Source organism: Taklimakanibacter albus (assembly GCF_016595235.1).
GTDB classification, from domain to species: domain Bacteria; phylum Pseudomonadota; class Alphaproteobacteria; order Rhizobiales; family Aestuariivirgaceae; genus Taklimakanibacter; species Taklimakanibacter albus.
Genome location: NZ_JAENHL010000007.1, coordinates 112,988 through 227,605, shown reverse-complemented (window position 1 = coordinate 227,605; position 114,618 = coordinate 112,988). Strand labels below are relative to the sequence as shown.

At 62.7% G+C, this 114,618-nt stretch carries 102 protein-coding genes and 1 tRNA gene (2 of these 103 only partly in view); 30 read left to right on the top strand and 73 right to left on the bottom strand.

The window, feature by feature from the left end; genetic code table 11:
• The 3 genes in view from JHL16_RS12580 to JHL16_RS12570 are tightly spaced (at most 11 nt apart) and all read left to right on the top strand, a layout consistent with a single transcriptional unit that may run on beyond the window.
• Nucleotides 1–30, top strand: the 3' end of a protein-coding gene (locus JHL16_RS12580) for an amino acid ABC transporter permease (RefSeq protein WP_200185188.1). Its footprint begins 1,149 nt before the window's first position; only the last 30 of its 1,179 coding nucleotides appear in the window; its start codon lies beyond the left edge, outside the window; it ends in the stop codon at nt 28–30.
• A gap of 11 nt (nt 31–41) precedes the next feature.
• Entirely contained in the window at nt 42–1,175 is a 1,134-nt protein-coding gene (locus JHL16_RS12575; protein ID WP_200185187.1) for an amino acid ABC transporter permease, read from the top strand.
• Nucleotides 1,172–1,651 (top strand): cupin domain-containing protein, encoded by a 480-nt coding sequence (locus JHL16_RS12570; protein WP_137859366.1) that lies wholly within the window; start codon nt 1,172–1,174, stop codon nt 1,649–1,651. Before JHL16_RS12575 ends, JHL16_RS12570 begins: the two co-directional genes overlap by 4 nt.
• A 21-nt stretch (nt 1,652–1,672) precedes the next feature.
• Here JHL16_RS12570 and JHL16_RS12565 read toward each other — a convergent pair whose 3' ends face one another.
• On the bottom strand, nt 1,673–2,629 hold the full coding sequence (locus tag JHL16_RS12565; RefSeq protein ID WP_200185186.1) for a transcriptional regulator GcvA: 957 nt from the start codon (nt 2,627–2,629) through the stop codon (nt 1,673–1,675).
• Nucleotides 2,630–2,977: 348 nt separating this feature from the next.
• Between JHL16_RS12565 and JHL16_RS12560 the strand changes: the two genes are divergently transcribed.
• The 3 genes from JHL16_RS12560 to JHL16_RS12550 all read left to right on the top strand — a co-directional run bounded on the left by JHL16_RS12560 (nt 2,978) and on the right by JHL16_RS12550 (nt 6,356).
• Nucleotides 2,978–3,937 carry an alpha/beta hydrolase gene (locus tag JHL16_RS12560; protein WP_200185185.1) on the top strand — a complete coding sequence of 320 codons (960 nt, stop codon included), beginning with the start codon at nt 2,978–2,980 and terminating at the stop codon, nt 3,935–3,937.
• An 85-nt stretch (nt 3,938–4,022) separates the two neighbouring features.
• Nucleotides 4,023–4,388 (top strand): hypothetical protein, encoded by a 366-nt coding sequence (locus JHL16_RS12555; protein WP_200185184.1) that lies wholly within the window; start codon nt 4,023–4,025, stop codon nt 4,386–4,388.
• Between the two features lie 21 nt (nt 4,389–4,409).
• Complete coding sequence (locus tag JHL16_RS12550) at nt 4,410–6,356, top strand: pyrroloquinoline quinone-dependent dehydrogenase (RefSeq protein WP_200185183.1); 1,947 nt, start codon at nt 4,410–4,412, stop codon at nt 6,354–6,356.
• A gap of 26 nt (nt 6,357–6,382) precedes the next feature.
• Here JHL16_RS12550 and JHL16_RS12545 read toward each other — a convergent pair whose 3' ends face one another.
• From JHL16_RS12545 to JHL16_RS12480, 14 genes are all read right to left on the bottom strand, one after another.
• Nucleotides 6,383–7,681, bottom strand: coding sequence for an NAD(P)/FAD-dependent oxidoreductase (locus JHL16_RS12545; RefSeq protein ID WP_200185182.1), 1,299 nt, complete (start codon nt 7,679–7,681; stop codon nt 6,383–6,385).
• Between the two features lie 10 nt (nt 7,682–7,691).
• On the bottom strand, nt 7,692–8,750 hold the full coding sequence (locus JHL16_RS12540) for an ABC transporter substrate-binding protein (protein WP_200185181.1): 1,059 nt from the start codon (nt 8,748–8,750) through the stop codon (nt 7,692–7,694).
• Between the two features lie 19 nt (nt 8,751–8,769).
• Entirely contained in the window at nt 8,770–9,837 is a 1,068-nt protein-coding gene (locus JHL16_RS12535) for an ABC transporter ATP-binding protein (protein WP_200185180.1), read from the bottom strand.
• Nucleotides 9,834–10,634: an ABC transporter permease gene (locus JHL16_RS12530; RefSeq protein WP_200185179.1), complete on the bottom strand. Its 801-nt coding sequence runs from the start codon at nt 10,632–10,634 to the stop codon at nt 9,834–9,836. The genes JHL16_RS12535 and JHL16_RS12530 overlap by 4 nt, the downstream gene beginning before the upstream one ends.
• Nucleotides 10,631–11,464 carry an ABC transporter permease gene (locus tag JHL16_RS12525; protein ID WP_210346017.1) on the bottom strand — a complete coding sequence of 278 codons (834 nt, stop codon included), beginning with the start codon at nt 11,462–11,464 and terminating at the stop codon, nt 10,631–10,633. Before JHL16_RS12525 ends, JHL16_RS12530 begins: the two co-directional genes overlap by 4 nt.
• Before the next feature lie 2 nt (nt 11,465–11,466).
• The gene (locus JHL16_RS12520; protein WP_200185178.1) at nt 11,467–12,636 is read right to left on the bottom strand and encodes an acyl-CoA dehydrogenase family protein; all 1,170 of its coding nucleotides are present in this window, start codon (nt 12,634–12,636) and stop codon (nt 11,467–11,469) included.
• On the bottom strand, nt 12,633–14,750 hold the full coding sequence (locus tag JHL16_RS12515) for an acetate--CoA ligase family protein (protein WP_200185177.1): 2,118 nt from the start codon (nt 14,748–14,750) through the stop codon (nt 12,633–12,635). Before JHL16_RS12515 ends, JHL16_RS12520 begins: the two co-directional genes overlap by 4 nt.
• Before the next feature lie 160 nt (nt 14,751–14,910).
• A complete protein-coding gene (locus JHL16_RS12510) occupies nt 14,911–15,840 on the bottom strand; it encodes a LysR substrate-binding domain-containing protein (RefSeq protein WP_200185176.1) in 930 nt (309 codons plus the stop codon).
• A 49-nt stretch (nt 15,841–15,889) separates the two neighbouring features.
• Nucleotides 15,890–16,447: a cupin domain-containing protein gene (locus tag JHL16_RS12505; RefSeq protein WP_246770927.1), complete on the bottom strand. Its 558-nt coding sequence runs from the start codon at nt 16,445–16,447 to the stop codon at nt 15,890–15,892.
• Nucleotides 16,434–17,543, bottom strand: a complete 1,110-nt coding sequence (locus JHL16_RS12500; RefSeq protein WP_348647203.1) for an ABC transporter ATP-binding protein — start codon at nt 17,541–17,543, stop codon at nt 16,434–16,436. The genes JHL16_RS12505 and JHL16_RS12500 overlap by 14 nt, the downstream gene beginning before the upstream one ends.
• Nucleotides 17,540–19,177, bottom strand: a complete 1,638-nt coding sequence (locus tag JHL16_RS12495) for an amidohydrolase (protein WP_200185174.1) — start codon at nt 19,175–19,177, stop codon at nt 17,540–17,542. The genes JHL16_RS12500 and JHL16_RS12495 overlap by 4 nt, the downstream gene beginning before the upstream one ends.
• A 25-nt stretch (nt 19,178–19,202) precedes the next feature.
• Nucleotides 19,203–20,000, bottom strand: a complete 798-nt coding sequence (locus tag JHL16_RS12490; RefSeq protein ID WP_200185173.1) for an ABC transporter permease — start codon at nt 19,998–20,000, stop codon at nt 19,203–19,205.
• Nucleotides 19,997–20,818, bottom strand: coding sequence for an ABC transporter permease (locus JHL16_RS12485; RefSeq protein WP_200185172.1), 822 nt, complete (start codon nt 20,816–20,818; stop codon nt 19,997–19,999). The genes JHL16_RS12490 and JHL16_RS12485 overlap by 4 nt, the downstream gene beginning before the upstream one ends.
• A 23-nt stretch (nt 20,819–20,841) precedes the next feature.
• Nucleotides 20,842–21,942 (bottom strand): ABC transporter substrate-binding protein, encoded by a 1,101-nt coding sequence (locus tag JHL16_RS12480; RefSeq protein ID WP_200185171.1) that lies wholly within the window; start codon nt 21,940–21,942, stop codon nt 20,842–20,844.
• Between the two features lie 347 nt (nt 21,943–22,289).
• On the opposite strand from JHL16_RS12480, the gene JHL16_RS12475 reads away from it, so the two are divergent.
• Both JHL16_RS12475 and JHL16_RS12470 read left to right on the top strand, forming a co-directional pair.
• Nucleotides 22,290–24,164, top strand: a complete 1,875-nt coding sequence (locus JHL16_RS12475; RefSeq protein ID WP_200185170.1) for an autotransporter assembly complex protein TamA — start codon at nt 22,290–22,292, stop codon at nt 24,162–24,164.
• Entirely contained in the window at nt 24,164–28,420 is a 4,257-nt protein-coding gene (locus tag JHL16_RS12470; RefSeq protein ID WP_200185169.1) for a translocation/assembly module TamB domain-containing protein, read from the top strand. The genes JHL16_RS12475 and JHL16_RS12470 overlap by 1 nt, the downstream gene beginning before the upstream one ends.
• Here the strand turns inward: JHL16_RS12470 and JHL16_RS12465 are convergent.
• The 4 genes from JHL16_RS12465 to JHL16_RS12450 all read right to left on the bottom strand — a co-directional run bounded on the left by JHL16_RS12465 (nt 28,414) and on the right by JHL16_RS12450 (nt 34,898).
• Nucleotides 28,414–29,712, bottom strand: a complete 1,299-nt coding sequence (locus JHL16_RS12465) for a glycoside hydrolase family 15 protein (protein ID WP_246771020.1) — start codon at nt 29,710–29,712, stop codon at nt 28,414–28,416. The two genes, JHL16_RS12470 and JHL16_RS12465, sit on opposite strands and share 7 nt — an antisense overlap.
• Nucleotides 29,713–29,970: 258 nt before the next feature.
• Complete coding sequence (locus JHL16_RS12460) at nt 29,971–31,245, bottom strand: glucoamylase family protein (protein WP_200185167.1); 1,275 nt, start codon at nt 31,243–31,245, stop codon at nt 29,971–29,973.
• On the bottom strand, nt 31,242–33,077 hold the full coding sequence (locus JHL16_RS12455) for an ABC transporter ATP-binding protein/permease (protein ID WP_200185166.1): 1,836 nt from the start codon (nt 33,075–33,077) through the stop codon (nt 31,242–31,244). Before JHL16_RS12455 ends, JHL16_RS12460 begins: the two co-directional genes overlap by 4 nt.
• Nucleotides 33,078–33,149: 72 nt before the next feature.
• On the bottom strand, nt 33,150–34,898 hold the full coding sequence (locus JHL16_RS12450) for an ABC transporter ATP-binding protein/permease (protein ID WP_281436011.1): 1,749 nt from the start codon (nt 34,896–34,898) through the stop codon (nt 33,150–33,152).
• A 374-nt stretch (nt 34,899–35,272) separates the two neighbouring features.
• Between JHL16_RS12450 and JHL16_RS12445 the strand changes: the two genes are divergently transcribed.
• A complete protein-coding gene (locus tag JHL16_RS12445; RefSeq protein ID WP_200185164.1) occupies nt 35,273–37,426 on the top strand; it encodes a glycoside hydrolase family 3 N-terminal domain-containing protein in 2,154 nt (717 codons plus the stop codon).
• A 3-nt stretch (nt 37,427–37,429) separates the two neighbouring features.
• On the opposite strand, the gene JHL16_RS12440 is transcribed toward JHL16_RS12445, so the two are convergent.
• Nucleotides 37,430–38,281, bottom strand: coding sequence for a LysR family transcriptional regulator (locus JHL16_RS12440; protein WP_200185163.1), 852 nt, complete (start codon nt 38,279–38,281; stop codon nt 37,430–37,432).
• Between the two features lie 79 nt (nt 38,282–38,360).
• Between JHL16_RS12440 and JHL16_RS12435 the strand changes: the two genes are divergently transcribed.
• On the top strand, nt 38,361–38,957 hold the full coding sequence (locus tag JHL16_RS12435) for a LysE family translocator (RefSeq protein WP_200185162.1): 597 nt from the start codon (nt 38,361–38,363) through the stop codon (nt 38,955–38,957).
• Here the strand turns inward: JHL16_RS12435 and JHL16_RS12430 are convergent.
• Nucleotides 38,896–39,735: a polysaccharide deacetylase family protein gene (locus JHL16_RS12430; protein WP_200185161.1), complete on the bottom strand. Its 840-nt coding sequence runs from the start codon at nt 39,733–39,735 to the stop codon at nt 38,896–38,898. The genes JHL16_RS12435 and JHL16_RS12430 overlap by 62 nt on opposite strands.
• 400 nt (nt 39,736–40,135) lie before the next feature.
• Between JHL16_RS12430 and JHL16_RS12425 the strand changes: the two genes are divergently transcribed.
• The 3 genes from JHL16_RS12425 to JHL16_RS12415 all read left to right on the top strand — a co-directional run bounded on the left by JHL16_RS12425 (nt 40,136) and on the right by JHL16_RS12415 (nt 43,260).
• Nucleotides 40,136–41,968, top strand: a complete 1,833-nt coding sequence (locus tag JHL16_RS12425) for an aromatic amino acid ammonia-lyase (protein ID WP_246770926.1) — start codon at nt 40,136–40,138, stop codon at nt 41,966–41,968.
• 282 nt (nt 41,969–42,250) lie between these two features.
• Complete coding sequence (locus JHL16_RS12420; protein ID WP_200185160.1) at nt 42,251–42,778, top strand: hypothetical protein; 528 nt, start codon at nt 42,251–42,253, stop codon at nt 42,776–42,778.
• 161 nt (nt 42,779–42,939) lie between these two features.
• Nucleotides 42,940–43,260, top strand: coding sequence for a hypothetical protein (locus JHL16_RS12415; protein ID WP_210346016.1), 321 nt, complete (start codon nt 42,940–42,942; stop codon nt 43,258–43,260).
• A 20-nt stretch (nt 43,261–43,280) separates the two neighbouring features.
• Here the strand turns inward: JHL16_RS12415 and JHL16_RS12410 are convergent, their stop codons facing one another.
• The gene (locus JHL16_RS12410) at nt 43,281–44,174 is read right to left on the bottom strand and encodes an OmpA family protein (protein WP_200185158.1); all 894 of its coding nucleotides are present in this window, start codon (nt 44,172–44,174) and stop codon (nt 43,281–43,283) included.
• 107 nt (nt 44,175–44,281) lie between these two features.
• Here JHL16_RS12410 and JHL16_RS12405 point away from each other — a divergent pair, with 107 nt between their 5' ends.
• Nucleotides 44,282–44,590 (top strand): hypothetical protein, encoded by a 309-nt coding sequence (locus tag JHL16_RS12405; RefSeq protein WP_200185157.1) that lies wholly within the window; start codon nt 44,282–44,284, stop codon nt 44,588–44,590.
• A gap of 93 nt (nt 44,591–44,683) precedes the next feature.
• Here the strand turns inward: JHL16_RS12405 and JHL16_RS12400 are convergent, their stop codons facing one another.
• The 3 genes from JHL16_RS12400 to JHL16_RS34955 are packed head-to-tail and all read right to left on the bottom strand — an operon-like array spanning nt 44,684 to nt 49,539.
• The gene (locus tag JHL16_RS12400) at nt 44,684–45,490 is read right to left on the bottom strand and encodes a hypothetical protein (protein ID WP_200185156.1); all 807 of its coding nucleotides are present in this window, start codon (nt 45,488–45,490) and stop codon (nt 44,684–44,686) included.
• The gene (locus tag JHL16_RS12395; RefSeq protein ID WP_200185155.1) at nt 45,471–46,286 is read right to left on the bottom strand and encodes a sulfotransferase; all 816 of its coding nucleotides are present in this window, start codon (nt 46,284–46,286) and stop codon (nt 45,471–45,473) included. The genes JHL16_RS12400 and JHL16_RS12395 overlap by 20 nt, the downstream gene beginning before the upstream one ends.
• Before the next feature lie 10 nt (nt 46,287–46,296).
• The gene (locus tag JHL16_RS34955; protein ID WP_200185154.1) at nt 46,297–49,539 is read right to left on the bottom strand and encodes a DUF6212 domain-containing protein; all 3,243 of its coding nucleotides are present in this window, start codon (nt 49,537–49,539) and stop codon (nt 46,297–46,299) included.
• Between the two features lie 344 nt (nt 49,540–49,883).
• Between JHL16_RS34955 and JHL16_RS12385 the strand changes: the two genes are divergently transcribed.
• On the top strand, nt 49,884–50,801 hold the full coding sequence (locus JHL16_RS12385; protein WP_200185153.1) for a glycosyltransferase family 2 protein: 918 nt from the start codon (nt 49,884–49,886) through the stop codon (nt 50,799–50,801).
• A gap of 3 nt (nt 50,802–50,804) precedes the next feature.
• Nucleotides 50,805–51,788, top strand: coding sequence for a UDP-glucose 4-epimerase GalE (gene galE, locus JHL16_RS12380; protein WP_200185152.1), 984 nt, complete (start codon nt 50,805–50,807; stop codon nt 51,786–51,788).
• Here galE and JHL16_RS12375 read toward each other — a convergent pair whose 3' ends face one another.
• From JHL16_RS12375 to JHL16_RS12340, 8 genes are all read right to left on the bottom strand, one after another.
• Entirely contained in the window at nt 51,789–52,982 is a 1,194-nt protein-coding gene (locus tag JHL16_RS12375) for a tetratricopeptide repeat protein (RefSeq protein WP_200185151.1), read from the bottom strand. It lies immediately after the preceding gene.
• 50 nt (nt 52,983–53,032) lie between these two features.
• A complete protein-coding gene (locus tag JHL16_RS12370) occupies nt 53,033–54,055 on the bottom strand; it encodes a UDP-glucuronic acid decarboxylase family protein (RefSeq protein WP_200185150.1) in 1,023 nt (340 codons plus the stop codon).
• A gap of 710 nt (nt 54,056–54,765) precedes the next feature.
• A complete protein-coding gene (locus JHL16_RS12365; RefSeq protein WP_200185149.1) occupies nt 54,766–57,084 on the bottom strand; it encodes a N,N-dimethylformamidase beta subunit family domain-containing protein in 2,319 nt (772 codons plus the stop codon).
• Nucleotides 57,085–57,117: 33 nt separating this feature from the next.
• Complete coding sequence (locus JHL16_RS12360) at nt 57,118–58,755, bottom strand: branched-chain amino acid ABC transporter permease (protein WP_200185148.1); 1,638 nt, start codon at nt 58,753–58,755, stop codon at nt 57,118–57,120.
• A 3-nt stretch (nt 58,756–58,758) separates the two neighbouring features.
• Nucleotides 58,759–59,640: a branched-chain amino acid ABC transporter permease gene (locus JHL16_RS12355; RefSeq protein WP_200185147.1), complete on the bottom strand. Its 882-nt coding sequence runs from the start codon at nt 59,638–59,640 to the stop codon at nt 58,759–58,761.
• A 62-nt stretch (nt 59,641–59,702) separates the two neighbouring features.
• The gene (locus JHL16_RS12350; protein WP_137859406.1) at nt 59,703–60,440 is read right to left on the bottom strand and encodes an ABC transporter ATP-binding protein; all 738 of its coding nucleotides are present in this window, start codon (nt 60,438–60,440) and stop codon (nt 59,703–59,705) included.
• A 1-nt stretch (nt 60,441) separates the two neighbouring features.
• On the bottom strand, nt 60,442–61,209 hold the full coding sequence (locus tag JHL16_RS12345; protein WP_200185146.1) for an ABC transporter ATP-binding protein: 768 nt from the start codon (nt 61,207–61,209) through the stop codon (nt 60,442–60,444).
• Nucleotides 61,206–62,489, bottom strand: a complete 1,284-nt coding sequence (locus JHL16_RS12340) for an ABC transporter substrate-binding protein (RefSeq protein WP_200185145.1) — start codon at nt 62,487–62,489, stop codon at nt 61,206–61,208. The genes JHL16_RS12345 and JHL16_RS12340 overlap by 4 nt, the downstream gene beginning before the upstream one ends.
• A gap of 269 nt (nt 62,490–62,758) precedes the next feature.
• Here JHL16_RS12340 and JHL16_RS12335 point away from each other — a divergent pair, with 269 nt between their 5' ends.
• Entirely contained in the window at nt 62,759–63,730 is a 972-nt protein-coding gene (locus tag JHL16_RS12335; protein WP_200185144.1) for a helix-turn-helix domain-containing protein, read from the top strand.
• Here the strand turns inward: JHL16_RS12335 and JHL16_RS12330 are convergent.
• From JHL16_RS12330 to JHL16_RS12280, 11 genes are all read right to left on the bottom strand, one after another.
• Nucleotides 63,727–65,682: a D-apionate lactonase family protein gene (locus JHL16_RS12330; RefSeq protein ID WP_200185143.1), complete on the bottom strand. Its 1,956-nt coding sequence runs from the start codon at nt 65,680–65,682 to the stop codon at nt 63,727–63,729. The two genes, JHL16_RS12335 and JHL16_RS12330, sit on opposite strands and share 4 nt — an antisense overlap.
• 2 nt (nt 65,683–65,684) lie before the next feature.
• Nucleotides 65,685–66,767 (bottom strand): ABC transporter ATP-binding protein, encoded by a 1,083-nt coding sequence (locus JHL16_RS12325; RefSeq protein WP_200185142.1) that lies wholly within the window; start codon nt 66,765–66,767, stop codon nt 65,685–65,687.
• An 11-nt stretch (nt 66,768–66,778) separates the two neighbouring features.
• Complete coding sequence (locus JHL16_RS12320; RefSeq protein WP_200185141.1) at nt 66,779–67,603, bottom strand: carbohydrate ABC transporter permease; 825 nt, start codon at nt 67,601–67,603, stop codon at nt 66,779–66,781.
• Complete coding sequence (locus JHL16_RS12315; protein ID WP_200185140.1) at nt 67,600–68,508, bottom strand: carbohydrate ABC transporter permease; 909 nt, start codon at nt 68,506–68,508, stop codon at nt 67,600–67,602. Before JHL16_RS12315 ends, JHL16_RS12320 begins: the two co-directional genes overlap by 4 nt.
• Before the next feature lie 178 nt (nt 68,509–68,686).
• A complete protein-coding gene (locus tag JHL16_RS12310; RefSeq protein WP_246770925.1) occupies nt 68,687–70,351 on the bottom strand; it encodes an extracellular solute-binding protein in 1,665 nt (554 codons plus the stop codon).
• A gap of 83 nt (nt 70,352–70,434) precedes the next feature.
• Nucleotides 70,435–71,490: an NAD(P)-dependent oxidoreductase gene (locus JHL16_RS12305; protein ID WP_200185139.1), complete on the bottom strand. Its 1,056-nt coding sequence runs from the start codon at nt 71,488–71,490 to the stop codon at nt 70,435–70,437.
• Nucleotides 71,487–72,275, bottom strand: a complete 789-nt coding sequence (locus JHL16_RS12300) for an HpcH/HpaI aldolase family protein (protein WP_200185138.1) — start codon at nt 72,273–72,275, stop codon at nt 71,487–71,489. Before JHL16_RS12300 ends, JHL16_RS12305 begins: the two co-directional genes overlap by 4 nt.
• 16 nt (nt 72,276–72,291) lie before the next feature.
• On the bottom strand, nt 72,292–72,600 hold the full coding sequence (locus tag JHL16_RS12295) for a putative quinol monooxygenase (RefSeq protein WP_200185137.1): 309 nt from the start codon (nt 72,598–72,600) through the stop codon (nt 72,292–72,294).
• A complete protein-coding gene (gene nanR, locus JHL16_RS12290; protein WP_200185136.1) occupies nt 72,597–73,334 on the bottom strand; it encodes a transcriptional regulator NanR in 738 nt (245 codons plus the stop codon). Before nanR ends, JHL16_RS12295 begins: the two co-directional genes overlap by 4 nt.
• 126 nt (nt 73,335–73,460) lie before the next feature.
• A complete protein-coding gene (locus tag JHL16_RS12285) occupies nt 73,461–74,195 on the bottom strand; it encodes a copper homeostasis protein CutC (protein ID WP_200185135.1) in 735 nt (244 codons plus the stop codon).
• Nucleotides 74,192–75,106 carry an ROK family protein gene (locus tag JHL16_RS12280; RefSeq protein ID WP_200185134.1) on the bottom strand — a complete coding sequence of 305 codons (915 nt, stop codon included), beginning with the start codon at nt 75,104–75,106 and terminating at the stop codon, nt 74,192–74,194. Before JHL16_RS12280 ends, JHL16_RS12285 begins: the two co-directional genes overlap by 4 nt.
• A gap of 44 nt (nt 75,107–75,150) precedes the next feature.
• Here JHL16_RS12280 and JHL16_RS12275 point away from each other — a divergent pair, with 44 nt between their 5' ends.
• Entirely contained in the window at nt 75,151–76,149 is a 999-nt protein-coding gene (locus JHL16_RS12275) for a LacI family DNA-binding transcriptional regulator (RefSeq protein ID WP_200185133.1), read from the top strand.
• A 4-nt stretch (nt 76,150–76,153) separates the two neighbouring features.
• Here JHL16_RS12275 and JHL16_RS12270 read toward each other — a convergent pair whose 3' ends face one another.
• The 6 genes from JHL16_RS12270 to JHL16_RS12245 form a co-directional block, all read right to left on the bottom strand.
• On the bottom strand, nt 76,154–76,945 hold the full coding sequence (locus JHL16_RS12270; protein ID WP_200185132.1) for a transporter substrate-binding domain-containing protein: 792 nt from the start codon (nt 76,943–76,945) through the stop codon (nt 76,154–76,156).
• 13 nt (nt 76,946–76,958) lie between these two features.
• Nucleotides 76,959–77,876, bottom strand: a complete 918-nt coding sequence (locus JHL16_RS12265) for an isoaspartyl peptidase/L-asparaginase (RefSeq protein ID WP_200185131.1) — start codon at nt 77,874–77,876, stop codon at nt 76,959–76,961.
• A gap of 6 nt (nt 77,877–77,882) precedes the next feature.
• Nucleotides 77,883–78,617, bottom strand: coding sequence for an amino acid ABC transporter ATP-binding protein (locus tag JHL16_RS12260; protein ID WP_200185130.1), 735 nt, complete (start codon nt 78,615–78,617; stop codon nt 77,883–77,885).
• A gap of 1 nt (nt 78,618) precedes the next feature.
• Nucleotides 78,619–79,290 (bottom strand): amino acid ABC transporter permease, encoded by a 672-nt coding sequence (locus JHL16_RS12255; RefSeq protein WP_200185129.1) that lies wholly within the window; start codon nt 79,288–79,290, stop codon nt 78,619–78,621.
• Nucleotides 79,290–79,961 carry an amino acid ABC transporter permease gene (locus tag JHL16_RS12250; protein ID WP_200185128.1) on the bottom strand — a complete coding sequence of 224 codons (672 nt, stop codon included), beginning with the start codon at nt 79,959–79,961 and terminating at the stop codon, nt 79,290–79,292. Before JHL16_RS12250 ends, JHL16_RS12255 begins: the two co-directional genes overlap by 1 nt.
• Before the next feature lie 78 nt (nt 79,962–80,039).
• Nucleotides 80,040–80,714 carry a GntR family transcriptional regulator gene (locus JHL16_RS12245; RefSeq protein ID WP_246770924.1) on the bottom strand — a complete coding sequence of 225 codons (675 nt, stop codon included), beginning with the start codon at nt 80,712–80,714 and terminating at the stop codon, nt 80,040–80,042.
• A gap of 122 nt (nt 80,715–80,836) precedes the next feature.
• On the opposite strand from JHL16_RS12245, the gene JHL16_RS12240 reads away from it, so the two are divergent.
• The 6 genes from JHL16_RS12240 (at nt 80,837) to JHL16_RS12215 (ending at nt 87,292) form a co-directional block, all read left to right on the top strand.
• Complete coding sequence (locus tag JHL16_RS12240) at nt 80,837–81,901, top strand: ABC transporter ATP-binding protein (protein ID WP_137859427.1); 1,065 nt, start codon at nt 80,837–80,839, stop codon at nt 81,899–81,901.
• A complete protein-coding gene (rbsK, locus tag JHL16_RS12235; RefSeq protein ID WP_200185126.1) occupies nt 81,901–82,827 on the top strand; it encodes a ribokinase in 927 nt (308 codons plus the stop codon). The genes JHL16_RS12240 and rbsK overlap by 1 nt, the downstream gene beginning before the upstream one ends.
• A 131-nt stretch (nt 82,828–82,958) precedes the next feature.
• Nucleotides 82,959–84,596: an ABC transporter substrate-binding protein gene (locus tag JHL16_RS12230; RefSeq protein WP_210346046.1), complete on the top strand. Its 1,638-nt coding sequence runs from the start codon at nt 82,959–82,961 to the stop codon at nt 84,594–84,596.
• A 115-nt stretch (nt 84,597–84,711) separates the two neighbouring features.
• Nucleotides 84,712–85,797, top strand: a complete 1,086-nt coding sequence (locus JHL16_RS12225) for a carbohydrate ABC transporter permease (RefSeq protein WP_200187122.1) — start codon at nt 84,712–84,714, stop codon at nt 85,795–85,797.
• Between the two features lies 1 nt (nt 85,798).
• A complete protein-coding gene (locus tag JHL16_RS12220) occupies nt 85,799–86,677 on the top strand; it encodes a carbohydrate ABC transporter permease (protein ID WP_200185124.1) in 879 nt (292 codons plus the stop codon).
• A gap of 33 nt (nt 86,678–86,710) precedes the next feature.
• Nucleotides 86,711–87,292 carry a dienelactone hydrolase family protein gene (locus JHL16_RS12215; protein WP_200185123.1) on the top strand — a complete coding sequence of 194 codons (582 nt, stop codon included), beginning with the start codon at nt 86,711–86,713 and terminating at the stop codon, nt 87,290–87,292.
• Here the strand turns inward: JHL16_RS12215 and JHL16_RS12210 are convergent.
• The 8 genes from JHL16_RS12210 to JHL16_RS12175 are packed head-to-tail and all read right to left on the bottom strand — an operon-like array spanning nt 87,255 to nt 95,027.
• Nucleotides 87,255–87,833, bottom strand: coding sequence for an AAA family ATPase (locus JHL16_RS12210; protein WP_200185122.1), 579 nt, complete (start codon nt 87,831–87,833; stop codon nt 87,255–87,257). The two genes, JHL16_RS12215 and JHL16_RS12210, sit on opposite strands and share 38 nt — an antisense overlap.
• 33 nt (nt 87,834–87,866) lie before the next feature.
• Nucleotides 87,867–88,499 carry a LysE family translocator gene (locus tag JHL16_RS12205; RefSeq protein WP_200185121.1) on the bottom strand — a complete coding sequence of 211 codons (633 nt, stop codon included), beginning with the start codon at nt 88,497–88,499 and terminating at the stop codon, nt 87,867–87,869.
• Nucleotides 88,500–88,508: 9 nt separating this feature from the next.
• On the bottom strand, nt 88,509–89,492 hold the full coding sequence (locus JHL16_RS12200) for an ABC transporter ATP-binding protein (RefSeq protein ID WP_200185120.1): 984 nt from the start codon (nt 89,490–89,492) through the stop codon (nt 88,509–88,511).
• Nucleotides 89,489–90,442, bottom strand: a complete 954-nt coding sequence (locus tag JHL16_RS12195; protein WP_171028673.1) for an ABC transporter ATP-binding protein — start codon at nt 90,440–90,442, stop codon at nt 89,489–89,491. The genes JHL16_RS12200 and JHL16_RS12195 overlap by 4 nt, the downstream gene beginning before the upstream one ends.
• Nucleotides 90,442–91,413, bottom strand: coding sequence for an ABC transporter permease (locus JHL16_RS12190; protein WP_200185119.1), 972 nt, complete (start codon nt 91,411–91,413; stop codon nt 90,442–90,444). Before JHL16_RS12190 ends, JHL16_RS12195 begins: the two co-directional genes overlap by 1 nt.
• Entirely contained in the window at nt 91,413–92,426 is a 1,014-nt protein-coding gene (locus tag JHL16_RS12185; RefSeq protein ID WP_200185118.1) for an ABC transporter permease, read from the bottom strand. Before JHL16_RS12185 ends, JHL16_RS12190 begins: the two co-directional genes overlap by 1 nt.
• 17 nt (nt 92,427–92,443) lie before the next feature.
• Nucleotides 92,444–94,102: an ABC transporter substrate-binding protein gene (locus JHL16_RS12180; RefSeq protein ID WP_200185117.1), complete on the bottom strand. Its 1,659-nt coding sequence runs from the start codon at nt 94,100–94,102 to the stop codon at nt 92,444–92,446.
• 28 nt (nt 94,103–94,130) lie between these two features.
• Complete coding sequence (locus JHL16_RS12175) at nt 94,131–95,027, bottom strand: proline iminopeptidase-family hydrolase (RefSeq protein ID WP_200185116.1); 897 nt, start codon at nt 95,025–95,027, stop codon at nt 94,131–94,133.
• A gap of 168 nt (nt 95,028–95,195) precedes the next feature.
• On the opposite strand from JHL16_RS12175, the gene JHL16_RS12170 reads away from it, so the two are divergent.
• The gene (locus tag JHL16_RS12170) at nt 95,196–96,383 is read left to right on the top strand and encodes a fumarylacetoacetate hydrolase family protein (RefSeq protein ID WP_200185115.1); all 1,188 of its coding nucleotides are present in this window, start codon (nt 95,196–95,198) and stop codon (nt 96,381–96,383) included.
• On the opposite strand, the gene guaD is transcribed toward JHL16_RS12170, so the two are convergent.
• Nucleotides 96,380–97,732 (bottom strand): guanine deaminase, encoded by a 1,353-nt coding sequence (gene guaD / locus JHL16_RS12165; RefSeq protein WP_200185114.1) that lies wholly within the window; start codon nt 97,730–97,732, stop codon nt 96,380–96,382. The genes JHL16_RS12170 and guaD overlap by 4 nt on opposite strands.
• 137 nt (nt 97,733–97,869) lie before the next feature.
• Between guaD and JHL16_RS12160 the strand changes: the two genes are divergently transcribed.
• Entirely contained in the window at nt 97,870–99,216 is a 1,347-nt protein-coding gene (locus JHL16_RS12160) for a uracil-xanthine permease family protein (RefSeq protein WP_200185113.1), read from the top strand.
• Between the two features lie 377 nt (nt 99,217–99,593).
• Here JHL16_RS12160 and yacG read toward each other — a convergent pair whose 3' ends face one another.
• The 9 genes from yacG to JHL16_RS12115 all read right to left on the bottom strand — a co-directional run bounded on the left by yacG (nt 99,594) and on the right by JHL16_RS12115 (nt 104,892).
• Nucleotides 99,594–99,806 (bottom strand): DNA gyrase inhibitor YacG, encoded by a 213-nt coding sequence (yacG, locus tag JHL16_RS12155; RefSeq protein WP_200185112.1) that lies wholly within the window; start codon nt 99,804–99,806, stop codon nt 99,594–99,596.
• Nucleotides 99,803–100,441 (bottom strand): Maf family nucleotide pyrophosphatase, encoded by a 639-nt coding sequence (locus tag JHL16_RS12150; protein WP_200185111.1) that lies wholly within the window; start codon nt 100,439–100,441, stop codon nt 99,803–99,805. Before JHL16_RS12150 ends, yacG begins: the two co-directional genes overlap by 4 nt.
• A gap of 14 nt (nt 100,442–100,455) precedes the next feature.
• A complete protein-coding gene (gene infA / locus JHL16_RS12145) occupies nt 100,456–100,674 on the bottom strand; it encodes a translation initiation factor IF-1 (RefSeq protein WP_111197504.1) in 219 nt (72 codons plus the stop codon).
• A 75-nt stretch (nt 100,675–100,749) separates the two neighbouring features.
• On the bottom strand, nt 100,750–101,196 hold the full coding sequence (locus tag JHL16_RS12140; protein ID WP_200185110.1) for an arsenate reductase/protein-tyrosine-phosphatase family protein: 447 nt from the start codon (nt 101,194–101,196) through the stop codon (nt 100,750–100,752).
• A 12-nt stretch (nt 101,197–101,208) separates the two neighbouring features.
• Nucleotides 101,209–101,697 carry a UPF0262 family protein gene (locus JHL16_RS12135; protein ID WP_200185109.1) on the bottom strand — a complete coding sequence of 163 codons (489 nt, stop codon included), beginning with the start codon at nt 101,695–101,697 and terminating at the stop codon, nt 101,209–101,211.
• A gap of 284 nt (nt 101,698–101,981) precedes the next feature.
• Nucleotides 101,982–102,404: a DUF2948 family protein gene (locus tag JHL16_RS12130; protein ID WP_200187121.1), complete on the bottom strand. Its 423-nt coding sequence runs from the start codon at nt 102,402–102,404 to the stop codon at nt 101,982–101,984.
• On the bottom strand, nt 102,401–103,693 hold the full coding sequence (gene murA / locus JHL16_RS12125; protein ID WP_200185108.1) for a UDP-N-acetylglucosamine 1-carboxyvinyltransferase: 1,293 nt from the start codon (nt 103,691–103,693) through the stop codon (nt 102,401–102,403). Before murA ends, JHL16_RS12130 begins: the two co-directional genes overlap by 4 nt.
• 95 nt (nt 103,694–103,788) lie before the next feature.
• Nucleotides 103,789–103,938 carry a hypothetical protein gene (locus JHL16_RS12120; RefSeq protein ID WP_200185107.1) on the bottom strand — a complete coding sequence of 50 codons (150 nt, stop codon included), beginning with the start codon at nt 103,936–103,938 and terminating at the stop codon, nt 103,789–103,791.
• Between the two features lie 39 nt (nt 103,939–103,977).
• Nucleotides 103,978–104,892, bottom strand: coding sequence for a cation diffusion facilitator family transporter (locus JHL16_RS12115; RefSeq protein ID WP_200185106.1), 915 nt, complete (start codon nt 104,890–104,892; stop codon nt 103,978–103,980).
• A 143-nt stretch (nt 104,893–105,035) separates the two neighbouring features.
• Here JHL16_RS12115 and JHL16_RS12110 point away from each other — a divergent pair.
• Nucleotides 105,036–105,110 (top strand) — tRNA-Thr (locus JHL16_RS12110).
• Nucleotides 105,111–105,430: 320 nt separating this feature from the next.
• Nucleotides 105,431–105,898: a Rap1a/Tai family immunity protein gene (locus JHL16_RS12105; RefSeq protein ID WP_200185105.1), complete on the top strand. Its 468-nt coding sequence runs from the start codon at nt 105,431–105,433 to the stop codon at nt 105,896–105,898.
• A gap of 49 nt (nt 105,899–105,947) precedes the next feature.
• Here the strand turns inward: JHL16_RS12105 and JHL16_RS12100 are convergent, their stop codons facing one another.
• A complete protein-coding gene (locus JHL16_RS12100) occupies nt 105,948–106,649 on the bottom strand; it encodes an outer membrane protein (protein WP_200185104.1) in 702 nt (233 codons plus the stop codon).
• 178 nt (nt 106,650–106,827) lie between these two features.
• Here JHL16_RS12100 and JHL16_RS12095 point away from each other — a divergent pair, with 178 nt between their 5' ends.
• On the top strand, nt 106,828–107,592 hold the full coding sequence (locus tag JHL16_RS12095) for an adenylate/guanylate cyclase domain-containing protein (RefSeq protein WP_200185103.1): 765 nt from the start codon (nt 106,828–106,830) through the stop codon (nt 107,590–107,592).
• Nucleotides 107,593–107,656: 64 nt separating this feature from the next.
• Here the strand turns inward: JHL16_RS12095 and JHL16_RS12090 are convergent, their stop codons facing one another.
• The 3 genes from JHL16_RS12090 to JHL16_RS12080 form a co-directional block, all read right to left on the bottom strand.
• Entirely contained in the window at nt 107,657–108,232 is a 576-nt protein-coding gene (locus tag JHL16_RS12090) for a thermonuclease family protein (protein ID WP_200185102.1), read from the bottom strand.
• Nucleotides 108,229–108,681 carry a molybdenum cofactor biosynthesis protein MoaE gene (locus JHL16_RS12085; RefSeq protein ID WP_210346015.1) on the bottom strand — a complete coding sequence of 151 codons (453 nt, stop codon included), beginning with the start codon at nt 108,679–108,681 and terminating at the stop codon, nt 108,229–108,231. The genes JHL16_RS12090 and JHL16_RS12085 overlap by 4 nt, the downstream gene beginning before the upstream one ends.
• Before the next feature lie 89 nt (nt 108,682–108,770).
• Nucleotides 108,771–110,597, bottom strand: a complete 1,827-nt coding sequence (locus JHL16_RS12080; RefSeq protein ID WP_200185101.1) for an AsmA family protein — start codon at nt 110,595–110,597, stop codon at nt 108,771–108,773.
• Nucleotides 110,598–110,717: 120 nt separating this feature from the next.
• Between JHL16_RS12080 and JHL16_RS12075 the strand changes: the two genes are divergently transcribed.
• On the top strand, nt 110,718–112,682 hold the full coding sequence (locus tag JHL16_RS12075; protein ID WP_200185100.1) for an acetoacetate--CoA ligase: 1,965 nt from the start codon (nt 110,718–110,720) through the stop codon (nt 112,680–112,682).
• 81 nt (nt 112,683–112,763) lie between these two features.
• Here the strand turns inward: JHL16_RS12075 and JHL16_RS34950 are convergent, their stop codons facing one another.
• Nucleotides 112,764–114,618, bottom strand: the 3' portion of a protein-coding gene (locus tag JHL16_RS34950; protein ID WP_348647201.1) for a PAS domain S-box protein. The gene runs 758 nt beyond the window's last position; 1,855 of the gene's 2,613 nt are visible here — the last part of the coding sequence; its start codon lies beyond the right edge, outside the window; the stop codon is at nt 112,764–112,766.

Here is a 114,618-nt window from a genome sequence, read left to right as displayed (position 1 = left end):
GCCCGTCAATCCCTCACTGTGCGCGGATGAGAGAGCTCGGCATGGTCGGCATCAGTGTCAAAGAGCGGTTCTTCGGCTCCTGGGGGAACACGATCGTCACGGTCCTGTTTGCACTTCTCGCCACCGTGATCATCCTGCCCCTCGTGAATTGGGCATTCATCGAGGCGACCTGGAGCGGCGCGGCGCAGAGCTGCAGTGAGCGGACAGGCGCCTGCTGGGCTTTCATCGTGGAGAAATACCGCTTCATTTTCTTCGGCCTTTATCCGCAACAGGCACAATGGCAGGCCTTCGCGGCGACCGGGTTCATCGCCTTGCCGGTGCTCATCACGGCCATCCCGCGGTTCTGGCATTCTAGGCTCGTTGTCTTTTGGTTTCTGTCGATCGGTCTCGCCGTCGCTTTGATGTCCGGCCTCTTCCTCGGCTCTCCCGTTCCGACCCAGCAATGGGGCGGCTTTCCCTTGACCCTGCTGCTGGCAGTCGTGGGTTTCGCCGGGGCCTTTCCACTCGGCGTGCTGCTGGCGCTGGGGCGGCGTTCGCAAATGGGAATCTTCCGGGCCCTTTCGATCGCCTTCATCGAGCTCATGCGTGGCGTGCCGATCATCGCCGTGCTTTATATCGCGACCTTGCTGTTCCCGTTGATGCTGCCGGCCGGCGCCTCGCTCGACAAACTGCTCCGGGTGCAGGTGGCGCTCATCCTGTTCGTCTCGGCCTATATCGCGGAAATCGTCAGGGCCGGGCTGCAGGCCGTGCCGGCGGGGCAATATGAAGCGGCCCAGTCTCTCGGATTTTCGACGGTCAAAACATTACGCCTCGTCGTGCTGCCGCAAGCTTTTCGAGCGGTCATTCCCGCTTTCGTGACACTGGGCATCGGTATCTTCCTCGATACGACGCTGGTCATCGTCATCGGGCTCTTCGACTTCCTCAATACCGCGCGGGTGGCGACCACCGATGCCCAATGGCTGGGTTTCTATGCGGAGGCCTATACCGTGACGGGCCTCGTCTATTTCCTGCTCGCCTACGCCGCCTCACGCTACAGCCTGTGGCTCGAGGCTCATCTACGGCCGGTTAAGGCCGAGCCGTCGAAACAAGACATGACAGCCATTCGGTTTCCCGCCGGCGAGAAAGGCGCTATCGTAATGAGAGTCAGCAGGGAAAGTGTGGAACGAGCAGCATGAGCGGGCAGGACGATCATCATCATGAAGCGGCGTGGAAACATGACGGGGTACGCGTCATTCCGGCAGGCTCGCTCGATACGAATACGGCGCAGACGCCCGGCATGGACCGGCGCGCCGCGATCAATTTCGCGCGTGTCGGGGCCCAGAAATTATGGGCCGGCACCGTCACCATCCATGCCAATGCCAAGACGGGCGCCCATCATCATGGGCCGCTCGAAAGCGTGATCTATGTGGTTAAGGGCAAGGCCCGCATGCGCTGGGGCGAGAAGCTCGAATTCGTCGCCGAGGCGGGGCCGGGCGACTTCATCTATGTGCCGCCCTTCGTGCCGCATCAGGAGATCAATGCGAGCCCCGATGAGGCGCTCGAATGCGTGCTGGTGCGCAGTGACGGCGAGGCGGTCGTCGTCAATCTCGACATCGAGCCGGTCGAGAAACCGGACACGGTGCGCTGGATCGACCCGATCCACAAAGCGTAGATCGGGCCTATTCCTGATTTATCACGAAGCGCGGGCGTGCAAGGTCACGCTCGGCCGGCCGAGATAAAGCGAGTCCTTGCGGCTGATCTCCTCGAGCAGCCAGTCGCGGAAGAAGGACACCTTCGGCAGATTGAGCTTCGACTTCGGCGCCACCAGATAATAAGCGAAGCCGACCGGGCTGTGGCCGGTGAACGGCCTGACCAGACGGCCGCTGGCCAGATCGGCCGCGGCGAGCGTCGATTTCGCGAGCGCTATACCGCGCCCGAGCATTGCCGCCTCGAGGACGAGGCTCGACTGGTTGAAGCGCGGGCCGCGATTGACATCGGCAATGTCCACCCCGGCGGCGCGCAGCCACATCTCCCAATTGGGGCAGGAGGGGTCGTTGTCCGGGCTGTCGTCATGCAGCAGCGTATAGGCCTTGAGATCTTCCGGGCTGCGCAGCGGCGGGCCGGCGCACAGAAGATCAGGACTGCAGACGGGAATCAGCGATTCGTGAATGAGCTTCTCGGAAACGAGATCGGAATAGGTCCCGGCGCCATAACGGATGGCGACGTCGACGCCTTCCTTGGCGAAATCGCACAGCTGCATCGAGGCATTCACCTTGACGTCGATATCCGGGTGCTGGGCCTCGAAGCGGGAAAGCCGCGGCAACAGCCACTTGGCGGCGAAAGAGGGGGCGACGCTGATCGACAAGGCGCCGGTTTCTCCCAGCGAATCAATCGCATCCATGGCGGCGGAGAGCAGGGCGAAGCCCTCGCGGATGGCGGGCAGGCCGGCATGGCCGGCATCGGTCAGCGCGAGGCTGCGGCCTGAGCGCTGGAAGACCGGCATGCCGAGATGATCCTCGAGATGGCGAATCTGGTGGCTGACGGCCGCCGAGGTGACGTTCAGCTCGTTGGCGGCCTCGGCAATGCTCAAATGACGCGCCACGGCCTCGAAGGCACGCAACGCATTGAGGGAAGGCATGGTGCGGTTCATGCGGCAACTCCGCGATTCATCTAATTTCGACTAACTATATAGAGTAAGTCTGATAAAGCCAAACAGATTCTTTATAAAAATTCAGGGCCGGTAAAACGGCAAAAAAAATGCACCCGGCCGAGGGCACGAACCGGGTGCAAGTCTAGGGAGGAATGCATCGCGGGAAAGAGCGAGGCATTCACCGCGAGGATCAAAGTAGATGACCTGGGCCGAGGCCGCTGTGAGGAAAATCACATCGATTGGGAATCAGGAAATCTAACGGCATGGCTGAATTAAGCTCGCTTCTCCGAAGCAGCGCTTGCTGAGATCGTGCGGCGGTTTTCCGGTTGATGTCCCAAGGAGCCAGCCATGCTCGCCACCGCCGAACTGCTCTCTCCCATACGCCTTGATCCCCGTGCGCGCCGCCTCATCCCCAAGCTCAGCTTCGCCGGCGCCGTTGCAGATCTCGATCCGGCCGAGGTCCGGCGCAGCTATAACCGCACGCGCCAGCCTTATGCCTGGCCCCTGGAGAGCGTCGGCAATATCACACCGATCGCCCGCGGCCACGACGGCACGCCGGCGCTCAGGATTTTCCGCCCGCAGATCAGTTCAGCCGAGGCGGCCGACAGCTATCTGTTCTTCCATGGCGGCGGCTGGACGTTGGGAGATCTCGCGATCTACGAGCCGCTCTGCCGCAGGCTCGCCAACCGGCTCAACGCCAATATCATCTGGGTCGAATATCGGCTGGCGCCGGAACATCCCTTTCCCGCCGCGCTCGATGATGCCGCGGCGGCGGTTCTCTGGTTCATCAAGAACGCTGAAAGTCTCGGCCTGGCGCCTGACCGTCTATCGCTAATCGGCGACAGTGCGGGAGCCAATATCGCCGCGGTGCTGGCGCTGCTCAATCGGCGTGGGGAGTATGGTCTGCGCTTCCGGCGCCAGGTGCTGATCTATCCCTGCCTCGATCTCACCGCGAGCTATCCGTCGCATCATGAGCTGGCCGAGGGTTATCTACTCACCCGTGACCTGTATGGCTGGTATCGCCAGAACTATGTCCAGAACCATGACCCGACCGACTGGCGCCTCTCGCCGCTTTTTGCAGCCGGTCTCAAGGAGGCTGCCCCGGCCGTGATCCTCAGAGCCGGCTTCGATCCGTTGCGCGATGAAGCCAAGGCCTATGGGCAGCGCCTGCGTCTCGCGGGTGTTCCTGTGCAGGAGATTTACTTCCCGGAGATGCTGCATGGGTTCGTGACCATGGGCGCCGTCTTTCCGCAAGCCGAGAGCGCCATCGAGCAGATCAAACGTGGTATTCGCCGGCTCGGCGACTGAGGGACGTTCCTGGCCCACGGGAAAAAGCGGTTGGACATTTGCGGCTTTCGGCCCGATACTTAATTCCCTCTCAGGGAGAGAAGCGATGGCCAGGCAGGGTTTCAACGCATCATCCATTGGGTTTTGGTTGATCCTCCTGGCCGCTCTTGCCGGCCTCGCTGTCTCGGTCTTCAATTACTTCGATCGGCAAAGCGGCATTGCGGGCGAACCGGGAACTATCCTGGTAATCGTCTCGACCGCCATCCTCGCAGGTCTCGCCTCCCTGATGAGGGGAGGCATCTTGCACGCCCGGTTCCTGCGTGGCTTCATCGCTTTCGGTGCCGTGTTCGATATCGCCGGAACGGCCTTCGCCGCCTATCTGCTGCACAGTCCGTCATTGGTGATCCTCATGCTCGTCGGCCTTCTCGGCTGGATCGTCTACATGTTCTCTCCGAGGCCGGCCTTTGCATGATCGAAAGGGAGGTGCGTCCCGATGTGGAGAAGATCGCGTCCGCTGTTCGTCTGTCTCGCGCTCGGCGCGGTGGTCGGTGGTAGCGCCTATGCCGAGGACGGCTGGTCGACCTTCAATGGCGACCTCGCGGCGCAGAAATACTCGCCGCTGACCCAGATCACGCCGGAGAATGTCGGGCGGCTGAAAGTCGCCTGGCGTACCCATACGGGCGATGTATCTTCCGGCGGGCCGCCGCCCACCGGCATGCATATGAAGCCCGACGCCAGTGGCAAGGTTCCAGACTTCCCGGCGACGGTGTGGTCGGCGACGCCGCTCTTCGTCAATGACACGGTCTATCTTGGCACCCCCTTCTATCGCATCTTCGCGCTCGAGCCCGATACGGGCAAGGTGAAGTGGACCTATGACACCAAGTCGACGCTCGAGGCCTTGACGCAGCCCGATCTCAAGAATCGCGGCGTCGCCTATTGGCAAGCCGACGCACCGGTCGCTGGCCACGCCTGCCAGAAGCGCGTCTATATCGGCACGATGGATGCGAGATTGCACGGGGTCGATGCCGATACGGGCGCGCCTTGCGCCGATTTCGGCACCAATGGCGTGGTCGACATCAATCAGTGGAATACCCAGAACGCCAAATGGCCGCTCTCCATCCTGCAGCCGCCGACCGTCTTCGAGGACTATCTGTTCATCGGCTGGGCCGGCAAGGATTGGGCCGAGAGCCAGGATTCGCCGGGCGCGATCTATGCCCTCGATGCCCGCACCGGCGCCTTGCGCTGGACATTCCATTCGCTGCCGCCCGAGATCGCGCCCAAGACTGGCACCGCCAATGTCTGGGCCAGCATGTCGGTCGATCGCGAGAGGCGAATTCTCTACATTCCAGTCAGCTCACCGAGCCCGAATTTCTTCGGTGGCGCCTATCCCACCGATCTGCCGATCGTCACGTCGGTGACGGCTCTCGATATCGGCACCGGCAAAGTCATCTGGAGCCGGCAACTCGTCCATCACGACATCTGGGATCTCGACACCAATGCGGCGCCGACTTTGGTCGATATCAGCAAAGACGGCAAGACGATACCGGCGCTGGTCCAGACTTCCAAGCAAGGGTTCCTCTATGTGCTAGACCGCACCACCGGTGAGCCCGTCTATCCGATCGAGGAGCGTCCGGCGCCCGCCTCGACCGTTCCCGGCGAGACGGCGGCGCCGACCCAGCCCTATGTCGCTCTGCCCAAGTCTGTCATCGATGACGAATGGCCGGGCATCTTCGATCTCGCCGATTATGCGAGCCTCGGTTATTGCCGCAAAACCCTGAAGACCTTGCGCTATGAAGGCCGCTTCACGCCGCCAAGCCTCGAAGGCTCGCTCATCTATCCGGCGACGATCGGCGGCACCGAATGGGGCGGCGGCGCCGTCGATCCGCGCACGCAGATCTTCGTCGTGAACAGCTCGAGCGCAGTGCAGATCTATCAGTTGCTGGCGCGCAGCGACTATGACAAGGCGGCGAGCGGCGGCTCGGAAACCGGCGGCCTGTTCCCGATGTCGGGCGGGCCCTATGGCCTCAACCTCACGACCTTCCTCAATCCGATCGGCATGCCGTGCTGGAAGCCGCCTTATGGAACGATCGCGGCCTATGATCTGAAAACCGGCGAGCGCCTGTGGAACAAACCCTTCGGCCAGATCCAAAAATGGGGCTTCTATATGCCCGAATCCTGGGGAACGATCACCATAGGCGGGCCCGCCCTCACGGCGAGTGGGCTGATCTTCATCGGCGCTTCGATGGATTCGATGGTGCGGGCCCTCGATGCCAAGACCGGCGAGGTTCTATGGAAGGCCTTGGTGTCGGCTCCAGCCGTCGCCCTGCCGGCCATCTATCAGTACAAGGGCAAGCAATATGTGGTGTTCACCGCCGGCGGCAATTCGATCCTCACGCCCAAGGTAAGCGATGAGATCGTGGCTTTCGCCTTACCCGATTGAGACCACGACTATCTTTCCAGCTTTACTTATGCGGCGCGGGTCTCCAGCCGGTCGAGCAGGCGGTAATACTGGCTCATCGCGAAGACGCCGAGCTTGCGGAATTCGTGGAAGGGGAAGGGGTTCGGCGCCGTTACCGGGAAGGAAAGCTCGGCGGGCGCGGTGCCGGAAACAAGATCGGCGATGATGCTGCCCATCATGGTGCACATCGCGACACCGCGGCCATTGCAGCCGAGCGCGGTGACGAGGCCGGGCGCCAGCATGTGGAGATGCGGCAGCGAATCCTTGGTGATGGCGACTTTGCCGCTCCACACATGATCGATGTGGCTCGGATCGATCATCGGGAAGATACGCCGGATCTGAGCCTGGAGCGGCGCACCATCGGCTTTCGACGGGTTGTCGTCGACGGGCGAGCGGCCGCCCATCACGAAGCGGCCCTGATGGTCGAGACGGAAATAGAGCAGCAGACGGCGCGTATCGGCGACGCCCTGGCCGCCGGGCAGGATCTGCGCCCTGATATTATCTGAGAGTGGTGCGGTGGCGATCTGGAAGCTCGAGACGGGAATCACCGTGCGGGCAAGGCCCGGCCAGAGCGAACCCGTATAGGCATTGGTCGCCATCACGACCTGGCGCGCATTGAGCGTGCCTTGCGCGAGCTGCAGGAGCCAGCGGTCGCCTTGGCGCGACAGGGCCTGGACCGGGCTTTGGGCGCAGACCTTTGCACCCTCGGCGATCGCCGCTTTGGCGAGGCCACGCGCATAGCTCAAGGGTTGCAAGAGACCGCCGCGCGGATCGAACCAGCCGCCGTAATAGGCCTCGGGCGCACTGCCGATCATCTGCGCGGTTTCGGCACGGTCGAGGAGGCGCGCCGCCACGCCCAGCTCCTGCCATTGCCGGCAGCGCGGCGCGACGAGATCCTCATAGGGCTTCGGACCATGCGCCGCCTGGATCCAGCCGCTCTGCTGCGCATGGCAGTCGATCTTGTAGCGCTCGATGAGGGAGAAGACGAGATCGGCCGCACCCCCCATGGCTGTGACGATGCGCCCGCCCATTTCCTCGCCGAAGGTCGCGACGAGATCATGCGGATTGTGCTTGAGGCCGGTGATGACCTGGCCGCCATTGCGGCCCGAGGCGCCCCAGCCGGGTTCGGCCGCCTCGACGACAGTGACCTCGTGTCCCTTGCGCGCCAGATGAATGGCGGCGGAGAGACCGGTGAATCCGGCACCGATGATGGCGATGTCGCAGGTCTCAGGCCCCGATATCCGGGAATAGTCCGCAGGCGGCGACGCTGTCGCCGCCCACAGGCTGTCTGGCAGTTGAGAGTCCATTTTGGTTGGATCAGCCCAGCATCAGCTGGTTCCACTTCTCCTCATATTCGTACGAATATTTGTTCGCCTCCTCTTCATTGAGGATGAGCATGTTCTTCACATTGTCCGGGTTCATGACCAGGATCTTGGCCGTTTCGGCATCGGCACCTTCGGTCGCGGCAGCGAGCACCGGACCATAGGTCTTGAGGCTCAGGAGCTTCGCCTGCTGGTCCTTGCCGAGCGCATAGTCGATCGCTTCATGGGCGAGATCGCGATGCGGGGCACCCTTGGGGATCACCCACCAATTGGCCCAGGCGATGCCGTCATTATAGGTGTGGCCGACGGGGGCTCCTTCGGCTTCGGCGGCGAGCATACGGCCACTCCAGGCCGAAGACAGAGCCAGCTCACCGGTCGAAAGCAGTTGCGGGGGCTGGGCGCCCGCACCCCACCAGACCGTGACATGAGGTTTGAGTTCCTTGATCTTGGCGAGCGCCATGTCGGCCTTCTCGGTCGTATAGGGGAAGACTTCGTCGCGCTTGACGCCGGCAGCGAGCAAGGCGGCTTCATAATTGTAGTAGAAGAATTTGTAGAGGCCGCGCGCGCCCGGGAAGCGCTTCACATCCCAGAAATCGGCCCAGCTCTGCGGTCCTCCTTCGGGGAAGGCTGTTTTCGACCAGGCGATGATGGTGGCGCCGGTCGAGGTGGCGACGCCGTAAGGCGACACCCAGCCCTTTTCGAGATTGGCGGCATTGGGAATCTTGGCGAGGTCGAGGCTGTCGAGGAAGCCTTCCTTGCCGCCCTGCCACACGGTGCGGCCGCCGACATCGACGAGGTCCCATTCGACCTTCTGCGCCTGGACCATGGCTTTGATCTTGGCGGTCTCGGTCGGTGAGGTGTTGATGACCGGAATGCCCTTCAGCTTGCCGAAAGGATCGATGAAGGCTTCCTTCTCGGCATTGGAGAGGGCGCCGCCCCAGGATGTGAAAGTGAAGGGGCGATCCTGCGCAAGGCTAAGGCGCGACATCGGCGCCAGCCCGGCCATCACACCCGCAGCGCCTGCGGCACTCATCAGAAAATTACGTCTACGCATGGTCTCCTCCTTGGTTTTCTCAGTTTTTCGGCACGATGCGGGCGGATGCCCGTTTCCACGAAGCCTTGACGGACATGCCGCGCTTGAGGCTCCGGTCGGTAATCTGACGCCCCCACACTGTTTCCCCGGTCGCGAGGCGCAGATTGAAGGCGGTGAGCTCGCCCAGATAGACGACCTCGGTGATCTCGGCGGCGAGGCCGTCGGGCTCACGATCGATAAGGACATGCTCGGGACGGATGAGAAGGCGCGCATCATTGCTGGCCTTCAGGCCTTTGGCGGCGGATACAGTCGCCGACTGGCCGAAAGCCGGAATGTCGATCCGCGCCTCCACGCCCGAAACCGAGACGACCTTGGCGGGAAGCAGGTTGGATTCACCAATGAAGCCGGCGACGAAGGCATTGACCGGTTCGTCATAAAGCTCGGCCGCCGTGCCCAATTGCTCGATGCTGCCGTCGCGCATGACGGCGACGCGGTCGGACAGGACGAGCGCCTCTTCCTGATCATGGGTGACATAGATGGTGGTGCGGCGATGCTCTTCATGCAGGCGGCGCAGTTCGAGCTGAACCTGGCGGCGCAACTGCTTGTCGAGAGCGCCGAGGGGCTCGTCCATCAGCAGCACATCGGGCTCGATGACGATGGCGCGCGCCAGCGCGACACGCTGCTGCTGGCCGCCCGACAGTTCCTGGATGCGGCGGGCGCCGAAATCATCGAGGCGCACCATGGCCAAAGCGGCTGCGACGCGGCGCTGGATCTCGGGTTTCGGCAGGCGGCGGACGATCAGGCCATAAGCGACATTGTCGGCGACGCTCATATGCGGGAAGAGGGCGTAGTTCTGGAACACCATGCCGATATTGCGCTGGCGGGCCGGGAGATCTGTCACGTCGCGTTCGCCGATGAAGATGCGCCCGGCGCTCGGCTCCAGGTAACCGGCAGCGAGATTGAGCAGTGTCGTCTTGCCGGAGCCTGAAGGCCCGAGCAGGGTCATGAACTCGCCATCGCGAATCTCGAGATCGGTCGGCTTCAGTGCTGAGACCGCACCGTAGTTCTTCGCCGAGCCGGCAAAACGCAAGGGTAGTCCTGTCTTCATATCGGCTGCTTCTTCCCGGATTTGCTTAAAAGCTGCGCCACGGCGAACAGCACGATGGCGAGCACGATCATGAGGGTGGCGGCGACGGCGACCACAGGGGTGAATTCGAGGCGGATCGATTCCCAGATCTTCACCGGCAGAGTCTTGTTGGCATAACCGGCCAGGAAGACGGCGACGACCACCTCATCGAACGACGTGATGAAGGAGAAGATGGCGCCGCCGACGATGCCGGGGGCGATATTGGGCAGCGTCACGGTGCGGAAGATGCGCCAGGGACCCGCACCGAGTCCGGCCGCGGCACGCAGCCAGTTCTCCTCGACAGCGCGCAGCGCAATGCCGACATTGATGACGACAAAAGGCAGCGCCAGCAGCGCATGTGCGAGGCCGAGTCCCAAAGGCGTGCCGCTCAAGCCGACATCGAGGGCGCTTCTGTAGACGGCGACGGCGGTGACGATGACCGGCACGATCATCGGCGCCAGGAAGAAACCGGTGAGGAGGCCACGTGATCTGCCAGTGAGGCGATGGAGGCCCAAGGCCGCCGCCGTGCCTGTCACGACCGCCACGATGGTGGCGATGACGGCGACATGAAGACTGGCGAACAGCGCCTGGCGCCATTCGGGATCGGAGATGAAAGCCTCGTACCAGCGGCCCGAATAAGCGGCCGGCGGCAGGGTGATGAAGCTCGCCTGGTTGAAGGAGGCGGGGATGACGGCGAGAATCGGCAGGCAGAGGAAAGCCAGAACCAGGCCGGCGGAAATCTGCGCGATGAGCCTGAGCCAGAGGGGCGACTTGCTCATTTCGCATACATCCCTTTGCCGAAGGGGAGGACCTTCGCCGTGGCGGCGAGCAGCGCCAGCACGATGACGAGCAGGACCAGCGAGGCCGCCGCGGCGAGCGACCAGGCGAGACGATCGTTGATGAAGCTCGCAATCAGCATCGACAAGGTGATGGCGTTGGAGCCGCCGAGCAGAGCCGGCGTAATGAAGAAGCCGAGCGACAGCAGGAAGACGAAAGTGGCGCCGCCCATGAGGCCCGGCAGGCAGAGCGGGAAATAGACCCGGCGGAACGTATCGAAGAGCCCGGCGCCGAGGCCGTCGCTCGCCATCAGGAGCCGCTGGTCGATGCGCAGCATCGCACCATAAAGCGGCAGGATGGCATAGGGGAGCAGCACATGCACCATGCCGATCATGACGCCGGTGTCGTTGAAGAGGAGCGCCAACGGCTTGTCGGTGATGCCGAGATTGACGAGGAAGCGGTTCAAGGGGCCGTTGCGCTCGAGCAGGATCATCCAGGAGAAGGTGCGGACCAGCACCGAGATCCAGAAGGGAAACAGCACGCCATACAGCGCGAAGGCGAACCAGAAGCCTTTGAGCTTGGTCAGGATGTAAGCGACCGGCCAGGCGAGGACGACGGTGATGAGCGCCACCGCGAGAGCGACGAGGAAGGTGTTCACCATCACCCGGCGATAGACATTGCTTTCGGCCAATATGGCGAAGGTGGCGAACGGCCCCGCCTCGTCGGTGAAAGCGAGCGAGAACAGCCGGGCCAACGGCACGACGAAGCACAGGAGCAGCAAGATGACGGCAGGCGCCAGCAAAAGAAGCGTTTCGATATGCCGGCGCGCCATCGTCACATCCAATCGCTGAAGACGGCGAGGCCGCGCTTGCGGATCTGGCCGGCGACCACGACGCGCTGGATCTCTGACGTACCTTCCCAGATGCGGTCGACGCGGATGTCGCGATAGAGGCGCTCGACTGGATTTTCGCGCATATAACCGCGTCCACCCAGAATCTGGAGGGCCTTGTCGATGACGCGGCCCGCCATTTCCGAGGAATGGAGCTTGAGCGCGCTCGCGTGGGCGTGGATCTGCTTGCGGTCGAGGCCGTTGTCGATCTCCCAGGCGATGCGATAGAGCATCGTCTTGGTGGCGAAGATTTCCACGGCCATGTCGGCCAGCATGAATTCGACGCCCTGGAAATCGCGGATCGCGCGGCCGAACTGGTGGCGGCTCGTCGCATAATCATTGGCGAGCTCGGTGGCGCGGATGGCGGCGCCCAAAGCATGAGACGCGATCTGCAGGCGCGTCTCGACGAACCAGTCCTTGGTGAGCTCGAAGCCCTGGCCGACCTTGCCCAGCATACGGTCTTCCGGAACGGTCACGTCGTCGAAGCGCAATTCCGCATGGTCGAAGGCGAAGTTATGCATGAATTTCGGCGAGCGCAGATGGACGAGATTCTGGGCCGGCTTGTCGACCAGGAACAAGGTCGGCTTGTCGGGATCGTTATCGACATGGGCATGGACGATGATGAAGTCTGACGCATTGTAGGACGTGACGAACCACTTCTCGCCGTTCAGGTGCCAGTTGCCGTTTTTCAGCACGGCGGTCGTCTTAACTTGGCGCGGATCTGACCCGGCGCCTTCCTCGGTGATGGCGAAGCAGCCGCGGCGATGGCCGGCGCAGGACGGCAGGAGATAATCCTTGATCTGCTGGCTGGTGCCGAATTTGAGACTGACCGGCGGGCGCCACACACAGCTCCACAAGCCGTTGGTGACGCGGCCGAGCTGCTCCTCGATGGCGGTCTGCTCCAGCATCGTGAGACCGAGGCCGCCATGTTCCTTGCTGTGATTGATGCCGGCGAGGCCCCAGGCGCGCACCTGATCCTTGACCGCGTCGCGCCGGTCCATCGGCAGCTCGCCATGCTCGTCGGCAATCTGTTCGAGAGGCACCAGAACCTCGTCGCAGAACTGACGGCCGCGGGCGGAAAGCTCCTTGAGCCGGGGCGTGAATTCGAAATTCATGACTTCCTCTTGGCTGATACAACGAGTGCATCGACGGCGATGGCGCCCGATGCGGAAACGATCAAGGGATTGACGTCCATCTCGGCAATGAGATCGCCAAGTTCTTCGGCGATAGCCGACAACGCCAGCACGGCCTGGATGAGAGCCTCGATATCGGCAGGAGCCTGGCCGCGTTTGCCGTCGAGCAGAGGGCGCATGCGCAAAGTGTCGATGAGACGGCGGGCGCGCTCGCGGTCGAGCGGCGCCATGGCGACGGTGCGGTCTTTCAGAAGTTCGATCCAGATTCCACCTGAAGCGACCATCAGATAAGGCCCGAATTGCGGATCGCGGATGAGGCCGAAAGCGATCTCGACACCTTTGGGGGCCATTTCGGCGACGAGGATGGCAGGCCCGAGACGCGCGGCCATGTCCCGATAGGCGTTGCTGAGCTCGTCTTCAGTGCGCAGGCCCAGCACGACACCTTGCTGGTCGCTCTTATGCTGGATGCCGGCGGCCGCCGTCTTGAGCGCGACCGGGAAGCCGATGGCGCGGGCGGCGGCGAGCGTGTCGTCCAGCTTCTCCGCCCGATAGTGGCGCGGCACGCGGATGCCATAGTCGGCCAGCAGAGCGAGGCCTTCGCTTTCGTTCAAGGAGCCTTTGGCGAGCCGGCTGCGCCATTGATCGCGCTTGGGATTGTTCGGTCGTGGCGCCGGCGTCAGCGGGCTGTGATCGCGAAAGGCGAGGAGGTTGCGGATGGCGCCCAGGCCTTCCTCGGTGCCGTCGATGACCGGCACGCCCGCTTCCGTCACCTTGAGCGCCACTTCACGATGATCGAGGGCCGCATAATTGGTGACGAGCGCCACCGGCTTGTCGCTGCGCCTGGCCACGCGGATGGCGGCGGCGGTGAAACCTTCGGTAATATAGGAGCCGGTGCGGATATCCTCGAACATCACGCCGATGGCGGTATCGGGATCATCGACCAAGGCTTCGAGACAGGCCTCGACATGAGTCTCGAAATCACGCCCGGTGCCCCATACATCGAGCGGGTTGTCGGGCTTGAGACCGTCATCGAGATGTTGGGCGAGGCGGTCTTTCGTCGCCTGATTGATACGTGCGAAAGGGACACCGAATCTGGTGGCGAGATCGGCCACCATTTCACGCTCGCCGCCCGAATCATGGATGCTGGCGAGGCCGCCCTTGCTGGCGGGCTTCACGGTCGAGAACAGCAGGAGATGGGCGGCGAGGCTGTCGAGCGTCTCGACGGAGATCACGCCATGTTTGACGAAAAGCGCCTCATAAGCGGCATTGTCGCCGGCAATGGCGCCGCTGTGGCTCGCCGCGAAAGCCGCACTCATTTCGGTGCGGCCGACCTTCAGCACGATGACAGGAATGCGGCGTGCTTCCGCCTTGGCGAGGCTTACTTTGAAAGCTTCCGGGTCGCGCGCGGTTTCGAGGAACAGGCCGATGACGCGGGTCTCGGGCTGATCCAGTGCCCAGTCGATATAGTCGGCGGTGGAGACGGTGAGCTCGCGGCCGCTCGATACGGCGAGGGAGAATTTGAGACGCTGGTCGTTGTAAGCGAGGGCGCTGAAGGCTGAGCCCGACTGGGTGATGAGCGCGGCGCCGCCCGGCATCAGCCGGTGCTTGGCCATGTAGCCCGAGACGACGAGGGCTTGCGTCGGATTGACGAAGCCCATGCTGTTGCCGCCGCAGATGACGATGCCGGCCTCGCGCGCAATCGCCTGGAGACGATCGGCGAGCGTGTCGTGCTCACCCGGCAGATTGCAGCTCGCAAAGATGGTGATGGCCTTGGCGCCGTGGCGGATCGCGTCCTTGAGGCCTGTTTCCAGATGCTCATTGGCGACGCCGAGAACGACATGATCGACGATTTCGGGCAGGCTCGCGAGATCGGGGAAACAGGCGACGCCTTCGACCTCTGCGTATTTCTGATTGATGGCGTAGACCACGCCGGCGAAGCCGTCGCGCTTGACGGCGCGGATCATCGAGTTGCCGGGTGTGTTGGCGCGCGTCGAGGCGCCGACAAAGGCGATGGAGCGCGGCTTCAGCAAGGGATCGAGACGATGCGCCGAGGCAATCTTGTCAGAGCGCGCCATCGTCACGTCGTGGCTGTTCAAATCTGTCCTCCCGGGACGGTTTATCTCGTTGGCCGGACAGTAGGGATTCAGGAGGCGGGGCGCACGAACACAATGGTCAGATCGCCATGATCTGCGGGAATGCCCCCGGTGGAGGGAGAATAATTAAATCATTGAAATCATTCAGATTGGAAGATTGTTCCTATTGCTCCCCCAGTACTTCACGGCGCAGTTCGGCCATTTCACCGAGGAGCCAGTCGCGCACCAGCACGGCCGGCTTGCGCAAGGGGCGGCGCGACGTCGCCACCAGATAATAGAACTGTCCGGTCTTGAGCCGGTTGCGGCCGGCCGGCACCAGCTCCTTCTGCAGCAGCGTATGCGCGACGACATGCCACCAGCCGAGCGCGATGCCGCGGCCGTTGACGGCCGCCTGGATCACCAGCGTGTAGTCGGAAAAGGTGAGGCTGCGGCTGCCGGTGGGGGCCGGATAATTGAACTCCGCCAGATAACGCGACCAGGGAATGCGGATCGAGCCCGAAAGATGCGCCAGCGTGTGGCCACTGAGATCCGGGCAGTCGTCGAGCGCGCCATGGGTGCTGAGATAACCGGGGCTGCAGACAGGGACGACCAGTTCCTCCATCAAGGGCCAGCGCTGCTGGTCATTATCCTCGGAGAGATTGTAGCGGATGGCAAGATCGACATCCTCGATCGGACCGGTCGGCTCGCCGCGCACCAGCTGGAAACGCAGATCGATATTGGGAAAGCGACTCTGAAAACGGTCGAGGCGCGGCATGAACCAGTGCATGGCGAAGGCCGAGGAGATCGACAAAGTGACCGTGCCGGTATCGCCATGCTTGGCGCGGATGTCCTCGATGGCGATTTCCATGTGCTGGAAGCTGCCGGTCACCGCATTATAGAGATGGCGGCCGTCCTCGCTGAGCTCGAGGCCGGTGGTGGTGCGGATGAAAAGCTTGGTGTCGAGATGCGCCTCGAGCTTGGCGATCATCCGGCTCACCGCCGATTGTGTGACATTGAGCTCGCCGGCGGCGCGGGTGAAGCTCAGATAACGCGCCGCGGCTTCGAAGACGAAGAGGGCGCCGGCGGAGGGCAGGAGGCGGCGAAGCGAGGTCATGGCGAAGCAGGATAGACGCTGGCCATGAGAAAAGGTAGCTCGGCAAAACTCACAGATAGGGCGGGGTGCAGGCGGCCACGATGGTGCAGTCGGTATTGCCGACATTGCGGAAGCGATGCGGCTGGTTGGAGCGGAAGAGATAACCGTCGCCAGGCCCCAGGATCTCGGTGCGGTCGCCGACGGTCAGCTCGATCTCGCCCGAAAGGATCACGCCGCCTTCTTCCGCCTCATGCTTCAGCATTTCGGGGCCGGTTTCGGCGCCGGGGCGGTAACGCGTCTTGATGACCTGCAATTTGGCGACGCCGCGGCCGGGGCCCACCTGCAGGATCTCACAGTCACCGGAGGCGAGCGGCACGAACTCGCCCTTGCGATAGAAGACCTTGTCCATGCTGGGCAGGTTCGGCGTGAAGAATTCCGAGAAGGTGAGCTTCAGCACGTCGAGGATGCGCGCCAGCGTCGCCACCGACGGCGCGCTGCGGTTGCTCTCGACATTGGCGATGGTCACATGGGTGAGCTCGGCCAGTTCCGCGAGCTGTCTCTGTGATAGGCCGGCCTGTTCGCGCTTGAGCTTGAGCGCGGCGCCGACATCGAACTCACTGTTGATCAAGGGCCGTATCATCCTCGCTTACGATCCGTCCGGCGCGCACGGGCCAGGAGGCCTGAACGGTTGCGCCGGCCGTCGGTCTCACCCCCAGCCGGCTGGTCGGCATCTCGGCTCGCAGGGGTCCGATGGCCGTCCTGATATCGAGCGCCGTGGTTCCACCGTGATATACACAATTCTCGATCCGAGCGTCCATGACGACCTTCCGCGCATCCGTCCTGTCCGTGCCCAGAGGACCGATCTCGATCATTTCGGGCCGAAGCGACAAAGCGGCCTTGCCGGCGACGGCGGGATTGGGCTCGACCGGCAGCCATTGGCCGGCGATCAAAGCCGAGGCGCCATCGCTTTTGGTCTCGATGCGCTCGACCGTCGCCACATTGCTGCGGCCGATGAAGCGGGCGACGAAACGCGTCGCGGGATTCTCATAGATATCGTCGGGCGTGCCATATTGCACGATCCGGCCGCGATTGATCACCGCGATATGGGTGGACATGGACAGCGCCTCGTCCTGGTCATGGGTGACATTGACCACGGTGACACCGACCTTTTGATGCAGGCTCTTGATCTCGTCCTGAAGACGGGCGCGCAATTGCCGGTCGAGAGCGGAGAGCGGCTCGTCGAGCAGGAGGAGATCAGGCTGATAGGAGAGGCAACGGGCGAGCGCCACGCGCTGCTGCTGGCCACCCGACAATTGCGCCGGACGGCGATCGGCGAAGCGCGTGAGATCGACCATGGCCAGGGTCTCCTCGACCCGTTTGGCAATCGCGTCGGGCTTCCATTTGCGCAATTCGAGCGGGAAGGCGACATTCTGCGCCACCGTCATATGCGGAAAGAGCGCATAACCCTGGAAGACGATGCCGAGATCGCGCTCCTCGGGCTCGAGCGGCACCAGATTGCGCCCCGACAATACGATCTCGCCTTCGGTTGGCTTCACGAAGCCGGCTATCGCCATGAGGATCGTCGTCTTGCCCGAGCCCGAAGGCCCGAGCAAAGTGAGGAAATCACCCTTGGCGATCGACAGTGACGCGCCATCGACGGCGACCGCGCCGCCGTAGCGCTTCACCAGGTTGCGTATCTCGAGGAAGCCCGCCGACACCGTCACGCCGCTCCATTGCGCCGGAAGACCGGCTCGCCGCCAATATAGGTTTCGCGGATCTTCAGCTGGTCGAGCCGCTTCTTGTCCATGGTGAAGATATCCTCTTCCAGGACGATGAAGTCGGCGAGCTTGCCGAGGCCGAGATCGCCCTTCAGATGCTCCTCCTTGCCGCAATAGGCGCCGAGCGTCGTATAGGCTTCTACCGCCTCATAGACGCTGATCGCCTCGCGCTGATCGAGATCGGCGCCGCTATCGGTTACGCGGTTGACCAGCGAATGGATGGCGCGCAGCGGATTGGGATGGCAGACGGGGGAATCCGAATGGCCGGGCGCCACGACGCCGGCATCGATCATGCTGCGATGCGGCCACATGTAACGCATGGCTTCGGCGCCACGGTTGCGGCGATAGGCATCGCCAAGGTCATAGGCGAAGCCCGTTGCCGAGGAGCAGATCACCTTGAGCCGCTTGAGGCGCTGCAGGATCGACGGCGTCACGTTGCAGCAATGCTCGACCCGCATGCGATGGTCGTCCACGGGGTGATGATCGAGCGCGTTCTCATAGGCGTCGAGCACGAAATCGATGCCACGGTCGCCGACGCCGTCGGCGCCGACCAGGAGGCCGGCCTGATGCGCCTGCAACACGCGCCGTTTGAAGTCTTCGAGCTCATAAAGAAGCATGCCGCGATTGTCGTCGGGCTCGCCCAGGACTTTCGGTCCGACATAGGGATCGTAATAAGCGGCAGTGCGGCCGCTGGTCGAGCAGTCGGGGCACCATTCGACGCCGGTGAGGCGCACCCATTCATCACCGAAGCCGGTACGCCAGCCCGAGCGGATGATCGCCTGGATCAACTCGTCCTCGCGTCCCGAGGCGAGGAGGCCGACGCGCATCTTGAGGTTCCCAGCCTCGCGCATCTTCTGATAGGCGATGATGCCATGGGTCGAGCACAGGCTGTTGTGCACCGAGGTGATGCCGTAAGTCGAGAAATCGGCGAAGACCTTGACGAGGCCTGAGGCGAAATCGTCCGAGGTGAAATCGGCCTGGTTGTAGTTCACCACCTCATGCGCGGCGGTCTCGCGCAGGAGGCCGGTCAGCTCGCCGGTTTCGGGATGACGGTCGAGACGGCCGAAAGGCGGGTCCTGGCTATCTCTCGTATAGCCGACGAGCTTCAAGGCGGCGCTGTTGGCGAAGCCCAGATGGGCGTCGCGGCGATAGAGGAAGGCAGGACGGCCACCGGCCGCAGCATCGAGCTCTTCCCGCGTCGGATAACCGCCGAGGCGCAGATCATCATAGCGGAAGCCGACGAACCAGCGGTTCTGCGGCGTGCCGTCGACCGACTTGCGGATGAGCTGTAGCAGCTGTTCCTTGCTGGAGAGGCCTTCCGAGAGATCGGTCCAGCGGCCGAGACGGGCGCCATGCATGTCGGGATGGCAGTGGCTGTCGATGAAGCCCGGCAGCACGGTGCGGCCGCCGCAATCGATCACTTCGGCATGGGGAGCGAGTGCCCGCATGTCGGCGGTCGAGCCGGAGGCCGCGACGCGGCCGTCCCGGATGGCGAGCGCCTCGACGAAGACGCCGTCGCCTTCCATGGTGGCGATCTTGCCGTTGATGACGATCTGCTGGATGGGTCGGCTCTTGGCCATGAAGCGCTCCTCTTTTTCTTCGTTCTCAGGGTTGCGGGGCCGCTCGTTTTGCGAGGGTGAGCTTGATGATGACGGCCGCCAGGGTCGCGGCGACCATCACGGTGGAAATGGCGGCGACCGCCGGATCGACGCGCTCCATGATGCTCGACCAGATGGTCTGCGGCAATGTGCGAACCTTGCGGGCGGTGATGAACAGGATGACGATGATCTCATCCCACGAAGTGATGAAGGCGAAGATGCCGCCCGAGACGACGCCAGGCAGGATGTTGGGCAGGATGATACGGCGCAGAACCGTGAGGGGCCGGGCGCCGAGCGAGCGGGCGGCATATTCGAGGCGATGATCGAAGCCCGATAAAGCCGCCGAGACAGTGATCATCACCAGCGGCACGCAAATGGTTGTGTGGGCAACGATGACGCCCCAGACGGTGTCGAGCCAGCCGAGATCGATCCAGCTCTTGTAGAAGGCGAGGGCATGAACGATCGACGGTACGATCAGCGGCGCCAGGATCATCAAACGCAGGAGCTGCATGCGGCGTCCGCCGATGCGCCACATCCCGACCGCGCAAAGCGTGCCGATGACGACGGAGAGCACGGTGGTGATGCTGGCGATCAGGAGGCTCGTCAATATGCCGCCCGACCAGCGCCGGTCGAAAAGGAGCGTCTCGTAATGGCGAAGCGACAATGCTTCGCTGGGGAAGGAAAGATAACGTTCCGGTGTGAACGAAACCGGGATTACGACGAGGAGCGGGGCGATGAGAAAGAGGACGCCGGCCCAGGCGAGGCCGCGCAGAATGTTGCCGGGAACTGATTTCGGCAAGGTCATCGCCGCGAGCCTCCGAGCACCGAGTCCCAGTCGGCGAAGCGGCCGGCGATGAAAACGACGGCGAGCACGACGGAGAGCAGCATGGTGGCGAGCGCCGCGGCGATGCCCCAGTCATACCCTTGTGAGATGAGGAGCGCGATATATTCGGCGATCATGACGATGCGGCCGCCGCCCAGGATCGCCGGCGTCACATAGAAGCCGAGCGAAAAGATGAAGACGATGACGAAGGCGCTGTAGAGGCCAGGCAGACTCAAGGGCAGGAAGACACGGCGGAAGGCGGTGAAGGGGCGGGCGCCCAGAGCGCGCGCCGCCGAGATGAGCTTGGGATCGATGCCCTTCATCGCTGCGTAGAGTGGCAGGATACCGAAAGGCAGCATGTAATGCACCATGCCCAGCATCACGCCGAACTGGTTGCGCACCAGCTGCACCGGCTCGTCGGTGAGCCCCGTATATTGCAGCAGGCTGTTGACCGGGCCTGAATTGTTGAGCACCGCGATCCAGGCGAAAGCGCGCACCAAGACCGAGACCCAGAGCGGCACCAGGATGCACAGCATCATCCACATGCGGGTGCGCTCGGAAACCTGCAGCAGCACATAGGCGATGAGATAGGAGATGAGCAGCGTGGCGACAGTTGTGATGGCGCAGATCTCGACCGTCGTCCACACCATGCGATGGATCGGCGCCGAGGTGAGCACGGCGCCGTAATTGGCGACGAAGCCTTGGCCATCGGTAGCGCTGATCATCAGGATGCGCGCCAGCGGCAGCAGATAGAGAAAGAAGAGAAGGAGCGCCGCAGGCAGCACGAAGAATACATACATGGCGGCGCTCCCAGGTCAGCGCGTCAGGAGGAGACCACGTCGAGGAAGCGCTTTTCCGCTTCCTGATGGTTCTTGGCGTACCATTCCTCATTCTGGAAGACCTGGATCGCCAGATTCTCGGGCGAGCCGGGATTCTTCGACGCGAGTTGGGGGGCGAGCTTGGCGGTTTCCGGATTGGCCGGGCCCTGGCTCAGCTCTTTCAGCAGGATCAGCTGCTTTTCGGGTTCCTGCATGGAAGCCAGGAACTCGAACACCGCCTTGCCGGCGGGGTTGCCCTTCGGCACGACCCACACGCCCGGCTGCACGATGCCCTGATTGAAGGTGTATTTGAAACGGCCTTGCGATTCATCCGCCAGCATGGTGGAGCGCGTATGCCAGATCTGGCCCATCGTCACCTCGCCATCGCGGAAGACCTGCTGGCTGCTGGCGCCGTTGTCCCACAGAACGAGATGCTCCTTGAGCTCCTTGATCTTGTTCAGGGCGCGGTCCATGTCGATCGGATAGACCTTGGAGGGCTCGACACCGTCGGCGATCAAGGCGGCCTCGAGCACGCCGACCATGTATTTCCACACGACGCGCTTGCCGGGGAAACGCTTCACGTCCCAGAAATCGGCCCAGGTCTTGGGCTCTTCACCGCCGAAGGCCTTGCTGTCCCAGGTCAGCACCGAGCTGTAGATATAGCCGGTGGCGCCCCACTGATAAGCGAGGCCGGGAACGATCTTGTTCTTGTCGACGATCGTATAATCGATGGGCTCGAGCAGGCCTTCAGGGCCAAGCGACGACTGGGTGCCGAGGCCGCTGTCGCAGACGTCCCAAGTGACGTTCTTCGATTCGACCATGGCGCGGATCTTGCCGCGGGTCGGGCCTGAGCCGTCGAACTGGATGGCGACGCCGGCTTTTTCCTCATAGGGAGCGCCCCAGGCCTTGCGATAGACCTCCTCGGCATCGCCGCCCCACATGGAAAAGATGATTTCCTTGGTCTGGGCGTTAGCCTCACGCCAGCTCGGCAAGGCGCCCGCGGCGCCCAAAGCGGCCAGAACATGCATGAAGCGCCGGCGCGACATCTGGCCGGTCCGTACTTTTTCCGCGACGATCGCCAGGCTGTCTTGAATGATGGATGTCATGTTTGCTCCCTCGCGGCCGTGTTTTGTGGCCGTCTTGTCGGCAGCTTGACCAACAAAAAGGAGGCTGGCAAGTATTATTACCATACGGACATTAAATTATCCGCAGCAAATTTCCTGACTCAAGGGAAGAAATACGAGACGTTTTGTTTTATTTATGAAACTAATGTTCTCCTGATGTTTCTTAAGCTTCGTTAAGTCAACGGGACACATTTTAACCGGATTTTTGCCAGAACCTATTATGGCACACGAAGTGTATGTGGTGGGGCGTTGTGCGTTTGCGGGCAATTTCGAAATTCACGAGCAATCTTTTGGTGTTATGCACCGCAAGCGCGCTCTTTTCAGGCTTCATGGCCGAGCCCGGTCACAGCCAGTCCTTCTTTGATGGCATAACCTCGTGGTTCACGGGCAAAAAGGCCGAAGAACCGATCGCCGATGCCTTGCCCTACAAGGTCAACATCAAGATCGATCACGGCGACAGCGGCATCAGATCGGCAATCGAGGACAGTTCCAATCTGGTCACGCTTCAGGAAAGCGCCGCACCTGGTGCGGCAGGCCTGGTGCAGCGTGCTCTGTCGGACCAGGAGCGAATCACCGCGGCTCTTTATGACAAGGGCTACTATGCGGGCGAGATCGACATCCGCATCGCCGATGTCGACGTCAATGATCCGAGCGTCTTCGACGCCGCCGAGACGATGCGGGCGCGGGGCCCGGTCAAGGTGCAGATCAATGTCGATGTCGGTCCGGAGTTCCGTTTCGGCAAGATTCGCGTGCTCGACGCCAAGACGCACCGGCCGATGGAGAATGTTCCCGATCTCGAGGACAGCGACCTGGTCGAAGGCGAGATCGCCGCGAGTTCGGCCATTGCGCGCGCCGAACGTGTCATCGCCTCCGATCTGAGAGGCCAGGGCTATCCGTTCGCGAAGATCGACAGCAAGGACGTCGCCGCCGATCACGTTTCGCGGCGGCTCGAGGTCACGCTTTTCGTCGAGACGGGGCCAAAGGCGCCATTCGGCCGTTTCACCGTATCGGGCACCGAAGGACTCGATCCCGAATTCGTCGAAGACCGCATCGACATCGAGGAGGGCGAACCCTATTCGCCGGAGCGCCTCGACAAATTACGCAAGCGCCTGACCTCCTATCCGATCATTGCCGGCGTCAAATTGCGCGAGGCGGACGACCTCGACGCCAATGGCCGCCTGCCGGTCGATCTTGAGATCAGCGAGCGCAAGCCGCGTTATTTCGGCTTCGGCACCAAATATTCGAGCACCGATGGTACAGCGGTCAACGCCTATTGGGGCCATCGCAACCTGTTCGGCGGCGCCGAGACCTTGCGCATCGACGGCCAGGTCTCGTGGTTCGGCGGCGAGCCCGATGCGGTGCCCGATGCCGATCCGTTCGGTTATGTGCTGAAGGCGACCTTCACCAAACCCGGCATCTATACCGTCGATGACGATTTCCTCGCCGAGGTGGCGTTCCTGCGTGAAGTGACGGATGCCTATGTGCGCGATGCGGTGACGCTCAATGCCGGCGTCAAGCGCCAGATCAGCGACGCGCTGTCGGTGCAGGTCGGCGTCGATTTCGAGCAGGCCTATGTCGAGGACACCGACGGCAAGCGCCAGGACTTCGTGGCCGGCCTGCCGATCGATGTCGTCTATGACACGACGGACTCGCTGCTCGATCCGACGCGCGGCATCCGCTCCGCCGCCCGGCTCGAGCCCTTCGCTTTTCTGGGCGAGGCGGGTGCCGGACCGGTCCTCGCCCGCGGCCAGGTTTCCGCCTATCACGCCATGGACGATCGCAACCGCTTCATCCTGGCCGGCCGCGTGGCGGGCGGCAGCCTGATCGGCGCCGATCTCAGCGACGTGCCGCCGGCGCGGCGCTTCTATGCGGGCGGCGGCGGTTCGATCCGCGGTTATGATTTCCAATCGGTCAGCCCGCGCAACGACAAGGGCGATATCATCGGCGGCTTGAGTTATTTCGAGGCCTCGGCCGAGATGCGCATCCGCATCACCGAAACGATCGGCCTGGTGCCTTTCGTCGATATGGGCGCTGCCTTCGAGGATGAAATGCCGGATTTCTCGGGCCTGCAATATGCGGCGGGCCTGGGCCTTCGTTATTACACCGCCATCGGCCCTATCCGCCTCGATGCGGCCGTGCCGCTCAATCCGCGTGATGACGACACAGGCTACGGCGTCTATGTCAGCATCGGGCAGGCCTTCTGATGATGGCCCGCCGGATCATACGCTACGGTCTCTATACGCTGCTCGGGCTTGTCGTCCTTGTCGCGATTCTCTTCGGCTTCGTCCAGACGCCCCCGGGCAAGAGCTTCCTGGCCGGCACCGCCAGCCGGCTCGCTTCCGGCAATGGCCTCGACATCAGGATCAGTGAGATCGGTGGCTTCGTTCCCTCCGGTCTCACCGTTGGACGCGTCGAGCTTGCCGATGCCAAGGGGACCTTCGCCACGGTCGAGGGCGTCAATCTCTACTGGAGCCCGCTGGCGCTGACCGGCGGTCTCATCTCGGCCGACACCATCGAAGCCCGGAAGATCTCACTGCAACGGCTGCCGGAGTTACCGCCGGCGCCGGAAGCGACGGCGAGCTCCGGCATCACGGTGCCGCGTCTCGATCTCAAACAGCTCAAACTCGCCGAGATCGAAATCGGCGCGCCGGTCTTCGGCCAGGCGATGCAATTGTCCTTCGAAGGATCGGCCCGTCTCGTCGATCCGGCGCAGGGGCTCGCGCTCGATTTCGCGCTGGACCGCATCGATCTCGCCGGCCGCATCGCCGGCAAGGTGAATTTCGTTCCCGATACGCGCCTTCTCGACATCGACGTCACGGCGGACGAGCCGCAAGGCGGGCTCATTTCCGGCCTGGCGCAGATCGAAGGACGCCCGCCGGTCAATCTCACCCTCAGGGGCAAGGGATCGCTGGACGACTTCAAAGCCGATCTGTCCTTCATCGCCGGCGAGGCGGTCAATGCGCAGGGTATTGCCAGCATCGCCCGTGACCAGACCGGCCAGGCGATCATGCTCGATCTCAATGGCGCACTGGCGGGGCTGCTGCCGGCCAATCTGCGCCCGCTCTTCGAGGGCAGCACGGTGCTGAAGGCGCTGCTGCATGCCGATGAAACACAGATCGTCCAGATCGATGACGTGAAATTGCAGGCCGCCGGTCTCGGCGCCACGCTCAAGGGCAGCTTCGACACCGCAGCCAGCGCCGCGCAATTGCGCTTCACGCTGATCGGCGGCGATGCGGCCCGTTATGCGGCGCTGGCGCCTGACGTCCAGTGGCAGGACTGGTTCGTCGACGGTTCGATCTCTGGCCCGATCGCCAAGCCCGCCGTGAAGGCGGCGGTCACCGTGACGATGCCGCGTGCGCAAGGCTATGGCGCCGAGATGTTCAGCGCGACGGTCGAAGCATTGCCGCAAGACGACGGCTCGTTTGCGCTCACCGCCGATGGCAATGCGAAAGGCCTCGAGGCCGCCGATCCGAAAGTGGGGCAGGCGCTCGGAAACACGCTCGACTTCATCGTGTCTGGCGCACTTGGAAGCGACGGCAAGCCGGCTCTGACCGGCGCCACGATCAAGCTGGCACCACTTGCCGCCGAATTCACCGGGCGGGCCACGGCGGAAGCGACCCAGGGCAAATTGCGCCTGGGCCGGCTCGATCTCGCGGCCTTTTCGCCGTTGGCCGGGCGGACGCTCGGCGGCCAGTTCTCGGCCGAGGCCGATCTCGACGTGACGCCGGACATGCTGCGGGTGACGGGCAAGGGCAGTTCGATCGGCATCGTCACGGGCATCAAGGCCGTCGATAGGCTGCTCAATGGACCAGCCGAGCTTTCAGGCAGCGTCGAGCGCGGCGCCGACGGCGTGCTGATCGTCAAGGATGCCAATCTCGCCGCGAAGAATCTGGCGCTCGCCATTGGCGGGCGCATCGACCGCAGCGCCGCCGATCTCAAAGCCGACCTCACGCTCGCCGACATGGCGCTCATCGATCCGCGTCTCAGCGGCAAGGCGCAGGCGACGGCAGCCTTTTCGGGCACGCTCGACAAGCTCGATCTCACCTCGAAGCTCAGCATTGCTTCGGGTACCGCCATGGGCAAGCCCGTCGAAGGGCTGGAAGTTCTTGTGAAGGCCGCCGACCTCACGGGTGCGCCGGCGGGCGACCTGACCTTCGGCGGGCGCATCGCGGGCAAGCCGGCCAAAGGCCTCGTGCGTTTCGCGGCTTTGCCTGAGGACACCTATCGGCTCGATCCGATCGACCTGACGGTCGGCACCAATCAGATGAAGGGCGCGCTCAAAGCCGTGGCCGGCCTCATCAATGGCGACCTGACCGTCAATGCCGGCAATCTCGCCGATCTTTCGGCCCTGGCGCTGACGCCGATGTCGGGCTCGCTCAAGGGCACGGTCAATCTCTCGGCCCAAGGCGGCAAGCAGGCCGTGATGGTCAAGGCCAATGCTTCAGGCTTGCGCGTCGCCGAGCAGGCGATCGGCAAGATGAATGTCGATGCCAAAGTGAGCGATGCCTTCGGTACGCCGGGCTTCGACGGCAGCATCGATATTGCCGGCAGCACGGCTGGCGGTGTCGCGATCGAGCGGGCGACTATCGAGGCGATCGGCACCGGCGCCGACAGCACCATCCGCCTGGCCGGCCGCATCCAAGGCACGGACATCACCAGCGAGGCGCGGGTCAGGCCTCAGGGTGCGGCGACGCTTATCGATCTCAAGTCGCTTGCTTTGGCCAAGGACGGCGTGCGCGCCACGCTCGCCGGTCCGTCCAAGATCGAGATCGCCGGCAGCACTGTCGCGGTAGACAATTTCGTCCTGGTCACCGGCAATGGCCGCGCTGCCGTCACCGGCAAGGCCGGACCGGACAGGCTGGCGCTCGATGTGAAGCTTTCCGCTCTGCCTCTGTCGCTGGCCAAGCTCGGTGGCTATCAGGGCGAGCTCAAGGGCACGCTCGAGGGAATGATCAAGGTGGCGGGCTCGCCGCAGGCCCCGATCGGGCAATATGGCGTCCGCATCGCCGGCCTGAGCAATCCCGATATCGTGCGCACCGGCGCGGGTCCCTTCGACATCACGCTCGCCGGCAATTTGCGCGACAAGCGCGCCTCGATCGATATGGTAATCAAGAATCCGCAGATCCAGGATGCGCGGGTGACCGGAACCATTTCGCTCGCCCAATTGGCGCTCGATCTCAAAGTGGCGGGCGGGGTGCAATTGTCGCTCGCCAATCCGATGCTGGCGGCGTCCGGCAACCGGCTCGCCGGCAAGGCGCAGATCAATGCGGCGGTGACCGGCACGGCAGGCGCGCCCAATCTGCGCGGCACGATACGTCTCGCCGACGCGCGATTCGATGATGTGGTCAATGGCGTCACCATCTCCAAGATCAATGGCGATATCGTTGGTGACGGTCGCGCGCTGATCCTGCAGGATATCAAAGGCCAGACGATCAATGGCGGCACCGTGACGCTCTCCGGCAAGGTGACGGTCGATCCGGCCGCCGGCATTCCCGCCGATATCGGCATCACCTTCGACAAGGCGACGCTGGTTTCGAGCGAGACCGCGCGGCTGGTCGCCGATGGCCGGCTGCAGGCGAGCGGCGCCCTGATGACACGGCCCAAGATCTCCGGCCGCGTCCAGGTGCGGCGCCTCGACATCAACCTGCCCGACAAGCTCTCGGGCGCGGCCAAGCCGATCGAGGTGCGCCATGTCGGCGGAGCACCCGGCAAGAAATCCGGCAAGGCCAAGGCGGAAGCCGCCAAGGCCACGAAGGCGGCGTCACCCTTCATTGCCGATCTCGACCTGACACTGTCGGCGCCCAACGGCATCTTCGTGCGCGGCATGGGCATGGAAGCCGAACTCGGTGGCGATCTGTCGGTCCAGGGCACGAGCGCCGAGCCACGCTCGCTCGGCGGCTTCGAGTTCAAGCGCGGCCGTTTCGACGGCTTCGGCAAGCGGCTCGATTTCTCGAAAGGCCTCATTTCATTCAACGGCTCGCTCGATCCCGAGCTCGACTTCGTGGCCGAGACCGAAAGCGACGGCATCACCGCCAAGGTGCTGATCTCAGGGCCGGCTTCGGCGCCCAAGATCGGCTTCGCCTCGACTCCAACCTTGCCGCAGGACGAAGTCATCGCGCGTCTGCTGTTCGACAAGAGTGCCAGTGAACTCACCATGGGTCAGGCGGCCCAACTCGCTCAGACGATCGCGCAATTGTCGGGCTCGGGTCCCGGCATGCTCGACAAGATGCGCCAGTCGCTCGGCGTCGACAGTCTCGATGTCGGCACCGACAATGGCGGCGAAGTCGGCATGGGCAAGAGGATCAATGACCGCGTCTATCTGGGTGTGAAGCAGGGGGCGCAGCCCAATTCGAGCAAGGTCACGATCGACGTCGACATCACCAAGAATATCCGTGCGCAAGGCGCCACCGGCGCCGATGGCAGCACAGAAGTCGGCATCGGCGCCGAATGGGATTATTGAACCTCATCGCATGAATTGCGCGCGGCGATCGCCGTGACGAAAGCGGCATAGCTCCAGGCGAGCTTCTTGGCGGAAACCTGCTGTCCGGTGTTCCGGTCGAACTGCTCGGAAAGCTCACCGCTCTCGGGGGTGAAGGCACGCACCGTCTCGAGAAAAGCGTCGCCCTTGGCGAAGTAATTGCGGGCGAGGTCGCCGGTGCATTCGGCGGCGAAGCGGAAATAGAACTCGGCAGCGGCGAGGGTCGAGAAATAATAAGCGCCGCCTGAGAAATAGACATCGCTGGCAAACCGGCCCATCGCCGGGGCGCGGTTCTCAGGGCGCCCCTGATTAATGACATAGAGACCATCGAAAAGTTTTTCGAGCTTGCGCAGGGTTGCCAGCATGCGCACATCGCGGATGCTGTGAAGGGGGCCCGTATCATCGGCATGGATGACGGCGAAGATGACCGAGATATCGAGATATTTGGTCGGATCGCCGGTGAGCCTGGAACTGTAGAAACCATCCTTCTCGCGCCAGAAGCCGTCGAGGCGGCGGTGAAGGGTGGAGACCGCCGCGCGGCACGCTTCGGCTTTCTCGGCGTCCTGAAGCCAGGACGCCGCCCTGGCAAGCGCGGTCGCCTCGGCGCGCAACGTGTAATAATGCTGACCCTGTTCCTCCTCCCACATATCGAAGGCGGGCTCACCCAGATGGCGTAGGATGAAGTCGATGTCGGAGTTGGCAAGGCGGATCGCTTTCGTCCGGCTGCCGTCATCGAGCGGGATCTCACTTGAAAGCCAGCGCAGCACCGCGATCAGGCGCAACGCCGGGCCATCATGCTGAGGCCGCGACCAGCGCGAGATGTCGAGCGTGCCGTCGGGATTGACGCGGGTCTCGGCGGCGACGTCCCGGGTGCTGACGGCAGTGATCTCGCCCTCGGGGCGCAGATATTGCGCGAAATCGGGTTTTGTCTTCGCCCGATCCGTCACCGGCTCCCGATGTGGCAGCGACAAAGAGAAGGTGACGAAGTCGCCGAAATGGCCGAGCGCCTCCGGACCCAGAGTGCCGTCCTCATGGAGTACGCGTATTGCGTCGATCACGACGGCGGAGTCGCGGAACCAGTGGAAGAAATAATCGGGATCGGGATCCCAGGCGGCTAGAACCGGAGAAGCGACGATCGAGCCCTTGATCGGTGTCACCGTTTGCCCGAAGCCCGGCCGTATCTGCGTGATCTGCGTCGCCGAAACGGCTTCCAGCATCGCCTGGGCGGAGAAGCGATATTGCCGGGCGATCCAGTCTTCGAGGGGGGCAGGCATACTCACGCGGCCTTGTCGTATTTCCCTTCTCCCGCTTGCGGGAGAAGGTGGCCGAAGGCCGGATGAGGGTGTCCTCTCAGCTTTCTATATGGCCGCAAGCATGAGAGATGTTGAAGCTTCGTCATCCTGTTCTCTTGATAAGCCGTCGCGAAGCTGAACCAACACCCTCATCCGCCCTATCGGGCACCTTCTCCCGCAAGCGGGAGAAGGGGAAATGTGTAGGCGTTTCCGGGGAATGGGAATGAAGGAGGGACCGCGTCATGTGATGCGCGCGTCGAAATGTGGGCTCTTGAAGCCGAGCTTCTTGAGGCCCGCCTGAATCTCCGGAATGCTCATGAACAGGTTCCACAGCAGACCGGTGCGGTGGTTTTCGATCATGGCGATGATCGGGCCCTGGTCGATGGCGAGGAACGTATCGGCATGCCAGTCGCGGGTTTCGTTGAAGGCGTCGATGAAACCGAAGCGACCCCAGAGCTTGTCGCCGGCCTTCACGAAATACCGCAAGGCCCGCATCGACTCCTTGGGCGTATAGGGCATGCTGGCCAATGCCGCGGTCGGCGAGATGGTGCCATTATCGTTGTCGGGCGCATGGGCGCTGTAGCCGTCGGGATCGTCGCTGGCGGTCAGGCCCCAGCAGGAGGGGCCATAACCCTTGTGGTTCTTCGGGTTGCGCCGGCAATATTCGTAATTGATGCGGGCATGGGCGAGGTTCTGGGCCCCGTAGTCGGCATAGTTGTCCGTGAGGCCGCGCGGATCGAGACCGCAGAAGGAATAATGGGTGAAGAACAATGGCCCGCCGGAAGGAGGGCCGAGCGGCAGCTCGATGCCGTGATAGTCTTTCCCGTTCAGGAAGTCGCGGCCCGACGCATAGCCTTCGTGATAGACTTCGGGGCCGACGCCATAACGGGGCGCCGAGGCGGCCAGAACATAGGTGATGAGGCACTCGTTCCAGCCGCGGATGCCGTGATCGAGCGACCAGCCGTTATTCGGGCTCCAATGCCAATAGAGCATTTTGCGGCCGTCGCGCGTGTGCCAGTTCCATTCGACTTCGGTCCACAGCCAGGTGATGCGGCCACGCAGGCGCCGCTCGACCGGCGTGTCGCGGTTGAAATATGCCCGCGCGCAGAGCAGGCCCTGGAAGAGCAGGGATGTTTCGACGAGATCGGCGCCGTCGTCCTTGCGCCAGAAGGGAATAGTGGTGCCGGTACGGCCGTCCATGAAATGCGGCAGGACGCCGTGATAGCAGGTGCCGCGCTCCAATATGTCGAGCATGCGACTCAGCCGTTCGATCGCCTCATCGCGCGTCACCCATTGGCGTTCCACCGCCACGATGAATGCCATGACGGCAAAGCCGGTGCCGCCGGTCGTCACCTTGTCGTCGTCGCGCTCCGACCGGTAGCGGCGGTCGAGCGCCATGAAGCTCACCGGATGAGCGCCCTCCCAGAAATAGCGGAAGGTCTCACGCTGGACAAACTCGAGAAGCTCGTCGTCGCTGAGCTTTGCCGCGGGCTTGGTGCCGGACTTCTTCTTCATTTCGCGGGTTCCAGGTAGCGGGCAACGGGTGTTTTCGGCCGGATGTCAGGCATTTCCTTGCGCATCGGCAGGCAGCGCGTTTCGGGGTCTTTCATCAGATGCAGGACACGCTTGAAGATATGGTCATGCGCCTCGGCTTTGCCGACATGGATGATGCCGGTGTCTTTCAAGTCACGGGCGAGCATGGCGACGATGCGCTCATGAGTCTCGTCGTCGACCGAATCGAGCACCTCGTCGATCAGCAGCCATTTCGGTTTCTGCATTCTGACGCGGGCGAAAGCCAGCGCCTGCTGCTCGTCGTCGTCGAGCTTCTTGTCCCAACGTTTCTGCTGGTCGAGTCGACGGATGAGATCATCGAGCCCGGTGCTCTTTAGCGCTTCCTCGAACTGCTCAGGCTTGAAGTCGCCGACGGCTGAGGGATAGGCAAGGACCTCGCGCAAGGTGCCGGGCGGCATATAGGGAATGCGCGGCATATATTGGATACTCTCGCCCTTGGGCCAGCTGATATGTCCGTCGCCCCACAGCCAGAGGCCGGACAGAGCGCGGAACATCAGCGTTTTGCCGGCGCCGGAGTCGCCCACCACCAGCACACGCTCGCCGGCCTTGATCTCGACGTCACGCTCCTGGAGCATCGTGCAGCCGGTCGGCGAGGCGATCTCCAGGTTCTTGATGCGGACCTTGCCGGGTTCGTCGCCTTCGGTGAAATCGATGCGGCTCTCCACCGTGTGCAGCACGTCGGTCTTGAGTACGGCGCTGCGGAAATTGGCGATGCGCAGCAAAGTGGCGCGCCAGTCGGCGATGGCGCTGAAATTATCGATGAACCAGCGCAGCGAATTGTGCACCTGGTTGAAGGCGCCGACCGCCATCATCAGTCCGCCGAAAGAGAGATTGCCGGCGAAATAGACCGGTGCTGCGACGAGGATCGGCGCCACGATGGTGAACCAGCCATAACCGGCGGTGACCCAGGTGAGGCCGGTGATGCGGGCGATGATGCGGCTGGTGGCGTCGAGCACCGCCCGCAGATTGACTTCGATGCGCCGCTTTTCGTCGCCCTCGCCGCGGAACAAGGCGACGGAATCGATATGCTCGTTGACGCGCATCATCGAGAAACGCAGATCCGCCTCGCGGGCATAACGGTCGGCATTGCGCTGGACCAGCGGCCGGCCCACCCAATAGCTGATGAGGGAAGCCGAGCCCGCATAGATGATCGCGGCCCAGACCATGTAGCCCGGAATGTCAAAGCTGCGGCCACCGACCGTGAAGATGAAGCCGGAGGACAACGACCAGAGCACGCCGATGAAACTCGCGAGCAGAATCGAGGCCTGGAACAGGCCGATGCCGAGGTCTGCAGACAGCTCGGTCAGGTGGCGAGCGTCCTCATGCAGGCGCTGATCGGGATTGACGCCGATCGGGCCGGCGCTGGCGAGGCGAAAAGCGCGCAAGGGCTGCAGCCAGTTGCCGATGAGGTCGAGCACCAGCCCCTCGCGCAGCTTGAGCTTGATCATCTGATGCAGCCAGGTCTGCAGCACATTCATGACGAGCAGGCTGCCGGCGATCATGCCGAAGACACCGAGCTGGACGAGGAAATCGGTGAGATCGCGCCGGGCGAGGGCGTCATAAAAGGGCTGGTTCCAGCTGTTGAGGCGAATCTGCCCATAGGCGGTGAGAAGGATGACGGTGACGAGGCTGGCGCCGAGGGCAAACAGCGTGTTGCGCACGGGAGAGGAAAAGAGGGCGCCGATCATCATCGTAACTTGTGGGACGAGGCCCTGATGGGCGGCTTCGTCAATGTCAGTCGCGGCGTCGGCGAGCTGGGCGGACTGATCGGTCATGGCGGGCTAACCTTGGGAATCTAGAGGATGAAATGCCATCCTCGCATTCCTCGTCAGCCAGGGGGAGTGAAATTATTCGGCCGCCTCGATGCGCTGACGCGCCTGCATTGGCGCTGCGTCAAAAGTTACCGGCGGGGCCGCCGTCTCAAGCTTGCGTGCCAGACGGAACTTGCGCTCGAAGAAGCCGTTGAGCGCGGTGCAGGCGCCGAGGCCGATGACGGCCGTGCCGAGAAGCTCGCGGGCGAAGACCGAGCGGAACACGCGCAGATCCTGCTCATTGGCGGTGGCGGCCATGTCCTCGAACAGCACCCAGGCCGGGCGATGCAGGATGAGGCGTGCCAGCATCAGGCGCTGCTGGTCCTGGGCCTGCAGAGCGCGGTCCCAGCGCTCCTTGTCGTCGAGCCGACCCAACAGATTCATGAGGCCGGCCCGGACGAGGGCGGAGGAGATCAGCGTGTCATCGAGATCGGTGGAGCTGGCCGGATAGATCATCGCCTCGCGCAAGGTGCCGATGCGGAAATCGAGGCGCGCCGGCACGAACATGACGTCCTTGGCTTCGGGCAGGAGAATGGTGCCCGAGCCTTCGAGCGACAGGCCGACCAAGGTGCGCAGGAGGAGGGCGCGGTCGCTGTCGGAGGCGGTTTCGATCAAGGCGCGCTCGCCCGGTTTGAGCTCGATCGTGGATGTGGCGAAGGTCAACGGGCTGTCGGCATGACCGATGGCGGCGTTGTCGAAACTGACATGACCTTGCGGGTGGGGGGCAAGCGCGATGCCGCCGGTGCCTGTGGCATCCGGGTTCGGATTGGGTTCGAGGTCGAGATAAGCGAGGCCGTTACGGAAGCGCGAGACGCGCAGGAGGGTCGCCCGCCAGTCGGCAATGCCGGGGAAGTTGTCGACGAACCAGCGCAGCGAGTTCTGCACCTGGGTGAAGGCGCCGACCACCATCATAAGCCCGCCCAGGCTGAGGCTGCCGCTGAAGACGCCGGGCGTCGCGAGCAGGATGGGCACGACGAGCGCCAGCCAGCCATAGCCAGAGGTGATCCAGGTGAGGCGCGAATGGCCGTTGGCGAGCTTGCGGCCGAGATCGATCACGCTGACGATCGAGCCATTGGCGGTGCGCCGCTCATGCGCTTCGCCGCGCGCCATGGCGACCGACGCCACGGTCTCGTTGATACGCATGATGGCGAAGCGCAGATCGGCTTCGCGAGCGTAGCGTTCGGCATTGAGCTTGATGAGCGGGCGCCCGATGAGCCAGGTCAACCAGGAACCGGTCAGCGCGTAAGCGAGCGCGCACCACACCATGTAACCTGGAATGGTGAAGGTACGGCCGTCATAGCTGAAGACGACCTGATTGGAGAGCGCCCATAATACGCCGACGAAACTCAGGAGCAGGAGGCTGGCGTGGAACAGGCCGATGACGAGGCTCGCCGACATGTCGGCCAGCTGGCGGGCATCGGCCTGGATATATTGATCGGGATTGGCGCCGTCTTCGCCGGCCTGCGACAAATGAAAGGCGCGTCCCGGTTTGAGCCACTGATCCATCAGATCGTGGGTCAGCCATTCGCGCAGGCGAACCTTGATCGTCTCCTGCAGCCAGGTCTGTGCCACCACGAGACAGAGCAGGCCGCCGACGATGACGAGGAAGGCCACGACCTCATTGGCGAGAAGCGGCAGCGAGCGCTGGAACAGCGCATCATAGAAACTGCCGAACCAGGCATTGAGCTTGATCTGCCCGAATGTGTTGATGAGGATGATGAAGATGAGCCCCGCGCCCATCAGAAGCAGCTTATTGCGAAGCGGGGAGATGTTGAGGGCACGCAACAGCGGCAGTGCCTGCGCCCAGAAGCGGCGCTCGTTGTTCTCGGCACAGAACTTCTGCCACGCCGGAGGTGCCGTCTCCGACGTTTTACCAGCTACCCCATGGGTCCGATACCAGCCCCTTGTTTCGTTTCCGTCTTTCTTCTTTTTTGATTCTCTGCCCAGTTACGAATCCTAATCGAAGATGATGTGCCTCGCTAGTAAACGCTTTATGTAAATCCCGTGCGCGCGGCCAAAATCTCGATTATTCAGGAGACTGTGACGGTAAAGCCACAGCCGACGAAGTTCCGTTATTGGAACTCCTGCAATTGTCAGGCAAATACTATGCCGCGCGATGTGAATGGCCGCTGAACAGTTCCGGGAGCACAGGTTCAAATATGTCAGTGAGATTGACCGATCGGGTGAAGCGTCTCTTGGGCGTGATGAGTGTCGACGAAAAGATCGGTCAACTGAACATGTTGACGGCAGGCCATGTGATCACCGGGCCGGGTGATCCGGCGAATTACATCGAGGCGCTCAAGGGCGGGCATCTCGGCGGCGTGTTCAATCTGTTCGGCCGCGGGCAGGTGCGCGATCTCCAGCGCATGGCGCTCGAAGAGACGCGGCTCGGCATCCCGTTGATCTTCGGCTATGACATCATTCACGGCCATCGGACGATCTTCCCTATACCTCTCGCGGAGGCCGGCGCCTTCGATGCGGTTCTGTGGGAACGCACCGCGCGGGTGGCGGCACTCGAGGGTGCCGCGGAAGGACTCAACCTTACCTTCGCGCCCATGCTCGATATCTCGCGTGATCCGCGCTGGGGCCGGATGGCGGAGAGTGCCGGTGAAGATCCCTGGGTCACCTCCTTGTTCGCCCGAGCCAAAACGCACGGGTTCCAGGGTGACGATATCAAATCACCGCTGTCGCTCGCCGCTACCGCCAAACATCTGGCGGCTTATGGCGCCTCGGTCGCCGGGCGAGATTACGCCCAGGTCGAGGTCACGGAGCGGACATTACATGAAGTCTATCTGCCGCCCTTCAGGGCGGCGATCGAGGCGGGTGTGGCAGCGATCATGCCGGCCTTCACCGACATGGACAGCATACCGCTCACCGCCCATGTGCCGATCCTGCGTGACCTGGTGCGCAAGCAATGGGGATTCGAGGGCGTCATCATCAGCGACTATAATGCCGTCACCGAGCTCATTCCGCATGGCATCGCCGCCGACCTGACCGAGGCCTCGGCGCTGGCGCTCAGGGCCGGTGTCGATATCGACCTGATGGGCCTCGCTTATGTTCAAGGCCTGGCGCCGGCGCTGCAGCAGGGCGCGATTACGATCGAAGAACTCAACCAGGCCACCGCGCGCGTCCTCATGCTCAAAGAACAGATGGGGCTGTTCGATGATCCTTATCGCGAAGCCGCAGCCAAATTCGATCACAAGGCACGGCGTGTCGAGCACCGCGACATCGCACTCGACGCGGCGCGCCGGTCGATCGTGCTGTTGACCAACCGCAATAATGCGCTCCCTGTTACCACGCCGCCGCAGCGCGTCGCGGTATTGGGGCCGCTCGCCAATGCGCAGGCTGAAATGCTGGGACCGTGGTCGGGGGCAGGGCTCATCGAGGACATGGTGCCGTTCCTGCCCGGCATCCGGGCCGCCTGGCCGCGCGCCGAGATCCTGCACGCGCCGGGCGTCGAGATCGAAGGCGGCGATCTCGCCGGCATCGACGCCGCTGTCGAGCTGGCGCGGCGGTCCGACCTCGTCGTGCTGTGTCTCGGCGAGCAGCGTTTCATGAGCGGCGAAGCGGGCAGCCGGGCGCGGCCCGATCTGCCCGGCCATCAGGCGGAGTTCGCCAAGGCCATTCTCGATACCGGCAAGCCGGTGATCGTGCTGCTGTCGTCGGGCCGGCCACTGACGGCGAGCTGGCTCATCGAACGCGCCGATGCGGTGCTCGCCACCTGGTTCCTCGGCAGCGAGGCCGGCCATGCGGTGGCTGACGTGCTGACCGGCAAGTGGAATCCGTCCGCCAAATTGTCGGTGTCGTGGCCGGTCGATGTCGGACAGATGCCGGTCTTCTTTGGGCACAAGCCGAGCGGGCGGCCGCTCAAGACCGACTTCCGCTATTCGAGCAAATATCTCGATCTGCCGAACGAGCCTCTGTTCCCCTTCGGTCATGGCCTTTCCTATACGCGCTTCGCCTATGGCGATCTCGCGGTCACGCCAAGTGAAGTGCGCGCCGGCGACAAGATCACGATCGAGGCGTCGGTCAGCAATGACGGCAAGGTCGCGGGCGAGGAGACGGTGTTCCTGTTCATGCGCGATCCGGTGGCGAGCGTGTCGCGCCCGGTGCTCGAGCTGAAAGGGATAGAGAAGGTGGTTCTCGCGCCCGGACAATCGAAGCGGGTGAGTATCACGCTCTCGACCGATGACCTGAAATTCTTAGGCGCGGGTTTCGTGCCAACGCTCGAGGCAGGCGCCGTCGAAATTTTCGTCGGGCCGTCGGCGAAGGAAGAGACCTTGCTCAAGGCGCAGTTGCAGGTCGTCTTGTAGCCCTCAGACGAAGCTTTGGCGCAGGTGGCGGGCAAGCTCTGCCGCCGGCGCCATCATCGCATGTTTCGGCAGATGCAGGTTGATGGCGAAAGGCGGCAGGTCGCAGGGCGCCTTGTCGGGGCCGAGAATCTCCAGATCGGCTGGAACCGTCGAGACGAGCCAGGCGGTCACTGCGAGATCGGCGCGCACCGTCGCCGCCGTCGCTTCGATATTGCCGTTCTCGAAGACCGTGCGCCACTTGCGATCCTGTTGCGCCAGGGCGGCCAGCACGGCGGGGCGGAAGGCGCAGGTGTCGGCGACCATCGATACCGGCAAGGGTGTCTTGAGATGAGCGCCACCATTGCGGGCGCCGACCCAGACGAGGCGTTCAATGCGCAAGGTTTCGCCGCGGCTGGCGCCGACCGGCTCCTCGGCAAGGGCGAGGTCGAGCTCACCTTTGGCGAGGGCCCCGACAAGCTCAGGCGAGGCGGCGCAAGTAAGGGTGATCTCGACTTGCGGATGGGCCGCGGCAAAGTCCTTCATCACCGGCGTGATGCAGGTCGTCACCAGATCATAAGGAAGGCCCAGGCGGACGGTGCCGGTGATTTCGCCGGTCGTCATTTCCGACCAGATGTCGTCATTGAGAGCGATGAGCCGCCGGCTCTTCGACAGCAGCTGCTCGCCGGCCCGGGTGAGCTTGAGACCGCGGCGGCTGCGCTCGATCAACTGGTGGCCCAGCATGTCCTCGAGCCGCTTGATCTGCTGGCTGACGGCGCCTTGGGTCAGAAAGCGCGCATTGCCCGCGGCCGTCATGCTGGCGTGGTCGGCGACCGCGATGAAGGTGCGAACGAGATCGATATCGAGATTTCGTGCCATGCTCAGCATTATAGTTCGTAATGTAAAGTATTCTCAACATTCGTTTTCATGATGTCTGGGGCTGCGGCATAGGCTGGCGATGGATCAGCTTCTGCCGCTTTTTCTCTTTGTCGCCATCGCCACCCTCTCGCCGGGCGGAGCGACGACGCTGGCAACGGCTTCGGGTGCGCATTTCGGCCTGCGACGCTCGCTTCATCTCATCTTGGGAATAGCCGCCGGGCTCGCCTCGATGGCCGGCGCCGCAGCCCTCGGCCTCGCCGCCATGCTGCTGGCGCTGCCGGTCCTTCAACTCGGCATGAAGGCGGCGGGGACGCTCTATCTCCTCTGGCTCGCCTGGCGCGTGGCGCGGAGCGGGGCGCCCGATCTGGGCCGGACTGTCGCCAAGCCGACGAGCTTTCTCGGCGGTGTATGGCTGATCCTATACAATCCCAAGGGATGGGCGATGACGAGCAGTGCCGCGATGTCCTTCGCCGCCCTGGCCGACACGCCAATCCGGTTGGCGCTCCTGCTGGGCTCCGTTTTCGGCCTTAGCGCGATCGCCTCGCTCTTCATCTGGTGCATGGCCGGGCAGGCACTGGCGCGCTTGCTCCAGGCCGTCTGGCAATGGCGCGCCCTCAATGTGCTACTGGCGATTCTTCTTGTCCTGTCGATGGTGCCGATGTGGCTTCCGGCGTGACGGGCTTCGCCGCCCGCGCGATCGCCGATTGCATCAGTTCATCGCCGTCGATCCAGCGGCACCCCTCGCGTTTCTGCGTAACCTCAAACAGTCGGACGAGAAATTGCCAAGCGGCATCGTCGTGGACTAGATGATGCGTGAGGATGCCGATCGGCCCCTTGTCTCCTTCGCGCTTCTTTCTGAGTTCACGAGACAGTTCTTTGACGAGCCTTGCTTCATCATGACAACGCAACGTCTCCCAATCGATAATGTCGAGATGCACGTTGGTTACGGCGAGGTCGGTGGTGCGCTTGTTCGTCAGTCGCGAGCCCAGTACCGAAACCGCCTGAAATCCGATGCCGTTCAGATGCGGCAGTAATCGGTCGTCGATATTGTTCCATGGAGGGACAAGCAGGGCCGACAGCTTCTCTCCAAAGAGCTGCCGCAGCTTGGTCACGCCGCGCGTCAGCTCCTCGACGACGATGTTCAGCCCGCGATAGAGCCCCAGCTCCTGCTTATATTCGCCATCAGGCGCATGATTGTCATGCGACCAGCCGTGGGTAGCTATCCGAACAGCATCGATGTCTTCGAGGCGTGCTCGGAGAGCTTCGCTGGCCGGCTTCGGGATCGCGGCAAGCACTACAGGTATGGCATGATCCTGTGTGAGCGCCAGCAGCATGTCCAACTCGGCCGAGGGAGCGGTTACGTCGTCGTCGCGCAGCCAGAGACGCGGGGTAAGGCCCGACGAGCGCCATTCTTCCAGCTCGTCGATAAGTTCCTGGTATGATCCGTCTTGCATGTGCCGTCTTTGCCCGCGATCAGCTGGTCAGTCCATCTCCCCGCACGGAGCCTATCACGGTTGTTTGGGTACGGGTACCCAGCCCCGGAGGGCCATTTTGGCGGCCAACGATCGGGGCTGTCGGCGATGGTCCGCCAGTAATTCCTTTGTTGGACTTTCATCCAGGCACGAGTGAGGCAGCGTTGCTCGAGATGATGCCTATGTTGCCGTTTGGCCACAAGTAATCGGATTTTCATCTGGACGCATCGGATTCTCCGATGCGAATACTGGAGAATTGTGCCCCGAGGCCCGCCAGCCATGAGCACCGTGAAGGGCAGTGCCACGGCTGTTGCGGATTGACGTCACCTCCCTCGCCGATACGCTTTTCCCCGGGAACGGCCTTGCAGGGGAGACTCAAGCCATGAGTGATCTTGTCGTGCGTCGCAAGTCCAGGACTCTGCTTTGTTCCATCGCCTTCACGGCGGTGCTGATGCTGGCGCCGCTGAGCGCCCCGGCCTTCGAGCCGACACAGATCTATCAGCCGATCACCGAAACACAAGCCGACAAGACGATCATCTTGACCGGACGTGATCTCACCGTGGAGCAGGTCATCGACATTGCCCGCCATGGCGCGAAAGTGGATCTGAGCGCCGAGGCGCGGCAGCGTTCGGCGGATGCCTATGGCCTCCTGCTGCAGGGCGCCGCCGAAAATGTCACCATCTACTGGTTCAACCGCGGTGCCGGCGATCAGCGCGAGACGGTGATCTTTTCAGGCGATCCGACCTCGCCCGAGAACAAGAAGCTCCTGAGCGAACAGCAGCTGCAACGTTTCCGCAATGGTGTGACGCGTGGCTATGGGCCGGAGATGCATGAGGAAGCGCTGGTGCGCGCCATCATGGCGATCCGCGCCAATACGATGTCCTACGAAGCGGCGAGCCCGCCTTTGACGCAGATCCTGGTCGACATGCTGAACAAGCGGGTGACCCCGGTGGTGCAGTCGCGCGGCACCCTGGGCGAGGGCGACCTGCCGACCATGGGTAATATTGCCGCCGCGATGGTGGGCGAGGGGGATGCCTATTACAAAGGCGTGCGGATGCCGGCGGTGCAGGCCTTGAAAGAAGCGGGGATTAGGCCACTCGAACCGTTCGCGGCCGATCAGGCGGCGCTGATCAGCACCAATGCCTATGCGCAGGCGCAAACCGTGCTGCTCCTCGCCGATGCGCAGCGCCTCCTCGAATGGACCGATCTCTCTTATGCCATGGGTCTTACCGGCATGAATTCGAGCGTCACGCCGATCTCGACGCCGGTGCAGTCGATGCGGCCTTATCCGTGGCTGACCTGGGATGCGGCGCGCATCATGGCAATGATCAAAGGCAGCTATCTCTTCGATGACGACAAGGACCGCATCATCCAGGATCCGGAAAGCATGCGGGCCTCGAGCCAGCGCCAGGGTTCAGCCTGGGAAGCCTGGGCGGAATTGCGCGACTCGACGCATTTGTCGATCAATTCGTCGGATCACAATCCGGCGGTCCTGCCGGGGCTGACGCCGGAAAGCGCGCCCGAGCTTTCGACGCCGCAATTCATGAAATACTACATCAAGGGCGGACCGTTGAGTAACGGCAAGTCGGGCTTCATCTTCTCCAACGCCAATTGGGATCCCTATCCGATGGCGAACCAGGTGGAGGCCTTCACCATCGCGCTCACCAATCTCGGTGTCGCGGTGGCGCAGCGCATCGAACGCTTCCGCAATCCGTTCTTCACCGTGATCAAGCCCGCCGATGTGCTGAGCCCGGAGATCCGCAAGGAGATCCCGACCTTCGACGGCTATCTGCCGACCGATCTGTGGCAGGAGCTCGCCGAGCTCGACCAGCCGGTAACACCCAACGGGCAGGCGATCGTCGCGACCGTGGAGGATCTCGAAGCGCAGACACGGCTCAAGACGCAGCGCGCACGCCAGGCAGTTGATCTTTCCTTCCATCTCCTGGCCCAGGACGTATTGATGGCGAGCTACTGGATGGAAGTGCGCAAGGCGCAGAGACCTGAGCGCAATTTCGGTCCGGCGCCGACTGCGGCGCTGGCGGCATTGCGCGAGGTCGTCCCGTGGCGGCAGGCCCCTGCCGCGCGGCAGAAGCGCCCGCTCGGCATGGTCGTCTATGACTTCATGCAGGAGAATCCGGCGTCGAAATTCTATTCCGGCGGGCCCACGCCACCGGAAAGCAAGGCGCATCCGATCGCCGGGGTGCTGCCTAAATGAGAGGGATCATTCGGCGGCTTTGAGGTTTTGCGGCCGATCAGCTGGAGGCGGTGGTAATGCAGATGACGTGGGCAATACCACCGCGTCTTCACGGTTCTTCACTCTCCATCACCATGCGCAAGAGAGCCTGAAAATTTCGGCTAATTTGAGCATCATCGGCAAGTGTCGCTTAAACACGAGCTTTCCCAGATCGGGATTGGCTCGGATTTTAGCGGTTTTTCTAACTCTAAGTAGCGGAGCGCGCGACTACCGTCCCGGCATATTCGGGAAAGGGAGTTGGATATGCTTAATCGCAAAGTCGTGCGTACCTTGCTGTTTGCCGCCTGCGCCGTCGCGATGACGAGCGGCCTGGCTGAGGCTAAGCAGAAGAAATATGCGAGCCTCGCCCCCAATAATGATCTGTCGCCGCGCGCCGTGTCGATCGGATCGGACCGCGGGGGTTATGTCATCAATTACGGTCTGCGCATGCTGCGCTGGCGCCAGAATGGGACGCAGGTCCGGTTTGGTGGCAAGTGCCAGTCGGCCTGCACGCTCTATCTGGGACTGGCGTCCAGCCAGACCTGCATCAGCCCCGGCGCCTCCTTCAGCTTCCATCTGCCCTATGGCGCCTCCCAGCGCGGCAATAAGATCGCCCGGGATTTCATGATGCGGAACTATCCGGGCTGGGTCAGGTCGTGGGTCCGCTCCCAGGGCGGCTTGTCCAGCAGCATGAAGACGATGGGCTATGGCTATGCCAGCCGTTTCATCAAGCCGTGTGGCTCGGTGGTCGCCCGGCGCGGCTCGAAACCGCGGCTGCCCGCCGACAGCTGAACCGAGCGGATTATTCTTGCTGAATAGAAAGCGCGGGCCCCTAGGGCCCGCGTTTTTGCATTCATGGCACGCCTCTTGCTCTCACCCTAAGTAACCATATTCCCGGCTTTGGCTGGGTTCTAGGTTAACAAAGCGTTAAGATGGAGCAGATGGTGAGTGGCATGATGGCGATGACGACGAGCAAGCGAATCGTGACGGCACTCGGCGTGCTGGCGCTGACCGTGAGTTTGAATGCGGTTACGAGCGAGGCAGCGACCGGAAAATGCAAGACCGAGGAATGCGCCTGTGAAAAGGCGCTGAAGCAGAATACGATCGAGGCGCTGGAAGCCTTCCTCAGAAAATATCCGCACAGTGCCGAGACCGGCAAAAGTGCCTGCGCGGCGCTCGGTGTACCCTCGCTGGACGAAGGACCGGGGGTGAGCCGTCAGGACGCGGAGCAGCCTGAAGACCCTATGTCGGGTGACCTGTCCTCCGGAGGATGAGAGCAGGGTGGTTCTGGCGGTCATTCAATGGAAATGACCGCTCGCCGGCCACCGCCGCTTCCGCTTACCGTTGTGATGCGCTCGGGAGCCATGCCGAGCCGCGCCAACTCCCTCGCGACAGCCTCTGCTCGGGCGAGCGAAAGCTCGGCCCGGAACGCGTCAGAAGGCCCACCGCTCGCATAGGCCGTGATACGCGCCGTGCAAGAGGAGCTGAAAGCCGCTTTGGCCCTTTCCAATTGCTCAAGCATTGCGGGTGACAGAGCCGTGGAGTTCCTTGCGAAATCGCCAATCTCGAGCCTTGCGCGCTGGCAGGGCGGATTGGCCTTCGGTTTCGGTGTCGCAGCTTGCGCGGGCTTGACGATGCTTGCAGACGCGATCCACCCGCCCTGGGGCCGCCTGAGACGGAGGCGACCATCCTGAAAGAGGGCGGAATAGTGCGGTGTGACGGCGGCCCCGTCCGGGCTGCGTGTCAGGGCCTCGAGCTGTTGCGGCGGAAAGTCCCGTGCTTCCGCCGCGGTCCCGGTCGCATTCTTTTTCACGACGCTCAGGGTGAGGCCCAGGACATATAAATTTCGATCCCCCGGCTTGCCCTTGCCGGCCCAAGCATCATTGGCGAACACAATCTCAAATTGGGACACATTCTGGATATCCGGCACAGCGAACAGAAAGCGTTCGGTCGTGGATCGTTCAAGATCAGCCGGCAATTTCAGGCGGTTGCCCTTGCTGGTGTCGAGGGCGTGAGCGAGCTCCCCGGTGCCGATGGTGTGTTCATCGGCCAATATCTTGAATTTAGGGGCGCCTTCATAGGCGTCGCCGGTCATCGTAATGGCCAGGATTGCATCTTCTGCGTGTACTTGCTGGGGGCTGAGAAGCGCCAAACACGCCAGCAACACTGCCCCGAATTGGCCCGTCATTTGCATCTAACCCCAATTAACCACAAGACTATTTGTGGCAATTGTAACGTTGACGAAGGGTTAATAAAGGGTTAATCTCCGGTTTCATAATAGAATTGGTGACGGCAATGGATCCTAGAAAACAACTTCTGACCACGCTCAGCGCAGTAGCTCTGGGTATTGGTGGTTTTGCCCTGTCCGCGCAAGCGACGGTACAAGGCCCCCAATGCACGACTTCGGCGGAACAGTGTGCGTGCGAAGATGCGCTGAAGGCGAATACGATTGATGCCCTGGAGGAGTTTCTCCGGAAGTATCCCCCGGGAGTGAACGGCCAAGGCAGCGCTTGTACTGCGTTGGCGCTGGCTGCCTTGAATGAATTTTCCAATGGCCAGCAGAGCACGGTGCCGGATCGGTCAGGCGGCGGCGCGCCTTACTAAGGCAATACCGGCACAAGGATCTTGACTACCAATGGGCGCCATAGGCGCCCATTTTTATTTGCCATGTAATTTCGGGACTGAACTGTCTCTCGATTACAGTGAGAATGTATCGAAGCGGGCGAGTTCGATTGACATGCCGGCATGTGTCGGCAGCAGGGCCACCACGCGCGCGGGATAGTTTACGTCGATATTCGGAAAACTCCGCAGGTCGACAGATTTCTCCAGGATGAATGACCTGAAGTCCGTGCCGATATCGGCTGTCCCTAAAGGAATTCTCTGAGGTGGTTGCCCGAGCTGAGGAACAAAGAGAACGAAGCTGACTTGCCCGGGCTGCGCCATCCTGGCCGTCAGAGCCACGATCACGCGGGAAATGCCTGGCTTTTCGATCGCTCTTTCGACCGTGACCCAATCGGAGCCGGCGGCTTCCCTGATGTCGACGTCGATGAGATATTTGTTTTCCGGGCCGCCGATCCTTGCGCTGTCGGTCTTTTGGAGAACGTAGACCGACGCGGCCTTCGTTTCATCGAAGCCCACCGAGAAGCCGGGCGTCAGCTCTTCATAGGCCTTCACCTTCTTCGGCGCACCGGCAAATGCCGTCATGAAGGGGCTTCCCAGCTTGTTCGCCTTGCTTTGATTGCCGGATCCTTCGCGGGTACGATCCCCCACGACAAGCGTCTGGAGCTCGGCAATAGTGCTCAAGGGCACCAACATCATGCCGAAGGCTCCGACCAGGAAGCTGAAGAGCAGTCCGAACGATATGAATAACCTTCGCATCGGATTTCTCGATTGGCGCGGCTTAAAATGTTGGTCGCTATATCTGCTCACGGCAATATTCGGGGGCTTGTCGTATTTTGAGCCGAAGAAATGTGGCGCGATATGATCAAGGTGTCTGGTATCCATAACTCTTGGAAATCTGCACCACGTGGTCAGAAAAGATCAGCCGTTTCTCCTCATCAGTGATGTTCCTGGAGCTCGGAATAGCGTTGTCTATGCCGTCGAGCTTCCTTGAAAATACTCCAAGATTGAAAGAGGCCGGGGGTTCGCCAAGAAAATCTCCCATGTGTCGGGCAAATGCCTGGGGCCCCATTTCCAGCATATCCTCATAGCGCAAGGTCATGAGCTGGTTGAGGTGAGCCCCCCTTCGGAGGAAGCTCTCATTGACCGCGACCCAGGTTTCGAGCGCCTCATATGTCCATTTGCGCTCCCACTCACCGGTGGCCTCCCATCTTTTCATCGATCGGAAGCAGTCGCCGATGTTGCGGGTCAAATGGATGAAACGCGCGTTGCTGAAGCACTCCTGCAAATGAAGGGCGATCTGCACGCGATATCTGACTTCCTTGAAACCCCAGACGCGCTTGCCCAGCCTTCTGGCCGGTGCTCCGAACAGAGCCCAGATATGGGCGATAGCCGCGCGCTCGAGGTCCTCGTTGACGGGCACGACATTGGGAAGGAAGTTGTCGTAGCCCTCGCTGAAGAAAATATCGCGCTGTTCGGATTTTGCGTAAGACCAATCCTGCAAGGCGCGGAAATTCTCCGAGAAGGTCCGGAGATAGCCGTTGTGCTCGCCCCAGATCAGGAAATTCGGGTTCGAATTCAGAAAGCGTTGCAACAGCGTGCTGCCGCAGCGCTGACCGGACGCGAAGATGAATATCGGACGTTCGGAACGGGAAATCTCTTCATAGTCGGATTCGGTCATAGCGTGGCCATCACTCTTCCCAAACCAGGATCAGCTTCCGCCAGTAAGCGTTGGCGGGACTGGGCTGAGAGCCTGACGGCAGGCGCACCGCCAGATTGATGGACAAATGCGTTCGCACCATTTCCGGCAGTTCCATCGAAAGCTGATGAAGCTCGAAATGCCGCTCGACGCGCAGCCAGCCTGAGAAAGCAAGGCAATCCTTCGGCATCTCTCCCGACCACCATTCCACGGGCTCAGTCGGCCGCGTCAGAGCCATGGCGAACTCGAAGGGCGAGGCCTCGTCGTGAGCGATCTCCACCGATGCCACGACACGCCGGGCGAAGGGAGGGAACACCCACGGAAGATGCGCCACAACATGGCCGTCTGTGCTCGGCCGGAGGAACAGGCCTTCGTGATAGGCTGGGAAGAGCAGGAGGGGCAGCGCGCTCGGGTAATTCGTTTCGAGCTTCGCGGTCAGGCGCTCCGCGTCCGTCCATTCGCGGGCGCGCTGGCGATGCGGCGGCGCTCCGCGGCGAGGCCGACGCGTGTTTTCATAGCCCAGTGACTTCACAACCGTCAGGCGCGCGAAGCAGCCAAGCGTCGCGGTCGCTGACGGCTTTGTCTTGCTCCGGATAGCGACGACAATATTGTGAGGCTGCGTGCTCGGCAGGGCAAAACGGGCCTCGATATTGCGGGCTTCGTAGGGATAGGCAAGGCCGCACCAGCCGCTCGAACCTTCGCCCGGCGCCGCGGCGGCCTTTTCCACCGCGAGCAGCGGATCGGCGTATTCCGGGACGAGGAGAATGAGAAACTCGGTTGGCTGGGTGATGGCCTGATTGAGGGAAATCGACGCCGAGACCGCAATCGTACCGGCTGAGGCTCCGGCGGCTTTCACGGCGACGGAGACGAAGTCTCCGCGCGCCTCGAGATAAAGGCGGTCATTTTCCTCGACATAGGAGAGAGGAACCGCGTTGCGACGATCCGATGAGCGGATGACGAATTCCCTGAGCTGCTGTTCGCTGAACCGCACATCGCCGGTAAATTCGCCGCCCGATTCGATGAGCGCCTTGTCGGTCTGATCGCGCACATTGAGGGCGTCGCCCGCAAGCGTGCGGAAATCCGGAGTCCGGCCTCGCCCCAGCAGAATGAGAGCAGTGTCCGCTCGTCCCTCGGCAGCGGCTATTTCCGAGAGCAGAGTTATGGCCTCGTCGGAAGCCGGATCCATCTTCGCGAGCTGCAAATGCCGCTCGTCCGAGATGTTGTAATGCAGATTCTCCTTGTAGCTCTCCTTTTCCGAAGCGCCGACATTGGCCGACATCACCAGGTGGTAGAGGTGGTCGAGCCCCGTGAAACCGTGCTTGCGGAAGGCGGCCAGGATGGGCAGGCGGTTGTCGTACCAGTGCGATGTCCGATACATGCCCTGCGAGCTCGAGCGATACCAATAAAGCGGCTCCGGAATGATGCGGAGCTTGAGCCCGGCGAGCGTCGCGCGCGTATAGAACTCCCAATCCTGCGCGGTATAGCCGTAGTCCTCGATCTGGAATCCGATCTTGTCGAAGACGCTGCGCCGGATCATGGCATTGGCATCGCCGAATGAATCGTGGATGAAGCCCAGATCGAGGGAACCGCCCGGCGGGAAGTATTGAACAAAACCATACTTCTCGTCCGACGGAATGAACTGCTCGTGGAATATCTTCTGGAACGCGGTGCAGATATCGGCGCCCGAGGCGTCCATCGCCTTCACGAAAGTCGAAACGGCATGCTTGAACAATGCGTTGTCGTCGTCGACGAAGAGAATGCGCTCACCACGGGCCGCGCGCACACCGGCATTGCGTGCGGCGCCAAGATATTTGTTCTCCTTGCGCAGGATCTTCCAGCCGCGCTTCTTGAAGCGGGGCTCCAGGCTCTCCAGCAGCCGGTGCGATTCGGCCAGCTTGCTACCGTCATCGACGAGAATGAGCTCGAAATTCGGATAATCCTGCTTCTCGACGGCATCGATCGCCTGCAGAAGATAATCCGGCCGGTCGTAATGAACCATCACGATCGAGACGAATGGCGGCTTCTTACTTGTGGCGATCTTTGTTCCGGTCGATGCGGGCTTTGAGGCCGAGGCCAGTTCATCGAGGTGCCGGCTCCAGAGCGCGTATTTCTCGGCTGCCGGCGTTTCCGGCTCGATGCGCAGGGGGGCCTCGAGTGCCGCCCTAATCTTCTCTGCAATAGCCGCGGCCTTTCGCTGCGCCAAGGCGTGGGCGCGCGATTTCTTCGCGATCGTCTCGGCGATGCCGCCGACATCCGTGGCGACGAAGGGAATGCCTTCTTCCAGACATGTGGCGATGTCGAGCGGCGTGTTGGCGGACAGATAGGTTGCCACAGCCAGGCAACGCCGACCTTTGAGATATGAGACGATCTGTTGATCGGTGAGGCGCGGCATGATCTTAAGATCGAACGGCCACCGCCGCGCACGACGCACCACCATTCCGCCCGTATGCTCGCCAAGAATTTTGCCAAAGCGGCCCATGAGCGTGACGGTGAGGCGTCCAGTGTGCGTCTTGGCGAGTGCGTCGAGCGCATCGCAGAAAAGGGTGAGCCCTCTGTGGAATTCGGGACCGGCAAAAAAGACCAGTTCGTCCACCGGCTCGTCCGGATCCCGAATGGCCACGGCATCGCTGAGCAATTTCCATTCGAAGGGACGCAAGGCAGGGAGGACGGATGCATTCCTGGCGACGTCCCAGCCCTCCTGTTTCATCCACCCCAGGAGATAGCTGCTGGAGCAGATGAGGTTGTCCGCCTGCTCGGCGCAGTACCGCTCCATATGGGCAATGGTGACCTGGGCGAGATCTTCGAGGAAATGCCGATCGGCGGCGGCTTGCCAGGCGATCGGCGCATTCGCAAGGACGTGGAGCTTGGGATGCGGCTCGAACAGGCCAAGCTCCTTGGCCAGAATGGTGTAGTAGCCGAGGCCTCCTTCGAGGGCAAAGTAGACCGCGTCGAAGCTCTGCTCCTTGAGGTGATAATACACCGCGGCGGAGGACTTTTCGGTGCCCCACAGGATAGGCAGCATGTGCGGGCTCGATTTGAGGATTTCGAGCGTGATGAGGTGATTGTTGAAGAAATACTGGGTGAGTTTGTAGACGCGCGTGTCGTCGACGCTTTCGAACGGCGGCACCCAGAGCAAAGTGACGGCGTCGCCCTGGGCGGCAAAATACTGTGCAAGGCCGACGGTGGCGGCCGTGGCCTCGCTCGGCTCGTCCCAGCCATGGAGCTGGCGGGTCACGATGCAAATCTTGAGAGGGGCGCGGCTGGCTGATTTGGACGAGTTTTTCGGCTGTGTCTTGGCAGGCGTCTTGCGTCTGGGCACGTCTTTCCCTCTTTTGAGCTTCCTGGCCACTGGTGGCGTCTGGGTCCTCGCGGCAGAGGTCTTCATTGGTTCCTGGACGTCAGTTTTAACGAAAATTGTCAGGAAATGAAGCACTTTATCGCGTCTTGGTTTATAGTATGGAGGAGATGGACAAGGGGTGCGAAGTGGCCCAGACGGTACAGTTAATCAAGCTTGATCGGCATTACGTTCCCACCGCCAAAGGGGAGATACGGGCCTTCGCCTGCATCAAGAACGAGAGCATGCGATTGCCCTTTCTCCTCGACTATCACCGGCAGCTCGGGGTCGACCGCTTCTTCTTCATCGACAATGGCTCGACGGACGGGACCGTGGAATTCCTCCACGGACAGCGGGATTGCCACTGCTTCCACAGCGACGGCAATTTCTTCGCTGACAATGTAGAGCCGCCGCGCTGGACGAATGCGCTGCGGAACGTCTTCGGGGATGGCCATTGGAGCCTGTCCCTCGATGCGGACGAGATGTTCGTATACCCACATTGCGAGACGATCTCGCTCAGAAGATTCTGTCAGTATCTCGATGAGTCCGGGGCCGATGCCCTGACATCGCTGGTGATCGACATGTATGGCGAGGGAGCGATCGTGAAAGCCCGCTACAAGCGCGGACAATCGTTCCTCGGCACCTGCCCGTATTTCGATCCCGAATTGGGATGGACGGTTTTCGCGGAGGGCAGCTATCCGCCGGAGCTGATGTTCAGCGGTTTCCGGGAACGCGCCTTCTGGCATGGCAAGCATAAGGCGAAGCGCCCGCCCTGCATCACGCAGGTTCCGCTGGTCAAATGGCGAAAAGGGGTAGGGTATCTCGTCGCCCAGCACTCGCTCAATTATGCCCGGTTGTCCGACCTGCAGGGGGCCGTTCTCCACTTCAAGTTCCTGCCGGGCTTCTATGAGAGCATCGTCTCGTCGATCAATGACAACAAGGGGGTGAAGGAAAAGGGCCTCGAAGAGCGGTCGTCCTATGTCGATGCGCTCGCCAAGGATCCCAATCTCTCGCTCAAATATGAACGCTCGGCGCGCTATCGTGATTCAAAGCAGCTTGTCGATCTCGGTTGGATGAAGACCTCTTCCGCCTTCGAGCAGTTCGCGACCGCATCCGGCAAGGCGAGCCCGCGCCGCAAAGCGACGGCGAACGGAAAACGGTGAAAAATGCGGGTTCTGGTCACGGGTGGGGCAGGATATGTCGGCAGCCACACTTGTAAAGTGCTGGCGGCAAAAGGGATCGAGCCCATCGTCTTCGATTCGCTCGCCAATGGACATCGGGAAGCAGTCCGTTGGGGACCGCTGATCGTCGGTGATATCCGGGACAAAGCGAGCCTTCTGAAGGCGCTTACCGAATATGAGATCGAGGCGGTCTTTCATTTCGCGGCGTTGGCCTATGTCGGTGAATCCGTGCTGCGGCCCGACAGCTATTATGACGTCAACGTTGCGGGAACCGCGAGGCTGCTGGAGGCCATGCGCGAGACGGGCGTAGGCCGCATTGTCTTGTCCAGCAGCTGTGCGACCTATGGCATTCCGGACAAAGTGCCGATCGATGAGGGGCAGCCGCAGAAACCGATCAATCCCTATGGCCGCACGAAGCTGATCTGCGAGCAGATGCTGTCCGACCATTCCACTGCCTTCGGTCTGCAATACGCGATTTTGCGCTATTTCAACGCGGCGGGCTGCGACCACGAGGGGCAACTCGTCGAAAAGCATGATCCGGAGACGCATCTTATTCCGAGGGCCTTGATGGCGGCCGGCGGGTTTGGCCCGGAATTGCAGATTCATGGAACGGATTATGAAACGCCGGACGGCACGGCCATTCGTGACTACATCCATGTCGGCGATCTCGCGACCGCTCATTGGCTGGCCTTTGATCGTCTCACGAGAAACGCCGATCCTGTCGCGCTCAATCTCGGTACCGGCCGCGGCTTCAGCGTAAAAGAAATCATAGAGATGGTTGAGCGCGTGACCGGCCTGAGCGTCCCGGAGAGCAGGGGCCCGCGCCGTCCTGGCGACCCGCCCGTGCTCGTTGCGGCCACGGCGCGTTCCGCCGAGGTCCTTGGCTTCGCGCCCAAGCATTCGGACCTTGAGTCCATAGTCAGAACCGCCTGGAGGGGAATCCAGGCGGTCTATGGCGCTTCACCTTGATCAGTTCGCGATGATCGCGGCCAGGGAGCGATCCGACAATATCTTCTTGTCGCAATTGCCCTTCCACACGAGCGTCTTACAGACGTCGCGCAGGGAAGCCATTGTGCGTGTCGTCGCCCGCCCATTCAGGGGACCCTTGTAGAGGTTCTTCTCTCTCAGCTTGTCCTGGGCGAGATAGATCGAGAAATTCTGGTTTGACTGATAGAGCTGTCTCTGAAAATCAGTCGACGTGAAGTCGGTGCGGGCGCGCGCCGTATGCGCCAGCTTCGAGAACTCGGTGCTCGACCGCGCGACAGCGGCTTGAAGGAGAAAGGCCTGTTGCTGCTGCGTCTCGGATGACAGCTTCGTCCCGTACTTCTTGAGATAAGCTCGGGCCTTCGCCAAGTTGCGCTTGACGTTGTAGCCATTGCCGTCCCGGTACAGCTTGACCAGATATTTTATGGCTTCCGAATTTCCACCGGACGCCGCTTTCTCGAGGCTGGCAATCGCCGCGCTTGGATTGGGCCTCCTGCTTGCGCGATAGAGCAGGCGTTCGGCTTCGACGATTTCGATCTGCGCATCGCCAAGCGCACGCGCCTTCTCAACATAGGTATTGTAGTTCGCGTTCGCTGCGGAGCTAAGTTTGTCATAGAGCGCGCCATAAGCCAATGTCGTCCAGGCGCTCCCGCGGCCCCCAGTGCCCGCCAAATTGAGAAGCCGTTCCGCTTCCCGCCGGTCGGCCGGCGTTTTGGCATCCCACATCAGGGTTTCTCCCAGCGCTTCCACGCCCTCGAAATCACCATTTTTTGCGGCGCGCTGAAACAGATCCAGAGCACGGCGATGATCGCGCTTCAGAAATTGGCCATCCATATAGAGGCGCCCAAGAATGATGAGGGATCTGCGGTCGCCCTTCTCGATGGCCGCCTCCAGCAGCTTGACGCCTTCCTCCTTGTTTTGAGTCGTGTTCCAGCCGGTAATGAGGTTCTCGCCGCGTTCGCGCTGGGCGCTGAGGCTTTCTCCGGCATTGGGCAGGGCAGTTTCTGTGGTTGCGGCCGCCACGGTTTGCTCGGCGACAGCCGGTGCGGAATTGGTGCTCGATTGCGCATGCACCGTCGGGATCAGCATCATCGACAGTCCTGCCAACGACACGCAGAAAATGCGTCTCATATGGTTCACGCGACGAGCCTTGAATGTCGGAAAGTTTGTGTTCAGCATGGCCGCCTCACGATTTGTGGTTTGCCAGGGTCGTTGCGCTCAAGTTGCCGTCAATGCACCGCTTCCGGTATCCTCAGCACGGAGTCGAAATAGGCGATGGTCCGCAGGACACCGGCCTCGACCGCGACGGTCGGGCGCCAGCCCAGGATCTCGGCGGCACGGCCGATATCGGGACGGCGCTGTCGGGGATCGTCGGTGGGCAGCGGCAGATAGACGATCGATGACTTCGAATTGGTCAGGCGGATCACGAGTTCGGCGAAATCCCGGACGGTGAATTCTTCCGGATTGCCGAGATTGATCGGGCCCACGACGTTGTCCGGGGCGTTCATCATCCGGATAATGCCGGTCACGAGATCGTCGACATAGCAGAAGGAACGTGTCTGCGCCCCGGTCCCGTAGATGGTGATCGGCTTGTTCTGCAGCGCGGCCACGACGAAATTCGAAACCACGCGCCCGTCATTGATCGCCATGCGCGGGCCATAGGTGTTGAAGATGCGCGCGACGCGGATTTTCACACCGTGGACGCGGTGATAGTCGAAGAACAGCGTTTCGGCGCAACGCTTGCCTTCGTCATAGCAGGCGCGGGGACCGATCGGATTCACGTTGCCCCAGTCTTTCTCGTTCTGCGGGTGATGGAGGGGATCGCCATAGATTTCGGACGTCGAAGCCTGGAAGACCGACGCCTTGTCTTCGCGCGCCAGGTCAAGGACATTGATGGCGCCCAGGACGCTGGTCTTCATCGTGTGGATAGGGTCAGCCTGATAGGCGGGCGGTGAAGCCGGGCAGGCGAGATTGTAGATCTGGTCGAACCTGCCGGTGAACTTCATCGGCTTGACGATGTCGTGCTGGACCAGGGAGAATCGGTTCGTCTGCATCAGATGCGCGACATTAGCGGGCGAGCCGGTGAGCATGTTGTCGACGCAGGTCACGGTGTGACCTTCGGCAAGGAGCCGTTCGCAAAGATGCGAGCCGACGAAACCGGCGCCGCCCAGAACCAGCGTATTGCGTGAGTTGGAGTAGGTACGGGGCGCCGCGCCCCATGACTTCTCCGGAGATTTGGTACGATCAAGCATAGTGGCGTGCCTCTGTGCCAGTGTGCGATTTTGAGCCAATCCAATGTTGGCCAGGGGCGCGTTGCAACCACCATGCCGCCAAAGATGCGCCGGCATCCCTTGGCAAAGCCATCGAGCTCGTCGAGCTGTCGATTTTCGCGAGAAATCCGTTCTGCTTGGTCAGAGTGCTCCAACGAGCCTTCGCCAAACCTCCGGCAGAACCGGTACTCAAAGAAAGTGTACGCCTACGTGCCATCCCACTTAAAGGCTACGCTAGGGCAGTTGGGAATGCTACTAAAATATTGTTAAAATTCGACCGAGTTGGATAATTAAAAATTGACCATGGGTTATGATTTTAAAGGGAAAATTCCCCTTAGGCAATTGCCTGGAGCCCGTCCTTGAGCAAGGTTGTCAACCATAAAAGAATCTATTTGGCGTCTGCGACCCGGTTGCCATCCCAATTCTACCGGTTGCAGAGAATTGTGTTCGCCACCTGGATTGCGATTTCCGCACCGCTTGGGCGGACGGTGAAGCTGTGTTTGCAGCATCGACTGTCAGTGGCTGGTGGGATATTCACTCTCGCATCGTCTCCGGCCCCCGGCATTCGAGGTGCTCCGGTAGACCGCCGTGCGGCCCGTTCATGGAAGCCACAAGTCCGCGAAAATTGAATAAATTGAGCATATTAGCTCTGTCGACTGACGATTTGCTTCAGCCGACGGACCCATGCGCCATCAGCGCCATTGCTTTTCCTCAGCCGTCCAGGCCCAGCCCGGCAATTTGCCCTTCTTGGCGAAGGCGTCAACGATGTTCTTCAAGAGCTTCGAGACGTTGTTGTCGAAGTTGTTGAAGGGCAGCGACTGACCGAAAGCGATCGAACCGGTCGACACGACGGCGCCGTCATGGGGAGCGGTGAAATAGGTGATGTCGGCGCGGATGCGGTAGTCGTGCGTGCCGGTCATGCCCGGATAGGCATAGAGGATCTCCTCACAGACCAGCATGTAATTGTCGCTGTGGCCGCCCGATGCCGCGACGATCAGCGTATGGGGCGGGGTGCCGAGACTCAGATCGTAGCGGTCGATCTCGATGCCGGCCGCCCCTTCATGGGCGAGGCCGAAATCGCCGATGATCTCACCCTCGATCCCTTCGAACATCCAGGACGCACGGCGGTGGTAGCTGTCCGGCATGCGGCGATAGGGCCTCGCCGACTCAAAGCCTTGCGAGATGAAGCCGACGCCGGTGAGCTTCTGCGGCGGCCGGCCCAGATTCTTCCACAGGCCGCTGCGCTGGCCGTTGGTCGCCAGATAATGCTCGCCGGGCCGCGCGTTCCAGGCACGCATGCCGGAATCGAGCTTGCGCACCTCCATGCACCAGGGTTCCTCGGGCCGGAAGCCGATATTCCAGTAATAGCCGTTGCCGCCCATATAAATGAGCCGGCCGCCCTCGGCGATATAGTCCTCGGTCGCGTCGAGCATCTCCTCAGAATAATATTCGGGATGCGAGCCGTTGATGACGAGATTATAGGGCTTGAGCGCCGCCAGCCCCTCGACATGCAGGTCCTCGTCGGTCAGCACCTCATAGTCATAGTTCAGATGCTCGAGCCAGCCGATGATCGAGAGGTCGGCCGGGAACTGCCAGGTGATGCCCATCGAGGAGAGGCGGCTGCGCGGGCGCATATTCAAAATGGGACGGCGATAGGAGGAGTAGCAGACGCCGGCGTCGTCGGCGTGATGGTCATAGGTGGAGAGGCCGAAATCCTTGGTCTGATAGAGCTCGATGTCGATCTCCGACACGATCGGCGGCTGGCCGCTGATCGGCTGCACCATCTGGGCATCGAAGCTCAAATGCTCATTGGCGTAAGCCAGATAGCTGGCGGTCGGCACCAGGAAGGCGATGCGGGCCTTAGGCGTCTTGGCGCGCACGAAGAAGACGACATATTCCTCCCCGAGCCCTTTGCCGTCGCCGGCGCGCAGCCGCATCGCATAGGCGCCACTCTTGAGCTCCGGCACCGTCCAGCTCTTGGTCGGTTCCCATTTGCAGTCGATCACCGCATCATTGTGGAACTCGACGCCGCCATATTCCTGGGGTGCCAGGCGGAATGAATCATTGCGGCCGTTCCAGTTGAAGCCGGTCTGGGCGCGGACCGGGCGATTGTAGCCTTTGGAATGCAGGCCATGGGGCCCGATGTCGCGGACCTCATCGCCAATGCCATAGTCGGTATAGCCGGCGGTCGTGTCCCAATAAGCGATGATGCCGGATTGCGGCGGCTTGCCGGTGTCGCGAATACCGTCCAGCTCCTCGCGCGTGAGAACCCGGTCGAACATGCCATGCCGGTCGATCTTGCCGTTGAAATTCTGGGCGACGAACGAGCCTCTGACCTCATGCCAGTCACGCGCCCCGGCGATGAGAAAGGGCAGGTCCTTCGGGTTCTTCGGCTTGAAGCGGAAAGTCTCGCGCACATGCGAGCGGTAGTCGTAAGGCACCACCTTGCTGAGGAGGCTGTTGTACCGGGTCGCCACGCATTCCTGATAGAGCGTGGCCTTGCCGCTCTTACGGTCATAGCTCGCCGCCACGAAATACCACATGTTCCGGATGAGCGGCGCCTCGGCCGCGAGATAGTCGACTTCCTCGCCATCGCCGACGCCGAATTCGAGAAAGCCCTTCTGGTTGATCCACAGCGCGAAGCCTTCGTTCTTGTAGATGTCCCAGCGGCCGAGCAGAGCCTGGCGCACGCCATTGCCGTGAAGGGTGGGGTAGATGAAGGCGCAGAGGGTGAAGTCGCCGTCCTGGCCCAGCCTTTGACCAGGGTCGTCCACGGTGAGGAACGAGCCGACCTGGGTATATTGCTTGCGGACCTTCCATTCGCCGTTGAGCGGCGAGGCGATCTCCTCCTCGATGAAGCCCGGGCCGCTCGGATGCTCGTCGCCATGGATGAGCCGGACCAGTTGCGCCATGGCTTTGTCGGTGCCGTCAGCATGGATATGGAAGGTGAGCTCGTCACCGGGCTTCACGGAGATCTTGTCCGTGTAACCAAAGACTTTGATTTGCGCCATGAAGAACGACTCCGGTCAACAATCGTAGAAAATTCAGGCTTCCAGCAGGTCCTGCACGCGGCGCAGGAACAGAGCGTGATAGGCCTCGTCGGGACTGCCATAGATCTTGTCCTCGACGAGGCGCGGGGCCACGCCGCGCGTGCCCGACAGCGCCACGAGGCGATAGGACTTGAAGGGCTCGATCACCGTGATCGCATATTTGTCGTTCTGCGGCTGACGGCGGAAATAGGTGAGCACGCGCTCGAGCGCTTCGCTGTGCTGGCCGAGCGGCCGCTTGCGATGCTCCTCGATGATTTCGGGCGTGATGAGCTTCTTGAGAAAATCGCGCTGCATCTTGTCGAAGCGGCGGAAATAGATGATGTCCTTGTTTTCGGTCTCGGTCGCTTCCTCGGGTAACATCTCTCCACCTTTCTCCGCCCGTGACGAACGGTTCTCGCTCTTCTTCTTGTCGCGCCAGGCGCGGAACTGTTCCTTGATGCCGAACAGGCCGCCGCGCAGGAACAGCACCACCAGCAGCATGAGGGTGCCGATCAGGACGAAACGCATCGGCCCCCAATCGACCAGCACGCGGTCGATGAAGACGACGATGAGGGTGCCGAGCACGGCGCCTTCGGCGCGGCCCAGGCCACCGATGACCAGCATGGCGAGCGACAGCAGCATCGTATCGAAAGAGAAAAGGCTGGGCGCCGCGCCGCGGAAATGCGCCGAATAGAAGCCGCCGATGAAACCCAGCGCCAATGACGAGATGAGGAACACCTGAATGCGGGCGGCGCGGTAATTGACGCCGGTCGCCTCGGCGAAGGCCTCGCGTTTTTCCGGCGCCATGCGCAGCACGCGGCCGAGCCGCTTGCCATTGACGAAGCGGAACAGGAACAGTCCCAGGATCATCAAAACGAGGCCCGCATAATAGCCGAGCAGAAGCTGGGCATGCTGCGGCCAGTCCTGCGGGATGTAGCTGTCGGCGCCGTAGAGGCCGCCCGTCGCCGAGCCGAATTCGCGCGACTGGATGACATAGACGCGGCAGAGCTCGACCAGGCCGAGCGTGAGCAGGGCGTAGTAGAAGCCCTCGAGCCTTGTCGCCGGAATGGCGATGATGACGCCGAAGACGAGGCCGATGACACTGCCGACCAGGGGCATGGCCCACCAGGGCAGGCCCATATGGATCGAGAGATAGGCCGAGCCATAGGCGGCGGCCCCCACCACCGCATAGGTCGCCAGGGAATAGATGCCGGCGGTGCCGATGATCAGCATCCAGCACAGATTGATGGCGGCATAGATGCCGAAGACGGCGCCGGCGGTCAGCAGCGCATTCTGCTGGTTCTCGGGAATGAAAAAGGGGGCGATCGCCAGCGCCAGGAGGCTCAAGATCCACCAGATCGGGCGTTTGTCCTCGATCGTCTTCTGGCGCCGCAAGGTCTTGGAATTGTAGCCGCCCGAGATATCGAGCACGCGGCGGCGCGTCGGCCAGTAGCGCAGGCGATGCCAGAGCTTGTCGCCGTGGCCGGCCCATTTGTGATAGTAGCGCAGGCGCCCGACCGGAGGGGTCGGCACGTTATAGGAGCGGGTCGCGTCCCATTGCGACTGCGGCGAGAGATAGTCGTTGGTGACGACTTCCTCGACCGGCTTTTCCGGATCGAAGGCGGAGACCGGATTTTTCCAGGTGGTGGTCATGGATCAGGCCTCGCGCGCCTTGTCGAGGATGCCGGCAATGCCGCGCGGCCGGATCAGCAGGATCAGGATGATCAGCGCGAACTGGGTGATGAGCACATATTGACCGCCGAAAACGACGGACGTCATGGCTTCGTTGATGCCGAGCAAGGCTGCGGCGATCACCGCGCCGAAGACGCTGCCGAGCCCGCCGCAGAGCGCCACGCTCAGGCCTTTGACCATCGGCGTGATGCCACTGAAGGGACCGACATAATAGGTCTGCGAGAGCAGCACCGAGGCGAGGCCGGCAAGGCCGCCGGTCAATGCCATCACATAGAAGCCGGTGCGCCTGACCCCGATACCGACGATCGCGGCGGCATGCGGGTTCATCATCATGGCGCGGATCTCGAGGCCGCGCCGGCTCGAGCGCATCCACAGCAGAACCGCCGAGAGCAGCACCACGGAGGAAACCACCGCCCCGATCTTGTCGGCGGTCATCACCACGCCGAAGATCGACGTCTGCGAGGAGCCGAAGAGCGGCGGCAGGCTCTTGGCGCGTGGGCCGAAATACCACAGCAGCGCCTGGTTGCCGACCAGGCTCACGGCGAGCGTGGCGATCATGCCGCGCACGGTGAAATTGGGCTTGTCGTGGATGGGGATGAAAGCGAGGGCGCAGACCAGCATGCCGCCTATAGCGCCGGTCAAGATGCCGGCGCCCATGACGACGAAGCCGTTGGCGGAGATATATTGCGCCGCGAGCCAGGCGCCATAACCCGACAAAGCGAAGATGAAGCCATAGGCCATGTTGATGAGGCCGAGGCTCGACCAGGTGATCGAAATGCCGATGGCGAGCGTGCCGTAGATGCAGGCGAGCGTGATCGCATTGGCGATGACGAAGCTCCAGTTCATATCATCTCTCCAATGCGCATGATCCTGCCGGAAAACCGGTATCCACTTTTCCGGATCATGCGCTAATGCTCCCGCCTGGTCTGAAACGTGAGAGAAGCCGAAGCCTCGCCCTTCAATTTGCCGACATGCATGCCGATGACCCGGTCGACGCGGCCTTCGAGCAGAGCGACATTCTGCTCGGCGATGATCATGGCCGACTGGCCGAGCTCGACGCTCATCAGCGCGTCGAGGACGCCTTTGCCGATCTTGGGTGCGAGGCCCAGCGAAGGCTCGTCGACCAGGAAGAGCGAGGCTTCCGCCATCAGGCCGCGGCCGATCGACACCATGCGGCGCTCGCCACCCGAGAGGCGGCCGACCGCCGTCTTCATGAGCTTGCGGAGCGGCGGGAAGATCTTGAGCACGTGTTCCTTGCGCTCGGCCCGCTCGCGCCAGGCGCGCGGGGTGAAGGCGCCGCTGTCGAGATGCTCCTCGACGGTGAGGCCGGTGAAGATCTCATCACCCTGCGGGATCAGCGCCAGGCCCTGGCGGACGACCTGATGGGTGTAGCGGCCGGGCCCCTGGCTTCTGGTGCGGCCGACCTCGACGCCATTGAGCTTGATCGAGCCGCGCTGCCAGCCGGTGAGGCCGGCGATGCCCAAGAACAAGCTCGACTTGCCATGTCCGTTGAGGCCGACAAGGCCGACCCGCTCGCCCGAATAGACGATGAGATCGAGGTCGTGGATGACGCGCATCGGCCCATAGCCGGCCGACAGGCCTTTGACGTTCAGTACTTCCTTCTTCTGCGGCACGGCATGGTCCATCTTAAGCGGCCTCCTCGTCGAGGCTGCCTTCGACTACATTCTCGAAATAGGCGGCATGGACGCGCGGGTCGTTCAGCACGATATCGAGCGCACCTTCCGAGATCGTCTCGCCGGCATCCATGACCATCACGCGGTCGGCGATGGTCGCCAGAAGTTCGATGCGATGCTCGACAATGATGATCGCGACATTCATCTCCTTGGACAGGATGCGGATCAGGTCGTCGAACTCGTCGACCTCGGAATTGATGAGGCCGGCCGCCGGCTCATCCATCAGGATGAGGGGCGGGTGGCGCATCAGAAGGCAGGTCAGCAGCAATTTGCGCCGGTCGAGCGTGTCGAGGCGCGAGGCAGGCTTGTGGCTGTCGATCTTGAAACGCACCAGCTCGGCGCCCCATTCGGCGTGGTCGCCGGTGAGATAGGGCCTGTAGGCCTGGCGTGCCGCCTTCAGCACCTCGCCGACGGTCAGGTCTTCCGGAACCACCGGCGTCTGATAGGTGCGGCCGATGCCGAGCCTGGCGCGCTCATGCAGGCGCAAACGCGTGACATCCTTGCCCCTGAAGGTCACGGTGCCGGATTTGGGCGCGATGCGTCCCGACAGGACCTCGAAGAGGCTCGTCTTGCCGGCGCCATTCGGCCCGATGATGCCCAGCACCTCGCCCGGCCCGACGGCGAGTGAGATCTTTCGCAGGATCTCACGGCCGCCAAGGTCGAGGCTGATATCCGAGCAGGCGAAGAGCGGTTGCGACGCGCTCACTTGAGTCTTCGTCATGACCACCAGGGCGCGGGCCTGAGAGCCACTTCCTTCAGCGCATCGGGATAGATGATCTTGTGCTGCACGTCCTGGACCTGGAAGAACAGCTGGCCCATGCCCTTTTCCAGCTCGGTCGCGGTGACGTCATAACCATTGTCCGGGAAATGCGCGCATTCCTGGTATTTGTTGTTCATGTCCATGAAACCGCAGACGCCGCGATAGGAATTGACGCGGATCCAGTCGCAGACTTCCTTGAATTTCGACGGATCGCCGACCGCTTCCCAGGCGGCTTTCAGGAAATAGACCGTGTCATAGGAGTTGCCGGTGTAGCAAAGGCCCATGATGCCTGGGAAACGCTTCTGATATTTCTCGCGAAAGGCCTTGCCCTTTTCATCGGCATAGACGCCGAGCACGGTGCTCCACACGAAGCCTTCGGCTGCAGGCCCCGAGAGCTCCAGGAATTCCGGCTGCGAGGGGCCATATTGCAGATAGACGAGGGCGCCTTTGAGCGGATCGGCCTGATACTGCTTGACGAAAGCGGCATATTCGGCGGCGACCCAGTGGTCGATCATGACGGCGCCGGCGCCGGTCGCCTTGATGTCCTGAATGACCGGGCCCCAATCCTGCACGGGGTATTGAATGTCGGTGATCTTGGCGAGGGTGAACTCGCTCTTGGGCAGGGCCTCCTGCAGCGCCTTGGAGATCGTCTGGTTATAGGCGATCTGCTCCTGCACGATATGGACGCCATTGTTGAGCGGCTTCCACACGCCGGCATCGCGCATGTCTTTCAGGAAGGTCGGGAAGGTGTAGCCGTAATGGACTTCCGAGGGATCGGTCTGGAAGCAATGGCCGTATTTCTCCGGGTCTTTCGCGACTTCCTCGGTATAGTTGCGCTGTGTGACGCCCCACAGGAAGGGGCATTTGTATTTCGAGGACGCGTCTGCGGTGGGGATGGGCACCAGCGTGAAGGCGCAGCCGATCGCATGCACCTTGGCATCGACGAGCTTGCTGATGGCGATCTGGCAGCTTTCGGGCGAGAGCGGATCGACATCGACCACCACGAACTGGATCTCGCGGCCGAGCACACCGCCCGCGGCATTGATCTCTTCCATCGCGAGGGTGGCGCCATTGAGATAGTCCTGATGGTCGGCGACACCGGCCTGGGCGGTCTGCGCTGTCGGCAGGCCGATCAGAATGGGATCGGCGGCCAGCGCCGGGCGCCTCGATACGAAAGGCATCGCGACGGCGCCGGCGGCGATACCACCGACGATATGACGGCGATTGATGTGACGGATCATCCGGGCTCTCCCTCCAAATATCGTTGACGGATGCGTTCACGCATCTCGGCAGGGATGGGCTCAGGCCCAGACTGCGCTCCAACTATAGGAAGCTTCACCGGACCCGTCTTTCGCGCCAGTGCACAGTCATTTTCACCTGAAGGTACTGGGCACGACGTCCAACCCGCAGGCGACTTTGGTGGGAAGCCCTGAGCCTGCCTCTGGACTCGCCCCCACCTGTCCGTCACTATCGAGCCCGGATGTGGGTCATGGGAGGTGAGGGCTTTCCTATGAAGCTTGGCTTGCGTGCCTTTTCCACCGAGGAAGTCCCGGCTGCCGCCCGGCTCGCCGCTTGGCGGGATTTCATGAACCAGGTCTATTATTGCGTCGACGTGAAACCGCGCATCGATGGCGAGGTGCAGGGCGAGCTGCATGAGGCGGTGCTCGGGCCCATCGGCCTATCGAGCTTCAAGTCGAGCCAGCAGCGCGTCTTCCGCTATGCGGAGGCGGCCAAGGAAGATGGTGCCGAGAATTTCGTCTTCATCTTTCCACTCAAGCGCCAGCTCTATTTCGATCAGCGCGGACGCTCGGGTTTCATCGATCCGGGCGGCGTCGCGCTGCTCAATTCGTCGGAATATTATGAAGCGGCGTGCTCGGATGATTTCGAGAACCTGACCCTCAAGATTCCGTGCGCCATCCTGCGCGGACGCTTGCCGTCGATCGACACGCTCTGTGCGCGCGAAAACATCGCCAATGCGACGCTCTCCGCCACGATCGGGCAAATGGCGACGCGCCTGATGCGGCCGGACATGCCCTGGTCGCCCGAGGCGGCGGACCGTCTGTCGGAGCCGCTTCTCGACATGCTCTGCCTGATGCTGGAAACGGCGCAGCAGGCGGGACAGCAGGAATTCGAGGACCGGTCACTTGCCCATGTGATGTTCAAGCGCCTGAGCGCCTATATGAAGGAGCATCTGGGCGACGGCGAGCTCTCGCCGGCCAAGGTCGCCCAGGCGCATCGCATCTCGTTGCGCTATCTGTTCAAGCTGTTCAAGATGCATGGCACGACCTTCGGCCATGAGCTGATGGAGCTTCGCCTTCAGGAAGCACGCCGGCAGATCCTCACCGCCTATCGCACCGGCAACAGCCTGCAGCAGATCGCCTTCCTGTGCGGCTTCGCCAGCCAGTCGCATTTCTCGACGCGTTATCGCGAGCGCTTCGGCGAGTCGCCGCGCGAGTCACGCTGGTCGCAAACTTCAAGCTAGGGCGAAATGACCCGGCAGGTGGCATAGGCGTCGAGCGTAAGCCGCGACGTTTCCACCTTGCCCCTGCTTCTGTCCAGGAATTCTACCTTGTCCGCCGCCTGGATGAAGCGGTGCTCATCCAGGACCATCTTGCGCCCACCCTTGAACATGGCGCCGATATCGACGGTGACGGTCTCACCGGTGAGATTGGCGAGCCATAATTCGGTTTTGCCATCCGGGCGCCGTGCCGCCAAAGCCTGAACGTCGCGCGGCCGGCTGATCTCGAGGCCGAGAAGATCATTGCCGGCAAGCCGCGCCAGCCCGCGCAGGACGTGGAAGACGGGATAGAGGCCCTTGCTCGTGTCGTACCAGGCCTGCGGCCATGCGCTCTTGCTGTAGAGTGCGCCAAACGGACCGGTCAGCCCGCCAAGCGCAATGGCGCTGGCGCCGCCCCGCGCGAAATGGGCGAAATAAGCCAAGGCCCAGGCGGCGCCGATCAGGCCGCGCTGGCGCGGATCATTGCGGTTCATCGCCTGGCGCACATCATTGGGATTGGCCTGTGGCGCTGCGCCATAAGGATTGAAGCGCATGCCGATGGCGCTGGGACCCACCGCGAAAGGCTTGCCGCCGCTGAGGGCCCGGACACTCTTGGCCATCGCCGGCAGCGCCTCTAGTCCCTCAGTCACCGAACGGTCGTCGCTCGCATGAACGAGGGCGGAGTTGGTGAAGGAGATGAAATCGGCCTGTCCGGCGGGCGGGCGCTTGCGATTGATCTCGGTGAAATAGCTCATCATGCCGCCACCGATACGGCTACGGGGAAACAGGCGGCGGGCGAGCCGGTAGATGTCCGCCAGCGGCGGGCAGGGTGGCCAGGGGCCTGTCGGCTGCGTGCTCTTCATGTCTGAAGCGGACGACAGGAATACAGCTTTGAAGGGCGGCTTGAGCCGCGAGACCTGTTTGGCGAGGCCGGCGATCTCCTTCTCAAAGCCTTCGACCTTGGTGACGACGGCTTCGAGCCAGGCATCCGCCTTGAGCGCCTTCGCAACCTTGAGCATCGCGCTCAGCGACTTCTGATCGTGGCCGAGGCGCGTATCGTAGTGGCAAATGACATACACCGGCTTTATCTGGCCCAGAAGCGTCACCGCCTTGGCGGCCGAGGCGGCATCTTCCGGCGCGAGGCCGACACCCAGCGGCGGGACGGCGCCCAGCCACTTGCCCACCCGTATGGTGACGGGCTTTGCCTTGGCATTGGCCTCAGGCGCTTCGCCGTCGAGGCGCAGCGATACTTTCTGCTTGAGCTTCTCGCCCTTCTTCAGCTCATAGGGCCAGGGCTTCGCCAGCGGGCGCACATAGGTCTTGTAGGAGGCATCCATCCAGTTGCGCTGGTCCTCCATTTCATAGACATCGCCTTCCATGCGGCAGACGACGCGGGCGCCCGGTGCAAATTCATGCGTGATGGCGCGCATATTCATGATCGGCTGGGCCGGCGAGATGAGATCGGGGAAGCTCGTGTCGACCTTCTTGCCGTCCGCCGTCTCGACCCAGGCGGGCCTCCCCGCGACGCCGGCGATCGGGTGCAGCACGACGAAGCCGGTGCGGTTGGTGACGAAGTCGGTCGCCGCCTTGCCCTCGGCCATGAAATCGATGCTGCCATCGGCGGCACCGGTGATCCTGGCCGAGTAGCGGAAGGACTGGTCCTCGTCCTTCGTCTCGGCGTCATAGCTGATGGCGAAGCTGTCGCCGTTCTCCTCGACCAGCAGGTTGGAGAGGAGCGGCGTGTAGGTCGCCCAATTCCTGTCACGGACGATGAAGGAGATGGCGCGGATCATTTCGATGCCGCCATAGCGGATATACCGCAGATTGCCGGTCTCGAATTCGACGCTGAGGGCGCCCGCCGTCACGATGCGTGGCGGCTCGACCGCTTCGTCGGTGCCGAACAGCCGCACGGCGCGTGATGGCTGCTTGTCGGTCATGATTATCTCCCCAGGACGTTCCCGTTTTCGGGGGCAATCAATAGGAAATGAGCGAGGTCCAGGGCAATGGCTATTTCATCGCCGGGCTTGCCGGCATCATGGGCGTCGAGCTCGGCCATGACCGGTTCGCCGCCGATCGTGAAGGTCACATAGGTGCGGGCACCCGTTGGCTGAACGAGATCGACGGTGCTTTTGATATGGGGGGATCCGGTCATCGGCGCGCGATCGATATGCTGCGGCCTGATCCCGAATATGACCGGCTTGCCGGCATGGGCGGCGTAACGCTGCGCATCCACCGCCGGGAGTTTAAGTGTCTGACCGTCGGCGAAGACTATGCCGGCGTTCTCCAGCCTGGCCTTGATGAAGTTGATCTTGGGCGAGCCCAGGAAACCCGCGACGAACCGCGTCCTGGGCTTCTCGTAAAGCTCGAGCGGCGTACCCGACTGCTCGATCTGGCCGGCATTCATGAGCACGATCCGGTCGGCGAGCGTCATCGCCTCGATCTGGTCATGCGTCACATAGATCATGGTGGCGCCGAGCTCCTGGTGCAGGCGCTTGATCTCGCTGCGCATCTCGTCGCGCAGTTGCGCATCGAGGTTCGAGAGGGGCTCGTCGAAAAGGAAGATCTGCGGGTTGCGCACGATGGCGCGGCCGATGGCGACACGCTGGCGCTGGCCGCCCGACAGCTGGCGTGGCAGGCGGTCGAGAAGCTGGTCGATATTCAGCATCTTCGCGGCACGCTTGACCCGGGTCTCGATCTCCGGCCTGGGGAAATTGCGGGCGCGCAGGCCAAAGCCGATATTCTGGGCGACGGTCATGTGGGGATAAAGCGCATAATCCTGGAAGACCATGGCGACGTCGCGGTCGCGCGGACGTGTGTCGTTCACCACCTTGCCGCCGATCTCGATCGTGCCTTCGCTCGCCTGCTCGAGCCCCGCTACGGTGCGCAGCAATGTGGATTTGCCGCAGCCGGAGGGGCCGACCAGGACGGTGAACTCACCGTCGGCGATGGCGAGGTCGATGCCCTTCACGACATGCACCGCCCCGAAATGCTTGTGCAGACCCTTGATGGTGACGTGAGCCATGTCGTTCCTTTCTAGCCGCGCACGGCGCCAAGGGTCAGCCCGCGCACCAGGTGGCGCTGGACGAGAATGCCGAGAATGATGGATGGCACCAGCGAGACCATCGCGAGGGCGCTCGCCTCGCCATACTGGGCGCCCTGGAAGCCGAGAAAGGCGCGGAACACGGTCGGCAGAGTGAAAGCGGTCTGGCTGGTCAGGATCAGCGCGAAGAAAAATTCTGTCCAGCAGGCGATAAAGGCGAAGACGGCGGCGGCGACGATGCCGGGCATTGCGAGCGGAATCGCGACCCGCCACAGGGACTGCCAGCGCGTGCAGCCATCGACGAGGGCAGCTTCCTCGAGCGATTTCGGCATCTGGCGGAAATAGGCGAACATCATCCACACGGTCACCGGCAAGGTGAAGACCGTATAAGCAATGATCAGGCCGAAATGCGTGTCATGCAGGCCGACCGCGCGATAGATCAGGAATATCGGCAGCACGATGGCGATGGGCGGCAGGAAGCGCTGCGACAGGACCCAAAAGGAGAGATGCTGACCGCCGGTATTGAAGCGGGCGAGGCTGTAGGCCATCAGCGTGCCGAGCACCGTCGAAAGCAGCGTCGCGGCGGCTGAGATAATCACGCTGTTGATGAGGCCGTCGAGGCCGCGATAAGCGAAGAGGGCCGCCGTATAATGCAGCATCGTCGGCTCGGCCGGGAACCAGACGGGCGGCACCGCCAGATAGTCATCGCTCGGTTTGATCGAGGTGATGAACATCCAATAGAGCGGCACGAAGGTGAAGAGCAGGAAAAACCCCAGGAGCAGCGTGCGGGCGATATTGGCGCGGGTGATGAGGCTCATGTCGGTTCCGCCTTGAGCAGGCGCCGCACCAGGAAGGTGATCAGGATGGCGGTGATGACGAGGAACATCCAGGCGCCGGCGGTCGCTTCCGAGAGGTGGAACTGGGTGAAGCCCAGCGTGTAGAGATAGAATGAGCTCGAATAGGTGTTGGTGCCGGGACCACCGCCGGTCATCACGAAGATCGTGTCGAACAGGCGCACCGCATCGAGGATGCGGAAGGTGATGGCGAGCATGATCATCGGGCCGAGCTGCGGCAAGGTGATCCACCAGAAAGCGCGCCAGCCATCGACACCGTCGAGCTCGGCCGCCTCATAGAGATTGGGCGGAATGGCGGTGAGGCCGGCGAGCAGGATCACGAACATGAAAGGTGTCCACTGCCAGACATCGGCAAGGACAAGGGCGATGAAGTTCCACGGCGCCTGGGTCAGCCAGCCGATGGTCACCTCAAATCCAAGAATTTGGCTCAGCACGTAATTGGTCGGACCGAAAGGCCGCTGCAGCAGCAGAGCCCAGGCCTGGCCGACGATCACCGGGCTGATGAAGAGTGGAATGATCAGCAGCGACATGATGAGGCCGCGGCCGCGGAAGCTCTTGACCATGGCCAGCGCCAGCGCGAGGCCGAGCAGAAATTCGATGGTCACATTGATGGTAGAAAGCAGGATCGTCACCCACAGCGACCAGCGCGCCACCGGATCGGCAAGTACGCGGGTAAAGTTGCGCAGGCCGACGAAGCCATGACCGGGGACGGTGAAGTCGTAATTGACGAACAGCACCCAGACCGAGAAGAGCAGGGGATAGACCGACAGCGCCAGGATGAGGAGCACGGCCGGCGCGACCAGCAGCCATTTGAAATGCCGGTCGCTCCATTCGGAGAGCGCGTCGAAGCGGGTGGCGGGAGCGGACATCGGAAACACCCTAGGCGTTACCCTCGCCCCCACCGGGGGAGAGGGAGGGACCCAATGCGTAGCATTGGGAGGGTGAGGGGGAACTGACGGTGAAGTTTCTTCGCATTTGAAGTCAACTCTTCCACTGGTTCCCCCTCACCCTAGCCCTCTCCCCCGGTGGGGGAAGAGGGATTTACCGTCAGAGCTTCACCGCGAGCCCCAGTTTCTCGACCGTATTGTCGGCCGAAGCACCAGGCAGCTTCTTGAACTCGGTGTAGAAGGCTTTCTGCTGGTCGACACCGAGGCGGTCGGTCGTCTGGTCCCATTCGGCGGCTGCGGTTTCAAGCGCCGCTTTGGGATCGGTGCCGGCCCAGACCGATGTGCACATGCGGTCGAGGCTCAGGAAATAATCCTGGGCACCCGGCATGATGATGTCGAGCAGGCCGACATTGGCGGAGTTGTTGAGGTTGATCAGATATTCCTTGGCGCTCGGGAACAGCTCGCCATAGAGATCCGACTTGAAATGCGACAGGCGGTAGGGGTCGCGCAGCGCATAAGGCAGCATCACGCGGGCGAGCGACACCGGCGGCGAGGTCACCCACTGCATGAAGAGATAAGCGGCCTCGGCATTCTTCGAGTCGGCCGACAGCGCCTTGTTGTAACCCGTCGCATGCTCGGGATTGCCCGGCACCACGGCATAACCGACCTTGCCCGCGATCGAGGACTGCGGGATGAAGTTGATCGCCTTGGCGCTTTGCGAATAGTTCGCCGCCATGCGCCCGGTCGGCGGCCATGAATAGATCATCGCCACTTTGCCCTGCAGGAACGCCGCCCATAGCGAGACGGCATCGAGCTCGTTATTGCCCGGGATCGAGGCCGCATTCGCCGCCAGCATGTTGGTCAGCGTCTTCATGCCGGCATCGGAATTGAGGCCGGCCTTCATGTCGTCGCTGAACAGGATGCCTCCATTGGCGCGGTATTGCTGCAGGAAGTCGAACTGGTTGCCGGGGCTGCCGGCTTTGCGGAAATGGCCGGCGCCATAGACATTGGGCGCCAGATTGTCGGTGATGAACTGGGCGACTTGCGCATAGTCCTCCCAGGTCTTGGGCGGCTCGAGCGCCTTCGAGAATTTGGCCTGATAGGCCTCCTTCAGCTTCGCGTCCTCGAAGATGTCCTTGCGATAATAAAGCGCGAACATGTCGCCATCATCGAAGAAGCCCCAGATCTTGCCCTTATAGGTGGGCAGCGCCTTGTAGAGCGGATGCACGTCGTCGAGATCCGCCTGGTTCATGTATTTGGCGATGTAATCGTCGAGCGGCGCGATCACGCCGCCATCGGCCAGTGACGGCGTCCAGGCGGGCGAGATGTCGAGCACGTCGTAGGCGCCGGAGCCGGCGATATGCTCGGCGACGGCCTTCGAATACTGGTCAGGATTAGACAGCTCGACGACATTCGACTTGATGCCGGTGAGCTGCTCCCAGACGGGGCCTGAGAAATTGCGCGGATCGAGCGCCTGCAGACCCGCTTCATAGGTCATGTTGAGGGTGGCGCCGGTAAACTGCTTGGCGGCCTGCGCGGCGCGATAGGCCGAGCCGTCGGCCGGTCCCTCGGTCGAGGCCTTCATCGCCGCGGCCTGCGCCTTGCCGAGTGGCGATGCCGGGTCGGCCAGATCGACGGCGGCCTGCGCCAGGGCATTCTCGGCCCAGGGGCTCAATATCCCGCCGGATGTGGCGAGAAGGCCGGTCATCAGGCCGAATTTCTTGATGAAGCTGCGGCGGGTGTTCTCGCCCTTGAGCCAGGCGTCGATCTCGGCATTGAGACCGGCTTGGAAATCACGCTTCTCACGGTCATTCATGGTCGTCATTCCTCCCAGTTGTTTGTCAGTCTGCACGTGACAGTCACCGGCTTCTGTCGGCCGGAGTCAGTTCTTGGAAACGACTCTTCTTGTCATTGGCCTCCGAACCTGCTGGCGAAAGCGGAAAGGCGCCTTTGCCAGTCGGGGTGCTTCAGCACATCCTTGTTGACGATGCCGCGCGGCTCGCGGCCATGCTGGACTTCGAGCACGGCCTTCACATCGGCGGCGCCGTTGCCGGCGAAGCACTGGTCGGTCCAGCACAAAGCATGCGGCGCCAGGATGACGTTATCGAGCTTGAGGATCGGATCGTCGGGATCTGGCGGCTCCTGCTCCAGCACGTCGAGGCCGGCGCCGGCGATGCGGCGCTCCTGGAGCGCTTTGGTCAGTGCCTCCTGGTCGACGATGGGGCCACGCGCGGTGTTGATGAAATACGCTGTGGGTTTCATCAAAGCGAGGCGTTCGGCATTGACCAGGTGATGTGTCTCGGCGCTCAACGGACAGCTCACCGACACGACGTCGGAGCGGCAGAACACATCCTCGAGCGAGACGAGCTCGATGCCCAACTCGGCCGCCATCTTCTTGTCGGCAAAGGGATCATGGGCGATGAACTTCATGTCGAAAGGCTTCGCCATGCGGAACATCTCGGCGCCGATATTGCCGATGCCGATCGAGCCCAGCGTGCGGCCAACCAGGCCGACACCCATATGATCCGAGCGTTTGGCGAAGCCCGCCGCGGCTTCGCGCGTGAGCCCGTCCTTGATCAGGAGCTTGCCGGTCAATGCCAGGATGAAGGTGATGATCGAGACGGCTACCGGTCGGCGCACGCCGTCGGGCGTGATCACCAGGGCTATTCCCGCCTTGCTGCAGGCCGGCACGTCGACCGTGTCATAGCCGACACCGAAGCGCGCGACGACGGCGAGCCGGCCCGATTTCGGCACACTGTCGGCGGTGAAACGATGGGCAAGTAGGATGAGCGCGTCGAAATCCTCGAGCTGGTCGGCGCGCAAGGGATTGGCGGGCTCGAGGAATACCATCTCGACATTGGGCGCGTTCTTCAGGAGCGCCAGGTCGAAATCGGGATAGGTCGGTGATCCGTCGGCTTTCCTGAAGTCGCCGGAGAGGGCTACGCGGAAGGGCGCCGCCATCATGACCTCCGTTTGCCGCAGCCGGCACGCAGCTTCTTGATGCCGTCCTCGATCGCGGCATGGAGCAGCCAGACATCGCCCGAGTAGCAGACGAAGTCGAAACCCTGCTTGTTGATCGCGATGCCGGTCTCGACATTGGGCACGAGGCGGCCCAGGGCTTTCTTGTGCTTCTTGGTGGCGGCGATGGTGCGCTCGATGGCGCGCTTGAAATCCTTGTGCTCGAACTGGCCGGGAATGCCGAGTGACACTGACAGGTCGAAATGGCCGACCCAGAGACAATCGACGCCGTCGATCGCCGCCATAGCGTCAGCATTTTCGACACCTTCCACCGTCTCGATCTGGCAGAAGAGGGTGGTGCGGTCGTTGGCGGTGGTGAATTTGTCGGCGACGGCGCCCGGCCGGTAACGGTCATGCGCCACCTGCAGCGCCACGCCGCGTTTGCCTTGCGGGTGGTATTTCATCGAATTCACGATGTGGCGCACTTCGTCGACATTGCCGACCATCGGCAGCATGAGGCCTTCGGCGCCCATATCCATGGCGCGGGCGATGTGGTGATATTCGCGCGACGGCACCCGCACGATGGCGGGAAGATCGGCGGCCTCGAAATAACGCAGCGCGCTCTTCACCGTCTCGAAGCCGAAGCCCGAATGCTCGAGATCGAACAGAGTGAAGTCACAGCCCGCCGACTTCATGATGTGGCCGATGCCGGGCGTGGCGAATTCCACGATGAAATGCCCGAATTTCGGCGCTTTGGTCTTCGACATGGCCTTGAGGCCGGAAACACTCATCGAATTCCTCCCAGTATTATTCTTTCGATCCTTCGCAGGCGAGGTCGCCGGCGATCACGGTCTTCTTGGTGACGAGGTGGTTGCTTGCCGCTTCGAAGGCGGCGAGATGCGGTGTCTTCAGATGCGCCTCGAAGGCGGCACGGTCGTCATAGATCTCGTAGAGAACGATACGGTCGGGATCGTCCCTGGGCTCGACGACATCGAACTGGCGGCAGCCCGGCTCGGCGCGGCACGAGGCCTTCGCATTGGCGTCGATGGCGCGACGGAACTCGGCCTTGCTCCCCGGCTTCAGCAGGAAATCGACCAGGATGACATAACCGCTCATGTATCGGACTCCATCGCTTCCCAGAACACATTGGCGACATGGGCGAGGTGGTCGCGCATGGCCTTTTCGGCACGGTCCGGATCGCGCGCGGCGATCGCCTCATAGATGGCCTTGTGGGCCTGATAGGCCTGCTCGGCGGTGCCTTTGCGGCCGCGCCAGTTCAGGGTGATGTGGCGCTGCTGCACCAGCCATTCGGCGATGGCCGCATGAATGGCGGGGAAGATCGGGTTGCGCGGGATGACCGCCAGGACATAGTGGAAGGCGACGTCGGTCTTCTCGAAGCGCGGCAAATCGTCGAGCGCCGCGCGGTTGATCTCGAGGGCGGCATGCAATTGCTCGATATCCTCGGCCGTCGCATGGGCGGCGGCATGGCGGGCGAGACCCACCTCGAAGAACAAGCGCGCGTTCTGGAAGTCGCGCACCCCGTCGGTTGCCGAGAGCATATGCTTGGCCACGCCCGACAGCGCCTCGACGACGACTTCCGGGGTGGGGCGGATGACCAAGGCGCGTTCGCCCGAGCGCAATTCGACCAGGCCCATATTGCGCAAATGGATGAGCGCCTCGCGGATTGCCGGGCGGCCGACGCCGAATTCCCGCATGAGGTCCCGCTCGGACGGCAGCAGGTCACCGATGTCATAGGTCTTGTCGATGATGCGGGCTTCGAGGCGCGCCGAGACCTGCTCATAGAGCTTTTGGGGCCGTATGGGTCGGTTCTCAGCTGGTATACCTGTCATACCAGCTACGTTATCCCACTTTCAAAGGACGTCAAGCACCCAAAGCGGGTTGTCCCCCGCCGCTGCGCGCTGCGAGGGAAAAGTGAATCGAAATAATTGCTTAGAGTCGGAGGCTGAGATTTTGATTCAGCTGGAGGGGTTGCTTAATGCGCCCTTGAAGGCCGCGACCATGTCCGCGCTGGTGCGCCGATGGCTGCGCTCCGCAAGATGCAACTCGACAGCCCGCTGATCCGGCGTGGCGCGTGGAAGTGAGCAGGAGCTGTGGACTTCCATAACCGGGACGGCCTTCAGCAGCTCGCCGGCATTCTCAGCCGTCAGGCCGCCGCCGGGCATGACGGAGATGCGTCCGCGCGCCATGGCGTGTATAGACCGCAGGGCCGGAATGCCCTCGGGCACCGACCGGGCGCCGCCCGATGTCAGGATGCGTTCGATGCCGAGCCCGATCGCGGTTTCGATCGCCGGGGCAAAATCCGGCACGAGGTCGAAGGCGCGATGCAAGGTGAGGCCCAATCCCTGGGCATGATCGCGCAGGTGCTGCAGCATATCCTCATCGAGCGTCCCGTCCCGCCGCGAGGCGCCGATGACAGCGCCCGCCAGGCCGGCGCCGCTTATGGCATCGATATCGGCGCGCATGACGTCGAGCTCATCGGACGAAAAGACGAAGTCGCCACTTCTCGGGCGCACCATGGCATAGACCGGTATCGGCGCCTGGGCGGCAAGCCGCATCAGGCCGGGAGCAGGGGTGAGGCCGCCCAGCTCGAGGGCCGAGCAGAGCTCGATGCGATCGGCGCCGCCGGCGATTGCCGCGGCAAGGCTTTCGGCGTCCGCGACGCAGACTTCGAGCAAGGGGGTGTTCGTCATGTCCGCTCCGCAAATCCCAGCAGCGCCACGCCGACGAGGCCGGGATTCAATGTGATGAGTTCGCCCGGCACCACGAGCGGCGTGTCGAGCCGGCGCATGATGCGGCGGCGCACTTCCTGATCGAGCCTCGCGATGAAGCGCGGCTCACGCGCAAGCCCGCCGCCCACCGGCACCTTGCCGGGGCCGACGATATTGACCGCGACCGCGAGCGGGCCGGCGAGAAGCTCGATCTGACAGGCGATGGTGCGTTCCGCTTCAGGATCGCCGGCAAGCCATGCCGCCATGATGGCGGTGCTCGGCAGGTCGATGCCATGGAGATGGCGGTGCAGAACCTCGGTGCCGCGGGCGCCGCCCACCGTATTGACGCAGCCTTTCAGCCCGCAGCCGCAGGTGAAATGCGGAATAGCGACGGGCGGCGAGCCTGCCTCTGTCGCGGCGATGGGACCATGTCCCCATTCACCCGCATAGCCGCCGGGACCGGTGATGATGCGGCCGTCGATGACGAGGCCGCCGCCGACGCCGCTGCCGAGGATCGCGCCGAAGACGATGGGATGGCCGCGCCCGGCGCCCGCCAGCGCCTCGGCGAGCGCGAAGCAGTCGGCGTCATTGGCGATGTGCACCGGCCGCGCGAGCCGCGCCGTGATCTCGGCGGCCAGATGACGTCCGTCGACGCATGGGATGTTGGCGCATTGGATGCGGCCGGTATCAGGATCGACGACGCCGGTGATGGCGATGGCGACCGGAGCGTCATCGGGGGCAGGGGCCGCGCCGACCATGTCGGTAATGACCGACAGGAAGGCGTCGAAATCATGCGGCGGCGTGGGCCGGTCGCCGAGCGGGACCAGCGTCGTCGGGTTCGCGGCGAAGGCGCCTTTGATCGCCGAACCGCCAATATCAAAGCAGATAATCATTCTAGCCTATCGATTCGAATTCCATGGCGGATTAGAACAGAAGAATGAGTGAAAGGCAGCGGGCGACCCCGACGATCCAGGATGTGGCCGATCTCGCGGGGGTTTCCCGTGCGGTCGCGTCGCGGGCACTTTCGGCCGAGAAACGCCCCGTTTCGCCCGACAAGCGCGAGCGGGTGCTGAAAGCAGCGCAAGAGCTCGGTTTCCGCATCAATCTCCTGGCGCAGAGCCTCACCACCAAGACGGTCAATCTCATCGCCGTCGTCGTCAATCATATCCACGATCTTTCCGATCTCGATCTCTTCGATCTTCTCCTGGCCGAGACGCAGGCGATCGGCAAGCAGGTCATCCTCATCCGTGTCGGCTCGAACGATCGGGCCGAGGAATTCCTGCGCCAAGGCATTGCCTATCATGTCGATGCCGCTCTGGTGTTTTCGGACTTCGCCGATGCGGTGACGGTCCGGCAGATGTTCCGTTCCGACCTCGTGGTCATGCTCAACGGCCGGCATGACCGGCAGTCGCCGGCGGTCATTGCCGATGAGGCGCAAGGCATCGGCGAAGCGGTGGCGGATGCGGCCGGCAAAGGTGTCGCGACCGCGGGGCTCGTCACCGGCCGCGCCTCCTCGCTGGTCGAACAGGCCCGTGTCACGTCCTATCGCCAGGCCTTCGAGCGGCATGGCATCAAGCTCGTCAACAGCGTCCAGGGCGACTACTCCTATTCCAGCGGCCATGACGCGGCGAAGAGCTTTGCCGGTAGCGATTGTCCCGATGCGGTCTTCTGCACCTCGGACGCCATGGCGATGGGCATTCTCGATGCCTGCCGCGCCGATTTTCCCGGCAACCGGCCGCGGCGCTTCCGGCTCTACGGCTTCGACAATCTGTCGCTGCTCGATTTCGATGCCTATCCGATCGCGTCGATCGGCTATGACAAGCTGGCCTATGTGCGGCACGTGATGCGGTTTCTCAGCACACCAGATGCCTTCACGCCGGGCCAGAAGCCCACAGCCATACCGACGCGATTCATTTCTCGTTCAACGGCTGGTTAAGCCGTTACCAAAGCGGTGTGAGCGCCGGCGGGTTGGCGGTCTCGCCCCACCACTTCTTGTAATTGGCCTCGTAAGCGCCCGACTGGATGTAGTCGGACACGAACATATCGATCCAGCGCACGAATTCGGGATCGCCCTTGGCGACGGCGATGCCGATCGGGTCGTTGGAATAAAGGCCGGGCAACGTTACCAGCTCGGGGTTCTTGGTGGCGAGATAGTCGAGCAGGGACGAATCCTCGATCGCCGCGTCGACACGTTTCTGCGTCAGCTGCAGGACGCCATCGGGCGCGAACTGGTCGACATAAACAAGCTCGGCGGTCGGAACCGCCTTCTTGATGAAGGTCTCGCCGGTGGTGCCGCGGCCGACCACGATCTTCTTTCCGGCGAGGTCCTCCAGCTTGGCGATGCCGGAGCCCTTCTGCACGATGACGCGCAGACCGGCCCGGTTATAGGGGATGGAGAAATTGACGGTCTTGGCGCGCTCGAGGGTCGCCGAGGTGTTGGCGACGACGATGTCGAGCTGGCCCGACACCAGCATCGAGATACGAGCATCGCCCGAAACGTCGGTGAACTCGACCGGCACGCCGAGCTTTTCGGCAAGACGGGTGGCAACATCGACGTCATAGCCGACGGGGTTGTTCTGAGCGTCGCGGAAGCCAATCGGCTCGCCACCCAGCGAGACACCGATACGTACGGTGCCGCGCGAGCGGATGTCGTCGATGGCGCCGGCCAGGGCGGAACTCGCCAGGCCGGCGACGAGCGCCAACGCGGCAAAGGCAGTCATCAGTCTTTTCATCTTCACTCCTCCTCTAGAAAGTCTTGGCAACACGCAATTCCGGCTCGGCCATGTTGTCCTGCCAGAGCCAGTAGCGGATCTCTTCCCCACACTGGAAATTCGCGACCTCATGATTGCCGCGTGAATCGACGGCGTGGATCACCACGCCACCGAGAAAGCCCCCGGACAGCTCGGCGAGTTCGTCGACCGCGAGCTTCACCGCATCGCTCAAGCTGCGACCGAGCTTCATGGCGAGCACGATGCTGCGCGCGGTCGAACAACGCATGGTCATCTCACCCGTATGAGTGCAGGCGGCCGCGCCATACCGGCTGTCGGCATAGAAGCCGGCGCCGGGAATGGGACTGTCGCCCAGGCGGCCCGGGTATTTCCAGGCCCAGCCCGAGGTCGACGTGGCGACATGGATGCCATGCTCGGCATCGGCGTTGAGGAAAACCGTCGTGTCGCGCACCCGCTCGGGATCGGTGATGGTGCGGCTCAAGGGCGCGAGCGGAATGTCGGGGAATTTCGCCAGCGCCTCAGGCGGCAGTTCTTTCTCGAGGCGTTCCCACCAGACGCGTTTGCTGTCGGGAAACATCACATCGTCGAGCGAGAAGCCGATCTCGCTGGCGAAGCGGCGGGCACCGTCGCCGGTCAGCATCACATGCGGCAGGCGTTTCATCACCTCATGCGCGAGCCTGACCGTCTGGATGGTGTTGGGGACCGCGCCGACCGTTCCCACTTCGCGCGTATTGCCGTCCATGACGCCGGCGTCGCATTCCATGACGCCCAGCATATTGGGCCAGCCGCCATAACCGACACTGCGGACGCGGGGATCGGCCTCGACCATGCTGATGCCGTTGACCAGCGCGGTCAGGCTGTCGGCGCCCGTCTTCAGCATATCGACCGTGGTCGGAAATCCGGGCCAGGCTTCGGCATTGGCAATCAACAACATGGACAGTCAGTCTTTCTTCATCTTGGAAAGGAATTGGGCGATGCGCGGCTGGGCGAGGCCGCCGGAGGCAGCGAAGAACTCTTCCGTCGGCAAGTCGACCAGCAGCACGCCTTTGTCGAGAAACACGATGCGGTTGGAGATCTGGCGGGCGAACTCGACCTCGTGGGTGACGAAGAGCATCGTCGTGCCTTCGCGCGCGAGCTTGGCCAGGATGGCCAGCACTTCGGCGGTCATTTCGGGATCGAGCGCGCTGGTCACCTCGTCGAGCAGCAGATAACGCGGCTTCATCGCCAGCGCCCGGCAGATGCCGACACGCTGGCGCTGGCCGCCGGAGAGATGCGCTGGATAGGCATCCACCTTGTCGGAGAGGCCGACTGAGGCGAGAAGGGCCCGCGCTTCCTGCTCGACTTCGGCGCGTGGCCGTTTCAGCACCTCGACCGGCGCCAGCGCAATATTCTGCAGCGTCGTCATATGCGGGTAGAGGTTGAAGAGCTGGAAGACGGTGGCCGAGCGTTTCCGCGCCTCGGCGAGCTCCTTCGGTTTTGCGACATCGAAGTCGTCGATGGCGATGCGGCCGCCATTGAGCTTCTCGAGCCCGTTGATGCAGCGGATGAGGGTCGACTTGCCGGAGCCCGAGGAGCCCAGGATCGACACCACTTCACCCGGCGAGACGGTGAGATTGACGCCGTCCAGAACGGTTGCGGCGCCGAAGGCTTTCTTGACGTTTTCGACTTTCAGCATTCTAGAGGCCTCGGAATTCGCTGAAGCGGCGCAAGCGCGTTTCGTAACGCGCGCCCACAGCGGCGATGAGCTTGGCGGTGAGGTAATAAAGGAGGCCGACCACCGCCCAGACGATGAAGGGCTTCAGCGTGCGCAGATTGAGCGTGGCGCCGATCTTGGCGAGATCCATGACACCGATGACCGAGATGAGCGAGGTCACCTGGAGCTGGTTGACGAGGAGTGCCGTCAGCGGGCCGATGGAGAAGGCGGCCGCCTGAGGCGCGATCACATGGCGCAGGATCTGCCAGCGGCTCAAGCCGAAGGCGCGCGCCGCGTCGATCTGCTCGCGCCCGACCGACTCGATGGCCGAGACGGCGATCACATAGATGAAGGCGGCGGTATTGGCGGAGAGCGTCACGACAGCCGCCTGGACCGGTGTGACGTTCAGATGGAAGAAAGCCGGAAAGCCGAAGAAGACGAGGAAGAGCTGAACCAGGACCGGCGAGTTCTTGAGAAGCTCGGCGATGAAGGTGATGAGCGGCGTGAGAAGCGGAATGCGATAGAAGCGGACGACGCCCCAGAGGACGCCGATCACCAGACCGATAAGCGAGGTGACGAGGAAGAGACCGATGGTGACCCCGAGGCCTTGCGCCAGCAGCAGCAGATCATAGGTCGTGAAATCGCTGTAGCGCATCAGGCGGCCTCGCTGGCGAGGTCGCGGTTGAGATGCTTGTGCAGATGGGAGATGCCGATCGAGACGAGCCAGGTCAAAGCTGCATAGACGACGAGCAGCACCGCATAGACTTCGAAGGGCCGGAACGTGTCGGAGGCGACGATCTTGGCTTGGCCGGTGAGCTCATTGACCGTGATGGTCGACAGGATGGAGGAGGTGAGGATCATATTGATCAGCACCGAGCCCAAGGGACGGACGGAAGTGCGCAGGGCGATGGGCAGCACGATGCGGGTGAAGGTGATGCGTTTCGACAGGCCGCTCACCTCAGCCGCTTCGAGAATGCCGTTGTCGATGGCGAGAATGCCGGAGCGGATCGCATCCGACGCATAGGCGCCGCCGGCGATCGACAGCGCAATCACGCCGGTGGTGATGGCGTCGATATAGATGCCGATCTCGGGCAGGCCGTAATAGAAAAAGAACAGCTGGACGATGAAGGGGATGTTGCGGAAGACATCGACATAGATGAAGGCGAGCCGGCGGATCCAGGCCGTCTGCGAGGTGCGGGCGATGGCGACCAGCATGCCGAGAACGACCGCGCCCGCCAGCGACAGCAGGCAGATCACTGCCGTCAGCACGGCCCCTTGGCCCAGAAAGCCCAGATACGGGCCGAGAATGGTGAGATCGAACTGCAAGCTCCCCCGGAACCCTGTAGAGTGAAACCGGTTTCACTTTGTGGCGGGAGGCGAGGGATGTCAAGGTTCGATGTGAGGCTAGGTGGTCGCCTGCTGGCGTTCGCGCAGGAGGCTGACCAACGCCTCGCCGGCGGTGAGGATGTGCTGGCGGAGCAGCTTGGCCGCCTTCTTCACATTGCCCGCCCGGCATTCGGTGACGATCTCGAGATGCTCCTTCTCGGCCCGGGCGCGCCCGTCGGTGTAATAGAGCTGCATGCGGGTGAAGCGGTCGGTGCTTTTGAGCAACTGGTCGGCGGTGGCGAGCATGCGCGGGCTCTGGGCGCGGCGATAGAGCAGGGCATGGAGCTCGGTGTTGAGCGCCCCCCAGCGGCCGGGATTATGGGTGCGCAACTCGTCGCTATATTCGCGCAAGATCGCGTCGAGCTCGGCATAGTCTGCGTCGGTCAGATGCGGAGCCGACTTCTCGAGCAGTGCCGGTTCGAGAAGGGCGCGGAACTCGAACAATTCCTCGACCTCCTCGGGCGAGAAACCGGCGACGACGGCGCCTTTATGGGCCTCGAGCTGCACCAGGCCCTCGGCTTCGAGCAGGATGAGCGCCTCGCGGAAGGGAATGCGGCTGATGCCCAATTCTTCGGCCAAAACCGCCTGGCGCAACTGCATGCCGGCCGGATAGTCGCCCTCCAGGATCCGCCGGCGCAACTCGTCGGCGGCGGCCGTGGCGCGCGTCGGCGGCACTATCATTCGCTTGATCATGGTTCCTGCCATCGTGATTCGAGAAGTGTAGCCTCTTTGCCGGACAATTGGCATCCGCGCTGGACCCTGCCGGAAAGATGCAATAACGTCCCGGTCCAGAAAACAAATCGGGAGGAATTCTCATGGCTTCAGTTGACGTCGTGGACGTGCGCAAGGCCTATGGCTCGCAAGAGGTCATTCACGGCGTGTCGATCGGCATCAAGGACGGCGAATTCGTCATCCTGGTCGGCCCCTCGGGCTGCGGAAAGTCGACGCTGCTTCGCATGATCGCCGGTCTCGAGCCAATCACTTCGGGCGATATCCGCATCGGCGAGAAGGTGGTCAACGACCTGCCGCCCAAGGACCGCGACATCGCCATGGTGTTCCAGTCCTATGCGCTTTATCCGCACAAGACGGTGGCCGAGAATATGGGCTTCGCGCTCAAGATGCGCCATGCGCCCAAGGCCGAGATCGAGAGCCGGGTGCGCCGGGCCGCGGAGATCCTCGACCTCGTGCCTTACCTCTCGCGCTATCCGCGTCAGCTGTCGGGCGGCCAGCGCCAGCGCGTCGCCATGGGCCGCGCCATCGTGCGCGATCCCAAGGTGTTCCTGTTCGACGAGCCGCTGTCCAATCTCGACGCCAAACTGCGCGTCCAGATGCGCGCCGAGATCAAGGAGCTGCATCAACGCCTCAAGACCACGACCGTTTATGTGACGCATGATCAGGTCGAGGCCATGACCATGGCCGACCGCATCGTGGTGATGCATGACGGCATCGTCGAGCAGTCGGGCTCGCCGCTCGAGCTCTATGACCGGCCGAACAATATCTTCGTCGCGGGCTTCATCGGCTCGCCGGCGATGAACCTCCTCAAAGGCAAGATCAAGCTCAACGGCAAGGCCTCCTTCGTCACCGAGGACGGCATCGATTTGCCGCTCACCTCGGCCCCGCAAGGCTCCGATGGGCGCCCGGCGATCTATGGCATCCGGCCTGAGCATTTTGCGCTCGGCGGTGAGGCCGTGAAAGCCGAGGTCTCGGTGCTCGAGCCGACCGGATCGGAGACCCAGGTCTTCGCCAAGGTCGGCGCGCAGAAGATCGTCGGCGTGTTCCGCGAGCGCATCTCGGCCAAGCCCGGCGAAGCGCTGCCGATGGCGCCCGATCCGAAGCTCGTCCATCTCTTCGACAAAGAGACAGGCCTCAGGCTCAACTGATGAGCGGACGTCGGGGCGTCGCCATTCTCGGCATCTTCGTCGCCGATCTGGCGTTTCGCGCCGGGCGGCTGCCCGGCATCGGCGAGACCATTGCCGGTTCCGGCTTCAAGATGGGGCCGGGCGGCAAAGGCTCGAACCAGGCCGTGGCCGCCGCGCGTGTCGGCGCCAAGGTCACCTTCATCTCCAAGATCGGGCGCGATGAATTCGGCGCCAATGCGCTGGCGACCTGGAAGAAGGAAGGCATCACGCCGCGCGTCGTCGAGATGGACGACCAGCCGACCGGCGCCGCCTTCATCTATGTCAACGACACGAATGGCGACAATGCCATCATCGTCGTGCCGGGCGCGGCGGCGACGATTACGGCTGCCGATGTCGATGCCGCCGCCGACGCCATCCGCAACGCGGCGGTCTTCATCACGCAGCTCGAGCAGCCGGTCGCCGCGGCCAAACGCGGCCTCGCGATCGCCAGAGAGGCGGGCGCCGTCACCATCTTCAATCCGGCGCCGGCGGAACGCTTCGACGATGCGCTCTATGGGCTCTGCGACTATGTCACGCCGAATGAAAGCGAAGCGACGCTGCTGACCGGCATCGAGGTCAAGACGGTCGATGATGCGCGCAAGGCCGGTGACATCTTCCTCAAGAATGGCGCCGGCACCGCGCTCATCACGCTGGGCGAAGCGGGGGCACTCCTGCATTCGAAGACGCAATCCACGCTCGTGCCGGCTTTCAAGGCAGGCCCCGTGGTCGAGACGACAGGGGCGGGGGATGCCTTCAATGGCGGTTTCGCCGCGGCGCTCGCCGAAGGCGCCGCACCCCTCGAGGCGGCGCGCTTCGGCGCGGCGGTGGCCGGGATATCGGTGACCCGGGCGGGTACGGCGCCCTCCATGCCGACACGATCGGAAGTCGACGCCCTGTTGAAACGCTGAAGCCCGATTGACAGCTTTCCCGGCTGCGCATACTAACATGTTAGCAATGGCCGGCATCGAACCGGCCAAACGGAATCAGGAAACTACGTCCGCAAAGGGAGGAAGAACACGTGAATATCAACCAGCATGACATGCTTTTGGCCATGCAGGCCAATCGCCGTACCGTCCTGAAAGGCGCTGCCGCGATTTCAGCGCTCGCCGCCACCGGCGGTCTCACCGCTTTCGCGCCGGAAGCCTCGGCACAGTCCGATCTGCGCAAGGAGCTCCTGCAGATTCCAGGCGTGGGCAAAGGCTCGCCGACCGATGCCGACTGGCAGAAGGTCGGTGAATTGTGCCTCGGCGCCACCAAGGCCAATGTCAAGGAAGGCGAGTTCAAGGGCGTCGAGCTGACCTTCATGGGGCTCAACAACCAGAACCTGCACAATCTCCTGTTCCGCGGCTTCCTCAAGCCGTGGGAGACCTATACCGGCGCCAAGATCAACTGGATCGACCTCGCCCAGGCCGACTACAATGCGCGCCTGCAGCAGTCGATCGCGACCGGCACGGTCGATTTCGACATCGTCGAGATGGGCGCTCCTTTCGAGGGCGATGTCTGCGGCAAGGGCCTCGCTTCCGAGATGCCCGACTGGGTCAAGACGCAGATCGAGATGGACGACTATGTCGGATACCTCAAGGCGCCGGTCGGCACCTGGGGCGGCAAGACCTACCGCATCTCGATCGACGGCGACTGCCACACCTTCAACTACCGCACCGACGTCTTCTCCGATCCCGAGCTCGCCAAAGCGTGGAAGGACGAGGGCCATCAGGGCGACTGGGCCGTGCCCACCACCTGGCAGAAGGTGCAGGAAGTCACCAAGTTCCTGAAAGGCAAGAAGGCCGCCGGCCAGGATGCCTATGGCTATCTCGATCCCGCCAAGGGCTGGGGTGGCTTCGGCTTCTACTTCCTCGAAAGCCGCACCACGGCTTATGCCAAGCATCCCGACGACAAGGCCTGGCTCTTCGATGTCGATACGATGAAGCCGCGCGTCAACAACCCGGCCTTCGTGCGCGCCATCCAGGACGTGATCGACGCGCTGCCGTCGGAACCGGCGGACCAGCTCAATGCCGATCCGGGCACGACGGCGTTCCAGCAGTTCCTCGCCGGCACGGGCTCGATGCTTGCCTGGTGGGGCGATGTCGGCTCGATGGCCAAGACCAGCGACGGCTCGGTGATCGGCGACACGGTCGCGTTCTCGATCCTCCCCGGTTCGGACGATGTCTACAACGCCAAGACCGGCCAGTGGGACAAGCTCGCCTCGGGCCCGAATTTCGCGCCCAACATGGCCTATATCGGCTGGGGCGTTTACGTCATGGCGCGCGTCGACAGCGATCCGGTGAAGCAGAAGGCGGCGTGGAGTGCGGCGGCGCATCTCGGCGGCAAGGATCTGTCGCTGTGGACGGCCGCCTATCCGTCGGGCTTCCAGCCCTATCGCAACAGCCATTTCAACATTCCGGAATGGGTGGCGGCGGGTTATGACGAAGCCTTCATCACGTCCTATCTGAAGTCGCAGTCGGATTCCTACAATCATCCGAATGCGGCGATCGAGCCGCGTATTCCCGGCATCTTCCAGTATTACAGCGTCGCGGAAGACGAGCTCGCCAAGATCTATGCCGGCGGCTCCACGGCGCAGGCCGGCGCCGATGCGATCGCCGCCGCCTGGGAGAAGATCACCGACCAGATCGGCCGCGAGAACCAGATCAAGCTCTACAAGGCCTCGCTCGGCCTCTAGCTCTCGCATTTGACACATATCATCCTGGTGGCGCAGCCTGCGTCACCAGGATTCTTGTTTCTGTACGGATGTCCTCGCTGTCATGAACACCGCGCTGCCTCAGACCGCCGGCAAGATGCATGAACCGCTGTCGCGTATCGCCGATACGCCGCAAGGACCCCTCGGGCGCGCGCTTGTCTGGGGCGCGTCTCTAAGCCTCGCCTTCATCGCTCTCTGGCAGGCGCTTTATTCGGCCGGTGTGATCGCGTCCGGCTTCGAGAGCTGGCGTCCGGTGCTCTATGCCTTCCTGTTGTGGACGGTAGCGATCGGCGTGGCGCAGGTCCTCATGCGCGGCGAGCGCGGCAAGCATGCATTGTTCGTGCTGCCGGCCGTCGCCTTCACCGTGGCGATGGTGATCTTCCCGACCTTCTTCGGTCTCTATCTCGCTTTCACCAACTGGAATCTGAGCTCGGCCGCGGGACCGCAGTTCAACGGGCTCGACAATCTGCGCTCGCTTTTCGCCGATGCCTATTTTTGGAACGCGCTCCTCAACATGGTCTATTACGTGTTGTTCGTGCTCGTCCAATATACGATCGCCTTCGGTCTGGCGCTGCTCCTCAATGCCGACATCAAGGCGCGCAAGTTCTTCCGTGTCGCGTTCCTCCTGCCTTTCATGTTGAGCCCGGTGGCGGTGAGCTGGATGATCGGCAAGTCTTTGATGGAATACCGCTTCGGCCCGGCGGCGACGCTCGCCCGCCATCTTGGCTGGGACAATCCCGCCTTCTTCACCACACCGTGGATCGCGCGTCTCAGCATCGTCGCCATGGACGCCTGGGTGTGGATCCCCTTCATCATGATCCTGCTGCTCGCCGGCCTTCAGGCGATGCCCAAGGAAATCACCGAAGCCGCCAAGGTCGACGGTGCCAGCCCGTGGCAGTCCTTCTGGCAGATCACCTTTCCCTTGATGCTGCCGGTCAGCGTCACGGCCATCGTGCTGAAAGTCATCTTCCAGCTCAAGCTCGCCGACATCGTGATCAATGTGACCTCGGGCGGGCCAGGGGGCGCCACCGACACAGTGTCGAGCTTCATCTTCCGCGAATATCGCGACCGCTCGAATGTCGGCTACGGTACGATGCTTGCCGAATTCTATCTGGTGATCATCATCATCTTCGTGACCCTGCTGCTCAAATTCGCCAGCCGCTTCATGCAGAGGACGACCTGACATGAGCGACACGCAAAGAATCACCGTCCGCGTGCTCGTCTATGGCGCGCTCATCATCTGGACCTTCGTCTCGCTGTTCCCGATCTATTGGACGCTCACCACCTCGTTCAAGACGGCGGTGAACGTCACTCAGGGCCATCTCATCCCATGGGTCGACTTCCTGCCGGACTGGAAGGGCTGGCGCTCGCTCGGCCTTTCACCCGACACGATCGGCCAGGTCTCGACGGTGCGCGAGGAATTCCTCAAGCGCTTCGCCAACAGCGTCATCGCCTCGCTCGGCGCCGCCGCGCTGGCGGTGGTGATCGGTTCGCTCGCGGCCTATGGCCTGAGCCGCTTCGACTACAAATTCGGCTGGATGCGCAACAAGGACATCTCCTTCTTTTTCCTGTCACAGCTCATCCTGCCACCGGTCGTGCTGGCGATGCCGTTTCTCGTCCTCTACAAGGAGCTGGCGCTGCTCGACACCCGCATCGGCCTGATCCTCGTTTACACGCTGATGGTGTTGCCGATCGTGATCTGGATCATGCGCGACCAGTTCGACACGATCCCGATCGAATTGGAGCAGGCGGCCCTCGTCGACGGCTGCTCGGTCTGGGGCGCTTTCCTGCGCATCGTCGTGCCGATCGCATTGCCGGGCATGGTGGCGGCTTTCATCCTCTCGGTCATCCTGTGCTGGAACGAATATTTCTTCGCGGCACTCTTGACCTCGACCAATGCCAAGACCTTGCCGGTGATGGTAGCGAGCCAGACCGGTTCGCAAGGCATCAGCTGGTGGTCGATGGCCGCCTTGTCGACCGCGGCCATCGCGCCACTCGTCGTCATCGGGGTGTTTCTCGAACGTTATATCGTGAAGGGACTGACCGCCGGCGCGGTCAAATAGCGGACGGCGCACTATCTGACCTGGAGGTTTCCCATGGTCGACATCCTCGTGTTCCACCACGCGCAAGGGCTGACGCCCGGCATGCGGGCCTTCGCCGATGATCTCAGGGCGGCCGGCCATGTCGTGCATATGCCCGACTTGTTCGAAGGCCGGACATTCGACAGCATCGAGGAGGGGCTCGGCTATATCAACAAGATCGGGTTCGAAGAGATGCGCGAGCGCGGCGTACGCGTCGCCGATGATCTTCCCGCCGGTCTCGTTTATGCCGGATTTTCCTTCGGTGTCCTGCCGGCGCAGAAACTCGCGCAGACCCGGGCCGGGGCGCGCGGCGCCTTGCTCTTCTATTCGTGCCTGCCGGTCACTGGAGAATGGGCCATCGGCCCGTGGCCAAAGAGTGTTCCGGTGCAGATCCACGGCATGGACAAGGATCCTATCTTCGTGAGCGAAGGCGATATCGAGTCTGCCCGCACCATCGTCGCCACCGCGCTGGATGCGGAGCTCTTCCTCTATCCAGGCGACCAGCATTATTTCGCCGACAGCTCGCTCCCGTCCTATGACGCGGAAGCGACGGCGCTGCTCATGACGCGGGTGCGGGTTTTCCTGGATCGCGTGTAATCATGCTGGTCAGTACGAAGCGGACACGGTCCTCGATGGATGATTTCGGCAGCTCGACGATGTCGAAGCCGAGCTCACGGTAGGTCTCTTCGATGCTCTCGCAAGTGCGCCTGGCTTCTTCGGGTGATTGCTTGCGTTCGCGGTCATTGGCGAAGATCTCCGGCCAGAAGGGTGCGATGAAGACGCGCCGGTTGTAGCGGAAGGTCGCTGCTGCCTTCAGCATGTGGGCGGGAACGGATAAGCCCATGAGGCGCAGATAGCCGATCAAATCGGGGACGCCGCGGTCGAAGAAGACGGTGCCCAGCGTGTCTTCGGCCAGGCGATAGGAACGCATGTCGAAGACCAGCATCGCCTCGGCGAAAAGGGCTGGATCGCGCCAGGGGAGCGCCGGGCCGTCGATCGCCATCTGGTCCTGGATGATGGCGCGGCCAGCCTCGACAGTGCGGTGAAAGCCTTGTGCCGCAAGCGCGTCGAGAAGCGTCGTCTTGCCGGCGCCGGGACCGCCGGTGACAATGAAAAAGCGGTCGCTGTCTGGCGACATAGTGGTTCCTTTCTAAAAGAGGAAGCCGTCCGTTTAGCGGCGGGCTTCGGTCGCCATCTTGATGGCGAGGCCGGCGAGCACGGTGCCCATCAGCCAGCGCTGGACGAGCAGGAAGGTTGGGCGGCCGGAGAGGAAGACGGCGATCGAGCCGGCGGTCACGGCAATGATCGTATTGACCGTGACGCTGATGGCGATCTGGGTCGCGCCAAGTACGACGGACTGCAGGAGCACGCTGCCCTTCTCGGGATCGATGAATTGCGGCAGCAGCGAAAGATAGAGAACCGCGATCTTGGGATTGAGCAGATTAGTCAGGAAACCCATCAGAAACAGCTTGCGTGGTCCATCCTTGGGCAATGCCTTCACGGCGAAGGGCGAGCTGCCATTGGGCCTGACCGCCTGCCAGGCGAGATAGAGGAGATAAAGCGCGCCGCCGAAACGCAGGGCGTCATAGGCATAGGGAATGGCGATGACGATGGCGGTGATGCCGAAAGCCGCGCAGAGCATATAGACCACGAAACCCAAGGCCACGCCGCCCAGCGAGATGAGCCCGGCCACACGCCCCTGCGAAATCGAGCGCGAGACGAGATAGATCATGTTCGGGCCGGGGGTGAGCACCATGCCAAGCGCAATCAGCGCGAAAGCGAGATGGGTGGAAAGCTCGGGCATGGGTGTGGTTCAGGCCGTGAGGGGATAATGGCAGGCGACACTACGCGTTCCGGCCATTTCTGTCAAAACCGGCCTCTCCTCACGGCATTTGTCGGTGGCGAACGGGCAACGCGGGTGGAAGCGACAGCCCTGCGGCGGGTTGATCGGGCTCGGCACATCGCCGGTCAGCACGATACGCTTGCGCTCGCCGGCCTTCTTGAGGTCGGGCTGCGGCACCGCCGAGATCAGCGCCTGCGTATAGGGATGGCTCGGCTTGGCGAAGATGTCGTTGGCGCTGCCGAGTTCGACGATCGAACCCAGATACATGACCGCGATGCGGGTCGAGACCTGGCGCACCACGCTCAGATCATGAGCGATGAAGACGTAAGTGAGGCTCAGGCGCTCCTGCAGATCGGCGAGCAGGTTGACGATCTGAGCCTGGACCGAGACGTCAAGGGCCGAGACCGGCTCGTCGGCGACGATCAGGCTCGGCTCGAGGGCGATGGCGCGCGCGATGCCGATGCGCTGGCGCTGGCCTCCGGAGAATTCATGCGGGAAGCGGTCCATATGGTCGGGCGAGAGTCCTACCACGTCGAGAAGCTGCCTGACCCGGTCGCGGACTTCCGTCTCGCTCAGGCGCAAATGGACGCGCAGGGGCTCGGCGATGAGATCGCGGATCCGGCGGCGCGGATTGAGTGAGGCATAAGGGTCCTGGAAGACCATTTGCATGCGCTGCCGCAAGGGGCGCATCTGGCGCAGCGTCTTCGTGGTGATGTCGACGCCTTCGAAATAGAGCTCGCCGCCGGTGATGTCATAGAGGCGCGTCATGCAGCGCCCGAGGGTGGACTTGCCGCAGCCCGATTCCCCGACGAGGCCGACGGTCTCGCCCGGCATGATCTTCAATGAGACCGCGTCCACCGCATGCACGGTGCGCAGGCCTTGCGCGGTGAAACGGTTGCCGATGACGAATTGCTTCGTCACGTTGCGGGCTTCGAGGAGGGGAGCGGCGGTCATGGCGCGGCCTTCAGGAAACAGGCGGCGGCATGGGCGCCGCCTTCGAGAGGCGGCTTCTCGGCGCATTTGTCGAAGCGCGAGGGACAGCGCGGGCCGAAAGAGCAGCCTTTCGGCAGATCGAGAAGTGAGGGCGGTGAGCCTGGAATGGATTTGAGGCGGCGCGGCTTCTCGCCTTCGAGCGGCGGGATCGAATCGAGCAGCGCCTTGGTGTAGGGGTGACGAGGCTCCAGCAGGATCTCCGCCTTGGTGCCGCGCTCGACGACGCGGCCCGAATACATGACCATCACCCGGTCGGCCGTTTCGGCGATGACGCCCATGTCATGGGTGATGAAGACGATCGCCGATTTGTGAACGCGCCTCAGCTTGCGGATGAGGTCGAGGATCTGCGCCTGGACCGTCACGTCGAGCGCCGTGGTCGGCTCATCGGCGATGAGGAGGGCCGGGTTGCAGGAGAGCGCCATGGCGATGACGGCGCGCTGGCGCATGCCGCCCGACAGCTGATGCGGATAACGCTCGATCGCCTCGCGCGGATTGGGGATGTTCACTTCGGCGAGCAGGTCGATGGCGCGGGCAAGCGCCGCCTTCTTGCCGATGCGCTCATGCACCATGATCTGCTCGGCGATCTGCCAGCCGATCGTATAGACCGGCGTCATGGCGGTCATCGGGTCCTGGAAGATCATGGCGATCTCCCGGCCGCGCAATTTGCGCATCTCGCTGGCCTTGAGGCCGATGAGCTCGCGGCCTCTGAGCTTGATCGAGCCCTCGATCACCGCATTGGGATCGTTGATGAGGCCCATGACAGCCAAGAGCGAGATGGTTTTGCCGGAGCCCGACTCGCCCACCACGCCCAAAATCTCGCTCTCGGCCACGTCGAAGGACACGCCGTCGATGGCGCGCACCCGGCCGTGTTCGGTGCGGAAGGAGATCCTGAGATCGCGCACTTCGAGCATCAGGCCGACCTCACGCGCGGGTCGAGCAGGATATAGACGACATCGACCAGCGCATTGGCGAGAACGACGAAGAAGGAAGCATAGATGACGGTGGTCATGATGACCGGCAGATCGAGATTCTGCAGCGCGTCGTAAGTGAGCTTGCCGACGCCCTGGAGGCCGAAGACCACCTCGGTGAGGAGGGCGGCGCCGCCGACCAGGGCGCCGAAATCGAGGCCGAACAGAGTGACGAAGCTGATGAGCGAGGTGCGCAAAGCATGGCGCAGCATGATACGCGTCTCGGAGAGGCCCTTGGCGCGGGCGGTGCGGATATAATCCTCCTGCATCGCCTCAATGAGATTGGCCCTGAGCACGCGGCCATAGAGGCCGATATAGAGGATCGACAAAGTGATCCACGGGATGACCAAAGTGAGGAACCAGCCCTTGGGGTCCTCGGTCAAGGGCTTGTAGCCCAGCGGCGGCACCCAGGAGAACATCCAGCTGTCGTGGTAGCGGCTTTGGGTGATGAGATTCATGACCTCGCCCAGCCAATAGACCGGCATGGCGCAACCGATCAGCCCCAAGGCCATCAGTGATTTGTCGATCCAGCTGCCGCGTGTCGCTGCGGCGATGAGGCCGACCAGTAGGCCGAAGATCACCCACAGCACGGCGGCGCCGATCACCAGCGACAGCGTGACGGGTATGGTGTCGATCACCGCCGGCACGACCTTCCAGCCGCGATTGACGAAAGAGGTCAGGTCCTGGGTGACGAAGAGCTTCTTCATCAACGTGTAGTACTGCACCCAGACCGGCTGATCGAAGCCGAAGCTTTTGCGCACCGCCTCGAGCGTCTCGGGCGAGGCGTTGCGGCCGGCGATGCGGGCGGCGGGGTCGGCGCCGGGCGTCACGAAGAAGATGAGGAACACCAGCACGCTGATGCCGAACATCACAAAGATCATCTGGCCAAAGCGGCGGATGAGGGCGAGCAGCATCAGTCGCCTCCGAGCCTGATCTTCGAGCGCGGGTCGAGCGCGTCACGCAGACCGTCGCCCAGCACATTGAGGACGAGCACGGTCAAGGCGATGGCGAGGCCGGGGGCCAGCGCCACCCAGGGCCTGGTATAGAGGAGGCCCTGGCCGTCCTGGATGATAGTGCCCCAGCTCGCATCGGGCGGCTGCACGCCGATTGAGAGGAAGGAGAGCGCCGACTCGGTCAGCATGTTGATCGCGAGCATCAAGGGCACGAAGACGATTAGCGTCGTCGACACATTGGGCAGGATGTCGCGCAGCAGGATGCGGTGCTCGGGCACGCCGAGGCCGATGGCGGCAAGCACGAATTCGCTGCGCCGCAGCGCCAGGACCTGGCCGCGGATCGGACGGGCGATATAGGGAATGTAGACGATGCCGATGATGAAGATCGGCAGCCAGAGACTTCCCGCCTCGAGCGTGATGAGGCCGAGATCGATGCCATGGGCGATGAGCACGATCGACAGCGAAATGGCGAGCAGATAGACCGGAAAGGCCCACAGCACGTCGAGGATGCGCGACAGGATGGTGTCGGTAACGCCGCCGAAGAAGCCGGCGGCGAGGCCGATGATGGTGGCGACCAGGATGGTGATGACGGTCGAGGCGCCGGCGATAAGAAGCGAATTGCGCCCGCCATAAAGGAGCCGCGCCATGACATCGCGACCCTGATTGTCGGCGCCGAGGAAATAATTGCCGAGCTCCCAGGTGGGACCAATGGGCGTGTAGCCGAGGCCGAGACCTTCGGTCGACTGCTCCATCACCGGGATCTCCTGGCCGTCGATCATGACGGTGGCATCGAGGGTGGAGCGGAACGGATCGGTGTTGGCCCAGGACGCATAGGCCGGCGCCAGGAGCGAGACGATGACGATGAGGATGAAGACCGCGAGGCAGACCATGGCGGCCTTGTCGCGGGAGAGCCTGCGAAGAGCCGTGGCCCAGGGGCCACGGCTTACACGGAGTGACGCAACTGCGTCGGACATCGATCAAACTCGAGGTTTTACTGGACCCAGGACTGGGTGACCATCCAGTAGTACTGCGAGTTGAACTGGAAGTTGCCGACGCGCTTGGAGACGAAGTCGAGGTGCTTCGGCGTGAAGAGGGCCGCGGCGGGCGCCTTGTCGGTGACCGCCTTGTCGATCTCGGTCCACATCTTGTCGGCGGCAGCCTGGTCGGTGACGCCCAAAGCGAGCGCTGCCTTCATCTTGTCATTGATCTCCTTGTCGCAGAAGCCGGAGATATTGACCGATGAATCGGAGCCTTCGCGGAAGCTCTCACAGCCGAACAGCACATAGAGGAAGTCGGACGCCGCAGGGTAGTCCTGATACCACTGCGTGATCGACATCTGCACTTTGTTGTTGGTGTTCTGGATGTAAGTGAACTGGATATTGGTGGCGATCGGCTTGACTTCGGCGTCGTAGCCGAGATCGGTCAGGACGCTCTGCAGATAGACGCCGACGGCCTTGGAGATCGCCTTGTCCTCGGCGATGATCGTCACCTTCTGGCCCTTGGTGCCGGATTCCTCGACGAGTTTCTTGGCCTTCTCCATATCGGGCGCCGACCACTTCGCGCCGGGGTCCTTGGTGAAGGGGCAATAGGGCTCATGCCCGGGGAAGCCCGGAGGCAGGACCTGACAGACGGGAGCCGCCAGCACTTTGCCGCCGAAGATCTTGACCAGCGCGTTGCGGTCGATCGCATAGGAGACGGCCTGACGGGCCTTCTCATTGTCGAACGGCGCCAGCCTGGTGTTCATCGGCAGGTACCACCAGGCGGTGAGCGGCGTCACGTGAACCTGGTCCTTGTTCTTGGTGCCGATCTCGGCCAGACGGTCGGCCGGGATTTCGTCGAACAGCCAGTCGGCCTCGCCATTCTGGATGGCGGTCACCGCGGCTTCCTCGCTCAGGCCGAAATCATACTGGACCTTGTCGGGATAGCCGTCGGGCTGGGCTTCTTCGCTCCACACTTTGAAATGCGGGTTTCGCTCCATGACCAGCGCTTTGTTCGGGTCATAGGAGCTGAACATGTAAGGGCCGGTGCCGGGAATGGGCACCGAGCCCGCATCCTGGGTCGGGGCGTCAGCGGGGAGGATCACGGCATGCGGGAGACCGAGCTTGTAGAAGAACTCGGCATCCGGCTGGGTGAGATTGATGGTAACGGTATTGTTCGCCTCATCGGCCACAACACCGCCATCGAGCGTGCATTTGGCCGGCTCGGCGAGGCACTTATCGGCGCCGACGATGCCGGAGAAGAACGAGCCGGAGGTCGGGCTCGACACCTTGTAGATGCGCTGGAAGGAGGCGACGACGTCCTTCACGCCGAGGTCGCGGCCGTCGGAAAACTTGATGCCCTTGCGCAGCTTGAACACATAGGTCTTGCCGTCATTCTCGGGCTTCGGCACTTCCTCGGCGAGATCTGCGACGATCTTGAAACCTTCCGCACCCGCCGCCTTCTTGAAGGTGACGAGGCCGTCATAGGTCGGCTGGTAGAGCTGCCAATATTGCAGCGTGTAATTGATATGCGGGTCGAGCGTGCCGCCGGCGGAACGCGAGAGCAGGCGTATCGTGCCGCCTCTGTGCTCGGCTTTGTATTCGGCGAAACTCGGGGTACTCAAGGCACTGATCAGCAGGGCCGCGGCGCCTGCCAGCAACCATTTCTTCATTGGACGTCTCCCTGTCGTTTTTTGGTGTCTAGTCGTTCTCGTCGAGGAAAGAAGCGACGGTCTTCATGCATTTTTCGGTTTCTTCGACATGCGGCAGGTGGCTCGATTTCTCGAAGATCACCCAGCGCGCGCCTTTGATATTGTCGGCGAAAGGCTGCACGACGGCCGGCGTCGCCTCGTCATAGCGGCCGGAGATCAGAAGGGTGGGCACGTCGATGGCTTTGACCTTGTCGACGACGCTCCAGGTCTTGAGGCTGCCGATGACGAAGAACTCATTGGGTCCGTTCATCGTGTTGTAGACGGTCGGGTTGCGCCCGATCTGGTCGAAGGAGCGTTTCACTTCCGGCGGAAAGGGGACGACGCGGCAGACATGGCGCTCATAAAAGGCCATGGCCGCATCGAGATATTCCGGGTCGGTCAAGGTGCCGGCCTTCTCATGCCGGTCGAGCGCCGAGCGGATTTTCGCCGGCATCTCGGAGCGCAGGCGGTTTGCTTCCGCCACCCAGAGTTCCATCGAGGCCGGCGAGTTGGCGATGGTCAGCGATTTGAGGCCCTTGGGCCGGGTGATGCCGAATTCGGCGCCGAGCATGCCGCCCCAGGACTGGCCCAGGACGTGATAGGCGGAGCGAATTCCCAGAAAATCGATGAGGCTGTTGAGCTCCTCGACGAAGAGCTTGGGCGTCCAGAAGTCGGCGCCCTTGTCGGGGAGCAAAGTGGATTTGCCGCAGCCCAGCTGGTCATAGTGGATGACCTGGCGTCCGTCGCGGGCGAGAAGCTTGTATCTGTCGAGATAGTCGTGGGCGGCGCCCGGACCGCCGTGCAAGAGCACCACTGGCGGCTTTTTCGACTGAGGATCACCCGTTACGCGGTACCAGGTTACATAGTCACGGAAGGGCGCGTAGCCTTCCTTGGAATATATGCGCATGCAAACATTGTCCCCAAAGACGGACGTGACGCTATAGCGGTTTTTGGCAGGTGGCAATGGCGGAGACATGAAATTTCATGAACTTCCAACATTGTTTTCTTTTGCCTGACAAATATGCACAATGCGACAATAGAATTGTCCAAACAGCAGCAGTACATATTCGATCACATGAGCACCTCCCTGAACGATCATTTGAAACCTGAAACAGTCCTGCCGGTGGATCACGACAAGGCGGCGCTTGCCGGACGCGTCTGGCGGCCGGAAGTCGAAGGGCCGTCAATCGTGGCGCTGCGTGGTGGCGATGTCGTCGATGTCAGTGCCGTATTCCCAACCATGCGTGATCTCTGCGAAAACGCGGACCCGGCCAAGGCCCTGCGGTCAGCCAAGGGCGAGACGATCGGCAAGGTCGCCGACATCCTCGCCAATACCGCGCCCGATACACGCAATGCGAAGAAGCCGTGGTTCCTGGCGCCGATCGACCTTCAGGCGGTGAAGGCGGCGGGCGTCACCTTCGCCATCTCGATGCTGGAGCGTGTCATCGAGGAGCGGGCGCGCGGCGACTACAATGCGGCGGCCGAGATCCGCAAGACGGTCAAGGAGCTGGTCGGCGACGATCTGAAGAAGCTGATGCCCGGTTCTCCACAGGCCATGAAACTCAAGGAGACGCTCATCGCGCAAGGCGCCTGGAGTCAATATCTCGAAGTCGGCATCGGTCCCGACGCGGAAGTCTTCACCAAGGCACAGGTCATGTCCTCGGTCGGTCCCGGCGCAGACGGCGGGCTGCACGCCATGTCGACCTGGAATAATCCCGAGCCGGAAGTGGTCGTCGTCGTCTCCTCCGCCGGCCGGATCGTCGGTGCGACGCTCGGCAACGACATCAATCTGCGCGACGTCGAAGGCCGCTCAGCCTTGCTGCTGTCAAAAGCCAAGGACAACAATGCCTCCTGCGCCGTGGGGCCGTTCCTGCGCTTCTTCGACGACAGCTTCAGTCTCGACGATGTGCGCCAGGCGACGGTTACGCTTGAGGTCCTGGGGCCGGAGGGCTTCGCGCTCAAAGGCTCATCGTCCATCGCCATGATCAGCCGCGATCCCGCCGACATCGTCGACCAGACGATCGGCAAACATCATCAGTATCCGGACGGTTTCGTATTGTTCCTCGGCACCATGTTCGCACCCGTCGAGGACCGTGACACCAAGGGCAAGGGTTTCACCCACAAGGAAGGCGACATCGTCACCATCGCCACGCCCAGGCTCGGCAGCCTCACCAACCGCATGCGGCGCAGCCATGAATGTCCCGCCTGGACTTTCGGCGTGAGCCATCTGATGCGCAACCTGGCGAAGCGGGGGTTGCTCTAGGACACACAGCGGCCCTCGACCCACACCGAGGTGATGTTGGGCCGGCCGGCATTGCACAGTATCTTCTGGAAGATGTCGGGCAGGCCGTCATTGTCGGCGCGCGTGATGTTGGACTGCGGCGCATTCACATCGACGAGCAGGGCGTCGAAGCGCATGCCTTCGCGGAACAGACCGATCGGCAGATCGAGGGCCTCGCCGCCGCCGGCGGTGGCGAGCCAGAACGCCTCGCTGGGCATGATGCGTGCGGGCGCGGCGCCACGCCGTGCTGCGGGCAGCCGCGCGTCGACACCATCATGAAGCGCCCGCGCGGCCGTCATCGCATGGCGGCAATTGTCGAGAATGGACGGGCTGTGGCCGCCCGATATATCGGTGCCGAGGCCCAGATGGAGACCCTGGTCGAGCAGGCGGCGCAGCGGAAAAACCGCATTGGCGAAGTAGAAGTTGGAGAGCGGGCAATGCGCGACGCCCGACCCCTTGGCCTGGACGAGATCGAAATCGCTGGTGCCCATGAGGTTGGCATGGGCGAGGATGCTCTGGCGGGTGAGCAGACCGAATTCGGCGAGCATCTCGGTATCGCTCTTGCCGAAGCGCTCCAGCACATAAGCATGCGCCCAGTCGCTTTCCGAACAATGCGTCTGCATATGACAGGCTTCCGCCTCGAGAAGCTCGCCGAGGCCTGAGAGCAGGCGATCGCTGCAGCTCGGGATGAAACGCGGCGTGACGGCGGGCCTGACCAGCGCCTTGCCGTTGCCGGGGAGGGCGCGCAGCCGCTGAATGAACTGCCGCGACAGCTCGATGCCTTCATCGGGCGAGGCGTCACGATAATAATCAGGGCATTGGTGGATGTCGTCCATGGCGACGCGGCCGATGACGGCGCGCTGGCCCTTGGCGAGGCAGGTTTCGGCAAGGACAAGGCTGCCGTCGAGATGGCGGGTGGCAAAATAGACGGCCGTCGTTGTGCCGTTGGCGAGCAGCGTGCCGACGAGACTGTCATAGACGGAGGAAGCGAAAGCCCGGTCGGAATAACGCGCCTCGAGCGGAAACGTATATTTCTGCAGCCAGTCCTCGAGCGGCGCATCGAGCGCCTTGCCGAGCTGCGGGAATTGCGGCGCATGGATGTGCAGATCGACGAAGCCGGGCAGGAGATATTCACCGTCGCCCAGAAGCCGCAGCATGCCCGAGGCGCGCGCGGCCGATTTCCGTTCGTCATAGTGGGGATGATCAGGCTTCAGGATCTGGTCGATGCCGCCATCGGCGCCGACCTCGATCAGCGCGTCGGAGAGTATCTCGAGCTCGCCGCGCTTTGGTGCGTGAAAGGCGGTGCCGCAGATGCTGAAAGGAGCTTTCATTCAGGACTCCGTATAATCCCTCGCCCCGCGCGAGCGGGGAGAGAGGGGTGACTGCGTGGCCTCTCGTGGCATGCTAGCTTTCCCATAGGGGTAGATTGAGTCGCCGGGGGCCGGCGGCCGAAAGGGGATGAAATATCATGCAGCAGCCCGCGAATGAAATCGTGCTCGTGGCGCGTCTCCATGATCGGCTGCCGGTAGGCCAGGCGGCCTTGCTCGGTCTCCAGCATGTGCTGGCCATGGATGTCTATGTCGTCCCCTTCATCATCGCCTCGGTCCTTGGCCTCGCCGTCGCCGATTCCGCCACGCTGATCCAATCGGCCTTCATCGCCGCCGGCATCGCGACCTTCATCCAGTCGAAATGGTGCATGCGCCTGCCGGTCGTCCAGGGCCCGTCCTATGTGCCGATCGGCGCCGTCCTCGCCATCGCCTTCGCCTCGGGCGGCGGCACCGCCGGCCTCGCCACTGTTTTCGGCGCGCTCATTCCGGGCGCCATCATCGTGGCCTTGCTGGGCTGGCCGACTGGCATTTTCCACCGGGTCATCAAGAAGCTGGTGCCGCCGATCGTCGGCGGCACGATCATCCTGGTCGTCGGCATCGCACTGATGCCGGTGGCATTGAAGGAGAGCGTCTTCGCCGTCCATGGCGATGCGACGGTGGGCGGCAATATCCTGCTCGCCGCCGTCGCGGCAAGCGTGCTCATCGCCGCGATGATGGCCGGCATCAGCATGGGCAAACGTGGCGTGTGGCTCAGGCTCGCCGCGGTGATCCTGGCGCTCGGCGCCGGTACGCTGGTTGCTTCCTTCATGGGCCGTTTCAGCGCGCAAGGCATCGTCGATGCTTCCTGGCTGACGCTGCCGCGCATCGCCTTCCTCACGCTCGACATCAATTTCTCCCTCTCGGCCATCCTCACCATGCTGGTCGTCTATGCGGTGGTGCTGGCCGAGACCACCGGGACCTGGTTCGCGGTCGGCGCGGTGATCGGCAAGGAGATCACCGACAGCCGGCTCGATCGCGGCGCCACCGGCGAAGGCCTCGGCTGCCTCGTCAGCGCGCTCGTCGGCTCGACCCCGGTGACCGGTTATTCCTCCAATGCCGGCGTCATCGCCATCACCGGCGTGGCGAGCCGCGCTGCTTTCGCGGCGGCCGGCATTTTGCTGGTGCTGTTCGGGCTCGTCGGCAAGCTGGGGGCTGCCATCGCCTCCATTCCGCAGCCGGTCATCGGCGGCGTCTTCGGCGTGCTGTGCGCCATCATTGCCATGAACGGGTTCCGGGTGGTGCGCTCGAGCCCGCTCAGCGAGCGCAACATGCTGGTGGTCGGCCTGCCGGTGCTGCTGGCGCTCTTCGCCACCCTCATCCCGCCGGACTATCTCAAGAGCCTGCCCAATGTCGTGCAGTATCTCCTGGGCTCATCGATCGCCTTCGGCGCGGTCGGCGCCATCCTGTTGCACCAGGTCCTGCCGGAGCAGGGGAACTCGAAAAATTAGCAGCGGATTTTGCAGCGGAATTTACAGGGGATTTGCAGCGGATCTGCAGGGATCTGCAGGGAATTTTCGCGAAAATCGCGGAAACAGGGGATTTCCCTGACCGTGGTAAAATCCGACGATTGTGCGCGTCATTGCAAGCGATAGTGGCCAAGAGGCCGGTCAAAGCAACCTCCCTCCACCGCGCGAAGCGCGGGGAGGGTGTCCGCCCATAGGGGCGGACGGGTGGGGTTTCTCCACCGACAAGCGCTCATCAGTAGGACTGAACGGCTTAGAGATTTTCTTGCCTGATGGATCTCCTTTGCTGAGAGACCCCACCCGTCGCGCGTTCCGCGCGCCACCCTCCCCACGCTTTGCGTGGCGGAGGGAGAACTGGTAACTCACTCCTCGTCGCGCTTGGGCTCCGCCGTCTCGTCGCCCGGATCCGGCCCTTCCTCGGCGGGTATGGTGTAGTGGCCGCCGAACCAGCGGTTGAGATCGATATTGGCACAGCGGGTAGAGCAGAAGGGATGGAATTTCTGCTGCGAAGGCTTGCCGCAAATCGGACAGGGGCGCCTGGGGCGCAAACGCACCGGCTCCTTGGCGCCGGTCATACGCCGCTAAGGGGCGCGGTCAGCCATGTGTAATGGACAGGATAGCCCGCGCCATGGAGGAGATGGATGGTTTCGTAGAGCGGCAGTCCGACCACGCCCGAATGTGAGCCGCTCAAGGTACGCACGAATGATTCGGCGCGTCCCTGCACCGCATAGCCGCCGGCCTTGCCGCGCCATTCACCGGATTTGAGATAGGTGTCGACATCCTCGCGCGAGAAGCGCTTGAAGCGGACCTTCGTTTCGGAGCAGCGCCGCCAGGATTGGCCACCGGGCGCCAGGAGCGTCACGGCCGAATAGACCCAGTGCGAACGGCCCGACAGCAGCCACAGGCAGGATTCGGCCTCTTCGGGCGTTTCGGGCTTGGGCAGGATACGGCGGCCGAGCCCCACCACCGTATCGGCGGCGATGATGAAGGTCTTGGTGCCGAGCTTCTTGACGAGGGGAGCTTCCTGAGCGGTGCGCGCCTTCTCATTGGCAAGCCGGATCGCCAGGCGGCGCGGGGTTTCCCGCTTCATCGGCGTCTCGTCGATGTCTGCCGGCATCAGGAGGTCGGGCTTGATGCCCGCCTGCTCGAGCAGCGCCAGGCGGCGCGGTGAGGCGCTGGCCAGCACGAGCTTGACGCGGGCTTCCGTCATTCGTCCGCCGGTCCCTATTTGAAGCGATAGTTGATGCGGCCCTTGGTCAGGTCATAGGGCGTCATTTCGACCATGACACGGTCGCCGGCGAGCACGCGGATGCGGTTCTTGCGCATCTTGCCGGCGGTATGGGCGATGATCTCATGGTTATTGTCGAGCTTTACGCGGAAAGTCGCGTTGGGCAGGAGCTCGGTCACCGTGCCCTCAAATTCAAGCAATTCTTCCTTCGCCATAAGGTTCCCTGGCTGGTTAACGATCGCGGCTACCCATGAACCGGTTGCCCGGTAAAATCAAGTCGGCGCGCTAATTTACACGCCGCGTGCCCCTTGCGCCCCGAATCGGGCCCGGATGCGGCGCATCAGGCCGTCGCGGACGTCGCGATAGGCATCGAGAATCTGCTCGCGGCTGCCCATCGCGGCGGACGGGTCCATGGTCGGCCAGTATTCCGCCTCGATGGCCATGGTGCGGGTCATTTCGAGGGCCCGATGGTGGGCCTCGGGCGACAGCGAGATGACGATGTCGAAGCTCGAATCCTCGAGATCGGCGAAACTCTGCGGCCGGTGCTTGCTGAGATTCATGCCGATCTCGTCCATGACGACGCCGACGAAAGGATCGGGCTCGCCGGGCTTCACGCCGCAGGAGGCGACGAAGACGCGGTTGCCGTAGAAATGCCGGGCGATGGCCGCCGCCATCGGCGAGCGGATGACGTTCTGGGTGCAGGCGAAGAGCAGAGCTCCCGGGAGATCAGCCGCCATCGAGACGCCCGCTCAGCCGCGCCAATGCAATACGCAAAGCAATGTGAACAGCCGGCGCGAGGTGGTCATATCGACCTCGATCTTGCCGTCGAGCCGTTCCTTCAGCAGGTCGCCTCCTTCATTGTGCAGGCCGCGCCGCGCCATGTCGATGGTTTCGATCTGGCTCGGCGTCGCGGTGCGGATCGCCTTGTAGTAGCTCTCGCAGATCATGAAATAGTCCTTCACGATGCGCCGGAAGGGCGAGAGCGACAGGCCGATCATCGAGACGCGTTCTTCCCGGGCGCTCCAGATGTCGAAGATGATGCGGCCGTCGGCGGCCGAAAGCGCCAGGCGATAGGGGCCGGTCTCGTGGCCGATCACGGTGAAACGGTTGTCCTCGATGAGATCATAGATGGCGACACGGCGCTCGTGATCGGCATCGGCGCTGAGCGCCGAGCCGATGCTGTCGTCGAGATCGACGGCGGCGAGGCGATTGGTATCTGGCGCATCCTTGGCGGTCATGACGTCAACCTAGCGTGCTTCCGGGTGTTGGGAAACATTTCGCCGAAAAGAACGCTCTCCCTCCGCCGCGCGAAGCGCGGGGAGGGTGGCCGCCCGAAGGGCGGACGGGTGGGGTCTCTCAACCGACCGGTATTCATCAACGGGGCTCGAACGAAGCGCGAGCAAATTTTGCTCGGAGATCCTCCTCGCGGAGAGACCCCACCCGTCGCGCGTTCCGCGCGCCACCCTCCCCACCTTCGGTGGCGGAGGGAGAGTTGAAGCGCATCGGGTTCGCCCGCGCAGACTCAACGCTCATGCGTGGGGAGGTTCTTCGTCTCCCAGGCGGGGCCCAGATCCTCGAGGCGCGCCTCGATGCATTCGACCTTGAGGCTGATGGCGCCGCCACCCGAGAAGGTGAGCGTGACGGTGCCGGAGGGCTCCTCATCGGGGGTGAAGGAAATCGACAGCAGCGACAGGATCGCATCATCGGCGCCCTGACGGATATGGTGCGATTGCGCGGCGAGCACACGATCGAAGGACAGGCCGGTGCGCCGGCGCTCATAAGGCGGTTTCTGCGTTTGCCACAGGAAACGGTTGCCGATGAGGGCGAATTTCTCCGCCGCCTTGAGATAACGGATATCGCCGATGGTGATCACCGCGTCCTGCATATGGGCGGAGATGATCTCGAGATCGGCGGGGTCGAGGGCGCTGAGTTTGAGCATGGTCAGTGGCCGGAGAGGCGCTCGATATCGGCGCCGCAGGCTTTGAGTTTATCCTCCAGCGTCTCGAAGCCGCGGTCGAGATGATAGACGCGGTGAAGTGTCGTTTCACCATCGGCGGCAAGCGCCGCGATGACGAGCGAGACGGAGGCCCGGAGATCTGTCGCCATCACTTGCGCGCCGGTGAGGCGCTCGACGCCGCGGATCTCGGCGGTGTCGCCATGGAGTTGGATGTCGGCGCCGAAACGGGCGAGTTCCTGCACATGCATGAAGCGATTCTCGAAGATGGTCTCGCGGATGATCGAGGTGCCCTTCGCCCTGGTCGTGAGCGCCATCAGCTGTGCCTGGAGATCGGTCGGGAAGCCCGGATAGGGTTCGGTATCGACCTTGATGGCGGAAAGGCCGGCGCCGTTGCGCTTGATCTTCAGGCCGTCATTGGCCGCCTCGATGTCGACGCCCGAGGTGCGCATGATGTTCATAACCTCATCGAGCGTGTCGAGGCGGGCGCCGGCGAGCGTCACCGTGCCGCCGGTCATGGCGGCGGCCATGGCATAGGTACCGGCTTCTATGCGATCGGCGATGACCGAGTGCTCGGCACCATGGAGGCGCGGCACGCCGGCGATGCGGATGGTGGCCGAGCCGATACCGTCGATCTTCGCGCCCATCTTCACCAAGCATTCGGCGACGTCGGTGATCTCGGGTTCACGCGCGGCGTTTTCGATGAGCGTATCGCCCTTGGCGGTGACGGCGCCCATGAGCGCTGCATGGGTGGCGCCGACCGATACTTTCGGGAAGTTGATATGGCCGCCGGTGAAACCCTTGGGCGCCTTCGCCACGACATAGCCGCCGTCGATCGAAATCTGGACGCCGAGCTTTTCCATGGCGAGGATATGGAGATCGACTGGACGCGTGCCGATGGCGCAGCCGCCGGGCAGCGAGACGCGCGCCTCGCCGCAGCGGGCGAGGAGAGGGGCCAGGACCCAGAAGCTGGCGCGCATCTTGGAGACGAGCTCATAGGGTGCGGTAGTGTCGGCGATGGTCTTGGCCGAGATGCGCATGGTCTCGCCGTCATGGCCGTTCTGGCCGGCGCGCTTGCCGGCGATGGTGATGTCGACGCCGTGATTCTGCAGGATGCGCTGGAGGAGGCGGACATCGGCGAGGCGCGGCACGCGGTGCAGCGTCAGGGTTTCATCCGTCAGCAGCGAGGCGATCATCAGGGGAAGGGCGGCATTCTTGGCACCGCTGATGTGAATGGTGCCGTTGAGCGTATTGCCGCCGCGGATACGGATGCGATCCATCTAAGTGTCGGTTCCCCTGATTTTCCCCTGGAAGAGCGCCGTTGCGGCACCCAAGGAGGCGCTTAACAAGCATAAGTGGCAGGGTCAGGGCAACCCTATCCGCCTTTGGTCTCATCCGGGCCGGACTTGGGCTCGGCTCTGACGCGAGCCTGGGCCTTGCGGCGCTTGAGATTGGCCCTCAGAGCCTCGGCGAGGCGGGCTTGGCGGGTGGCGGGTTTTTTGGGCTTTTCCGGCGGTCTGGCCATGGCGTTCTTGTCGGGCGGGAGAGACTTGCGGTCAAGCGATCAGACCGGGAGTTTCGCTTCCGCAGCGGCAAGTGCCGCGTCCTCGATCTGGATGGTGACATGCTCGAGGCCGAATTTCTCCTTCATCAGGTTGCGGGCCGTCTCCAGCACCCGGCGGGCGTCGGCCATGTCGTTCACCACGATATGGCCGCTCATCGAATCGAGACCGGACGTCAGAGTCCAGACATGCAGGTCATGCACGGCCGAGACACCCGGTATCTCCTTCAGGACACGCTCCAGCAATGTGAGGTCGATCTCGGCCGGGACACCTTCGAGCAGGATATGGACGGCCTCCTTGAGGAGCCGCCAGGTGCGCGGCACGATGAAGAGGCCGATGCCGGCGCCGACGATCGGGTCGGCGAGTGTCCAGCCGGTGGTCATGACGATGAGGGCGGCGATGACGACGCCGAAGGAGCCCAGAAGGTCGCTCAGCACCTCGAAATAAGCGCCGCGGACATTGAGGCTTTCGCTCGAGCCCGAGGCCAGGAGGCGCATGGAGATGAGATTGACGACGATGCCGATGAGGGCGACGGCGAGCATCGGCCCGCTCAGGATCTCGGGCGGGTTGATGAAGCGCTCATAGGCTTCGTAGAGGATGTAGATGGTGAGGAGCAGCAGGACGACGGCATTGGCGAGCGCCGAGAGCACCTCGGCGCGGACATAGCCATAGGTCTTCTGCGGCGTGGCCGGGCGCTCGGCGAATCGGATGGCGATGAGGGCCAGAGCGAGGCCGCCAGCATCGGTCAGCATATGGGCGGCGTCGGCGAGGAGCGCCAGGCTGCCGGTCAGAAGGCCGCCGACCACCTCGGCGACCATGTAAGTGGCGGTGAGGGCCAGGGCCAAGGCAAGCCGGGATTTGTGCCGGCTGGCGGCCGAGCCTGATTTGGGGAGGGCGTGTCCGTGGCCGTCATGCATGGGGGCAGTGTAGAGGGGTGAGTGACGCGAGACATCGGCAAATCTGCCAGCCTTTACCCCTCGGGGACCTTAACCGCTTATTTTGCCTGGGGAAACAGAAGCAGTTGATTTCCTGAAAGCTTGCGGGCATAGGGAGCCCCGGCGCTGCCGTAGCTCAGTGGTAGAGCACTCCCTTGGTAAGGGAGAGGTCGAGAGTTCAATCCTCTCTGGCAGCACCAGTTTCCCCTCCAATTCAGATCAAATAACCTTCTGTCATTGTTAGTCTTTTTACCCGCTGTTGGTAAAAAAAGGACTGGCATGAGACATGAGGACTTGCCCGCCGCGATGATGTTCCGGTCACGCTCCGCGAGAAAGCTCTATCGGGCTTTTTCTGCCGGCAGGCGTCTAGCCGCGCGTGGCCAAGTCAGGGTCGTGATTCTATGCGCCACCCTTCTTGGCGGATGCAGCCAAAACCCTAAGGGAATCTGCGAGTATCGTTACCCCACGGACCTCATCTCCGTTATTGTTCCAAATTGGAGAACGCGGCACGAATGCTCCGATGAGATACTCTATCTGCAGATTCCGGCAGCCTTGCTTTCTCTCTATCTTTACTGGCGATGGTTGGGCAGCAACAGGTCGTGACCTCGAGAAGGCTGACCTTAATCGCCATAGGATTGAGATGCTCAGGTCGTGGCTTAGATTTTTCGCTCTGACAGGGATCTTCGTGTTCCTGTGCTCCACCGGGAGCAGGGCCGAGGGATACTGGGACGGCAACAAGCTCTTCGCGGAATGCCGGGAGGCGACGAAGCTTTGCGATGCCTATCTCGCCGGGCTTGCCGATATGGCGGCGAAGGAAATGGGCGTTGTCTTGCCAAGCGCGGCGGTTTGCTTTCCGGAAGGAAGGAGCCTTCGGCAGCTTCGCGATATCGTTCTCAAGCAATTGAAGGACTATCCGCAAGGCCGAGGTGAGCCCGCCGTCTATATCGCGCTGACCGCCATCAAGGAGGCGTGGCCGTGCCCCAAATGAATGACGGCGCACCCTGTCGGGACGCGCCGTTCATTACGATCCTGGTGTCTCAGAATTTGTAATTGAGTCCCAGCCTGACCGTTTGGACCTCAAGTTCGATATTCTCTTCATAATCTATGCCGATGGCGTTGCCGGCATATTTCTGGGTGCCCAGATCGGAATAGAGATATTCGACTTTGGCCGTGATGTTGTCGGTAAGCGCGGCCTCGATGCCGGCGCCGACCGTCCAGCCGAAATAGGTCTGGCTTTCGTTGAGGTTGTTGACGAATGTGCCGGGCAAAGCGGGCAGGTAATCCTGGAAATAATCCACCTCCTGCCTGGCCCAACCGAGACCGCCGGTGACATAGGGCAGCACGCGGTCGAAGGCATAACCTGCGCGTGCCCTGACGCTGCCGAATGACGTGACCTTGGCTTCGGCTTCCGTTGGAATCACCGAGTTGCCGATCTGGGTCAGATCAAGGCTGTCATCCTTCAGATTGCCTAGTGAGACATCCGCTTCGACGCCGAGTACGATATTGCTGGGGAGCTGGTAATTGTAGCCTGCCTGTGCGCCGCCGACCCAGCCATCCGGCTCCAGGTCGTAGGCATAGAGATCATTGGTCTGCGATTTTCCCCAGCCATAACCGCCATGGACGCCGAGATAGAAGCCGGTCCAGTCATAGGCGGCGGGTGCTTCGACGTCCGCAGCCGAAGCGGGTGAAAGCGGGGTGAGCGCGACCGTGGCGAGCAGGGCGACGAGTATTTTCTTCATGTGAACACGCCAATGGATTCGAAAGAGGGTTGAGTGGCCAAAAAACTACATGAATGTTGGCTGATTGCAACGGTATGCGCAGGGCTGCGCACGCAAATGTCATCGCGGCTGCAACCGCAACTGAGCGATGTCACCGGCTTGTCTACCTTGGCGGGATGGAATATGTCTTTTGGCGCCCATGAACGCGATCACCGAACGTAAACTTACGACCATCCTGTCGGCCGATGCCGTCGGCTATAGCCGCCTGATGGGACAGGACGAGAGCGGCACCTTCGCCACGCTCAAGGCCTATCGCGAGCTCACCGCCGAGCGAATCGCGGCCCATCGCGGCCAGATCGTAAATACAGCGGGCGACAGCATCCTCGCCGACTTTCCGAGCGTCGTCCGGGCGGTCGAATGCGCCATCGATATCCAACGCGCGATCGCCGAACGCAACGCGGCGTTGAGCCCCGACAAACGCATGTGGTTCCGCGTCGGCCTCAATCTCGGCGACGTCATGGTCGACAAGGGCGATCTGTTCGGTGACGGCGTCAATGTGGCGGCGCGGCTCCAGGCCATGGCCGAGCCCGGCGGCATTCTCATCTCGGGCACCGTCTTCGATCATGTGAAGGACAAGCTCGCGGTAGGCTTCGATGCGCTCGGCGCCAAGGCGGTCAAGAATATCCCGGCGCAAGTGTCGGTCTATCGCGTGCTGCTCGAGGGCGGCGTCAAGCCGGCACCGGACGAGATGCCCGCCGCGGCTTCCCGGGCAGGACCGGATCCGCGTGAAGTGCGCCGGCACAAATTCAGGGTCAGCACGGCGACGGCTGGAACCTTCATCGCGTTTTTCTTCCTGCTCAACCTGGCGACCGGGTCGCCCTTGTGGGCTATCTGGCCGTCGCTCGCCATTTTGCTTCTCTACGCGTTGCGGTCGATAGCGCTTTTCCGTAAGCGGTTGGATTGAGGGCTAATCTCATTTCCCTTCTCCCGCTTGCAGGAGGGGAAGCACGGTGGAAGCGGGCGAAGGGTCAATCGTGCGGGGCGCGGTGGAGATTGGGGCGGTGGATCTCGCGCCAGTCCTCGGGCAGGTCGAAGGTGCCACGCCAGATGCCGCGACGCTCGTTACGCGCTGCGACTTCCTCGTCGACATAGAAGGTACCGTGACGGGTATAGGCGACGGCCCAGCCGAGACGGACCATTTCGGCGTTGAGCTGGACGCCGCCGGCGCTGCAGCGCGAGACGAGGCGGCCGTAACGATCGGCATCGAGGCCCTTGCACTCGACCTCTCGGCCACGCACGAGCCGGCGCAAGGCGTCGGCGGCGTCACGGCCGCAATTCCAGTCGCGGTTCCTCTCGTCACGACAGATCTGCCGGTATTCCGGCGCGTCGATGCCGTTGAGCCTGATCTCATCCTTGCCGAGCCGGAAGGAATCACCGTCGATGATGTCGGCGGCGCCGGGGGTGAGGGTCACCTGGTTGAAGACGCGCAATGTTATGAGGACGAGGCCCGCAGCGACGATGAACATTCCCGTGTCGACGAGACTGCGCGCCAATGAACGTGGCGGCCGTGACGGCCGCCGGCGTCCATAGCGGCGGTAGTTCACGGCCGGTCCCAGCGCCGCGCCGCCTGATCGTCCTTGTCCTTGGCGTCGACCCAGCGCGTTTCGCCGCCGGTTTCCTCGAGCTTCCAGAAGGGCGCCTTGGTCTTGAGCCAGTCCATCAGGAATGCGCACGCCTCGAACGCGGCCTGCCGGTGGGATGAGGCGGTGAGCACCAGCACGATGTCGTCGCCAGGTTCAAGTGGCCCGTAGCGGTGGATGACGAGGCTCGCCTCGAGCGGCCAGCGCGCGAGCGCTTCGGCCTCGATGCCGGCCAGCGCCTTTTCGGTCATGCCTGGATAATGCTCGAGCGTCATGCGCTCGATGCGGGCACCTTCGCTCATTTCCCGCACGGTACCGATGAACATGACGGTGGCGCCGCTCGACCGGTTGGCGGCCTGAAACGCCTTCAATTCAGCGGCTGCGTCGAAAGCTATGTCCTGCACGCGGATCATGATGATCTTCAATATCTCGCATCAGATTATCCGAAAACCGCTTCGCACTTTTCGGTCCGATGCCATTGTGCCAAGAATGACGCTTCGGTTCAATCGGGCGCGCCGAGCCCCAGCTTCTTGAGCGCCGCATAGGCGCCGGCCGGATCCTCGAGGATTCCCGGCATGTCGGGATAGATGCGCGGCGCCATCCACGGGCCCTTGACCTGGATGGCGACAGGGAAGGTGGCGAGGGGGGCGGGAGCGGTCGCCGACGTTGCCGCCGAAACCGCCAGCTGCGGATCCACCTTGAGATCGAGCGCCTGGCGCAGGAGATCGACTTCGCCCTTGCCGGTGAAGGTCAGAGCCGGGCTCGACAGGATGAGATTGGTCGTCTCCGCGATGCCGTCGGAAATGGCGAAGGTCGCCGACAAAGCGTCGAAGGTGGTGCTCTGGCGCTCGTCGCGGCCCCAGCCTTCGAGAATCGCCGTCGAGACCTTGCCGAAGGCGGCCGGCAGGTCGATGCCGGTCAGGGTCCCGGATACGGCGCGGAACGAGGCCTGTCCCTTCAGCGTAGATACGAGATCGGCGAGCGTCGGGCCGCTGGCCTGCAGCGAGAGGCTGGGCGAGAGCCGGCCTGTGAGGTCGCCGAAGCCCACCGCGGCGAGCAGCGCCCTGTCGGCCGCGATGTTCTCGCCATTGGCGCTGAACTGGAGGCTGGGCGTCGCCGCCTTGCCGTCGATCTTCAAAGCGAGATCGAGAGTGCCGTCGGCATAGGCCGCCTTGGCGATCTTTAGATCGAGGATGCCATCGGCGAGATTGGCGGTGAGCTCGGCAGGTCCGGTGCGGAAGGCGCCATAGGCGAAGGCATTGGTGCCCACTTTGAGAATCACATCGAGGCTGCGCAGCACCGAGAGATCGATGCGCGAGGTGGCCCACGGATTGGCGAGGAAGGCCTTGTTCACCGCGGTCGAGCCGCTGTAGCGGGTGAGATCGATGGTCTGGACGGTGACGTCGGCATCGAGCTTCGGCCGGCCCTTGCCGAGCGCCAGGCCGATATCGCCCTGGCCGCGCATATCGTCGAGAGCGAATTGGGCGTTGGTGAAGAGCAGACCCTGCGCCGATGAATCGACCGCACCCGCCAGCTCGAAGCGGGCGCCGTTCATGCCCTCGGGCAAGGATGCGCCGAACCAGGATGCTGCCATGCCGAGATCGGTGCCCTTGATGCCGGCCTGGCCGTCGAGCTCGAAGCCTTTGATGAGGGCGGCGCGGCCGGAGAACTGAAAGTCGAGGCCCGGCGCCTGCAAGGTGACGTCGGCGGGTGAACCGTCCTCGGCGACACGTTGCGGCGATTTAAGGAACAAGGTGAAGCCGGCGCGCCGTTCGTTCCAGACGAAAGCACCCTTGGCGTTCAACTCATCGGCGGGGCCGGAGAGCGAGGTCTGTGCCTCGACATCGGAGAGGGCCACGGCGGTGCCGGTGCGTTCGTCGAGAAAGGCGACGCGGCCATTGGTGATACGCAGCGGAAGACCTTCCGTTTCGCCGGCCGCGGCCGGGGCGGCATAGTCCCAATTGGCATGGCCGTCGGCGCCGATGACCAGATTGATGCTGGGTTTCTCGATCACGATCTCGGCGATGCCGTTTTCGCCCCAGCCGAACAGGCCGTCGGCCGGCACGATGCGCATCGTCTCGATGGTGGCGAGCGGCGCCGAGGTCGAGCCTTTGGGGGCGGGGATCACGACATTGCCGAGGGAGACCGAGAAGCGCGGCCAGAAGGAGAGGCCGGGCAGGCCGGAAGACGTGACCGCGACACCCGTCTGGCGCTCGACCCTCTGGGCCAAGTCGGCGGACACCGCCCGGATGCGGTTGGTCAAAAGAATTCCTGCCGCGACAATCAGGACGGCGGCGACGGCGAGGCAGGCCAGTATGATCTTACGCATCGTTCCCTTGCAAGGAATTGGGGCCGACAAGTCAAGAGTTGACTTACAGGCCATATTCGGGGCCTTGGGAGCATGGAAATGCGGCATGATCGTGCCGGACAGATAAAGGGAGGGTGATTGATGTCGAGTGCCGAGCCTTTGTGGACACCGGATGCGGGACGCCAGGCCGGGTCCAATCTCGCGGCTTTCGCGGCTCATCTCGCGAAGGGGCAGGGCTCGGGATCGCTCAAGACCTATGCGGATTTCCACAATTTCTCGGTGCGGCAGCCGGAGCAGTTCTGGAGCGCGTTGTGGGATTTCGCCAAGGTCAAGGCGTCGACGCGCGGCGACCGCGTGCTGGTCGATGGCACAAAAATGCCGGGCGCCAGATTCTTCCCCGACGCCAGGCTCAATTATGCCGAGAACCTGCTGTTCAAGAACGACGACACGCCGGCGCTGATCTTCCGCGGCGAGGACAAGGTCCGCAAGAAGATGAGCTGGCGCGAACTCAACACGGCCGTGGCGCGGCTTCATCACGCTTTCGCCAAGGCCGGCCTCAAGCCCGGCGACCGGGTGGCGGCCATCGTCCCGAACATGCCGGAAACCATCGTCGCCTTCCTGGCGGTCGCCTCGCTCGGCGGCATCTGGTCGTCCTGCTCGCCCGATTTCGGCGAGCGCGGCATTCTCGACCGCTTCGGCCAGATCAAGCCGCGCTTCCTCATCGCCTGCGACGGCTATTACTACAACGGCAAGAAGATCCCGATCGGCAACAAGGTGGCGGCGGTTCTGAAAGAGCTGCCGAGCGTCGAGGAAACCCTCATCATCGATTATATCGGCCAGGCGACCGACATCTCGCGCACCATGCCGCGTGCGGTGGCCTATGAGGACTATATTTCGCGCAAGGAGCAGGAGCCGATCAAATTCGCCCAGCTGCCTTTCGATCATCCGCTCTATATTCTCTATTCCTCCGGCACCACCGGCATTCCCAAATGCATCGTGCACCGGGCGGGCGGCATCCTCTTGAAACATCTCTCGGAGCTCATCCTCAATTCCGACGTGAGGGCCGGCGACCGTCTGTTCTATTTCACCACCTGTGGCTGGATGATGTGGAACTGGCTGGTGAGCGGGCTCGCCACCGGCGCCACGCTGCTCCTCTATGACGGCTCACCCTTCGCGCCGAGCGAGCGGGTGCTGTTCGATTATGCCGATGAGGAGGGCATGACGCTGTTCGGCACCTCGGCCAAATATATCGACGCGGTCAAGAAGTCGGGCCTCAAGCCGCGCGAGACGCATAAGCTCGCCACCGTGCGCACGATGTTCTCGACCGGCTCGCCGCTCGCCGCCGAAAGCTTCGACTTCGTCTATGAGGATATCAAGCGCGACCTGCATCTCGCCTCGATCTCGGGCGGCACCGATATCTGCGGCTGCTTCGTCGGCGGCAATCCGCTGTCGCCGGTGTGGCGTGGCGAGATCCAGGGCGCCATGCTCGGCATGGCGGTCGATGTCTATGACGACGACGCGAAACCGATGCGCCAGGAGAAGGGCGAGCTCGTCTGCGCGGGGCCGTTCCCGTCGATGCCGGTGATGTTCTGGAACGACGAGAGCGGCGAGAAATATCACAACGCCTATTTCGCCCGCTTCGACAATATCTGGTGCCATGGCGATTTCGCCGAATGGACGGCGCATGGCGGCATCATCATCCATGGCCGCTCGGATGCGACGCTCAATCCCGGCGGCGTGCGTATCGGCACGGCTGAACTCTACGCCCAGGTCGAGCGTATCCCCGAAATCATCGAGGCCTTGGCGATCGGCCAGGACTGGGACAATGACGTGCGTATCGTGCTGTTCGTGCGATTGCGCGAGGGAGTCCAGCTCGACGAGGCGCTCGCCGCCAAGATCAAGCAGCAGGTGCGCCAGGGCGCCTCGCCCCGTCACGTGCCGGCGAAGATCATCGCGGTGAAGGATATTCCGCGCACCAAATCCGGCAAGATCACCGAGCTCGCGGTGCGCGATGTCGTGCATGGCCGGGTGGTGAAGAACAAGGAAGCGCTGGCCAATCCGGAAGCGCTGGATCTTTACAAGGATCTGGCGGAGCTGAAGAGCTGAACCGGGCCAGCCTCATCCTATCCTGACGGACGCTTCGAGGCCCGCCTTCGGCGGGCACCTCAGCGTGAGGGATTTGAGGACTTAGACCGCCAGCACGCGGGTGGTGGGGAAAGTGATCTCGACCAGCGTGCCTTTGCGCGGTTCGCTCGAAATGTCGAACTGGGCGCGGTTGGCTTCGGCGAGCGCCTTGGTGAGCGGGAGGCCCAGGCCGGTGCCCGGCACGTTGCGGCCGTCGGTGGTGATGCGCCGGAACGGCTCGAGCGCTTCCTTGATCTCGGCTTCGGTCATGCCGAGACCGGTGTCCTTGACGCGCAATTTCAACTCGCCCGCTTTGGTGAGCTGCGCCGAGATGATCACCTGGCCGCCGGGCTCGGTGAATTTGATCGCGTTGCTCAAGAGATTGAGCATCACCTGGCTCATCGAGCGCTGGTCGGCGACCACATTGGGAAGATCGCCGGGCATCGTGCGGCGCAGGATGACGCGCGCGGCGGTCGCCTGCTCCTGCACCATCTTGATCGCCTGGTCGACGACATCGGGCAGCGCCACGGACGTGAAATTGAGCTCGAGCTTGCCGGCCTCGACCTTGGAGAGATCGAGCAGGTCGTTGATGAGCGACAAAAGATGCGCGCCGCTGGAATGGATGTCGTTCACATAGCCGCGATACTTGTCGTTGCGGATCTCGCCGAAGCGCTCCATGCGCATCACCTCCGAGAAGCCGAGAATGGCGTTGAGCGGCGTGCGCAATTCATGGCTGATCTTGGCGAGGAACTCCGACTTCTGCTTGCTCGCCTGCTCGGCGGCGTCCTTGGCCTCGCGCAACTCGGCCTCGGTGCGCTTCCACTGGGTGATGTCGCGCAGCACGGCGCAGAACGAGGCGCTGTTCTCGCGCGTCGAATGGAGGCGCCCGATGGTGAGGAAGAGCGGCACGACGCCGCCCTGCTTGACGACCGCCGTCACCTCGCGCCCGTCATTGAAGACGGCGGCGAGGCCGGGACCTTGCAATGCGGAGAGATAGTCGCGCAGAACGCGGCGGCTGTCGGGTGCCAGCAGCGTGGCGAGCGGCTTGTCGATCACCTCGGCGATGCGATAGCCGAAGATGGCTTCGGCGCCGGCGCTGAAGCTGCGGATCTGGCCGCTGGTGTCGAGCGTGATGATGCCGTCGGCCGCGGTGTCGAGGATGTTGCGCAGCTCCTCGTCCTCCTCCGCGCGCGCATTCGGCTGCGGGGGGAGTGGGGCTGGTGCGGGTACAGCGGCGGGCTTGGGCTGCGGTGCTTCGGCCTGGACGGGGGCGGGCGGGCTTGCGGGCTCGGCCGGTGGCGGCGGCTCTTCGCGCGGCAGGTCGATGACGAGCTCGGCCTTGGCCGGCTTCTCGTCCTGAGGCGGCTTGGCGACGATCTGGGGCTCGGCCGAAGGTGATGGATGGACGAGACGCGGCGCCGGCGCTTCGACCTTCAGCGGGGCCGCGGGTAGTTCCGCTTTGGGTGGCGCAGCCGGCACCGGTGCCGGCTCGGCTTCGACCGCCTGGGCGATCTCGGCGAGCGTCACCTGCAAGGCCGGGCCGCCGCGCCAGGCAATGGGGAGGACGGTGAGATTGACGGTGATTGGCGCGCCGTCACCGGTCACCAATCTCGCGGTGCTGGTGCCGCGCGGCGGCAGGCCGGAAAAAGCGATCTTGTCGCGCAGGCTTTCGGAGCCGGCATACCGCAACAGCTTCAGCGCGGCGGGATTGGCATATTGGATCTTGCCGTCCTGCACGATGATGACGGGATGGGCGAAGGAATCGATCTTGCGGGTGACGATCGGCGGCAGGCCGGGCGGGATGTTTATCGGCACCGCCTGGACATTCACCTGGATGGGCTCGGCCGTCTTTTGCTTTTCAGCGCGCAGCGATTTGCCGAGGGCCTCGAAGGTCTCGGCCTCCTGGGGCGACAGCCTG

Bases quoted from the DNA above. Each gene is read 5' to 3' on its own strand.
- JHL16_RS12575 (WP_200185187.1), top strand. From the start codon at position 42: ATGGTCGGCATCAGTGTCAAAGAGCGGTTCTTCGGCTCCTGGGGGAAC.
- JHL16_RS12570 (WP_137859366.1), top strand. From the start codon at position 1,172: ATGAGCGGGCAGGACGATCATCATCATGAAGCGGCGTGGAAACATGAC.
- JHL16_RS12565 (WP_200185186.1), bottom strand. From the start codon at position 2,629: ATGAACCGCACCATGCCTTCCCTCAATGCGTTGCGTGCCTTCGAGGCC.
- JHL16_RS12560 (WP_200185185.1), top strand. From the start codon at position 2,978: ATGCTCGCCACCGCCGAACTGCTCTCTCCCATACGCCTTGATCCCCGT.
- JHL16_RS12555 (WP_200185184.1), top strand. From the start codon at position 4,023: ATGGCCAGGCAGGGTTTCAACGCATCATCCATTGGGTTTTGGTTGATC.
- JHL16_RS12550 (WP_200185183.1), top strand. From the start codon at position 4,410: ATGTGGAGAAGATCGCGTCCGCTGTTCGTCTGTCTCGCGCTCGGCGCG.
- JHL16_RS12545 (WP_200185182.1), bottom strand. From the start codon at position 7,681: ATGGACTCTCAACTGCCAGACAGCCTGTGGGCGGCGACAGCGTCGCCG.
- JHL16_RS12540 (WP_200185181.1), bottom strand. From the start codon at position 8,750: ATGCGTAGACGTAATTTTCTGATGAGTGCCGCAGGCGCTGCGGGTGTG.
- JHL16_RS12535 (WP_200185180.1), bottom strand. From the start codon at position 9,837: ATGAAGACAGGACTACCCTTGCGTTTTGCCGGCTCGGCGAAGAACTAC.
- JHL16_RS12530 (WP_200185179.1), bottom strand. From the start codon at position 10,634: ATGAGCAAGTCGCCCCTCTGGCTCAGGCTCATCGCGCAGATTTCCGCC.
- JHL16_RS12525 (WP_210346017.1), bottom strand. From the start codon at position 11,464: ATGGCGCGCCGGCATATCGAAACGCTTCTTTTGCTGGCGCCTGCCGTC.
- JHL16_RS12520 (WP_200185178.1), bottom strand. From the start codon at position 12,636: ATGAATTTCGAATTCACGCCCCGGCTCAAGGAGCTTTCCGCCCGCGGC.
- JHL16_RS12510 (WP_200185176.1), bottom strand. From the start codon at position 15,840: ATGACCTCGCTTCGCCGCCTCCTGCCCTCCGCCGGCGCCCTCTTCGTC.
- JHL16_RS12495 (WP_200185174.1), bottom strand. From the start codon at position 19,177: ATGGCCAAGAGCCGACCCATCCAGCAGATCGTCATCAACGGCAAGATC.
- JHL16_RS12490 (WP_200185173.1), bottom strand. From the start codon at position 20,000: ATGACCTTGCCGAAATCAGTTCCCGGCAACATTCTGCGCGGCCTCGCC.
- JHL16_RS12485 (WP_200185172.1), bottom strand. From the start codon at position 20,818: ATGTATGTATTCTTCGTGCTGCCTGCGGCGCTCCTTCTCTTCTTTCTC.
- JHL16_RS12480 (WP_200185171.1), bottom strand. From the start codon at position 21,942: ATGACATCCATCATTCAAGACAGCCTGGCGATCGTCGCGGAAAAAGTA.
- JHL16_RS12475 (WP_200185170.1), top strand. From the start codon at position 22,290: ATGGCCGAGCCCGGTCACAGCCAGTCCTTCTTTGATGGCATAACCTCG.
- JHL16_RS12470 (WP_200185169.1), top strand. From the start codon at position 24,164: ATGATGGCCCGCCGGATCATACGCTACGGTCTCTATACGCTGCTCGGG.
- JHL16_RS12465 (WP_246771020.1), bottom strand. From the start codon at position 29,712: ATGCCTGCCCCCCTCGAAGACTGGATCGCCCGGCAATATCGCTTCTCC.
- JHL16_RS12460 (WP_200185167.1), bottom strand. From the start codon at position 31,245: ATGAAGAAGAAGTCCGGCACCAAGCCCGCGGCAAAGCTCAGCGACGAC.
- JHL16_RS12455 (WP_200185166.1), bottom strand. From the start codon at position 33,077: ATGACCGATCAGTCCGCCCAGCTCGCCGACGCCGCGACTGACATTGAC.
- JHL16_RS12445 (WP_200185164.1), top strand. From the start codon at position 35,273: ATGTCAGTGAGATTGACCGATCGGGTGAAGCGTCTCTTGGGCGTGATG.
- JHL16_RS12440 (WP_200185163.1), bottom strand. From the start codon at position 38,281: ATGGCACGAAATCTCGATATCGATCTCGTTCGCACCTTCATCGCGGTC.
- JHL16_RS12435 (WP_200185162.1), top strand. From the start codon at position 38,361: ATGGATCAGCTTCTGCCGCTTTTTCTCTTTGTCGCCATCGCCACCCTC.
- JHL16_RS12430 (WP_200185161.1), bottom strand. From the start codon at position 39,735: ATGCAAGACGGATCATACCAGGAACTTATCGACGAGCTGGAAGAATGG.
- JHL16_RS12425 (WP_246770926.1), top strand. From the start codon at position 40,136: ATGAGTGATCTTGTCGTGCGTCGCAAGTCCAGGACTCTGCTTTGTTCC.
- JHL16_RS12420 (WP_200185160.1), top strand. From the start codon at position 42,251: ATGCTTAATCGCAAAGTCGTGCGTACCTTGCTGTTTGCCGCCTGCGCC.
- JHL16_RS12415 (WP_210346016.1), top strand. From the start codon at position 42,940: ATGATGGCGATGACGACGAGCAAGCGAATCGTGACGGCACTCGGCGTG.
- JHL16_RS12410 (WP_200185158.1), bottom strand. From the start codon at position 44,174: ATGACGGGCCAATTCGGGGCAGTGTTGCTGGCGTGTTTGGCGCTTCTC.
- JHL16_RS12405 (WP_200185157.1), top strand. From the start codon at position 44,282: ATGGATCCTAGAAAACAACTTCTGACCACGCTCAGCGCAGTAGCTCTG.
- JHL16_RS12400 (WP_200185156.1), bottom strand. From the start codon at position 45,490: ATGGATACCAGACACCTTGATCATATCGCGCCACATTTCTTCGGCTCA.
- JHL16_RS12395 (WP_200185155.1), bottom strand. From the start codon at position 46,286: ATGACCGAATCCGACTATGAAGAGATTTCCCGTTCCGAACGTCCGATA.
- JHL16_RS12385 (WP_200185153.1), top strand. From the start codon at position 49,884: ATGCGATTGCCCTTTCTCCTCGACTATCACCGGCAGCTCGGGGTCGAC.
- galE (WP_200185152.1), top strand. From the start codon at position 50,805: ATGCGGGTTCTGGTCACGGGTGGGGCAGGATATGTCGGCAGCCACACT.
- JHL16_RS12375 (WP_200185151.1), bottom strand. From the start codon at position 52,982: ATGCTGAACACAAACTTTCCGACATTCAAGGCTCGTCGCGTGAACCAT.
- JHL16_RS12370 (WP_200185150.1), bottom strand. From the start codon at position 54,055: ATGCTTGATCGTACCAAATCTCCGGAGAAGTCATGGGGCGCGGCGCCC.
- JHL16_RS12365 (WP_200185149.1), bottom strand. From the start codon at position 57,084: ATGGCGCAAATCAAAGTCTTTGGTTACACGGACAAGATCTCCGTGAAG.
- JHL16_RS12360 (WP_200185148.1), bottom strand. From the start codon at position 58,755: ATGACCACCACCTGGAAAAATCCGGTCTCCGCCTTCGATCCGGAAAAG.
- JHL16_RS12355 (WP_200185147.1), bottom strand. From the start codon at position 59,640: ATGAACTGGAGCTTCGTCATCGCCAATGCGATCACGCTCGCCTGCATC.
- JHL16_RS12350 (WP_137859406.1), bottom strand. From the start codon at position 60,440: ATGGACCATGCCGTGCCGCAGAAGAAGGAAGTACTGAACGTCAAAGGC.
- JHL16_RS12345 (WP_200185146.1), bottom strand. From the start codon at position 61,209: ATGACGAAGACTCAAGTGAGCGCGTCGCAACCGCTCTTCGCCTGCTCG.
- JHL16_RS12340 (WP_200185145.1), bottom strand. From the start codon at position 62,489: ATGATCCGTCACATCAATCGCCGTCATATCGTCGGTGGTATCGCCGCC.
- JHL16_RS12335 (WP_200185144.1), top strand. From the start codon at position 62,759: ATGAAGCTTGGCTTGCGTGCCTTTTCCACCGAGGAAGTCCCGGCTGCC.
- JHL16_RS12330 (WP_200185143.1), bottom strand. From the start codon at position 65,682: ATGACCGACAAGCAGCCATCACGCGCCGTGCGGCTGTTCGGCACCGAC.
- JHL16_RS12325 (WP_200185142.1), bottom strand. From the start codon at position 66,767: ATGGCTCACGTCACCATCAAGGGTCTGCACAAGCATTTCGGGGCGGTG.
- JHL16_RS12320 (WP_200185141.1), bottom strand. From the start codon at position 67,603: ATGAGCCTCATCACCCGCGCCAATATCGCCCGCACGCTGCTCCTGGGG.
- JHL16_RS12315 (WP_200185140.1), bottom strand. From the start codon at position 68,508: ATGTCCGCTCCCGCCACCCGCTTCGACGCGCTCTCCGAATGGAGCGAC.
- JHL16_RS12310 (WP_246770925.1), bottom strand. From the start codon at position 70,351: ATGACGACCATGAATGACCGTGAGAAGCGTGATTTCCAAGCCGGTCTC.
- JHL16_RS12305 (WP_200185139.1), bottom strand. From the start codon at position 71,490: ATGATGGCGGCGCCCTTCCGCGTAGCCCTCTCCGGCGACTTCAGGAAA.
- JHL16_RS12300 (WP_200185138.1), bottom strand. From the start codon at position 72,275: ATGAGTGTTTCCGGCCTCAAGGCCATGTCGAAGACCAAAGCGCCGAAA.
- JHL16_RS12295 (WP_200185137.1), bottom strand. From the start codon at position 72,600: ATGAGCGGTTATGTCATCCTGGTCGATTTCCTGCTGAAGCCGGGGAGC.
- nanR (WP_200185136.1), bottom strand. From the start codon at position 73,334: ATGACAGGTATACCAGCTGAGAACCGACCCATACGGCCCCAAAAGCTC.
- JHL16_RS12285 (WP_200185135.1), bottom strand. From the start codon at position 74,195: ATGACGAACACCCCCTTGCTCGAAGTCTGCGTCGCGGACGCCGAAAGC.
- JHL16_RS12280 (WP_200185134.1), bottom strand. From the start codon at position 75,106: ATGATTATCTGCTTTGATATTGGCGGTTCGGCGATCAAAGGCGCCTTC.
- JHL16_RS12275 (WP_200185133.1), top strand. From the start codon at position 75,151: ATGAGTGAAAGGCAGCGGGCGACCCCGACGATCCAGGATGTGGCCGAT.
- JHL16_RS12270 (WP_200185132.1), bottom strand. From the start codon at position 76,945: ATGAAAAGACTGATGACTGCCTTTGCCGCGTTGGCGCTCGTCGCCGGC.
- JHL16_RS12265 (WP_200185131.1), bottom strand. From the start codon at position 77,876: ATGTTGTTGATTGCCAATGCCGAAGCCTGGCCCGGATTTCCGACCACG.
- JHL16_RS12260 (WP_200185130.1), bottom strand. From the start codon at position 78,617: ATGCTGAAAGTCGAAAACGTCAAGAAAGCCTTCGGCGCCGCAACCGTT.
- JHL16_RS12255 (WP_200185129.1), bottom strand. From the start codon at position 79,290: ATGCGCTACAGCGATTTCACGACCTATGATCTGCTGCTGCTGGCGCAA.
- JHL16_RS12245 (WP_246770924.1), bottom strand. From the start codon at position 80,714: ATGATCAAGCGAATGATAGTGCCGCCGACGCGCGCCACGGCCGCCGCC.
- JHL16_RS12240 (WP_137859427.1), top strand. From the start codon at position 80,837: ATGGCTTCAGTTGACGTCGTGGACGTGCGCAAGGCCTATGGCTCGCAA.
- rbsK (WP_200185126.1), top strand. From the start codon at position 81,901: ATGAGCGGACGTCGGGGCGTCGCCATTCTCGGCATCTTCGTCGCCGAT.
- JHL16_RS12230 (WP_210346046.1), top strand. From the start codon at position 82,959: ATGCTTTTGGCCATGCAGGCCAATCGCCGTACCGTCCTGAAAGGCGCT.
- JHL16_RS12225 (WP_200187122.1), top strand. From the start codon at position 84,712: ATGCATGAACCGCTGTCGCGTATCGCCGATACGCCGCAAGGACCCCTC.
- JHL16_RS12220 (WP_200185124.1), top strand. From the start codon at position 85,799: ATGAGCGACACGCAAAGAATCACCGTCCGCGTGCTCGTCTATGGCGCG.
- JHL16_RS12215 (WP_200185123.1), top strand. From the start codon at position 86,711: ATGGTCGACATCCTCGTGTTCCACCACGCGCAAGGGCTGACGCCCGGC.
- JHL16_RS12210 (WP_200185122.1), bottom strand. From the start codon at position 87,833: ATGTCGCCAGACAGCGACCGCTTTTTCATTGTCACCGGCGGTCCCGGC.
- JHL16_RS12205 (WP_200185121.1), bottom strand. From the start codon at position 88,499: ATGCCCGAGCTTTCCACCCATCTCGCTTTCGCGCTGATTGCGCTTGGC.
- JHL16_RS12200 (WP_200185120.1), bottom strand. From the start codon at position 89,492: ATGACCGCCGCTCCCCTCCTCGAAGCCCGCAACGTGACGAAGCAATTC.
- JHL16_RS12195 (WP_171028673.1), bottom strand. From the start codon at position 90,442: ATGCTCGAAGTGCGCGATCTCAGGATCTCCTTCCGCACCGAACACGGC.
- JHL16_RS12190 (WP_200185119.1), bottom strand. From the start codon at position 91,413: ATGCTGCTCGCCCTCATCCGCCGCTTTGGCCAGATGATCTTTGTGATG.
- JHL16_RS12185 (WP_200185118.1), bottom strand. From the start codon at position 92,426: ATGTCCGACGCAGTTGCGTCACTCCGTGTAAGCCGTGGCCCCTGGGCC.
- JHL16_RS12180 (WP_200185117.1), bottom strand. From the start codon at position 94,102: ATGAAGAAATGGTTGCTGGCAGGCGCCGCGGCCCTGCTGATCAGTGCC.
- JHL16_RS12175 (WP_200185116.1), bottom strand. From the start codon at position 95,027: ATGCGCATATATTCCAAGGAAGGCTACGCGCCCTTCCGTGACTATGTA.
- JHL16_RS12170 (WP_200185115.1), top strand. From the start codon at position 95,196: ATGAGCACCTCCCTGAACGATCATTTGAAACCTGAAACAGTCCTGCCG.
- guaD (WP_200185114.1), bottom strand. From the start codon at position 97,732: ATGAAAGCTCCTTTCAGCATCTGCGGCACCGCCTTTCACGCACCAAAG.
- JHL16_RS12160 (WP_200185113.1), top strand. From the start codon at position 97,870: ATGCAGCAGCCCGCGAATGAAATCGTGCTCGTGGCGCGTCTCCATGAT.
- yacG (WP_200185112.1), bottom strand. From the start codon at position 99,806: ATGACCGGCGCCAAGGAGCCGGTGCGTTTGCGCCCCAGGCGCCCCTGT.
- JHL16_RS12150 (WP_200185111.1), bottom strand. From the start codon at position 100,441: ATGACGGAAGCCCGCGTCAAGCTCGTGCTGGCCAGCGCCTCACCGCGC.
- infA (WP_111197504.1), bottom strand. From the start codon at position 100,674: ATGGCGAAGGAAGAATTGCTTGAATTTGAGGGCACGGTGACCGAGCTC.
- JHL16_RS12140 (WP_200185110.1), bottom strand. From the start codon at position 101,196: ATGGCGGCTGATCTCCCGGGAGCTCTGCTCTTCGCCTGCACCCAGAAC.
- JHL16_RS12135 (WP_200185109.1), bottom strand. From the start codon at position 101,697: ATGACCGCCAAGGATGCGCCAGATACCAATCGCCTCGCCGCCGTCGAT.
- murA (WP_200185108.1), bottom strand. From the start codon at position 103,693: ATGGATCGCATCCGTATCCGCGGCGGCAATACGCTCAACGGCACCATT.
- JHL16_RS12120 (WP_200185107.1), bottom strand. From the start codon at position 103,938: ATGGCCAGACCGCCGGAAAAGCCCAAAAAACCCGCCACCCGCCAAGCC.
- JHL16_RS12115 (WP_200185106.1), bottom strand. From the start codon at position 104,892: ATGCATGACGGCCACGGACACGCCCTCCCCAAATCAGGCTCGGCCGCC.
- JHL16_RS12105 (WP_200185105.1), top strand. From the start codon at position 105,431: ATGAGATACTCTATCTGCAGATTCCGGCAGCCTTGCTTTCTCTCTATC.
- JHL16_RS12100 (WP_200185104.1), bottom strand. From the start codon at position 106,649: ATGAAGAAAATACTCGTCGCCCTGCTCGCCACGGTCGCGCTCACCCCG.
- JHL16_RS12095 (WP_200185103.1), top strand. From the start codon at position 106,828: ATGAACGCGATCACCGAACGTAAACTTACGACCATCCTGTCGGCCGAT.
- JHL16_RS12085 (WP_210346015.1), bottom strand. From the start codon at position 108,681: ATGATCCGCGTGCAGGACATAGCTTTCGACGCAGCCGCTGAATTGAAG.
- JHL16_RS12080 (WP_200185101.1), bottom strand. From the start codon at position 110,597: ATGCGTAAGATCATACTGGCCTGCCTCGCCGTCGCCGCCGTCCTGATT.
- JHL16_RS12075 (WP_200185100.1), top strand. From the start codon at position 110,718: ATGTCGAGTGCCGAGCCTTTGTGGACACCGGATGCGGGACGCCAGGCC.